The sequence below is a fragment of the Thermaurantiacus tibetensis genome, assembly GCF_015354055.1.
GTDB classification, from domain to species: Bacteria; Pseudomonadota; Alphaproteobacteria; order Sphingomonadales; family Sphingomonadaceae; genus Thermaurantiacus; species Thermaurantiacus tibetensis.
Window position 1 is genome coordinate 1 of the sequence record NZ_JACHTM010000005.1, and the last position, 112645, is coordinate 112645.

The following is a 112645-nucleotide window of genomic DNA, read 5'->3' on the forward strand; positions in this document are numbered from 1 at the left end:
CCGCGGACGACCGCGCCGACCGGGCCGGGGCATCAGCGGCGCAATCCGCTCCCACGCCTCGTCCGTCAGATCCGACGGATAGCGCCTCGTCTTCCTGACAATCTCGGCCATCCGCCCACGGCTCCGCTGCGTCCACATCCGCAGCTTCAATCACGCGAAAGCGCCGCTGGGAATCCCCCATCACCGATTTTCCAAACAGGCTCTTAGCATCTTGGCACGCGAACCGGAAACGGCAACCATCGTGGCTCGGTCTTTCGCCTGCTGGTCGGCGACGCCCTGATCTGCCGGGGCGACCATCCGCCAGTTGCGAGCTGGGGCGTCGGTTCGTCCCGGCGGGAGGCCGCCCGACGCCTGAACGCCGACCCCAGGGCGTTGGGTGCCGCCGAGCAGCCGCTCGAGAGGAAAGTCAGCGAAATCATCGGTACGATGCCGGTGCTCGTTCTAGCAATCAAGGACCCGCCAGACCCGGAAAGCCTCAGGGGCGACATCGAGCGCAACGCGATCGGCCTTCTCTCGAGTCCGAAGGCTCTGGCCTTGCGTCCGGCGCCGGATGACTGGCTCGGTCGTCACTCCTACCGCGTCGAGGTCCGTTGCTCCGGACTGTGGAACAACCGCCACGTGGGGGAACGGCACGACCCAGCGTTTCTGGAGCGTCTGGAGCAACTGATCGGATAGTCTCGATATTCTGACGGCAACGAGGATGGCAGCCGCGGCCGACCGGCGGCCCATCCACGTCGCCCGGCGTTCGACGCAGCGCGGGGCCCGATTGGCGCCCTTTGCTCTTGCCTCACCTAATGCTGTTGCCTCACTCTTTCGAGCACGGCCGGCGCCGCGGCGCGTCGACTTCGCCCGGAGATCGCAAGGGACGCTGCCACGCAGCCGAAGACATCCCGCGGGCTGTCACGCGGCGGGCACAGCAAAAGAGAAGGCGTCAATGGAATCTGCTCTGATTTCCGTGATCTGGTCCCAGCGGTGAGTGTCGGCCTGACGACAGAACCAATGAAGCCGTCCATCAGCCCGGAAACTGCATGACGCAGAGGCCAAAGTGCTGGCGCGGGCACCTAGCGCCACAGGTTCGAACCGATGTCCACGGAGCGCAGGGTGCCGCTCTTTGACCCAGCCGACCTTCATCATCAACTCTGCCGCTGGCGACCGCCAGTCGGCTCCCGGCCACGGATAGGCTCGCTCCATGGAGCGCCTTGACCGGCCGCCGCCGACAACAGGAAACCGGAGGCTAGTCGAGTTTTCGATCCCCGACCGGCGTATGGGCGGACATAGGGACAGCAGGGCCGGCCGTTTCGAAAAATCCTGATATTTTCGATGTTCGCGAAGAGGAAGTGGTGCCCGGGGGCGGAATCGAACCACCGACACAGCGATTTTCAGTCGCTTGCTCTACCAACTGAGCTACCCAGGCACGCAAACCGGCTATAGGGCGCAGGCGGCAAGCCGGTCAACCGCTGGGCAGGGGGCGGCCGGTCGAGGCCGGAGAGCGCGAGACCATGCCCTGAAAGTGGAGCCCAGCCGTCACCTTTCTGCAACAGGGCCTTCGCAATCGCGCACGCCCGGTGGCGGACGGCTTGGCGCGCATGACAATCCCGGGAATGCTGCTGTGCAGCAACGCGCTTCGAGGGAGACCCGCATGGCCGCGCCCGGACCGCTCCGCCTTCTCCTCCTCGCGTCGGTCGCCGCCGCGCCGGCGCCCGCGCTCGCCCAGCTCGCTGGCGCAGCGGACGCGGGCGAAGACACGATCATCGTGACAGGCACCCGCCGGGCAGACCGCACCGTTCTCGATAGCGCCGTCCCCATCGACGTGGTGACGGGCGACACGCTGGCCCTGAACGGGATCACCGAGACCGCCCGGGCGCTTCGCGACCTCGTACCCAGCTTCAACTTCCCGCAGCCGTCGATCACCGACGGCACCGACGTGATCCGGCCGGCCACGCTGCGCGGGCTCGGGCCCGACCAGACGCTCGTGCTGGTGAACGGCAAGCGCCGGCACCTCGCCGCGCTCCTCAACATCAACGGCTCGGTGGGCCGCGGCTCCCAGGCGGTCGACATCAACATGATCCCCTCGCCCGCGCTCGGCCGGGTCGAGGTGCTGCGCGATGGCGCGGCCGCGCAGTACGGCTCGGACGCGATCGCCGGCGTCATCAACTTCCAGCTCCGCAACGACCGGCAGGGCGCCCGCTTCGCCGCCACCTTCGGGACCCATGTCGGCCGGGTGGCGGGGGTGGAGGAAGTGACGGGTGTCAGGCTGGGCCCCGGGGGCCTGCCCATCGTGACTCCGGACGGCGTGCTCGAGCTCGAGACGACGGGCCGGAACCGCAAGGCGAACGACGGCGACTTCGTCGCGCTCTCGGCCAACTTCGGTCTGCCGCTCGCGGCCGAAGGCTTCATCAACGTGACCGCCGAATATCGCGATCGCCAGCGCACCAACCGGGCCGGCTATGACCCGCGGCGGCAGTACAACGTGGCCACCGTCTACAGCCCGCAGGAGTTCACCTTCAACCGCCTCTCGCACCTCTACGGCGACGCCAAGACCGAGGACGTCGCCTTCGCGGTGAACGCCGGCCTGCCGCTCGACGACAATGTGAGGGCCTATGTGTTCGGCACCTATGGCGAGCGTGACGGGGACTCCGCCGGCTTCTACCGCCGCTCGAACGACAACCGGAACGTGATCGCCATCTACCCCGACGGCTTCCTGCCGCGGATCACGTCGAAGGCGAAGGACTATGCCTTCACCGCCGGGCTCGACGGCAGCTTCGGCGAGATCAACTTCGACGTCTCGCTCGGCTACGGGCGCAACGCGTTCGACTTCCGCATCGTCAACTCGGTCAACGCCTCGCTCGGCGCGGCAAGCCCCACCGAGTTCGACTCAGGAGGCCTTCGCTACAGCCAGCTCCTCTTCAACCTCGACCTTGCCCGCGACTTCGACTGGTTCGCCGGCACGACCCTCGCCGCCGGCCTCGAGTGGCGGCGCGAGACCTACCGGGTGCGGCCGGGCGAGCTCGCGAGCTACCAGGCCGGCCCGGTCCGAGTCGGGCAGAACAACCCGCAGTTCACGGGTGCTGCCGGCAATGCCTTCGCTGCGCCCGGCGCGCAGGTGTTCCCGGGCTTCCAGCCGGTCATCGGCGGCGTGAAGGTGACGGGCGAAAACGCGCGCGAGAACGTCTCGCTCTATGCCGAGCTCGATGCCAACCTGACCAAGGCCTGGTCGCTTCAGGTGGCTGGCCGGTACGAGGACTATTCCGATTTCGGCTCGGACTGGAACTGGAAGCTGGCCACCCGCTGGCAGGCGATCGAATGGTTTGCGCTGAGGGGCGGGGTGTCGACGGGCTTCCGGGCGCCCGGCCTTGCCCAGCAGTTCTTCGCGGCCGCCGCCACCAACAACATCGGCGGCGTGCTCGTCGATGCGGTCACGCTTCCGAACGGCAACCCGGTGGCGCTTGCCCTCGGCTCCACGCCGCTCCGGCCCGAGACCTCCTTCAACTATTCGGCAGGGGGGGTCTTCACGCCCTTCCCGCGCGTGTCGCTGACCGTCGACTGGTACCGGATCGACATCGACGACCGCATCGTGCTTACCGACAACCTCTCAGCGACGCGCGACGCGGGCGGCAACCCCACGGGCGCCAACCCCGGGCGCGGCATCGCCGAGATCCTGAACGCGGCCGGCTTCACCAACATCTCGGCAGCCCGCTACTTCTTCAACGGCATCGACACGCGCACCCAGGGGCTCGACGTGATCGCCAACTGGCGGCCCGACATCGGCGACTTCGGCACGCTCGGGCTCACCATCGGCTACAACCGCAACAAAACGCGGATCACCGGCCGCCAGGACCTCCCCGGAAGCCTGAACCAGGTGCCAGGCATCGTCCTGTTCGGCCGGCTCGAGTCGCTGCGGATCGAGCGCGGCCAGCCGATCGACCGGGTGAACATGACGCTCGACTTCGAGCGGGACTGGTTCGGCTTCACGGCGCGCGCCAACCGCTTCGGCGAGGTGCTCTCGCCCGGCGCAGACGCGTTCAACGACCTGCTCCTCGAGCCGAAATGGATCACCGACATGGAGGCCCGCGTCCGCCCGCTCGACCGGCTCGAGCTGGCCTTTGGCGCGGACAACATCTTCAACGTCTATCCCACCCGCGCGCCGACCGGCCAGGGGCGGGACCCGGTGACCGGCGCCATCCGCAACTATTCGGTCAACAACTACTTCCTGCCCTTCTCGAGCTTCTCGCCCTTCGGGTTCAACGGCCGGTTCATCTATCTCCGCGCCAACCTGAACTTCTGACGGCCCGGCGCCGGGGGCAGGAGGCGAGAGACGCGGGCGGGCTCAGCCCGCCTGCTGCGCGAGCGCCTGCTTCAGCGCAGGCAGCGTCCAGGAGATGGAGAAGGCGCCGCGAAGCTCGCCCTCGCGAAAGCCGGTGGCCCGGTCGGCGGGATAGCGGGCGGCGATCGCCTCGCGGACGTCGGGCGCGATCGCGTCCGGGGCGCCGTGGCAGGCAAGGCAGAGCCCCCCGGTCGGGATGGCGCGCATGTAGCGAAGCCCTTCGGCCGAGACCTGGGTGACCGCCTTCGGCCGACCGGCTGCGTCCAGCGGCGCTTCGGCCCAGGCGGTCATCGTGTCGCGTTCGAAGGCGTCGGGCGCTGCGGCGGGGTTGCGGTTGCGGAGCGCGGTGCGGCGCACGCGCGCCCCGCTCTCGGCCGAAAGCCGCGCCGCGATGGCCGGGGCCTGCTCGGCGCAGACGCCGATCGCGCCCGCCGCGCCGTCGCGGGCGAGCGCGTCGCGGAGCGCCTGCTGCAGCTCGGCCTGGAAGCGGTCGGCAAGCCGGGCGGAAAGCGCGGTCGCGGCGGCTTCCTCCGCGTCGGAGAGGGCCGGCCGGGGCGCGCAGGCGGCAACAAGAAGCAGCGGGGCAGCGGCAGCCACGGCCCAAGCGAGTCCGGCACGGCGCGTCATGCCGCTCATGTCCCCGTCAGCGCCTTGAGACGCCACGCGGCGGCAAGCCGCAGGCCCTCTGCGCGAAGCGCCGCAACCGCCGCATCGAGTGCCTCGCGCTCGGCATCCAGAAGCGCAAGCTGGGGCTTCATGCCGACCTTCGCCTCGAGGCGGATGGACCGCAGCGCTGCCTCCGCCGCCTCGGCCCGGGCGCGCGCCGCCTCGACCATGCGGCCGGCTGCCACGAAGGCGCCGTGGGCGGCCACCGTCTCGGCCTCGAGCGTGCGGCGGGCGTCATCCCGGGCAAGCGCGGCCGCCCGGGCATTCGCCTCGCCCTCGGCCACGCGGCCATGCCGGCTCGCATCGAACAGCACCCAGCGGGCGCGCACGCCAACGACCGCCTGATCTGCCACATAGTCGGGGAAGAACTGGTCGCGCAGGCTCGCGGCTTCGGCAAAGGCGCCAATCTCGGGAAGCCGGCTGGCCCGCGCTGCGCGCGCCTGAGCGGCCGCAGCATCGGCCCGGGCGCTGGCAACGGCAAGCCCGGGGCTCGCGGCACGCGCGGCCACGACGGCGTCGGCCGCCGTTGCCGGCACCTGGGGCGGTGGCGGAAGGGGCGCGAGCTCGCCGGGCGGCGCGCCGGTCAGGGCAACAAGCCGGGCTTCCGCGCCCGCCGCGCGGCCCTCGGCATCGGCAAGGCCAGCCTCGGCCTCGGCCCGCCGGGCGCGGGCCTGCGAGACCTCGGTCGAGGGCACTTCGCCCGCGCGGAACCGCAAGCCGGCCTGGCGCTCGATCTCGCGCATCTCGGCAAGCTGGGCGCGCCGCAGCGCAAGCTCCTGGCGGGCAGCGGCCAGATCGGCGAAGGCGGCGGCCACGTCGGCCGCAAGCAGGGCGCCCGCAAGGTCGCGCCCGGCCTCGGCGGCGGCGAGGCCGGCGCGGGCGGCAGCCCGGGCGGCATCGATCCGGCCGCCGGTGAAGAGCGGTGCCTCGACTGCGAGCTGGACGGCGCGCGGGCTCACGTCGGCGGCTTCGAGGCCGAAGTAGCCCCTGGGGTCGAGCCGGCCGGCACCGACCGAGGCGGCAACGGTCGCCGTCGGCAGCGCGGCGCCGCGCGCCGCCGCAAGGCGCGCGGCCGCGGCGGCCTCTTCGGCCTCGGCGGCCGCGGTGCGGGGGCTGTTCGCCTGGGCTGCGGCGATCGCCGCCTCGAGCGTCAGCGGCTCGGCCGCAGCCGGCGCGACCGCAAGCGGCGCGGCCGCGAGCGCGGCCGCGAGCGGGACCAGGGTGGCGCGCATGCTCAGCGGAAGGCGGTGCCCGCGGTGAGGCCCAGGCGCTTCATGACGAGGGCCGCCGGGCAGAAGCCCGTGAAGGCGGCCTGGATCATGTTGACGCCGGCGAAGGCGGTCAGCAGGAACCACAGCTCGTTCACGAAGTAACCGAGGGCGAGGCTGACAAGCACCACCACGCCCGCAAAGGCGAGAACGGCACGATCAAGGTTCATGGTCAGTCTCCCTTATCCACCGAGGGACTTGAGCTTCTTCACGCCCATCACGTGGAGGGCGAGCTTCTCGTAGAAGGGCTCGCTCTGGCCGCGGCGGACCTTGCCGAGGAAATATTTCTCGAACGCGATCTTGGCGAGATGGACCCACTTGCCGCTGGCCGACCAGTTGGTGTTGCGCGGCGGGATCTGCGGCTGGGCGACGAAAGCGACACCGCCATCGCCGAAGTCGGCGAGGCAGATGGCGTTCCACGTCGCCTCGAACGAGGGCTCGCGGCCGTCGAGCAGGTCGGAGAGGTTGTTGGCGACCGCCGTCACCATGCTCTCGATCATGAAGCCGGTCTTGGGCACGCCGACGGGCACCGGAGTGGGCCCGGTGGGCGGAATGGCGACCGCCACGCCGATGGCGAAGACGTTCCGGAACGTGGGGTTGCGCTGGTGCCGGTCGACCAGGATGAACCCGCGCGGGTTGGTGAGCCCCTCGATCCCGAAGACCGCGGGCACCCCGCGGAAGGGCGGCATCATCATCGCCATGCCGAAGGGAAGGTCGTGGGCCTTCCGGACCTGCCCGTCCTCGCCCACTTCCTCGATGTGCATGACCTCCGGCTCGACCGAGGTGATGCGCGCGCTCGTGATCCACTTGATGTGGCGCTCGCGCATCTCGCTCTCGAGCAGGCCCTTGGTGTCGCCCACGCCGTCGAGGCCGAGGTGGCCGATATAGGGCTCGGAGGTGACGAAGGTGATGGGCACCCGGTCGCGCACGCGGCGGCGCTTAAGCTCGGTGTCGAGCAGCATCACGAACTCGTAGGCCGGCCCGAAGCAGGAGGCCCCCTGCGCTGCGCCGACGATGACGGGCTTCGGGTCGGCGACCAGCCGGTCGAACACGGTCGCTCCCTTCGCGGCATGGTCGGTCTGGCAGATCGAGACAGTGTGGTGCTCGGGCCCGAAGCCGGGGATCTCGTCGAAGGCAAGGTCGGGACCGGTTGCGATGACGAGATAGTCGTAAGCGAGGCTCGTGCCGTCGTTGAGCTCGAGCCGGTTCTCGGCCGGATGCACGCGCCTGGCACCGACGGCCGTGAAGCCGATGCCCCGCTTCTTCATGACCGGCGGCAGGTGCACCCGCAGCGCCTCGGGCTCGCGCCAGCGGACCGCAACCCACGGGTTCGAGGGCACGAACCAGTAGTCCTCGCTGTTCGAGACGACCATCACGTCGGCCCTGCCCTTGACCGCATCGCGGATCTCGTAGGCGGCGATGGTGCCGCCAAGTCCCGCGCCGAGCACGACGATTCGCGGGAGTGCCATGACCTTCCTCCTCCTCGGGCGGCGCGCCGCCCCATGTTTTCGCTTGACGATATATGCGGCGTGCACGATATGCGCAAGCACGAATATTCAGGAAGCCTCACATCAGGAGCCGCCCCATGCGCCCGTCCCGCGACATCGACCCCCGGACGCTTGCCGACCTCCTCGCCCGCGATGCGGCGATCGTGGTCGACGTGCGCGAGCCGCACGAGTTCGCCGCCGGCCACATCCGCGGCGCCATCAACCTTCCGTTGAGCCGGTTCGACCCGGCCGACCTTCCGCCGGCCAACGGCCGCCGCCTCGTGCTCAACTGCGCGGCCGGGGGCCGCTCGGCGAAGGCGCTCGCGGCCTGCGAGGCGGCCCGCGCCGCGGTCGACGGGCATCTCGCCGGCGGCATCGGCGCCTGGAAGGCGGCAGGCCTGCCGCTCGAGGTGGGCGCCTGACCATGGCGCGGGCCCGCGTCCTTGCCCTTGGCGCGCTCCTGGCGCTTGCCGCCTGCGAAGACGCGCCGCCCGAGGCGGCCGAGGCGCCTGCCGCCGCGCCCGCAGGCGAGCGGCTGACGCTCGCGCCCGTGCCGGTGCCGGATGTCGCCGAGGTGCCGGGAACCGTCACCACGCGCGACATGGCCGAGGCGCGCGCCCGGATCCCGGGGGTGCTGGCCGAGCTCCGCGTGAAGGAGGGAGACCGGGTGGCAGCCGGCCAGCGAATCGCAACGGTCGTCGATTCGCGCCTGCCGCAGGAAACGGCGGCGCTGGCGGCGGCGGCAGCCGCTGCGGAAGCGCAGGCCGCGCGGGCGAAGGCCGACCTTGAGCGCGTCCGCTTCCTCCACCGGGAAGGGGTCTACGCCCAGGCGAAGCTCGACGAGGCGCTGGCCGCTGCCCAGGCGGCCGAAGCCCAGGCGCGGGCGGCGCGCGCGCAGGAAGGCGCGGTGGCAGCCGTCGCCGGCCAGGGTGCCGTCATCGCCCCGGCCGCGGGCCGGGTGCTCCGGGCCGACGTGCCGGCCGGCTCGGCGGTCGTGCCCGGCACCGTGATTGCCGTGATCACCGCGGGCGCGCCGGTCGTCCGCCTCGACCTGCCCGAATCGCTTGGTGCCCGCGTGGCACCTGGCGCCCCCGTCTCCGTCTCGGGGCTCGCCGGCCTGCCCGAGGGGGCCTCCGTCGAGGGCCGGGTGGTGATGCGCTACCCGGGGGTCGCCGCCGGCCGGGTCACGGTGGACGCGAGCATCGCGGGGCTCGACCCCGCGCTTGTCGGCCAGCGGGTGACGGCCCGGGTCACGCTCGGCGAGCGGGAGGCGCTCGCCGTTCCGGCCCGGTTCGTGAGCCGCCGCTACGGCCTTGCCTTCGCCACCCTGCTCGCGCCCGACGGCCGCGGCGCGCGCGACGTGCCGGTTGAGGTCAGGCCCATTCCCGGCACCGACCGGCTGGAGGTGCTCTCGGGCCTCAGGGCCGGCGACGTGCTCGTCGCCCCCGCAGCCTCCGGAGCGCGGGCATGAGCGCCGCGCCCCGAATCCCGCCCGGGCTTGCCGGCCGCATCACGGGGGCCACGATCGAGTCCCCGCTCACGCCGCTCATGCTGCTCGCAGGGATCCTCGTCGGCCTCCTCGCCCTGCTCACCATCCCGCGCGAGGAGGAGCCGCAGATCTCCGTGCCCATGGTCGACATCGAGGTGATGGTTCCCGGCATGGCCGCGGTCGATGCCGTGGAGCATGTGGCAAAGCCGCTCGAGGAAATCCTGATGGCAACGCCCGGGGTCGAGCATGTCTACGTGATGGCGCGCGACAATGCCGTCCTGGTCACCGCGCGCTTCCTCGTCGGCTCGCGGCCCGAGGATGCCGCCATCCGAGTCGCCGAGCGGCTCCAGGCCAACGCCGACCGCGCGCCCCCTGGCGTGGAGTGGCCGAAGGTGACGGTGCGCGGCATCGACGACGTGCCGATCGTGGTGCTCACCCTTTCGCCCGAGCCCGGGGTGGCCGACCGCTGGAGCGACCGCGAGCTCCATCGCCTCGCCGAGCGGCTCCAGAGCGAACTCGTGAAGGTGCCGGACGTGGGGCTCAGCTTCCTCGTCGGCGGCCGGCCCGATGCGATCCGCGTGGTGCCCGACCCGGCGCGGATGGCCACGCGCGGCGTCTCCATGGGCATGCTGATGGAAGCGGTCGGGCAGGCGGCGCGCCGGGTGCCGGCAGGGCAGGTGCGCGAGGACGGGCGGGCGGCCCTCGTGGTCGCCGGCCGCGGCATCGACTCGGCGGCCGCGCTCGAGGGGCTGCAGCTCCGCAACCTTGCCGGCGAGCCCGTGCTGCTCGCCGACGTGGCCGACGTGCGCGAAGGCCCGTCGGACACCCAGGCGCGCGCCTGGCGGATGACGCGCGACGGCGAGCGGAACGCGCGCTGGACGCTGGCACCGGCGGTCTCGATTGCGATTGCCAAGCGGCCGGGCGCCAATGCCGTCACCGTCTCGAAGGCGGTAGTCGAACAGGTGAAGGCGCTCGAGGGCAGCCTCATCCCGAAGGGAGTCCGGGCCGAGGTCACGCGCAACTACGGCGAGACCGCGAACGAGAAGGCGAACGAGCTCATCTTCCACCTCGGGCTCGCCACCGTCTCGATCGTGCTGCTCGTCGGCTTCGCCATCGGCTGGCGCGAGGCGGCGGTGACGGCGATCGTCATCCCGACGACCATCCTCCTCACCATGTTCGCCTCGAACCTAATGGGCTACACCATCAACCGGGTGAGCCTGTTCGCGCTCATCTTCTCGATCGGCATCCTCGTCGACGACGCGATCGTCGTCATCGAGAACATCGCCCGCCACTGGGCCATGAACGACGGCCGGTCGAAGGTGGCAGCCGCCATCGACGGCGTGGCCGAGGTGGGCAACCCTACCATCGTCGCCACCCTGACGGTGGTGGCGGCGCTCCTTCCGATGCTGTTCGTCTCGGGCCTCATGGGCCCCTACATGGCGCCCATCCCGGTCAACGCCTCGGCGGCGATGATCTTCTCCTTCTTCGTGGCGGTCGTCATCGCGCCGTGGCTCATGGTCCGCTTCACCCGGCTCGCGTTCTTCGGCGGCGCGCCCGCCCACGAGGACGCCCACGGCGGGCGCCTCGGCGCGCTCTACGAGCGGGTGGCCCGCCCCGTCATCGCGACGCGCGCCTCGGCCCGGCTGTTCCTCCTTGCCGTCGGCGCAGCCACGCTCGTTGCCGGGTCGATGTTCTACTGGAAGGCGGTCACCGTGAAGCTGCTTCCCTTCGACAACAAGTCGGAGCTGCAGCTCGTCCTCGACATGCCGCAGGGCACCAGCCTCGAGGAGACCCAGCGCACCCTCCTCGCGCTGGCCGATGCCACGACCCGGCTGCCCGAGGTGGTCGCCCTCGACATCCATGCCGGGACGGCCGCGCCCTTCAACTTCAACGGCCTGGTGCGCCACTACTTCCTGCGCCGGGCGCCCTCCCAGGGCGACGTGATGGTGGAGCTCGTCCATCGCTCGGAGCGGGATCGTTCGAGCCACGAGGTGGCGGTGGCGCTGCGCCGGATGCTGGCTGAGACCGTGCCGCTCCCGGCCGGAGCCACCCTCAAGGTCGTCGAGACCCCGCCGGGCCCGCCCGTGCTCGCGACGCTCTTGGCCGAGATCTACGGCCCCGACGCCGAGACCCGGCGGCGGACGGCGGACGTGGTCGCCCGGCTGTTCAGGGACGTCGACTTCATCGTCGATGTCCACGACAGCTTCGAGACTCCGCCGCCCGAGCTGCGCCTGCTGCCGGACCGCACCGTCATCGACCACCTCGGCCTCTCCGAGCAGCAGATCCTCGACTCCGCCGGCGCGCTCCTCGGCAGGCGGGTGGTCGGGTTCGCGACGCGCGGCGGCGAGCAGACCCCGCTTCCGGTCGAGGTGGGGCTCGAGCAGCCAGACCGCGCCTGGACCCGCGCGCTTGCGGCCGCTCCGGTCGCGGTTGCGGCAACGCCGTCCGGCCCGCGCCTCGTCGAGCTCGGCGAGGTGGTCCGCGCCGTCGAAGGCAAGGGCAGCCACGTCATCTTCCGCCGCAACGGCCGCGCGGCCGACATGGTGCTGGCCGAACTCGCCGGCCGCGAGGAGGCGCCGATCTACGGCATGCTCGCCGTTCACGAGCGGATCGACGCCTTCGACTGGGAAGGTGCGGGCCTCGAGAAGCCGGTGATCCGCCTCAACGGCCAGCCGGCCGACGCCCGGCAGCCGACGCTCCTCTGGGACGGCGAATGGGAAATCACCTGGGTCACCTTCCGCGACCTCGGCGGGGCGTTCCTCGTCGCCCTTCTTGGCATCTACGTCCTCGTCGTGGCCCAGTTCCGCAATTTCAAGGTGCCGCTGGTCATCCTCACCCCCATTCCGCTGACGCTCGTCGGCATCGTCATCGGCCACATGCTGTTCCGCGCGCCCTTCACCGCCACCTCGATGATCGGCTTCATTGCGCTTGCCGGCATCATCGTGCGGAACTCAATCCTCCTCGTCGACTTCATCAACCACGCCCGCGCGCCCGGACGCCCGTTGCGCGACGTGCTGCTCGAGGCCGGACGGATCCGCTTCAAGCCGATCCTGCTCACCGCGCTTGCCGCCATGATCGGCGCGGCCGTGATCCTCTTCGACCCCATCTTCCAGGGCCTTGCCATCTCGCTCCTGTTCGGGCTGGCATCCTCCACGCTTCTCACGGTGCTCGTCATCCCGGCCATCTACGTGCTGCTGCGCGACGATGGCCTGCCGGCGAGCCCGCCGGAGGCAACGCCCCACGCCCTCGTGCATGCGGAGGCCACCCCATGACGATCATGGACCGACCCGTTCCCCAGCTTGCCCCGCTGGGGCAGCAGGCCGAGGACATTGCCCGGACGCTCCGGATCCTCGCCAACCCCGACCGGCTCAAGATGCTCTGCCGCATCGGCATGGCCGAGGATGCCCACCTCTCCGCGCCGACGGTCAGCGAGCTGGTGGCCCTGACCGGCCTCTCGCAGTCCCGCGTCTCGCAGCATCTTGCACTGCTGCGCGAGGCCGGCGTCGTGGCCCCCCGCCGCGACGGCCAGGCCGTGCGCTACTCGCTCGTCAACCCGCAGGTCAGGGCGGTCATGGAAGCGCTCTGCCACCTGTGCGAGACGGGGATCCCGGCCTTCCACGCGCCTCAGCCGCGCTAGCCGGGCTTCCCGGCCTCGCCCGATCCGGCGCTCCCTGCCCCCTCCCGGCCGCGGCCCAACCGTCGCGCGTTGGGGGCGGCCCTGCCGCCCGGACCCGACGGACGGCCCCGCGCTGCTCAGCCGTAGCGGCCGGTGATGTAGTCGCGCGTGCGCGATTCCTTCGGGTTGGTGAAGATGACCGAAGTGTCATCATACTCGACGAGGTCGCCGAGGTGGAAGAAGGCCGTCTTCTGGCTGACGCGGGCGGCCTGCTGCATGTTGTGGGTGACGATGACGATGGCGTAGCGGCCGCGCAGCTCGTCGATCAGCTCCTCGACCTTCGCGGTCGCGATGGGGTCGAGCGCCGAGCAGGGCTCGTCCATGAGGATGACCTCCGGGTCGACGGCAATCGCGCGGGCGATGCACAGCCGCTGCTGCTGCCCGCCGGAAAGGGCTGTGCCCGAGTCCTGAAGGCGGTCCTTCACCTCCTCCCAGAGCCCCGCGCGCATCAGGCTCGTCGTCACGATCTCGTCCATGTCCTGCGGAGACGCAGCAAGGCCGTGGATCCTCGGGCCGTAGGCGATGTTCTCGTAAATCGACTTGGGGAAGGGGTTGGGCTTCTGGAACACCATGCCGACGCGGGCCCGGAGCTGTACGACGTCCATCTCGGGTGCATAGATGTCCTCGCCCTCGAGCTCGATGCGGCCGGTGACCCTCGCTCCGTCAACCGTGTCGTTCATCCGGTTGAAGCAGCGCAGGAAGGTGGACTTGCCGCAGCCCGACGGGCCGATGAAGGCGGTGACGTTCTCGCGCGTGATGTCGATGGAGACGCCTTTGAGCGCATGCTTCTTGCCGTAGTAGACGTGGACATCGCGCGCGGTCATCAGCGGCGGCGCATCCACCGCTTCCTGCTTGCTCGCAATCCTTGCAAGGGTATCGGTGCTCATGAGCTCACCACTTCCGCTCGTACTTGTTGCGCAGGTAGATCGCGACCGCGTTGATGAGAAGGAGAACCATGAGGAGAACGAGGATCGCTGCCGAGGTCTTCTCGACGAAACCGCGATCGACGTCTTCCGACCAGAGGAAGATCTGGACCGGAAGCGCGGTTGCCGGGTCCGTGATGCGGCGCGGCGCGTCGACGATGAACGCCTTCATGCCGATCATGAGGAGCGGCGCCGTCTCGCCGAGCGCCCGGCCGACCCCGATGATGGTGCCGGTGAGGATGCCGGGCAGCGCCAGGGGCACCACATGCTCGAAGACGGTCTGCAGCCGGCTGGCGCCGATGCCGAGCGCCGCGTCGCGGATCGAGGGCGGCACCGCCTTGATGGCGGCACGCGCGGCGACGACGATGACGGGAAGCGTCATGAGGGCGAGCGTGAGCCCGCCGACGAGCGGCGCCGAGCGCGGCAGGCCCATGGTGTTCAGGAACACGGCCAGGCCCAGGAGGCCGAAGATGATCGACGGCACGGCGGCGAGGTTGTTGATCGAGACCTCGATGAGGTCGGTCCAGCGGTTCCGGGGCGCGAACTCCTCGAGATAGACGGCCGAGAGCACGCCCACCGGGAAGGCGAGCGCGAGGGTGACGGCAATCGTCATGAGCGAACCGACCAGCGCGCCCCAGATGCCGGCGGTCTCGGGCGCCTTGGAATCCGAGGTGACCAGGAAGGTGCGGTTGAAGCCGGTGCGGATCAGGCCTTCCTCCTTCAAGCGGAGGTAGGCCGCGCGCTGGTCCGGGGCGATGGGCGAGAGCTCGGGCGGGATGTCGGGGTCGATCCGGCCCTTGGCATACTGGTCGATGGGGCTTCTGACCGGAACCCAGATCTCGACCGTCTGGCCGAGGAGCGCGGGGTCGGCCATGACCCGCTCGCGCAGCGCCAGCCAGCCCGAGGCGGAGGCCACGCGCGTGGCATCGCTGCCCAGGCTGTCGCGGATCGCCCGGGTGTAGACGGCGACATAGTTGGCGCTCTCGAGCGCCTCCTCCGAGCGGTCGCTGCCAAGCTCGAGGAGCGTGGGGTCGAGCACGGCCTCGATCTTCACCTGGGTCTGGCGGAAGCCGCCGAGACCATTCTGGAGCATGGTGACGAGGAGAAGGCCGAGAAAGCCGACCGCGAAGACCAGCGCGGCAAGGCCGACGGAGCGGAAGATCCGCTCGGAGCGGTAGCGCCGCCTGACCCGCGCCAGCATGGCCGGATCCTTCCAGTCGGTGGGAGGTCGCCGGGCGGCGGGCGCGGCAGGCAGCGGCTCGGCAAGCGTGCTCATTCGTAGGCCTCGCGGTACTTCTTCACGATCCTGAGCGCGTAGATGTTGAGCACGAGCGTGATCAGGAACAGCACGAGACCGAGCGCGAAGGCGGAAAGCGTCTTCGGGCTGTCGAACTCCTGGTCCCCCGTGAGCAGCTGGACGATCTGGACGGTCACGGTGGTCACGGACTTGAAGGGGTTCGCGGTGAGGTTCGCGGCAAGGCCGGCGGCCATCACCACGATCATGGTCTCGCCGATGGCCCGGCTGACAGCCAGCAGGATCCCGCCGACGATCCCGGGGAGCGCCGCCGGGATGACGACGTGGCGGACCGTCTCCGAGGTGGTTGCCCCCAGGGCGAGGCTGCCGTCGCGCATCGCCTGGGGAACCGCGTTGATCGCGTCATCCGCCATCGAGGAGACGAAGGGGATGATCATGATGCCCATGACGAGGCCGGCGGCGAGCGCCGACTGGCCCGAGGCCTCGCTGACGCCGAGTGCCAGGCCGAGGTTGCGGACGGCGGGCGCCACGGTCAGCGCTGCGAAGAAACCGTAGACCACGGTCGGAACGCCCGCGAGCACTTCGAGCACCGGCTTCAGCACCTTGCGCGCGAGCGGAGTGGCATACTGGCTGAGGTAGATCGCCGAGAGCAGACCGAGCGGCACGGCGACCAGCATGGCGATGATGGCGCCGATGAAGATAGTGCCCCAGAAGACGGGAAGCCCGCCGAAGGCCCCGGACGAACCGACCTGGTCGGCGCGGATGGCCATCTGCGGCGACCACTTGGTGCCGAACAGGAACTCGACCGGCGACACGCGGGTGAAGAAGCGCCCGGCCTCGAAGAGGAGACTGAACACGATGCCGACCGTCGTCAGGATGGCGATGAGCGAGGCGGCGAGCAGCAGCACCATGATCGCCCGTTCGACCCAGGTGCGCGCCCGGAACGAGGGCTCGAGGCGCGAGATCGCCCAGGCGCCCCCGCCGAGGCCCGCGACCAGCATCGCAACCGGCCCCACGACCGAGGGCAGGCTGCCGCCGGACGCCTGCCACAGCCCGAGCGCGAGAAGCGCGGGGATGGCAACCGCGAGCGCCACGAACCAGCCATGGAAGACAGGCCGGGAATGGATGTGGAGCCACGGGCGCGGGCCGGCAGGCGTGAAGGCCGCCGCCTTCGCCCGGCCGTAAAAATAGCCCACGAACGCCAGCCCGACGGCGACCGCAAGGAGGAGGGTGGAGCTCAAGGGAGACGCCCAGCGCGCGGGATCAGCCGAGCGTCGAGGGGTCGAGCGGGGTCAGGTTCCGCGCTGCCGCGGCCGCTGCCGCGCGCACCTCATCGGGCGACGGCGTGAGGCCGATGGCTGAGAGCGTGCCCCCCGGACCCCAGGTCGCGTCACTTGCGTAGACCTGGAGAAACTCCTTGAGGCCCGGCTTTTCGCGGGCGCGATCGGCGCGGACGTAGATGAACAGCGGCCGCGCCCCAGGATAGGCGCCCGACGCAATCGCCTCGTAGGTGGGCTCGACCCCCTCGATGCTGACGGCCTTGATTTTGTCGCGGTTCTGGTCGAGGTAGTCAAAGCCGAAGATCCCGATGACCTTGGGGTTCGAGGTCAGTCGCTGGACGACGAGGTTGTAGGCGCCCTGCTCGACGAAGGCGCCGTCCTCGCGGATCTTCGTGCACACCACCTTGTGCCGGTCAGGGTCGGATGCCTTCAGCTCCTTCATCGCGGGCTCCGAATCGCAGCCGACTTCCATGAACATCTCGTTGAAGCTGTCGCGCGTCCCCGAGGTGGGCGGTGGGCCGATCACCTCGATGGAATCGGCCGGAAGGCTCGGGTTGACGTCGCGCCAGAGCTTGGCGGTCTGCGGCTTGCCGAAGGGCTCGGCCGCGAGCGCGAGGTAGACCTCCCGCTTGGTCAGCGGAAAGTCGGGCCCGCTGCGCGCGCGGGCAAGGACTAGGCCGTCGTTGCCGATCTGGATCTCGACGATGTCGCCGACCCCGTTTGCCCTGCACTGCTCGAACTCGCTCGCCTTCATGCGCCGCGAGGCGTTGGTGATGTCGGGTGCGTCGGCGCCCTTGTTGTCGCAGAAGAGCTTGATTCCGCCGCCGGTGCCGGTTGCCTCGACGATCGGCGCCTTGAACCTCGGGAACCGCTGCGCGAACTGCTCGGCCACCGCCGTCGTGAAGGGGTAGACGGTCGCCGAGCCGACAATCCGGATCTGGTCCGACCCGCGCCCTCCGGCTGCCCCCGTCGCCGCGTCGCCTTCAGCCTTCCTGCCGTCCCCGCACGCAGACACCAGCGCGAGTGCCGCAAGCGCCACTCCGAGCCGCCTGGACTTCACCATCCCCCGACCTCCTGTCCGCATCCGAAGCCTCGCGCGCTCCAGCACCGTCACAATTCAGGCGCAGCCACAACCCAAGCGCAGCACCCGAACGTGCCGCGCCTCCCCGCCAGCCCGCGCTGACCAGCCCGCCCAGTCAAGACTCCAGCCCTGCGAGAGGCGACACCGCGCCGGACGCGTCCCCTGCTCCCTAAGCCGCACCCATGTCGGTTTTATGACAACGCCGCGCCATCGCCGTTCCACGCAAAAGAGAACTGGAAGTCGGCCTGATGTTCATGGGCCTCATCTTGAATACGGAGTGTTCAAGTCTGAGCATTTTGCTTTGACGTGACAGGTTTATTTCAGGCAAATTGACCCTTCCCGATTTGATTGAACAGAGTATTGCCGCAGACCAAGTTCAAGACCTGGGCCGTTTGCGCTTCGGCCTGACCTTGGGCGGCCTGGAGTCTTAAACGGATCTGACAGGCCTGAAAACCGGCAGGGGCCTCGGCGCCGGGAGTCTGTTCCCGTCCGCGTTCCCAGGGGGTTGCAACGATCACATCCGCGCCAAACCGCACCGCATGGCCTGCCGCCACCGCGATGATCGCAGCGCCGCTGGCAGGAGCCTCCGCCTCCGCGCAGGACGCCGGCCGTCTGCGGCGCCTCGAGGCGCTGGAAGCCCGGGGCCGCCAGCTCGAGGCGCATAACAGGGAACGCGAGGACGCGCAGGCCAAGGTGGCGGACGCCCTTCCGGTCGATGCAAACGGCGACCCGATCACGCCGGCGGTGATGGTGAAGTCAGGCCTCGCGCCCACGATCGGCGACGCGGAGGGCAACTTCACCTTCAAGCCGCACCGCGTGATCGACTTCGACGTCGGCGCGTACATCGAGGGCGACACCGCCTTCACCTTTCTCGGCGGCACCAGTGTCCGCCGTGGCCGAGTCGGGCTCGAGGGCACCGCCTTCCGCCAGTTCGCGTGGCGCGTCGAGGCGGCCTTCAACTGGTATTTGACCTCGAACATCAAGATGCTGCTCGACTGGGTCCGCTTCTCGGCCGTCAACACGCCGATGGACGCCGGCGGCATCACCAGGGGCGGATGCGCTCGCCGGAAGTTTCCCCATCGACGTCCGAGCGTCTGGGGGCGGGCGCGAAGGGCCGGGGCTGCTGCCCCGGTCCTTGTTCCTTCCCCCCATGCCGGGCGGGACAGGGGGAGAGGGCGGGGCCTGCTCAACCCTCGACCGGCTCGTCCCCGTCAAGGTTCCCGGCCGCGCCCCTGCGCCGGCTGCCCGAGGCGCCCGTGGGCGTCGCCGGGACGACCGGATCGGGAGGGGTCGCGCAGCACCGCGGCGACCTTGGAGTCGAGGTTGTCGCCGCCGGCGACATGGCACAGGGTCTGAAGCGCCCGCTCGCGCTTCGCGCACGTGGGCAGCAGATCGGGAAGGCTGGCCAGCGCTGCCGCAGGATCGAACTCGACGGGGAGCGTCTGGTCGCGAATCAGCGCGGCAAGGGCCTTGGCGCCGAGGAACGCGACGGGTGCGGTCGTCTCGAGGATCGTGTCGGCGCGCTCCAGCCGGTCGCGGCGGACCGCGCCGCGGGCATCGGCAACCATGACGAGCATGCGCGCCACGGCGGCCGGGTAGCCGCCCCCGGAGCGCCGCTCGATCGCCCGCTCGACGAGCGGGAGCGCGCGGATTTCCTCCGGGTCGAGCCGGGTCCGCTCGAAGGCATGGCGCTGACCGGCCCACTTGGCGAAGGGCGTGCTCCAGAGCGCGTAGAAGCTGAACGCGGCGAGGGTGTCGCGCCAGCCGTGCCACGGAATCGATGAGGAGGGTTGCGCCCTCGGTCCAGACCTCCTCGAGCCTGCGGAACGGGTTGTCGGGCGCCGCCGGGGCGCGAGACGCGGCAACGGCAGGCGCGGGCAGGGCGGAGGCGGCAGCCAGCGGCCCCGGCGGCCCGAACACCGAACGGCTGATCCGCCCCGGGTGCAGTTGGCGCATCGCCTTGGCGAACTGGGGCGTGACCATGGAGCGCACGACCGGACGCCAGGGCAGCTCGTCGAGCTCCACGCCGAGTTCGGAGAAGCGGCTCAAGGCCGCGAAGGGGGGCGCCTCGTCCTTCTGGCCGTCGTCGATCGCATGCACGTCGGCGAGCGTGTGCTCGACGAAGCTTACCGCGAACCGGGTCGAGTCCCCCTCGCCCCCGACTGATTCGATCATCATCTCGTCGAGCCCGGAGGCAAGTGTCTCGATCATGCCAAAGACCGAGGTGAGCTCGCGGTGCTCGCGCGTCGCGGCCGAGGCGGAGACGAAGATGCCGGGGTGGCCGACCTTGTCGTGGACCGGCAGATGATCCGCCGGCCACACACCTTGATCTCGCGCTCGTCGGCATGGGTTTCGGGGATCCAGTTGCGCGCCTGCTGCGGCCGCGTGATGTTGTCGCCGCGGCTCGCGAAGACGATGCTGGGCGCGCGGATGGCCTTGAGGTCGGGCTGGCGGCCACGCGGGAGCCGCGCGTCGTAGCGGGCGAGGCGACAGCTCCTCGACGATCCGGCGCATCTCCTCGCCGGCGAGGAACTGGTGGGCGCCCCACCATTTCTCGGACGCGAGGAAGCGCGCGGGCGGCAGGCGCGTCGATCTCCTTCCACATGTCGAAATAGTTCCCGAGGAAGGTCCGCAGGGCGGACCCCTCCGGCTGGATGGGCAGCAGCGCGGGACAGGCCCCGGGCGTGGACCCGTTTACCGGGCGGCCGCGGCGATGGTGCCGGGTGCGACCACCCGGAGCGCATGGCGCGCGATCATGGCTTCCTCGTCGGTGGGCACCTTGAGCAGCCGGATCCGGCTCGACGGCATGGAGAAGACGGCGGCACCGGCAGCGTTGGCGGCCTCGTCGAGCTCCGCGCCGAGGAAGGCGAGGCGCCGGGCGATGCCGGCGCGGACGGGCGCGCTGTTCTCGCCGATGCCCGCCGTGAAGACGAGGGCGTCGAGGCCTTCGAGCACCACGGCAAGATCGCCTGCCGCGCGCGCGGCGCGGTCGATGAACATGTCGATCGCGAAGCGGGCGGCCGGGTCGTCCGAGGCGGCGAGCGTGCGCATGTCGTTCGAGATGCCGGAGACCCCGAGCAGGCCCGACTGCTCGTAGAGAAGCTCCGCAATGGCGTCCCAGCCGAGCTTCTCGACCTGGGCGAGGTAGAGGAGCACGCCCGGGTCGATCGTGCCGCAGCGGGTGCCCATGACGAGGCCGTCGAGCGCGGTGAAGCCCATGGTGGAGGCCACCGAGCGGCCGCCGGCGAGCGCGGCCATGGACGCGCCATTGCCAAGGTGGGCGACGATCACGCGTCCGGCGTGAACCTCGGGGTGGTCGCGCTGCAGCCGCGCGGCTACCGACTCGTAGGAAAGCCCGTGGAAGCCGTAGCGGCGGACGCCCGCGTCGAAGAAGCGGCGGGGCAGCGCGAAGGCCTGCTGCAGCGCCGAATGGCCGCGGTGGAAGGCCGTGTCGAAGCAGGCGACCTGCACGGCTTCCGGAAAGGCGCCGAGCGCGGCGCGCACGCCGGCGAGGTTGTGCGGCTGGTGAAGGGGGGCGAGGGGCACGAGCCGCTCGAGATCGGCGAGGAGGGCGTCGTCGATGACGGCGGGTGCCGCATGGTCCGGGCCGCCGTGGACGATCCGGTGGCCGACGGCGGCGAGCGAAGCCCCGGGTCGCACCTTCTCGAGCCAGGCGAGGACGCGGGCGAGCGCTGCTGCATGGTCGGGGATGCCCTCCTCGGGCGCCGTGTCGGTGGCCCCGCCGCCATCTGCCGCCCTGGCCTGGAACCGTGCTGTCCCGCCGATCGCCTCCACCTGGCCGGAGGCTAGCCGCACCGGTTCCGCCTCCGCTCCATCGGCCGCCTCGAACAGCGCGAACTTGACCGAGGAAGAGCCGGCGTTGAGGGTGAGGACGAGGGTCGGCATCAGCGGGCAGCTCCGGCGGTAGCGGGCGCGTCGGCGGCCGAAGGCGGGATGGCGGCGGCCGGAGGCGGGATGGCGGCGGCCGGAGGCGGGATGGGGGCGGCGGGGTCCGCGGCAAGCGCCCGGCCAGTCCGCTTCCAGTGCTGGGAGAGCTGGGTGACCGCCGCCGAGGCGAGCCTTGCCCGGTCGTTGCCGGCGCGGCTGGTCAGCATGACGGGCGCCTCCGCGCCGAGGACGACTCCGGCAGCTTCCGCCTTGGCCACGAAGGTGAGCTCCCTGGCCAGCACGGTCCCGGCCTCGAGGTTGGGTACGACGAGCACGTCGGCGCAGCCCGCCACCAGCGAGGTGATGCCCTTGGTCCGCGCGGCGGTCACGTCCATGGCGTTGTCCATGGCGAGCGGGCCGTCACCGACCCCGCCGCGGATCTGGCCCCGCTCGGCCGTCCTGGAGAGGACCGCGGCATCGCGCGTGGAGGGGATGGCGGGGTTCACCGTCTCGACTGCCGACAGGATGCCGACGCGTGGCGTCTCCACTCCGCAGGCCCGGGCAAGCTCGATCGCGTTCTGGACGATGTCCACCTTGGTCACGAGGTCCGGGCTGATGTTGATGGCGGCATCGGTGATGAAGCGCGGTTCCTCAAGCTTGGGCACGTCCATGACGAAGACGGGCGTGATGCGCCGCTCGCCCCTGAGACCGCCCTCGCGCCGCACCACGGCTGCGAGAAGTTCGTCGGAATGGAGCGCGCCCTTCATGATCGCATCCGCTTGGGCCTCGTTCACCATGGCGGCGGCCAGCTGCGCGGCGGCGGCGTGCGAGGGCGCCGCCTCGACGGGAAGGCCGGCCACATCTTTGCCGAGCTCGGCCGCTGCCCGCGCGATCGCGGCCCGGTCGCCCGACAGCACCGGCGCGATCAGCCCCCGCTCGCGCGCGAGGAGCGCGCCGCCGGGCGCATTCGCGTCCTCTGGTGCAGCGACCGCCGTCACCAGCGGCGGCAGGGTGGCCGCCAGCGCCTTGAGCGGCGTGAACTGGTCGACTTCGTCGAGGATGAGCCTGGGAAGCACGCGGGCGTCCACCGTCTCGCGTTCGACTAGCACCTCGACTTCGGCCTCGCCGGTGCACAGCGGCGCGCCGTCGTCCGCGCACGCGACGACAGGGGCGAAGCGGGCAACCGGCCGCTCGCACGTCTCGATGCACCGGACACGCACGCGCAGCCTTTCGCCTACGGCCGCACGCCCATGGAACGCGAGGGTCTGCGCCCGGTCGTAGGTTCCGGGACCGGGAAGACGGTTTCTGAGGGCCGCCGCGACGAGCGAGGCGATCCACACGGAGGGCGCGACGACGCCGTCGGTTTCGCCCGGGCGGTCGGGCAGCATCCGCGGGTTGCGGTTGCCCGACACGTGAGGGAAGAGCTGCAGGTCGCGCTCGGCCACGACCCGCTCGAAGCTGGCGTCGGCACCGACCGCGAGTTCGTCCCGGGTCACGTTGGTGATGCGCGCCATCCGGTCCGCCTTCAGCCGATGATCCCGAGACCCGCGTCGATCGGAATCACCGCCCCGGTGATCGCTCCGCCGCCCGGGCCGGCGAGGAACAGCGCGGTGGCGCCGCATTCGTCGAGCGTGGCCAGGCGTCGCAGGGGGGCACGGCTCCGGGCGTCGTCGAGCATCGCGTCGAATGCGGCGATGCCGCTCGCCGCGCGGGTGGGCATCGGCCCGGGCGAGATGGCGTTGACCCGGATGCCCCGCGCGCCGAGTTCGGAGGCAAGTTCGCGGACCGTTGCCTCGAGCGCGGCCTTGACCGGGCCCATGAGGTTGTAGGTGGAGACGACCCGTCGTGCGCCCTCGAAGCTGACGGTGAGGCACAGCCCGCCGGCAGCCATCAGCGGCTCGGCGGCGCGCACGAGGCGGATGAAGCTGTGGACCGAGATGTCCATGGCGGTCGCGAAGCCTTCGGCCGAGCAGTCGACCACGCGCCCGTGAAGGTCGTCGCGCGGCGCGAAGGCGACCGCGTGGATGAGCGCCTCGAGCCCGCCCCAGCGCTCCGCGAGGGCCGCGAAGAGCGCCGCCTGCTGGTCGGCCGCGCGCACGTCCAAGGGGAGGATGAGGTCGGCGCCGAGCTCTTCGGCAAGCGGACGGACATGCGGCTCGGCGCGCTCGCTCTGGAAGGTGATGGCAAGACGCCAGCCGGCCCCGGCGAGGGCGCGCGCGATCCCCCAGGCAATCGAGTCGGCGTTGGCGATTCCGACGACGAGGGCACGCGCGGCCATGAGACCCCGGCAAGGATCGACCAGCGGCTCCTAGGCCGGAATCGTTGCAGCGGCGTGAAGAGCCGGTGGCACGGCCCGGATCTCTCGCTGGCTCCAGCGCGGGCGCCGGGCCCGCCGCCGCGTGCCGGACGGGCGGCCGGCGCCCTCCGTCCGGCAGCCGGTCAGGCGAGGAGTGCGGCCCGGCGGCGGCGCATGGCGCCGCCGACGAGACCGAAGCCGGCAATCAGCATCGCCCAGGTGGCAGGCTCGGGGATGACGCCGCCGGTCACCTCGAAGTTGAACGAGGACGTGACGCCCCCGATCGTCCAGGTGACGTTGTCGACCGCGCCAGTGAAGTTGCCCACCCAGCCGCTGCCGACCCCGGCCGAGAAGCCGACGATCGCGGCGTTCGGGAAGTTGGCGCCAAGCCAGGACTGCCAGGTGCCGAACGGGATGTAGGGGGAACCGAAGCCCATGGGATCGGCCTCGAAGCCGAAGACGCCGAAGGTCCAGAGCTTCGTCGCGCTCGTCACCGTGTCGGTCACCCACTGGTCGGTGAGCGTCGGAAGCGCGTTGTAGGCACGCTCGAAGACGAGGCCGAACCGGTCGCCCGGGGTGAGCGGGTTGCCGTCGCGGTCGACGAGCACGCGGATCACCGGGTGCTGGACGGCCGGGTTGGTGCTGGTGCCGTCACGATACCAGTCGAGGCCGAAGCCCGAGAGCGCGGAGAAGGCGCCGAGCGTGCCGGCCGCGAAGAAGTTGCCCCCGAGATTGACCGCATTGGCCAGGAACTCGATGTCGGCCTTGGCGGCGCCGCTCGGGCTCGCGAAGGCGACCGAGCCATTGCCCGAGCGTGGCTTGGCAGTCGAGATGCCGACAGTGCCATTGTTGCGGACATTGTTGTAGTACCAGCCGGTGGCGCCGACCGCCTGCCCCTGGTTCGTCGGGCCGGGGTTGGCGAAGGCATCGCCCGGTGCCGGGTTGTTCGCGAACACGGTGGTGCTGGCCGCTGCCGGCGTGCCCGCGAACAGGGCGGCAAGGGCAAGGCTTGCAAGTTTCGTGCGCTGCATGGTTCCTCTCCTGTTACAGGGGCCGCATCGCCCGATGACGACCCGCGCCCCAATTCCCCTGAACAGTTTCCGGTCGGTCAGACGTTCTGCCCGGACAGGCCCGGAACCGGTACCTTGAGGGAGCCGCTTGGTGCAAGTTGATTAACTATCTTTGACAGGCAGTTAAGTGTGTTTTCGATTCGACGTTCATGGGGCGCCTCGGCGCTGGCCAAGACTTGCCCCTGATGTGCGGGGTGTCCGCTGCCGCGCGCGCGAGGCGAGACTGCGACGCAGGCGCTTCAGCAAGGCCTGGTGCGCTTGTGCCAAGGAGAATTGCCGGCGGCACCGGTTACAGGCCTGGCCAAGCAGCTGTTCGGGACCGCTTCGCAGAAGAGCGTCCACCCGTCAAAGACCCGCCGAAGCAGCAACTTCAGCGAACGTCGCCTCATACCAGGTCCCGCAGGCTTTACCCTTGGATGGGGGCTTTCGATCGAGGTGCTGACATGACGCGGGGCTGCGAGCTGTGGGAGGTTTGCGATGGTGGCGTCGCGGCTCACCCGAGGATGCCGAAGGCTCTGGACTTCAGGACCTGGCGCGCAGGAGCAGGGACAGTCCGCTCATGCGGCCGCTGGCAGTGGCCTCCGTTCATGATGGCGTGTCGCGCGCCGAGGCGGCGCGGAGTTGCGGGGTCGGGCTGCAGATGGTTTGGCACCGTACGTCTCGCTCGAACGCCACGGGCCCGGACGGCCTCATGAACCGCGCAACCGACCTGGGGTCCAGACTTTCCCGGAGGCGGAAGACGATGGCGGCGGGGAGCTTGTGGCTGAGAAGGCAGTTCTGACGAGCCCGTCATGGCGAGTGGCGATGCGGCGGACCCGAAGGGCGACGAAGCCCATTCCGTCAGGCGGCAGAGCATGACGTGGACGCGACCCCGGTGCTTGTCGCCGCGTGCGTCACGCGGGAAGGGCCGCCTTTGATCGCGTGCGCCGAGGATTGCCGTGACTGCTCCCTGCCCGTGCAGGGTGTCGTGGATGCGATTGGCGCTGTCGCCCCGGTCGACGTGTCCCCCTTCATGCCGATCGTCGCGCCATGGGCAGGCTCACGCCCCGGATGTCGGAGCGGTTGCCCGCAGTGAGGGGGAGACCGAGCGCCCGCCCGCGCACAGCGGGGAGCGCGCGGAGTGTCGCCGTCCCGCCACCAGGCGAGACGCCCGTGGCTTGGGCTCGAGTCCCCCTTTGGCGCCCCCCGGGAGACCGATGGCCCTTGATGTCGCTGCTGTCGATCTGGGCCGTCTCGGCGATCCACCCATCTTCGCTCAGCGCCGGAGGATCCGAGTCCGGATGCCTCCGCGGCTCCAGCGGTTCCACCGATGAGGGACCGTGGTCGGCGGGCGAGGCTCGGGCGGCCATCGGCCCAGCGCGTGGCAAACAGGGCATTTTCGAAAGGGGGCCAAGGGGATCCGCTGCGACTGGGCGGAATTGGCGTGGCGGCGCATTGAGCCCCTGTTGCCGAACAAGCGGTCCAGGCCTTCACGGGTGGATGATCGCCGGGCATCAAAGCGCATCTCCCGGGTGCTGCGCTCAGGCTCACCTTTGCTCGACCTGTCGAACGGCCAGAGTCCTCGCACCTGCCGCCATCCATCGGGGAAAGGTGGTGCTGACCCGTCGGGCCGACGCTGCCGATCGGTCGCGAGCCATGGTCAGCGACGGCGGCCGGTGGGCCAGCATCCCGGCTGGAAGCGACCAGTGCGACCCCTTCTGCCTCTGGCCCTCTCTCTCGATCGCCGGAGCAACCTTGGTATCGCCTCCCATACCTCAAGCTAAGGTCAACCTCCGTCGCCAGGATCAAGGTGGCTTTCATCAGGCTGCGGCCACGCTCTCTATAGTCCAAGACCCGTTCCACCGCGTGCCTTGATGCATCGTTGGGGGACATGCCGCCACCGCAAGAGGTCGTCAGGCGCGCGACGACCGCTTGGGCGCGTGCACGACCCTCGCCGGCCGCCCTGCCCCGGAACATGACCACGCGTCGAGGAAGAGGCCCGTTCGGTCCACAGGTCTCGCCACGGCCGATGACCTGCGGCGGGCCTGTGCCTGCACCGTGCTTGCACCGAGCCTGAAGTGGCCCGCCGTACCGTCAGATTGTCTTGCAACCGATTGAAATGATGGTGGACGCACCAGGGCTCGAACCTGGGACCCGCTGATTAAGAGTCAGCTGCTCTACCGACTGAGCTATGCGTCCGCACCACGGAAACGGGCCGCCCGGTTAGCAGCGGCGCCGCACCGTGTCTAGGGATCGCCAAGCGCGCGGGGGGCCTCGTGGCGTCGGGCCTCCTGGTCGATCGCGATCAGGATCCCGAGCGCGGGCATCACCGTCAGCATCGCGTTCCCGCCATAGCTCATGAGCGGCAGCGGCAGACCGACGACCGGGGCGAGCCCCATCACCATCATGAGGTTGATGAGGACATAGTAGAAGATGGTCATGACGAGCCCGCCAGCCACGAGGCGCTGGAACATGTCCCGCGCGCGGAACGCAACCCGCCACCCCCAGGCGAAGAGGAGCCCGTAGGCCGCGAGCAGCGCGGCACCGCCGACGAGCCCCCATTCCTCGGCCATGGTGGCGAAGATGAAGTCGGTGTGCGGCTCGGGCAGATAGAAGAGGTGGCTCTGCGAGCCCTCGAGGAACCCCTTGCCGGCAAGCCCGCCCGAGCCGATCGCGATCTTCGACTGGGTGATGTGGTAGCCGGCGCCAAGCGGGTCGGCGCCGGGGTCCAGGAAGATGAGGACGCGCGCCTTCTGATAGTCGTGAAGGAGATTGAAGAAGAGCGGAAGCGCCGCCGCGCCCAAGACGAGCGGCGCCACGAACAGCCAGACGGGGAGCCCGGCCAGGAACATGACGGTTGCCCCCCCGGCGACAAGGGTGAGGGCGGTGCCGAGGTCAGGCTGGAGCAGGACGAGACCGACGGGAAGGGCGACGAGGAGGAGCGGCAGCCAGAGACCATGCGGCCGCCCGGCATGGGCAAGGGGCAGGAAGCGGTAGACCCGGGCCAGCGCCAGGACGAGGGCAAGCTTCATGAGCTCCGAGGGCTGCAGCCGGATGAAGCCGAGATCGAGCCAGCGCTGCGACCCGCCGCCGAGCGCGCCCACGGCCTCAACGAGGACAAGCGCGGCAAGCACGAGGCCGTAGAGCGGGAAGGCAAGGTGCAGCCACGCCGCCGGGGGCACGAGGCCGACGAGAAGCATGAGCAGCGTCATGGCGGCAAGGCGGATGAGGTGGCTGGCGGCCCAGGGCTCCATGCTGCCGCCGGCGGCGGAGTAGAGGACGAGGGCGCCGAAGCCGCCGATGCCGAGCACCAGGAGGATGATGCCCCACGGCTGGGCCAGGAGGCGCTGCGGCCAGCGCGCGTTGAGGAGCCCCATCATGGCGCGGGGGCTCCCGGGGCCGGGACCGAGGGCGGGGCGGCCGCCGCAGCAGCGGCCGCGGCCCCGGCCGCCGCGCGGCGTGCCGCCTCCTCGGCAGCGCGGCGGCGGCGCTCCCGCTCGGCGAGGAGGCGCGCGAGGTCGGTCTCGGCCTTCTCCTTGTCGAACAGAAAGGTCATCGCCTGCCGGGCGATCGGCGCGGCCGCGCGCGCGCCCGACATGCCATGCTCGACCACGACGGCCACCGCGTAGCGGGGCGCCTCGACGGGCGCGAAGCCGACGAAGAGGCCATGGTCCCGGAGGCGCCACGGCAGGCTCTCGTTGCGCCTGACCCCGCGCCGGCGCTCGGCGGCGGTGATGATGCGGACCTGCGCCGTGCCGGTCTTGCCGGCCATCTCGACACCTTCCACCGGAAGCCGCGCACGCCGGGCAGTGCCGCCGGGGCCGTTCACGACGTCGCGCATGCCGCGGCGGACCACCTCGAGCCAGTCGGGCGGAATCGGCAGCGGCGCGAAGCCGGGCCGCACGGCCTCGGCAAGGAGCTGCGGCTCAACCACCCGGCCGCTGGCGAGGCGCGCGGTCATGACCCCGAGCTGAAGCGGACTGACGAAGAGATAGCCCTGGCCGATGGACGTGTTGAGGGTGTCGGCGACGCTCCACTGCTCGCCGAACCGCCGCGCCTTCCATTGGGCATCGGGGACGATGCCAGCCCGGAGTGACGGGATGGGGAGCGACGGGAAGGTCTGGCCGAGGCCCAGCGTCCGGGCCATGTCGGCCACCGCCTGGTTCCCGATCCGGTGGGCGGTCGCATAGAAGAACACGTTGCACGAGACGGCGATGGCGCGTTGCATGTCGACCCGGCCGTGGCCGCCGGGCCGGTGGCAGTGCCAGCTGCGTCCGCCGACCGTGTAGCGGCCGCCGCAGCCCACCGTGTCGGTAGGCGGCACGCCCTCGGCGAGCGCGGCGAGCGCCGTCACCATCTTGAAGGTGGAACCCGGCACGTAGAGCCCCTGCGTCGCCTTGGGCAAAAGCGGCTTGTGGTCATCGGCCTGGAGGGTCTTCCAGAGCGCTGCCGGGATCCGGTTCGAGAAGATGTTCGGGTCGAAGGCGGGCATCGAAAGGAGGCAGATGATGCCGCCCGTCGTGCAGTCGATGACGACGACGCTCGCGCTCTCGTCGCCGACGAAGGCGGCGAGGTGCTCCTGCAGCGCGCGGTCGAGGGTGAGGCGGATGGTCTCGCCTGGCGTGTCGGGCCGGCTGTCGAGCTGGCGCAGGACGCGGCCTCGGGCGTTGACTTCGACGCGCTCCGCGCCGGGGGTGCCGCGGAGCCGCGCATCGAGCCCGCGCTCGGCGCCATCCTTGCCGACCCGGAAGCCGGGGTGGAGCAGGAGCGGATCGCGGCTGGCCTGCCACTCCTCGCGCCGTGGCGGGCCGACGTAGCCCAGCGCATGGGCGAAGGCCTCGCCGCCCGGGTAGTGGCGGACGTAGGTGCGCACCGGCTGGAGGCCCGCCATGTCGGCAAGCTCGACGTTGAGCGTGGCATAGGCCTCCCAGCCGATGTCGGAGGCGACGCGAAGCGTGCCGGCGCCCCGCAGCGATCGCGCGTTCTCGAGAAGCTCGGCGCGCTCGTCGGCTGCCAGCGGCACGATGCGGGCGATGCGGTCGAGCGCCGCCTCGAGATCGCCGGCCAGCGCCGGGATGAGCTCCACGCCATAGGCAGGCCGGTTCTCGGCGAGCGGCCGGCCGCTGGCATCGAGCAGGAGCCCGCGGCGGGGCGGGATGAGGCGCAGGGCCACCCGGTTGTCCTCGGCGGCGGCGCGGAGCATCTCGCCCTCGCGGAGCGTGAGCCAGCCCATGCGGCCGAGCAGGAGCGCGCCGGCGAGCAGCTGCGCACCGCCGAGCAGGAGCGCGCGGCGCTCGAACAGGAGCTGCTGGAGGCGGGAGGCGTGCATCAGCCGTCCGTCAGCCGGCGGATGAGCCCTGCGACGAACCCGAGAACGGCCGGGTAGAGCAGGATGGTGAGAGCCGCCTGGAGAAGAAGCGAGGCGGGAGCGAGCGCGCGGCCGGCCAGCAGCAGCGCGAGCGCCTCGACGGCCGCCCCGAGCATGACGAGCGCGGCCGCCGCCGCCCAGCCTTCGGGGAACCCGCGCATTGTCATCCGGTCCTCGCCAGCCGCGATCGCCAGTCTGACGACGGGCAGGACGAGAGCCATGACGCCAAGCGGCAGGCCGGCGACTGCATCCTGCACGAGACCAACAGGAACCAGCACCCAGGGCGGCAGGAGCCGCGGCACGACCGCGGCCCAGGCGATGAGGAGGAGGAGCGGCAGGTTGGGCAGCGCGCCAGCGCCGAGCGGCAGCGGAAGGGCCGAGAGCAGGGCGCCGCCCACGAGCGTCGCCGCCGGGACGACGGCAAGCGCCTGCCGCGCGACCGGCCGACGGGAGAGCCCGGCCATCAGCGGCGCGCTCCGGCAGGCGTGGCAGTGGCGGCAGGCGTGGCAGTGGCGGCAGGCGCCGGCCCGGTCGCAGGCGGGGAGGGCGCGCCGAGATCGGCTTCGTCGGGCGCGGGGGGGACCGGCACCGGGTCTGCTGGCGGCAGCCAGGGTGCCTCGACCATCACTGGCCCGAGCGCTGCGGCGCGGACGAAGGGACGCGCGCGGGGCGGGCTCGCTGCCGTGTCGGTGATGACCGCGACCGGCACGTCGGGCGGGAAGAGGCCGCCGTCGCCGCTGGTCACCAGCCGGTCGCCGACCGCGAGCGTGTCGCCGCCGGGCTGGGGGTCGTGCTGAAACAGGAGCTCGGGTCCGCCCGTCCCCTGGGCGATTCCGGTCCAGCCAAGCCGCTCGACCTTGACCGGAACCCGGCTGTTGGGGTCGGTAAGCAGCATCATCCGCGAGGCAGTGAGGCCGACATCGGTGACGCGGCCCGCCAGCCCCTGGGGCGCGATGACCGGCATCCGCGGGGCGACGCCGTCGCGCGCGCCGACCGACAGCGTGGCCGCGCGGACCGAGCCAGTCGCCGCCGAGGCCGAGGCAACCCCGGCTGCGACGAGCCGGCGCTCGGGCCGGCGGAGCTTCAGCAGCGCCTCGAGGCGGGCGACCTCGGCCTCGAGCGCGGCGGCGCGGGCGGCAGCAGCGCGGGCGGCCCGGATCTCGGCCTCGAGCGCGCGGTTCCGCTCGACGGTCGTGAGATGTTCCCCGACCCGGTCGATGACGGCGCGCGCGGCCTTCACGGGGGCTGCCGCGACGGCGACGAGCGGCGAGATGATGTCGAGCACGGCGCCGCGGACGCGGCGGCCCTGCTCGGGGTCGACCCTGGCGAGGACGAGGAGAAGGATGGCGAAGGCGACGACGACGCCGGATACGAGCGCGCCGAAGAGAGCCAGGTTGACGTCGCGGCGGGCGAAGCTCGTCCGCCGCGGGGTGCCGATGCGGCCGCCCAGGGGCGCGCGGTCGTTCATCGGCGCACACCCTCACCCTTCCGGGGGCCCACCATGCCCGCTGCCGCCTGGCACGCGTCGGCACGGCCGCGCATGGCGACTCCGCCGGGCCGGTCAGGACGCCATGAGGACGCCGCGGTAGACCGGGTCCTCGAGCGCCCGCCCCGTGCCGAGCGCCACGCAGGAGAGCGGATCGTCCGCGACCGTGACCGGCAGCCCCGTCGCCTCGCGCAGCGCCTCGTCGAGACCGCCCAGCAGCGCGCCGCCGCCGGTCATGACGATCCCCTGGTCGACGATGTCGGCGGCGAGCTCGGGCGCGGTGTTCTCAAGCGCAAGGCGTACGCTCTCGATGATCTGCGAGACGGGTTCCGAGAGCGCTTCGGCCACCTGGCCCTGGTTCATGGTGATTTCCTTGGGCACGCCGTTCACGAGGTCGCGGCCCTTGATCTCGATCTCGGCGCCGATGCCGTCGGCCGGCGGGCGGGCGGTTCCGATCTCCTTCTTGATGCGCTCGGCCGTCATCTCGCCGATGAGGAGATTGTGGTTGCGGCGGACATAGTTGATGATCGCCTCGTCCATCTTGTCGCCGCCGACGCGCACGCTCGTCGTGTAGGCAAGCCCGCGCAGCGACAGCACCGCGACTTCGGTGGTGCCGCCGCCGATGTCGACCACCATCGAGCCGATCGGCTCGGTGACCGGCATGCCCGCGCCGATGGCGGCGGCCATCGGCTCGAGGATGAGGTGGACCTGGGAGGCGCCGGCGTTCGACGCGGCGTCGCGGATGGCGCGGCGCTCGACCGGAGTCGAGCCCGAGGGCACGCAGATGACGATCTCGGGGAAGGAGCGCAGACGCGAGGAGCCGTGGACCTTGTGGATGAAATATTTGATCATCTCCTCGGCGACCTCGATGTCGGCGATCACGCCGTCGCGCAGCGGGCGGATCGCCTCGACATTGCCGGGGGTCTTGCCCATCATGAGCTTGGCGTCGTTGCCGACCGCCTTCACCTGCCGCCGGCCGTTGATCGTCTCGAGCGCGACGACCGAGGGTTCGTTCAAGACGATGCCGCGGCCGCGGACGTAGACGAGGGTGTTGGCGGTCCCGAGGTCGATCGCCATGTCCTGCGACAGGAAGCCGAAGATCTTCGAGAGGAAGCTCAAGCGCGACAACTCCAAGGGGCCCGAGGGAGGCGGCGCGGCCGGGCCTGCCCGCGGCGCCCGCACCCGCACCCCGCCAGGCGGCCGGGACAACGGGGTCGCCCTTCGGGGATGGCGCCGCGCATAGGCACTCGGCCCCGCCTTCGCAACGGCTAAGTGCGACCGGAGCCGCGGGCGGCCGGTTGCCGCCGGCGCGGACGCGGTTGCGGCAACCGTCCCTTGCCGGGGGCGCATCGGGCTGCGATTCTCGGCCCGTGCCGATCCGCCGCCTGCCGCCCCATCTCGTCGACCGGATCGCTGCCGGCGAGGTCGTCGAGCGGCCGGCAAGTGCCGTCAAGGAGCTGGTCGAGAACGCGCTCGACGCAGGCGCCCGGCGGATCCGCGTGGAGGTCGGCGAGGCGGGGCTCGGCTACATCCTCGTCATCGACGACGGCTGCGGCATGGCGCCAGACGAGATGCGGCTCGCGGTCGAGCGCCACGCCACCTCGAAACTGCCGGACGAGGATCTTTCGTGCATCGCCAGCTTCGGCTTCCGCGGCGAGGCGCTGGCCGCGCTCGCCTCGGTCTCGCGCCTCACCCTCGAGAGCCGCCCGGCCGGCGCCGAGGCCGGCTGGCGACTCGTGGTGGACAGCGGCGCCTGCGTTGCGGAGGGGCCGGCGGGCCTGCCGCGCGGCACCCGGGTGAGAGTGGACGGGCTCTTCGCCCGCGTGCCGGCGCGGCGCAAGTTCCTGAAGTCGCCGCGCACCGAGACGGGCGCGATCGTGGACGCCGTCCGGCGGCTCGCGCTGGCATCGCCCGAGGTCGCCTTCACCCTTGTCCACGACGGGCGCGTCCTCCTTGACGTGCCGGCCGAGCCCGGCGGCTTCGGGCCCGTGGCCCTCCTCGCCCGGGCGCGCGGGCTCCTGGCCGGAATCGACGACATGGTGCCCGTGGACCTCGCGCGCGGCCCGCTCCGGCTCGGCGGCCTTGCCGGCCTGCCGGCGGCCGCCCGGGCCACCCCCGAGCAGCAGTATCTCTTCGTCAACCGCCGGCCGGTCCGCGACCGGCAGCTTACGGGTGCGCTCCGGGGCGCCTACCGCGACCGGCTTCCCGCCGACCGGCACGCCGCTGCCATCCTCTTCCTCGACCTCCCGCCCGAGGCGGTCGATGTCAACGTCCACCCGGCCAAGACCGAGGTGCGGTTCGCGGCGCCCGAGGAGGTGCGCGGGCTCATCGTGGCAGGCGTCAGGCAGGCGCTCGATGCGGCCGGGCTGGTGCCGGCGCCGTCTGCCGGAGCGGCGCTGGCCGCCGCCTTCGCGCCCCTGCCTGCGTCCGCCCCGGGAGTGGCGGAGCCGGCCCTGGCCTATGCTCCGGGCCCGGCGCTTGCCATGGCGCTGCCGCCGGCCGCGCGTCCGGCCCCACGGCCCGCCGAGAGTCTCCCGGCCAGGGAGGAAGGCCGCTTCCCGCTGGGCCTGGCCCGAGCGCAGGTGGCCGGCACCTACATCGTCGCCGAGGCGGACGACGCGCTCGTCCTCGTCGACCAGCACGCTGCGCACGAGCGGCTGGTGCTGGAGGCCATGCGCGCAGCCCGCGCCGGCGGCGCCGTGCCGGCGCAGGCGCTTCTGCTGCCGGTGGCCGTGCCCCTTCCTGCCGATGCTGCCGACCGGGTGACGGCGGCGGCGCCGCTCCTTGCCACGCTCGGCCTCGACATCGAGCGGCTGGACGGGACGAGCGTGATGGTCCGCAGCCTGCCCGCCCCGCTTGCCGGGGCCGACGCCGCGGCGCTGGTGCGGGACCTCTCCGACGAGCTGCTCGCCGACGGCCGGCCGGCGAGCCTCGAGGCGCGGCTCGACCGGGTGATGGCGACGCTCGCCTGCCACGGCAGCGTGCGCGCGGGCCGTGCGCTTTCGGTTTCGGAGATGAATGCGCTCCTCCGGGCCATGGAGGCGTGCCCGGCGGCGGCCACCTGCAACCACGGCCGGCCGACCGTCATCCGGCTGGCCAAGGCCGATCTCGCGCGCCTGTTCGGCCGCTGAGCCGGGCGCCGTTCGGGGGCTGGGGCGCTCGGGCGTTGACCTTGGCCGCGTGCAGCGCCAATCTCCGGCTGGTTGGAGGGAGGAGGGGACATGCGCGCGATCCTTCTGGTGCCGGTGCTGATGCTGGCTGCCTGCGGGCAGGACCGGCGGCAGGCCGCCGATGACCTGGCCGCGAAGGAGGCGGCGCTCGCGGCCGGCGTGGCTGCGCGGGGGGCGGCGGCGGTGGCTGCCGCCGTTCCGGCGGGGCCGCCGCCGGGCATGCGGCCGACGCCGATGACGCTGACCCGGCTTGCCTGCGCGGACGGCAGCACGCCGACGCTGCGCTACTTCCCCGAGCAGGGGATCGCCATCCTGATGCCCGACGACGTCGGCAAGGAGCTGCAGATGGAGCCGGTCGCCGCGGGGGTGCGCTACGCCGGCGCCGATCTCGTCGTGACCGGCGAGGGGACCAGCTACACGATCGCCCGCGCAGGCGCCGAGCCCATCGCCTGCACGGCAGCGGGCTAGGCGGGCTTCCCGCGCCGCCCGCGGCCTGCCCTGCCCCGGGGTCCCCGCGACGCCTGCGTCGCGGGGTGGCGTTCGGGGTCCCCCCGACGCCTGGGTCGCGGGGTGGCGTTCGGGGTCCCCGCGACGCCTGCGTCGCGGGGTGGCGTTCGGGGTCCCCGCGACGCCTGCGTCGCGGGGTGAGTCCGGCCGCGCCTTCGGCGAGTCTGGCGACGAAGCCCTGCTTCGCGCCAGCCGCCTCAGGCGGCGAGGGCGCTCCTGCCGCGCTTCACGAGCAGCTTGTTGAGGGCGTTCACATAGGCTCGGGCGCTGGCCACCAGCGTGTCGGTGTGGGCGCCGACCCCGCGGGCGGTGCGGCCGGCCTCGCCGAGCACCACCGAGACCTCGGCCTGGGCGTCGGTGCCGGCGGTCACGGCCGCCACCTCGTAGCGCAGGAGATGCGCCTCGGGGTGGGGGACGATCGCGCGCACCGCCTTGAACAGGGCATCGACTGGCCCCGTGCCCTTGGCGGCCGCCATCTTCTCCTCGCCGTCCACGCTCAGCGTCAGGATGGCGCGGGCCTGGCCGGTCGAGCCGCAGTAGACCTCGACTTCGCTGACCTGGATGCGGTCATGGCCGCGCAGCACCTCGTCATCGACGAGGGCGATGATGTCCTCGTCGAACACCTGCTTCTTGGCATCGGCCAGGTCCTTGAAGCGGCGGAAGGCATCGGCGAACTCGTTGTCGGCGAGGCTGTAGCCGAGCTGGGCGAGCTTGTCGCGGAAGGCGGCGCGGCCCGAGTGCTTTCCGAGCACCAGGCTCGACTGCGCCTGGCCGACCGACTCGGGCGTCATGATCTCGTAGGTGGCGGCGTCCTTCAGCATCCCGTCCTGGTGGATGCCCGATTCATGGGCGAAGGCGTTGGCGCCGACGATCGCCTTGTTGGGCTGGACCTGCATGCCGGTCACCGCCGAGACAAGGCGGCTGGCCCGGGTGATCTCGGTCGTCACGATCCCGGTGCGGAAGGGGAGGACATCGTGGCGCACGCGAAGCGCCATCGCGATCTCCTCGACGGCGGCGTTGCCGGCGCGCTCGCCGATGCCGTTCACCGTCGATTCGACCTGCCGTGCGCCCGCCATGACGGCCGCGAGCGTGTTGGCAACCGCGAGCCCCAGGTCATTGTGGCAGTGGGTGGAGAAGATGGCCTTGTCGGCGTTGGGCACCCGGTTCAGCATATCGCGGAACAGGGCGCCGTAGGTCTCGGGCGTGGCGTAGCCGACGGTGTCGGGCAGGTTGATGGTGCTCGCGCCGGCGCGGATTGCCGTCTCGATCGCGCGGGCGAGGAAGTCGGGCTCCGAGCGGGTCGCGTCCTCGGCCGACCACTCGACATCCTCGACGAGGTTCCGCGCGAAAGTGACTGACTCGCGGATGGCCTCCAGGACCTCCTCGGGCGACTTGCCGAGCTTGACCTTCATGTGGAGTGGCGAGGTGGCGATGAAGGTGTGGATGCGCGGGCGCCTTGCGGGCTTCAGCGCCTGGGCGGCGCGCTCGATGTCGGCGCGGTTGGCGCGCGCGAGGCTCGCGACGATGGCGCGCTCGGCCTGGCGGGCGACGGCCTCGACGGCCTCGAAGTCGCCTTCCGAGGCAATCGCGAAGCCGGCCTCGATGATGTCGACGCCGAGTGCCTCGAGCTGGGCGGCGACGCGGAGCTTTTCCTCGAGGTTCATCGAGCAGCCCGGGGACTGCTCGCCGTCGCGAAGCGTGGTGTCGAAGATGAGGATGCGGTCGGTCGTCATGAGCTGGGCCTCCGGGAGGGTGGTCGGTTTCGTCTCCCCTCGGGCGCGCGAGCGGAGCCCCGCTCGGCGGATCAGCGCGCCCGGGGGCGCGTAAGTCGAAGGAGGCGTTCGCTCACGGAAGGCGGAATACCAGAGCCGCCTTTGCAAGGCAATGGCGGCGGTTGCCCGGGGCGGCGGCAGTCCGTAAACGCCACGCGAGCCCTGAACGAAGATTCCCGCGCATGTCCCTTCTCGTCATGAAGTTCGGCGGCACCTCGATGGCCGGCATCGAGCGCATCAGGAGCGTCGCCAGCCGCGTCAGACGGGAGGTCGAGGCCGGCCACCAGGTCGCCGTCGTGGTCTCGGCGATGGCAGGCGAGACGGACCGGCTGGTCGCGCTCTGCCGCGAAGCCTCGGCGCTTGCCGACCCGGCCGAGTATGACGTGGTGGTCTCCTCCGGCGAGCAGGTGACGACCGGCCTCCTTGCCATCGCGCTCAACGCCATGGGGGTGCCGGCCCGCTCCTTCCTCGGCTGGCAGCTGCCGGTTTCGACCAGCGCCGCCCACGGCGTGGCCCGCATCCGCGAGATCGGCACCGAAGGCCTGCGTGCGGCGTTCGCGGCGGGGCAGGTCGCCGTCATCCCCGGCTTCCAGGGGGTGACGGAGGGAGGGCGGGTGACGACGCTGGGCCGCGGCGGCTCGGATACGTCGGCCGTGGCGGTCGCAGCGGCACTTCGCGCCGACCGCTGCGACATCTACACCGACGTCGAGGGCGTCTACACGACGGACCCCAGGATCGTGCCCCGGGCGCGCAAGCTCGCGCGCATCACCTACGAGGAGATGCTCGAGCTGGCCAGCGTGGGCGCCAAGGTGCTGCAGACCCGCTCGGTCGAGCTGGCGATGAAGGAGAAGGTCCGGCTGTCGGTGCTCTCGAGCTTCTCGGACGCGCCCGGCACGCTGGTCGTCGACGAGGACGAGATCGTGGAGCAGGAACTGATTGCCGGCGTGGCCTACGACCGCAACGAGGCGAAGGTGACGATCGTGGACGTGCCCGACCGGCCGGGGGCGGTGGCCGCCATCTTCGGCGCGCTGGCGGATGCGAACATCAACGTGGACATGATCGTCCAGAACATCGCCCACGACCGGCCGACGACGGACGTCACCTTCACCATCCCGCGCACCGAGCTGGCGCGGGCACGCACCATCCTCGATGCCGTGCGCTCCGAGGTCGGCTTCGCGCGCCTCATCGCGGATGAGGGCGTGGTCAAGGTCTCGGTGGTGGGGGTCGGCATGAAGAGCCACGCGGGCGTCGCCGTCACCATGTTCCGGGCGCTGGCCGAGCGCGGCATCAACATCCAGGCGATCACCACCTCCGAGATCAAGATCTCGGTCCTCATTGCCGAGGAATATCTCGAGCTTGCCGTGCGCGTGCTGCACACGGCCTACGGCCTCGACGCGCCGGCATGAGCGAAACGCCGCACCTCGACCGGCTGACGGCGCGCGGCCGCGCCTTCCTCGGCACCCGCCACGCCATCCTTGGCGGGGCGATGACCTGGGTCTCGGAGCGGACCCTCGTCTCGGCCATCTCGAACGCCGGCGGCTTCGGCGTGATCGCCTGCGGCGCCATGGCGCCCGACATGCTCGCCGCCGAGATCGAGGCCACGCGCAGACTCACCGACCGGCCGTTCGGCGTCAACCTCATCACGCTCCACCCCATGCTCGGCGACCTCATCCGCGTGTGCGCGGAGCTCCGGGTGAGCCACGTGGTCCTCGCCGGCGGCCTGCCCCCGGCACCTGCGATCGCGGCCGTCAAGGACTTCGCCCGGCTCCTCTGCTTCGCGCCCAACCTCGCGGTTGCCCGCAAGCTCCTGCGCTCGGGCGTCGATGCACTCGTCATCGAGGGTTCGGAAGCCGGCGGCCACATCGGCCCCGTCAGCCTTGCCGTCCTGGCCCAGGAAATCCTCCCGGCGCTTCCTGAAGCGGTGATCTTCGCCGCCGGCGGCATCGGCCACGGCGCCGGCGTTGCCGCGCTGGTCGAGATGGGGGCGAGCGGCGTGCAGCTCGGCACCCGCTTCGCGGCAGCCGCCGAGAGCATCGCCCACCCGGCGTTCAAGCAGGCCTTCCTGCGCGCCGCCGCCCGCGATGCGGTCGCCTCCGTCCAGCTCGACCCGCGCCTGCCGGTCATCCCGGTGCGCGCGCTGCGGAACGCCGGCACCGCGGCCTTCCTCGCCAAGCAGCGCGAGGTGGCCGCGCGGCTCGACCGCGGCGAGATCGACCCGGCCGCGGCCAGCCTCGAGATCGAGCACTTCTGGGCCGGCGCGCTGCGCCGCGCCGTGATCGACGGCGACGTCGAGACCGGCTCCCTCATGGCGGGCCAGTCGGTCGGCATGGTGCGGGCGATCGAGCCGGTCGCGACCATCATCGCGCAGCTCGTTGCCGAGGCGGAGGCCGCGCTCGCACGGGTGCGGGTCCCCGAGCCGGCCTGATGCCGGTCGGCAGCGCCAGGGAGATCCTCCGCCGTCTCCATGACGTGATGGCGGCGCGCACCCCGGCGCAGGCCAAGCTCGACGAGGTGACCCGGATCGTCGCCGCCGAACTCGGCTCGGAGGTGGCGTCCATCTACCTCGTGAAGGACGGCGCGCTCGAGCTCTTCGCCACCCATGGCCTGAAGCAGGAGGCGGTGCACGTCACCCGGCTTGGAATCGGCCAGGGGCTCGTCGGCACCATCGCCGAGACCCGCGCGCCCCTCAACCTCGCCGAGGCCTCGTCTCACCCGCGCTTTGCCTACCGCCCGGAAACCGGCGAGGAGCGGTTCCACAGCTTCGCCGGCGTGCCCATCATCCGCCGCGAGGCGGTCATCGGCGTGCTCGCCGTCCAGCACGTCCAGCCCCGCGCCTACGACGAGTTCGAGATCGAGGCGCTGCAGACGGTTGCCATGGTGCTGGCGGAGCTGATTGCCGCCTCGGGCCTCGGTGCGGAGCCGGCCGCCGCGCCGCGCCCGCGCGAGACCGCCGCGCTCAGGCTGCCCGGCCTGAGGCTGGTGGACGGCGTCGCCCGCGGCGTGGCCGTGTTCCACCAGCCGCGGGTCAGGATCGAGCGCACCGTCGCCGACGATGTCGAGGCCGAGCGGCGGCGGCTCGAGGCGGGTTTCCGGGCGCTGCGCGAGCAGGTGGACGCGATGGTCCGGCAGGCCGAGTTCGCGGGGCCGGGCGACCACGACGAGATCCTCGAGACTTACAAGATGTTCGCCTTCGACGAGGGCTGGGCGCGGCGGATCCACGATGCCGTCGAGGGCGGGCTGACGGCCGAGGCGGCGATCGAGACCGTCGCCCAGGCGCAGCGGATCCGCATGGCGGGCTCGAGCGATCCCTATCTGGCCGAGCGGCTGCACGACCTCGACGATCTCTCGAACCGGCTCATCCGCATCATCTCGGGCAAGCTCGGCACTGCGGCGCGCCTCGGCCTCAAGGAAGACATGATCCTCATTGCCCGCAACCTCGGGCCTGCCGAGCTCCTCGAGTATGACCGGCGGTATCTGAAGGGCGTGGCGCTCGAGGAAGGCTCCTTGACGGCGCACGTCACCATCATCGCCCGTGCCATGGGCGTGCCCATGGTCGGCCGCATCCAGCGGCTCAGGGACCAGGTGGCCGAGGGGGACCCGCTCATTCTCGACGCAGGCGCCGGCGCCCTGTTCGTGCGGCCGCAGGCGAGCGTGGTGCGCAACTACGAGGAGCAGGCCGCGCTGCGCGCCCGGCGCCAGGCGGGCTTCGAGGCCCTGCGCGACCTGCCCGCCGTCAGCCGCGACGGGATCCGCGTCAGCCTCTTCATCAACGCCGGGCTCCGCAGCGATCTGCCGGCGCTTGCGCTGACCAATGCCGACGGGATCGGCCTGTTCCGCACGGAGTTCCAGTTCCTCGTCTCGGCCACCCTGCCGCGCAAGGAGCGACAGATCGCGCTCTACCGCGACGTGCTCGATGCGGCCGGCGACCGGCCGGTCATCTTCCGTACCGTCGACATCGGCGGCGACAAGGCGGTGCCCTACATCTCGGCGCGCGAGGGCGGCGAGGAGAACCCGGCCATGGGCTGGCGGGCGCTGCGCCTCGCGCTCGAGCGCAAGGGCCTTCTCACCGTCCAGGCCCGGGCGCTTCTCGAGGCCGCGGCGGGCCGCGAGCTCAACCTCATGTTCCCGATGATCGCCGAGGCCTGGGAGTTCGCCGAGGCCAAGGCGGTGGTGGAGGCCGCGCGCGCCGCGATGGCCGTCCGCGGCCGGCCGCTTCCCTCCGCCGTGCGCTACGGCGCCATGCTCGAGGTGCCGGCGCTCGGCGAGACGCTCGACGAGCTCCTCCCGATGGTCGACTTCCTGTCGATCGGCACCAACGACCTCGTCCAGTTCCTCCTCGCGGCCGACCGCGGCAACCCCAAGCTTGCCGCCCGCTACGACTGGCTCTCGCGCGGGGTGCTCCGCTACCTCGCCCGGGTGGTCCGCGCGGCCGAAGAGCGGGGCGTCACGGTGACGGTCTGCGGCGAGATGGGCGGCCGGCCCCTCGAGGCGCTCGCCCTGCTCGCGATCGGGGTGCGCCGGCTCTCCATCACGCCGGCCGGCATCGGCCCGGTCAAGGCCATGGTGCGCTCGGCAGAGCTTGCGCCCATTGCCGCGAAGATGGCGCTGTGGCTGGACACGCCGGGGGCCGACATCCGCGCCGCGCTGTCGGCCGAGGTTGCGGCGCGCGGCATCGACGTCTGATCCCGGGACACGGCGCGCCGCACCTGCATTGCATCCCGGTCCCCTTCTTCCTATGAAGGCCAGTGCTGGCCACCCGTTCGCGGGTGGCCATTTTCCTGTCGACGCCCGAGGATCCTCGCGATGGCTGCCCACTCCCGCGCCGAACCGAACCGGACCCAGCCGCTCATGCCCCACGCGACCGCCACCTGGCTGGTCGAGAACACGGCTCTCACCTTCCAGCAGATCGCCGACTTCTGCGGCATCCACGTCCTCGAGGTGCAGGCCATCGCCGACGAGACCGCGGCCACCAAGCTCACCCCGCGTGACCCGGTGCGCGCCGGCGAGCTCGACATGGCCGAGATCGAGAAGGGCCAGGCCGACCCCTCCTACCGGCTGAAAATCAAGCCCGGCCCGCAGCCGCAGCGGCGCACCTCCGGTCCGCGCTACACGCCGGTCGCCAAGCGGCAGGACAAGCCCGACGGGATCATGTGGATCATCCGCAACCATCCCGAGATCACGGATGCCCAGATCGCGAAGCTCATCGGCACCACCAAGGCGACGATTGCGGCCATCCGCAACCGCGAGCACTGGAACATCGCCAACATCACGCCGAAGGACCCGGTGACGCTCGGCCTCTGCTCGCAGCGCGAGCTCGACGCGCTGGTCGCGAAGGCGGCGAAGAAGGCCGGCATCGAGCCGGAACAGGACACCCGCCTCGGCACCGACCGGGCGGCGATGCTCGAGCAGCTCCGGCGCGAACGCGAAGCGCAGGCAGCAGCTGCCGAGACGGCCGACGAAGGTCAGCCGCTTGACCCGGACCGGCTGTTCCGCGCGTGAGCGTCTCCGCCCCGTGAGCCCCGCCAGCCCACTGCCGCGCGTGCCGCTCGAGCGGCGCGGGCTGGTCTATCCCTACGGCATGGCCCGGCCGGCCGACGGCGCGCTTGCCGAGGTGGCGGAAGGCGTGTGGTGGCTGCGCATGCCGCTGCCGTTCAGCCTCGACCACATCAACCTCTGGCTGCTCGACGGCGGGGACCACTGGGTGGTGGTCGACACCGGGGTCAACAGCCCGGCGGTTGCCGACCACTGGCGGGCGCTCCTTGCCGGGCCGCTTGCCGGCCGGCCGGTCGGGCGCATCCTCGTCACCCACTATCACCCCGATCACATCGGCCTCGCCGGCTGGCTTTCGCGCAAGTGCCAGGCCCCGCTCCTCATGACCCGCGGCGAATTCATGCTCGCACGGGTGCTCACCCTCGACGTCGCACCCGAGGTGCCCGCCGACGTCCTCGCCTTCTACGCGGCTGCCGGCTGGAGCGAGGAGCAGATCCGGCGGATGGAGGCGGCCGGCTGGGGCCGCTTCGCCCGCGGCGTCTCGCGGCTGCCGACCGGCTACCAACGCCTGCGCGACGGCGACCGGCTCGACATCGGCGGGCGCAGCTGGACGGTTGTGGTGGGCTCCGGCCACAGCCCGGAACATGCCTGCCTGCACTGCCCGGAGGCGGGGCTCCTCATCTCAGGCGACCAGGTGCTGCCGCGAATCACCTCGAACGTCTCGGTCTACCCGACGGAACCGGAGGCCGACCCGCTCGGCGACTGGCTCGACAGCCTCGCCCGTCTGCGGGAGCTGCCGGAGGAGACCCTGGTGCTCCCGGCCCACAACGAGCCGTTCCTCGGGCTCCACCGGCGGATCGACCAGCTCGAGCGCGACCACCACGACAAGCTCGACCGCCTGGCGGCGATGCTTGCCGAGCCGCGCACGGTCACGGCCTGCTTCCCGGCGCTGTTCGGCCGCGCGATCGCGACCGACGAGCTGCAGATGGCAACCGGCGAGGCCCTCGCCCACCTGGCCTGGCTCGTGCGCCGCGGCCGTGCCGAGGTCGAGGCGGAGGGTTCCGTGAGGCGCTATCGCGCGCGGGACGCGCGGGTGCCGGTGTCGCGGCCGACTGCCGCATCTTGATTTTCGCGCTCCGCCCCCGCATGTTCGGGGTGCGGGCCACGATGTCCCCCTTTCGTCGCCCGTGCGAGTGGCAGGCTGCCGCTGCATGCAGGCTTGGCAACCTGACGCTCCCTCCCTGAACCCTGGCCGCTCGCGCGTGCGCGAGCGGCTCTTTTTTGAGGGGGATCAGCCCCCTGTGACGAAGCAGGGCCGGCCGGTGGCAGCGAGGCGGCTGCAGAGCGCGGTAGCGTCCGCACGGTCGGCAAGCGGGCCGACCTGAAGGCGAACGAGGCCGCCGCGCGGTGCGTAGACCGGCGCCCGCCCCTCGAGAAGGTCGGCCGCCTGGGCAACGAGCGCGGCCCAGGCCGCCCGCGCGGCAGCCTCGCCGGTGTAGGCCCCCAGCTGGACGAACCACTGCCGTGGCTCGGCCCCCGGGCGCGCGGCGGGCGGAGCCGTCCGGCCAGGCGCGGGCGCAGGGGCCGCGCGCTCGGCGACCTCCTCGTCGTCGGCAACCGGTGCCGGACCGGCGGCCGGGGCCGCGGCGGGCCTTGGCGCCTCCACCAGCGCCACGGCCACCGGCCGGCCGGCGGCGAGCGCCGCTGCGGTCGCCTCGGCGCGGGCGCGTTCGTCCTCGGAGAGAAGGGCGGACATCCGCGCGACCTGCGGGCCGGCGAGCTCGAGGCCGAGCTGCTCGGCCCGGCGCACATAGGCAAGGCCGAGCACCGGGTTCCTGGGCGCGCCGTCGCCGGCGAAGGTGGCAAGCCCCAGCACGTAGGCGGCGCGGGCGTCGCCCCCGTCGGCCGCAGCGCGCAAGGGGGCGAGCGCCTCGGTCTTGCGCCCCATCTGGAAGAGGGTGATGCCAAGGTTGGCGGTGGCAGCCAGGTGGCCGCGCGCGCTCGCCCGGCGGTAGTGGTCGAGCGCGATGTCGAGGTTCATCGGCACGCCCCGGCCCAGCCGGTAGGCCTGGCCGAGGTTGAAGAGCGCGTCCGCGTCGCCCGCCGCGGCGGGGGCCTGCCAGGCGGCGACCGCGCCCGCGTGGTCGCCGGCGCGCCAGCGGCGCACGCCCTCGGCCGTGTCGGCGCCCGCCGGCGTCGCGAGCAGCAGCAGGCCGGCAACGCCAAGGGGCCTCAGCCGTGGCATGGCACCTCGGGGGCGGAATGGAGGATTTCCCCGCCCTTGACGAGCAGCAGCACCCGCCCCTGGACGCCAAGCCCGTCGAACGGCGTGTTGCCGGCAAGGCCGGGAAGCCTGTCGGACTCGACGCGCCAGGGGGCATCCGGGTCGAAAAGCAGCAGGTCTGCCGGCGCGTCCGGCTGAAGCCGGCCGCCGGGCAGGCCGAAGCGGCGCGCCGGCGCAAGCGTCACCGCGGCAACCAGGCGTTCGAGGGAAAGGAGGCCCTGGTGGACGAGCGAGAGGCCAAGCGGGAGCAGCAGGGCAGCTCCCGCATCGCCCGGCGCGGCCTCGGCGAAGGGCTGCCGCTTCTCGTCGGACGAGCGCGGGTCGTGGCGGCTTGCCAGCATGTCGATGGTGCCGTCGGCAAGGGCGGCCACGACGGCCCGGCGGTCGGCGTCCGCGCGCAGCGGCGGCGAGAGCCGGGCGAAGCTGCGGTAGCCGGCGAGCGCTGCGTCGGAAAGGAGGCAGTAGGGCGGTGCAGTGGCGGCCGTCACGTCCTGCTCCGCGGCCTTGGCCGCCCGCACCAGCGCCACGCCCTCGGCGGTCGTCACGCAAGGGATGTGGAGCGGCGCGCCGGTCAGCGCGGCGAGGCGGAGGTCGCGGGCGATCGCGAGGGCCTCGGCCGCGGCAGGTGCCGCCGGCAGGCCGAGCCGGGTTGCCATATCGCCTTCGGTCGCAACCGTGCCGGCGACGAGCGCGGCATCCTCGGGGTGGGAAACGGTGACGAGGCCGAGGCCCCCGGCATAGCGCAGGAGGCGCAACATGACGGCGGTGTCGGCAATGCTGCCACGGCCCGTTGCCACACCGACGGCGCCGGCCGCCTGCATGAGCGCGAGGTCGGCGAGCTCGCGGCCCTCGAGGCGCCGGGTCGCTGCCGCCAGGGGGCGGACCCAGAGGCGCGGCTTGCCCAGCCGCTCCGCCCGCTCGACGAGCGCCGGGTCGTCGAGCGGCGGGGTCTGGTCGGGCATGAGCAGCATGGTGGCGATGCCGCCGGCCGTCGCTGCGGCGATGTCGGCGCGGAACACGCAGGAATCGATGAGTGCCGGTGCGAGGACATGCCCTCGCGCGTCGATCACCCGCGCCCCCTCTGGCGCGGCGAGGCCGGGCCCGAGGGCGGCAATCCGCCGCTCTCGGACGAGAAGGTCGCCGGCCACCAGGGTCCCCGCCTCAGGGTCGAGGAGGCGGGCGTTCGTGACGAGGAGGTCGGGTGGGGTCATGGCCGCTCCGCGCGGCGGGCGCGCGTCAGCAGGTCAAGGCAGGCCATGCGCACCGCCACCCCCATCTCCACCTGCTCGGTGATGGCGGAGCGCTGGATGTCGTCGGCAACGCTGGACGCGATCTCCACGCCCCGGTTCATGGGGCCGGGGTGCATCACGAGCACGTCGGGCGCGGCATGGGCGAGCCGCGCCTCGGTGAGCCCGAAGGTCGCGAAATACTCGCGCGTGGAGGGCACCCAGGCGCCGTCCATCCGCTCGAGCTGGAGTCTGAGCATCATGACGACGTCGGCGCCTGCGAGCCCCTCGTCCATCCGCGTGAACGGCCGGGCGCCAAGCCGCTCGACGCCATGGGGCATGAGCGTCGGCGGCGCGACCGCGCGCACCTCGGCGCCGAGGGCCGCAAGGAGGTGGAAGTTGGAGCGGGCCACGCGGCTGTGGAGGATGTCGCCGCAGATGGCGACCTTGAGCCCCTCGATCCGGCCCTTGCGGCGGCGGATGGTGAGCGCATCGAGCAGCGCCTGCGTCGGGTGCTCGTGGCGGCCATCTCCGGCATTGATGACGGGGCAGTCCACCTTCTCGGCGATGAGGGCCACCGCGCCCGAGCTTTCGTGGCGGATGACGATGACGTCGGGGCGCATGGCGTTGAGGGTGAGGGCGGTATCGAGCAGGGTCTCGCCCTTCTTGAGCGAGCTCTGGCTGGCGACCAGGTTGACGACGTCGGCGCCGAGCCGCTTGCCGGCGATCTCGAACGAGAGGAGGGTGCGGGTCGAAGCCTCGAAGAAGGCGTTGACCTGGGTGAGCCCGGCCAGCCGGTCGTCATGCTTGCGGGCGTGGCGCCCGGTCTCGACCCAGGCCTCGGCCTCGTCGAGAAGCTGGAGGATGTCGGCCCGGGACAGGCCCTCGATCGCGAGCAGGTGCCGGTGCGGGAAGGGCGCCGAGACCGTGGCGGAGGCCATGGCCCGGGTCCTACCCTTGGCCCCCCTCGGCTTCAAGGCGGGTGAGGCGCCGGCAGGCCCCCTCGAGGATCCAGGCGGCGGCAAGCCGGTCGACTGCGGCTGCGCGCTTCGCCCGGCTGAGGTCTGCGTCCAGCATGTCGCGGGTGACGGCGGCGGTCGACCAGCGCTCGTCCCAGAGGAGCACGGGAAGGCCCGAGGCGGCCGCGATGTTGCGCGCCTGCGCGCGGACCGAGCGGGCGCGGTCCCCCTCGCGGCCGTCGAGGTGGACGGGAAGCCCGACGACGACGCCGACCACCTGCTCGGCGGCAAGACGCGCGGTGAGCGCTGCGAGGTCGGCGGCGGGCCGGCGGCGGGCGAGCGTCTCGCGCGGGCTGACGAAGGCGCGGTCCGCAGTCGAGGTGGCGATGCCGATGGTCTTCGTGCCGATGTCGAGCCCGGCAAGGCGGCCGCTCGGCGCCGCGGCGGCGAAGGCGGCGGGGTCGGCGGTGACGAGAGGCGGGGGCCCGGCGCTCAGCCCTCGAGGTCCTTCAGCGTGCGCGCGGCGTGCGCCATGAGCCGGGCCTCGGCATCCGCGCGCACCGCCGCCCAGAAGAGGTTGATGTCGTAGACGTGGAAGTTGCCGCCGGGCAGGACGAAGCGGCCGAAGTCGCGCGGGGCGGGCTCGAGGAGGAGGAGGCCCGTGGCATCGCAGCGCGCGCCGACCAGCCGCGGGAGAAGCTCCCGCTCCTTGAGGGCCCCGGGGTTCGCCTCGGCGGCCACCGCTGGGCCGGCGCGTCCCGGCGGGGCCGCCGCGCCGTCGAGCGGGTTGACGCAGACCATCGGTTCCGTGCCGAACGGGGCGCCATCGAGGCGCTGGACGCGCGCGACGCCCTCGAGGAAGCCTTCGAGGTCGCCGTCGGCCGCGAAGCTCTGCCACGAAAGGAGACATCCGGCCTGCTCGCGGCCCGCGCAGGCCGGAACCCCGAGGCGGGGGAGGTCCGCCTCCCAGGCGACCGGCCAGCCGACGGCGTAGACGGCGACCACGCGGTCAGCGAGCGGGGTTCCCCGGACCCGGTCGGCGACGAGGCGGAGCAGGTGGCGGGCGCCCTGGCTGTGGCCGGCGAGGATGAGCGGCCGGTCTGCCGGCTGGGCAGCGACGAAGGCGTCGAAGGCAGCCGCCACGTCCGCGTAGGCAAGGTCGAGCGCCTTCTCGGCATCGGGCGAGGCCTTCAGGAAGGTGCCGAAGGTGGCCTGCCGGTAGCGCGGTACCCAGAGGCTCGCGATCCCGTTGAAGACGCTTGCCTGCGCTGCGACGTAGCGGTCGAGGAGCGCGTTGGTCTCGGCGTCGTCGAGGGGAGCGTTCCAGCGGCTGCGCGCGAAGAAGGCGGTGGGCGGCACGAAGAAGGCCGCGGCCGCGGGCGCGGGCGCCGGCCGGTAGCCCTCGGGCACGAACAGCGCCGGGTTGCCGGGAATGTCGGGCCGGGCGATCCACGCCGAGGCCTCGGCGTAGCGCGGCGCGGGCGCCTGCGGGCTTTCGGCGAAAGGCAGGGTGGGGGCGAGCGCGAAGGTCACGAGGCGCTGGCCGGCCAGCCGCCAGACGATGGCGAGCGCCAGCACGAGCGTCGCGACGACGGCCACGACGACGAGGAACCGGCGCGCCATCATGCCTGCGCCTGCTCCCGAACGAAGGCGGCGCGGATGGCATCCGCCGTCAGCGAGCGGTCATCGGGCTTCCAGCCGGGCGGGCCGAAGGCAAGCCCGAGCGCAGCGCCCGGGGTGCGCGCCCGGGCAAGATCGCGCACGAGCGCCACCCACTCGTGGACGGCGGCCCAGAGCGGGTTGAGGGTGGGCAGGTTGCGGATGATTCCGTAGCGCGGGCGGTCATCCGCGCGCTCCGGCTCGAAGGTTCCGAACAGCCGGTCCCAGACGATGAAGACGCCGCCGAAGTTCCGGTCAAGGTAGCGCGGGTTGGTCGCATGGTGGACCCGGTGGTGGGAGGGCGTGTTCAAGACCGCCTCGACAAGCCGCGGAAGCCGGCCGACCTGCTCGGTATGGATGAAGAACTGGTAGACGAGGTTGAGCCCGGCCACGAAGACCACCATCTCCGGCGGGAAGCCGAGGAGGAACAGCGGCAGGCGGAAGAGGAAGGAGAGGCTTACAAAGCCGGTCCAGGTCTGCCGCAGCGCCGTCGTCAGGTTGTAGTGCTGCGAGCTGTGGTGGACGACATGGCTCGCCCAGAACCAGCGCACCCGGTGGGCGGTGCGGTGGAACCAGTAATAGGCAAGGTCGTCGGCCACGAAGGCGAGCAGGAACGCCCACCAGGCAAAGGGGATGTCGAACAGCCGGAACTGGTACGCGAAGGCGGCGACGCCTGCGACCGGTGCAGCGACGAGCGCACCCGCCACCGTCGAGCCAAGGCCCAGGGCGAGGCTCGCTCCGGCATCGCGCCACTCATAGGCGCCGACCCCGCGCAGCCTCACCGCCACCATCTCGAGGAGGACGAGCGCGACGAACAGCGGGATGGCAAGCTGGACCGGGTCGGGCAGGGGCGGCGACAGCGTCATTGGCGAGAGCCGGGAGCGCGGATGGGCAGGGGCACCCGTCGGAGGAACGGCTCGCCGAGGTCGAGCGTGCCGCCCTGCGGCAGCGCGCCGCGCGGCAACGGGCGGGAGACCAGCCGGTCGCCGAGCGGAAGGACCACGGCGAGCGCCCCGTCCTCGGCCTCGACGAGTGCCGAGCGGCCGTCGGCGGAGAGATGCACGCCAGCCGGCCGGAAGCCGGGGATGCGCCCCGCCTCCTCGGCGGCACGCGCCGCGGTAAGCGGCGGGCTGGCCCGGAAGCCGAGGAGCCAGGCCATGCCGGTGAGCAGGAGGACGCCGAGGGCGGAAAGGAGCAGCATCGCAACGTGGGCGGCATAGCCGTTGCGCGGCGGAAGCGGAAGCGCCGCCGCGGCTGTCCCAGAGGTGACGCAAGGGCACGGAAATCGGATGGAAACAGGGGGATTCCACGGCCGCCGGCCCTCGACGCGGCGCGCGTTCGTCCCTAGCTGTCGCAGACCTGCCACGCGCCGGAGACCCGAGCCCAGACGATGACGCTCTTCCTGCCCCTCCTGGTGCTGCTGCCGTTCCTCGGGCTGCCGCTCCTGCTGGTCGTGGACCGGCTCGGGCGGCGGGCGGTTGCAGTGGCGGCGGGCGCCACCATGCTGGCCGGGCTTGGCCTCCTGGCCGCCCTCGCGCCGCCCGTGCTGGCGGGCGACGCCCTCGTCCTCTGGCGGCCCTGGCTTCCGGACTGGGGTCTCGACCTCTCGTTCCGCCTTGACGGGCTCGGGCTCCTCTTCACCCTTCTCATCTACGGCATCGGCGCGCTCATCGTCCTCTACGCCTTCTACTACATGCCGGCCGACGACCGGCTGACCCGCTTCCTCATGACGCTGCTCGCGTTTGCCGGCGGCATGCTCGGCGTGGTGCTCGCCGAGAACCTGCTCCTCATGCTGCTGTTCTGGGAGGTGACGAGTCTCACCTCCTTCCTCCTCATCGCCTACAAGTCGAAGTACCACGACAGCCGCATCGCCGCGCGCATGGCGCTTGCCGTGACCGGCGGCGGCGGGCTGGCGCTGCTTGCTGGCATCCTCCTCCTCGGCCACATCGCGGGCAGCTTCGAGCTTTCGGTCATCCTCGACCGCGGCGACCTCATCCGCCAGCACCGGCTCTACGCGCCGATGCTGGTCCTCGTGCTGCTCGGCGCCTTCACCAAGTCGGCGCAGGTTCCGTTCCACTTCTGGCTGCCGAACGCGATGGCCGCGCCCACGCCGGTCTCGGCCTATCTCCACTCCGCCACCATGGTGAAGGCGGGCGTCTTCCTGCTCGGCCGGCTCTATCCTGCGCTTGCCGGCACCGAGCTCTGGTTCCTGCTCGTGACGGGGACGGGCGCCGTTACGTTGCTGCTTGGCGCCTACCTCGCGCTCTTGAAGCACGACTTCAAGGGCCTGCTCGCCTACTCGACGATCAGCCACCTCGGGCTCATCACGCTGCTGTTCGGGCTCGACACGCCGACGAGCGCGGTGGCTGCCGTCTTCCACATCATCAACCACGCCGTCTTCAAGGCGTCGCTCTTCATGGTGGCGGGCGTCATCGACATCCAGTGCGGCACCCGCGACATGCGGCGGATCAACGGCCTCATGAAGTACATGCCGGTCACCGCGACGCTCGGCATCGTCGCCGCCGGTGCCATGGCCGGAGTGCCGTTCCTGAACGGGTTCCTCTCCAAGGAGATGTTCTTCGCCGAGACCGTGGCCTACCCGAGCTTCGGCGGCTACGGCACCTTCGTGCTCCCGGCGATCGCGACGGTGGCCGGCATCCTCTCGGTCGGCTACTCGGCGCGCTTCGTCCACGACGTCTTCTTCAACGGCGAGCCCGTCGACCTGCCGAAGACCCCGGCGCCGCCGCCCCGCTTCATGCGGCTGCCCATGGAGGTGCTGGTCGCCATCGTGGTCATCGTCGGCGTGGCGCCGCAATTGTCGGTCGGCTGGCTCCTCGAGACCGCGTCCGCCGCCGTGCTCGCTGGCAAGGCCCCGCCCATCAAGCTCGCCGTGTGGCACGGCTTCAACCTGCCACTCGTCATGAGCATCGTGGCCCTTGGCGGCGGCATCTTCTACTACTGGCGGCGCGACCGCGTCTTCACGCTTCACGAACGCTACGCGCTCGACTTTTCCTCGCCGGTTGCCTTCGAGCGCGCCTACAATGGTGCCACTGCCTGGGCGCGTGCCGCGCTCGCCCGGCTCGATGCCCGCACGCTCGCCCAGTACGCAGGGCTGTTCCTGGGCCTTGCCATCCTGGTCGGCGCGCTTGCCTGGTTGACGTCGCCTGCGGAGTCGTCCGGCGCACCGCTCGCCGGTCCGCTACCGCTCACGCCTGTCGACCCCGTCTCGGCCGGCGCGTTCCTGGTGCTCGTGCTTGGCGTGGCGGGCGCCACCTGGTTCGTCGCCGAGCGGCTCCTTGCCATCCTCTTCATGAGCGTCGCCGGACTCGTGGTCAGCCTCGCGTTCATCCGCTTCGCGGCACCCGATCTTGCGCTCACCCAGCTCTCGGTCGAGCTTGCGACCATCATGTTGATGCTGCTTGCGCTGCGGTTCCTGCCCCAGACGGGACCGGCCGAGCGCGGCCGCAAGGCGCGGGTTGCAACCGGCTCGGTCGCCGTCGGCGCCGGGCTGGGTGCCGCCGCTCTCGCCTTCGCGATGCTCACCCGACCGTTCGAGACCATCTCGGGCTACCATATCGAAAATGCCAAGCCGCTCGCCGGCGGGACCAACGTCGTCAACGTGATCCTCGTCGACTTCCGCGGGTTCGACACGCTGGGCGAGATCGCGGTGCTCGCCATGGCCGCGCTCGGCACCCATGCGGCGCTCCGTGGCGCACGGCTCCGGGCGTTCGTCCGCGATGCGGCGAGCGCGGCCGACCGCTACCCCATCATGCTGCGGATGCTGATGCAGCCGATGCTCCCGCTCGCCCTTGCCGTTGCCGTCTACATCTTCCTGCGCGGCCACAACCTGCCCGGCGGCGGGTTCATCGCCGGGCTCATCGCCGCCATCGCCTATGTGCTCCAGTACATGGCGGGCGGCATCGCCTTCGCCTCGGCCCGCATCCGGCTCGACTTCGTGCTGCTCCTGGGGGTGGGCCTTCTCGTCGCGGCGCTCACCGGCGTTGCCAGCATGGTCCTCGGCTTCCCGTTCCTGAAGAGCGCCTGGACCTACGTGAAGGCCGCGCCGCTCGACGACATCGGGCTCGCCTCGAGCCTCGTCTTCGACACGGGCATCTTCCTTGTCGTCGTGGCGTCGGTGCTCCTGGTGCTGACCGAGCTCGGCCGGCTCCACGTGGTGGAGCCTGCGCTGCGGCCTGCCGGCCGGGCGGGACCCGAGCCTTCCCCGGCGCGCGCGCCGGCCGAGGCGGAGGGGTAGCCGATGGAACTTCTCCTCGCGCTCGGCATCGGCCTTCTCGTGGGCTGCGGCGTCTGGCTGGCGCTCGCCAGCCGCACCTTCCCCGTGATCCTCGGCCTCACCCTCATCGGCTATGCGGTGAACCTTCTCATCTTCTTCGGCGGGCGGATCGGCGCCTCGGCACCGCCGCTCGCGCTTCCCGGCGCGACCGGCCTTGCCGACCCGCTGCCGCAGGCCCTTGTGCTGACCGCGATCGTCATCGGCTTCGGCATGACCGCCTACTTCGTCGCGCTCGCGCTCAAGGGCATCGGCGAGAGCGGGGTGGATGCCGTCGACCTCCCCGCTTCGCGCGACGACACGGGGGAGGAGCCGTGACGCACCTCGCCTTCCTCCCCTTCCTGGTCCCCTTCCTGGCCGCCGCCCTCCTGCTCCTCGTGCCGGGCGAGGCGCGAAAGGCACAGCGCGCGGCGAGCCTTGGCGCGACCCTTCTCGGCCTCGTCCTGTCCGTGGCGCTGGTGGCGGCGGTTTCGGACGGCAGCATCCTCGTCTACCGCCTGGGGGACTGGGCCGCGCCCTTCGGCATCGTGTTCGTGGCCGACCGGCTTTCGGCCATGATGGTGCTGCTCCTCTTCGCGCTCGCCGTGCCGGCGCTCCTTGCCGCCATGCGCGGCATCGACGGCCGCGGGCTTCACTTCCACGCCCTCTTCCAGTTCCAGCTGGCAGGCATTGCCGGCGCCTTCCTGACCGGAGACCTCTTCAATCTCTTCGTCTGCTTCGAGATCCTCCTCATCGCCTCCTACGCGCTGCTGCTCCATGCCGGCGGGCTCGAGCGGACGCGCGCCGGCCTCACCTATGTCGCGCTCAACCTTGTCGGCTCCGCCCTGTTCCTTGTCGGCCTCGGCCTTCTCTACGGCACCATGGGCACCCTCAACCTCGCCGACCTCGCCTTCCGGCTGCCGACGGTGGCGGCCAGTGACGTGCCGCTGGTGCGGGTTGCCCTCGTGCTCGTCGCGCTCGTGTTCCTGCTGAAGGCCGCCGTCTTCCCGATGGCCTTCTGGCTTCCCCATGCCTATGCGGCGGCAACGGTTCCGGTGGCCGCGCTGTTCGCGATCATGACCAAGGTGGGCGTGGTGGCGCTGCTCCGCCTGGCCGTGGTCGCGCTGCCGGATTCGGCTGCGGGCGCCGGGCTGCTGTCCCCCTGGCTTCAGGTTCTGGCGCTCGGCACCATCCTTCTCGGCACGGTCGCGGCGCTTGCCGCACGGCGCCTTGCGGTCACGGCAGCGAGCCTCGTCCTCGTCTCGTCGGGAACCCTGCTCTTCGCGGTTGCCGACGCGCGCGAGGCGGCGACCGCCGCCCTCCTCTACTATCTCCCGCACACGACGCTGGCCACCGCGGGCCTGTTCGTGCTGGCCGGCATCATTGCCGCCGAGCGCGGCGACCTCGCCGACCGGCTGGTGCGCGGGGCGGCCATGGCGCGGGCGCTCCCCATCGGCCTTGCCTTCGCCCTCCTTGCGCTCGCCGTCTCCGGCATGCCGCCGCTCTCCGGCTTCCTCGGCAAGCTGATGCTGATGCAGGGGGCCGGCAGCGGCGGCTGGCAGCCGGCCTGGTGGGCGGCGCTCCTTGTCTCGGGGCTGGTGGCTGCCCTTGTCCTCGCGCGGACGGCGAGCGTCCTCTTCTGGGAGCCGCGCGAGGCGGCACCCCCTCGCGGGCGCCTTCCCGTGCCGCCTGCGGCCCTCCTGCTTCTCGTCCTCGCCAGTCCGGCGCTCACCGTCGCAGCCCCGGCGGTTGCCGGCTACGCTGGCGCGGCGGCCGGGCAGCTCCACGCGCGCGTGCCCTACATGGTGGCGGTGGTGGGCGCAGGCCCCGACATTCCGCGCGAGGTGCGGCCATGAGCTGGCGCGAGAGGCTCCTGCCTCAGCCCGTCATCAGCCTTCTCATCGTCTTCCTCTGGCTGGTGGTGGTCTCGCGGTTCACCTTGGGCAGCCTGGTGATGGGGACGATCGTGGGCCTCCTCGTTCCGCTCCTCGTGCGGAACTTCTGGGTCGATCGCCCGGTGATGCACCGGCCGCTCCTCGCGCTCGGCCTGTTTGCGCGGGTGCTCGGCGACATCGTCGTCGCCAACGTCGAGGTGGCCCGCCTTGTCCTCGGGCCACCCGGGCGGCTCCGGCCCGCCTTCCTCGAGCTGCCGCTCGAGATCTCGAGCCCCTATGTCGCAACCATCCTGGCCAGCATCGTGTCCTTGACCCCCGGGACGGTCTCGATCGACATCGACATGGACCGCCGCCTGGTCCTCATCCACGCCCTCAACGCCCCCGACCCGGAGGCCGCGGTTGCCACCATCAAGCGCCGCTACGAAGCGCCCCTGAAGGAGATCTTCGGATGCTGACAGTCGCCGTGCCGCTCACCATCGGCCTCGTCGGCCTGGCGATGGCCCTCAACCTCTGGCGGCTGCTCGCCGGCCCCGCGCTCGAGGACCGGATCCTCGCGCTCGACACGCTCACCGTCAACGCGATCGCGCTCGTCATGCTGGCCGGGATCGCGCTTGGCACCCGGGCCTATTTCGAGGCCGCGCTCATCCTCGCCATGATGGGCTTCGTCGGCACCGTCGCGCTGGCCAAGTACCGCCTCGGCGGCGACATCATCGAGTAGGGCCTTCCATGCTCCCGTCTGCCCTCGACATTCTCGTGAGCCTCCTGCTGCTGGTCGGCGGTGGCTTCGCCCTCGTCGGCTCGATCGGGCTTGCCCGCCTGCCCGACTTCATGATGCGGCTCCACGGGCCGACCAAGGCCACGACGCTGGGGGTAGGCGCCATCGTGGTGGCGGCGATGGTGCACACGTCGGCAACCAGCGGCCGGCTCTCGCTTCAGGAGCTCGCGATCTCGCTGTTCCTGTTCATCACCGCACCGGTCGTCGCGCATCTCCTTTCGAAGGCGGCGCTCGCGCAGAAGGCCCGCGACGGGGACGGCTAGGGCCCGGCGCTCCCGGTCAGGCCCGGCGCAGGCGCCAGTTGCGCCAGTGGGCAAAGGCCACCACGAACCCGCCGCCGACCGTCAGCAGCTGCTCAAAGGGCGCCAGGCCGTGCGCCCACGCGCCCGCCGCCATCAGCAGGAAGCCCAGCGCGGCGAGCTGCCAGGGACGGCCATCGCCATGGCGCAGGATTCCGCGCCGCAGCGCAACCGCCGAGACCGGCGCGGCAAGCGCAAGCAGCGCCCAGTGCAGCCAGCCCGGGCCATGATGGTCGAGCGTGCCGAGCGCGGCAGCGAGCGGTGCCAGCCCCAGGCCCAGCGGCATGAGGAGGCAGTGGACGAGGCACAGGCTGGAGAGCGCGGCGGCCACGCCATCGGCAGGCACCGCGACCTCGGGGCGGGACGCCATGGGACGATCCTTCTTCGAGTCGGCGGATGAGATATTGTATCATCCCGCGCGCGTCAACCGGCACAAGCGGGCTGGTTCAGGCGCGCGAGGGGTAGAGGATCGTGTCGCGCGGCGGGTCGGAAAGGCCCGGATAGTCCGTGGTGTAGTGGAGGCCGCGGCTTTCCTTCCGGCTCTGGGCCGAGCGGACGATGAGGTCGGCCACCTCGACCACGTTGCGGAGCTCGAGGAGGTTGGGCGTCACCCGGAAACGGCCGTAGTAGTGGTCGACTTCCTCCCGCAGGAGCTCCACCCTGCGCGCGGCGCGCTCGAGTCTCCGGTCGGTGCGGACGATGCCGACATAGTTCCACATGAAGCGCCGGAGCTCGGCCCAGTTGTGGGAGACGACGACCTCCTCGTCGGAGTCGGTCACCCGGCTTTCGTCCCAGGGGCGGATGGCGGGCGGCGGGGGCGTCTCGGCGAAGCGGGCGAGGATGTCGTCGGCGGCCGAGGCGCCGAAGACGAGGCACTCGAGGAGCGAGTTGGAGGCCATGCGGTTGGCGCCGTGGAGGCCCGACTGCGAGACTTCGCCGATGGCGTAGAGGCCGGGGAGATCGGTGCGGCCGTGGCGGTCCACGAGCACGCCGCCGCAGGTGTAGTGGGCCGCCGGCACGACGGGGATGGGCTCGGTGACCGGGTCGATGCCCAGCGCGCGCAGCCGCTCGACGATGGTCGGGAAGTGGCTTTCGACGAAGCCCTCCGGCAGGTGCGTCATGTCGAGGTGGACGAAGTCGAGGCCGGCGCGCTTCATCTCGGCGTCGATCGCGCGGGCGACGATGTCGCGCGGAGCGAGCTCGGCGCGCGGGTCGTGGTCGGGCATGAAGCGGCGGCCATCCGGCGTCCGGAGGATTCCGCCTTCGCCCCGCATCGCCTCGGTGATGAGGAAGTTCTTCACCTGGAAGTTGTAGAGGCAGGTGGGGTGGAACTGGTTGAACTCCATGTTGGAGACGCGGCAGCCCGCGCGCCAGGCCATGGCAATGCCGTCGCCGGTCGAGCCGTCGGGGTTGGTGGAGAAGCGGTAGACGCGGCTCGCGCCCCCGGTGGCCAGCACCACCGCGCGGGCAAGGATGCGGCGCACCCGGCCGCTGGCGCGGTCGAGCGCGTAGAGGCCGTGGGCGCGGCGCTCGGCAAAGCCGTGGCCCTCGGCGTGGCGCTCGGTCGCGATGTCGATCGCGACCTGGTCGGTCATGACGCGGATGCGGGGGTTCTCGAGCGCGGCGCGCTCGAGCGCCTTCTGGACCGCCCAGCCGGTCGCATCGTCCACGTGGACGATCCGGCGCGCGCGGTGCCCGCCCTCGCGGGTGAGGTGGAAGCGTTCCGAGACGGTCTCGCCCGGGGTGAAGGGCACGCCGAGCGCAGCCAGCCGCTCGATCGCCGCCGGCGCCTGCTCGACCACGAACTCGACGATGCGGCGGTCGTTGAGGCCCGCGCCCGCGATCATCGTGTCCTCGATGTGGGCCTCGAACGTGTCCCCCTCGTCGAGGACGGCGGCGATGCCCCCTTGCGCCCAGGCGGTGGAGCCGGCGGAGATCCCGGCCTTGGACAGCACGAGGACCGAGAGCGTCTCGGAAAGCGCGATCGCGCAGGTGAGGCCGGCCGCGCCGCTCCCCACCACGACGACATCGGCGGTTAGCGGGTCCTCGACGCTCATGCCGCACTCCGGCGGGTGAGGTCGAGGAAGACGTCTTCTAGGTCGGCCTCGCGGGTGGTGACGTCGACGATGGCAAGCCCGGCAGCGGAGAGCTGACCGAGCAGCGCCCCGGCCGAAAGCCGCCTCTTGTCATAGTGGATGGCGAAGAGGCGCTCAGCCAGCCGCTCCACCCTCGAGACGCCGGCGATGGCGGGAAGCGAAGGGGTGTCGGCCTCGAGGGTGACATCGACCCGTTTCTCGCGCGCCAGCCCGAGGAGCTCGCGGGTGGGCGCGTTGGCGACGATGCGGCCGTGGTTGACGATCGCGATCCGCTCGCAGAGCTCCTCCGCTTCCTCGAGATAGTGGGTGGTGAGCACGATCGTCATGCCCTGGCCGTGCAGCTCCCGCACCCAGGCCCACAGCATCTGCCGCAGTTCGATGTCGACTCCGGCGGTGGGTTCGTCGAGGATGAGGACGGGGGGCGAATGGACCATCGCCTTGGCGATGAGGAGCCGGCGCTTCATCCCGCCCGAGAGCGTGCGCGCATAGGCATGCGCGTGCGCCTCGAGATGGACGGCGCGCAGCAGCTCCATCGTCCGCCGCTTCGCCCTTGGCACGCCGTAGAGGCCGGCCTGGAGCTCGAGCGTCTCGTAGGGCGTGAAGAAGGCATCGAAGAGGAGTTCCTGCGGCACCACGCCGAGCGAGGCCTTGGCGTTCCGCGGGTGGCGGTCGATGTCGAAGCCCCAGACCTCGGCGGTGCCGGAGGTCTTGGTGACGAGGCCGGCGAGGATGTTGATGAGGGTGGACTTGCCGGCGCCATTGGGCCCGAGCAGGCCGAACATTGAGCCGCGCGGCACGTCGAGCGAGATGCGGTCAAGCGCGCGCCTGCCTCCGGCATAGACCTTCTCGAGCTCCCGAAGCCGGATGGCCGGCGGGTCGGACGGGTTCTCAGGCGGCAACGAGGTCTCGCACGTCGGCAAGCCGGCCAGTCACGGCGGCGGCTGCCGCCATGGCGGGCGAGACGAGGTGGGTGCGGGCCCCCGGGCCCTGTCGGCCGACGAAGTTGCGGTTGGAGGTGGACGCGCAGCGCTCGCCGGCCGGCACCCGGTCGGGGTTCATGCCGAGACACATGGAGCAGCCGGGCTCGCGCCACTCGAAGCCGGCCTCGGTGAAGATGCGGTCGAGCCCCTCGGCTTCGGCCTGGCGCTTGACCAGGCCCGAGCCCGGCACGACCAACGCCTGGCGAATGGTGGGAGCGATGCGCCGCCCCTTCAGCACCGCGGCGGCCGCGCGGAGATCCTCGATGCGGCTGTTGGTGCACGAGCCGATGAAGATGTTCTCGACCCTTATGTCGGCAATCCGGGTGCCGGGCCTGAGGTCCATGTAGGCGAGCGCCGCCTCGGCAGCCGCGCGCTTCACCGGATCTTCGAAGCTCTCGGGTGCGGGCACGGTGCCTGTGACGGGGGCGACCTGCTCGGGGCTCGTTCCCCAGGTGACGAGCGGCGCGATCGCCGCGCCGTCGAGGGTGACCTCGCGATCGAAGCGGGCGCCCGGGTCGGTCGCAAGCGTCTCCCACCAGGCCCGCGCCCGCGCCCACATCTCGCCCTTTGGCGCCCGCGGCCGGCCCTCGAGGTAGGCGAAGGTCCGGGCATCGGGCGCAATCATGCCAGCCCGCGCGCCCGCCTCGATCGACATGTTGCAGAGCGTCATCCGCCCTTCCATCGACAGCGCCTCGACGACGGGGCCGCGATACTCGATGACATGGCCGGTGGCACCCGCGGTGCCGATGGCGCCGATGATGGCGAGCGCCACGTCCTTGGCGGTCACGCCGAAGCCGAGGCTGCCGGTGATGGTGACGGCCATGTTGCGGGATTTCGCGAGCAGCAGCGTCTGGGTTGCCAGCACATGCTCGACTTCCGACGTGCCGATGCCAAAGGCGAGCGCCCCGAAGGCGCCGTGAGTCGAGGTGTGGCTGTCGCCGCAGACGAGGGTGGTGCCGGGAAGGGTGAAGCCGAGCTCGGGCCCGATGACGTGGACGATGCCCTGGTTCACGTGGGTGATCGGAAAATACTCGATCCCGAAGGCGGCGCAGTTGGCCTCGAGCGCCGCGAGCTGCGCGGCCGATTCCGGGTCCTCGACGGGCCGGCTGCGGTCGGTCGTCGGCACATTGTGGTCGGGAACCGCAAGGGTGAGGTCGGGCCGGCGGACGCGGCGGCCAGCGAGCTTCAGCCCCTCGAAGGCCTGCGGGGTGGTGACCTCGTGGATCAGGTGCCGGTCGATGTAGAGGAGGGAGGTGCCGTCGTCGCGGGTGGCGACGACATGGGCATCCCAGACCTTGTCGTAGAGGGTGCGCGGCGGCGCGGGCGACGTGGCTTCCATGGATCCCAAGCGGTTAGGCCCGGGGCAGGCAGCCGGTCAAGGCCGGCTCACATCTCGCCCTTCGCGCGCCTGAGCGCATACCAGCGCTCCACGTTGGCGCGGTGCTCGGCATAGGTCTCCGCAAACACGTGGCCGCCGCTGCCGTCGGCGACCATGAAGAGATAGGGGTGCGGCTCGGGGTCGAGCACGGCGGCGAGGCTCGCGCGGCCCGGGTTGGTGATGGGCCCCTTCGGCAGCCCGGCGCGCGCATAGGTGTTCCAGCCGGTGTCGGCGGCAAGCTCCGACTGGCGGATCCGCCGGCCGAGCGGGCGCCCCCGCGTGATGGGGTAGATGACCGTCGGGTCGGCCTCGAGCTTCATGCCCGCCTTCAGGCGGTTGGTGTAGAGCCCGGCGACGCGCCGCCGCTCCGCGGGCACCGCGGTCTCCTTCTCGACGATGGAGGCGAGGATGACGGCCTCCTCCGGCGTGCGCACGGCAGCGGTCGGCTTGCGCGCGGCCCAGAGCTCGGCGAGCGCATCCGCCATGCCTTTCTGCATGCGGGCGAGGAGGGCAGCGCGGGTCTCGCCGGGGCGGTAGTCCCAGGTGGCGGGCAGCACCGAACCCTCCGGTGGAACCTCCACCTCTCCAACGAGCCGCGGCGCGGCCATCAGCCGCTCGTGGACGAGGACGGCGGGGAGACCCTCCGGAATGGTCAGGAACAGGGTGAGCACCTCGCCCTTCTGGAGCTTGGCGAGGATCTCGGCATAGCCTGCGCCGCGCGGCAACGCGTAGAGCCCGTGGCGGATCGGCCGGCTCCCGCCGAGCACGCGGGCGGCGAGGCGGAATCGGCTCGCGCTATCGATCACGCCCGCGGCCTCGAGGCGCGCGGCGGCAGCGGCGAGCGAGGTGCCGCGCGGGATCTCCACCTCGACCAGGGGCGCGTCGGCCGGGGCTTGCCTGCCCCAGCGCCGCCCGAGGTCAAGAGCGAACAGGCCGCAGGCCGCAAGCAGCGCGACCAGCGCCGCGGCGAGCAGCCGGCGCACCTCAGACCTTCCGGAAGATGACCGTCGCGTTCGTTCCGCCGAAGCCGAAGCTGTTGTTGAGGGCGGCCTCCACCTTCCGCTCCCTGGCGACATGCGGGACGAGGTCGACGCCCTCGGCGCCCTCGCAGGGATTGTCGAGGTTGAGGGTGGGCGGCACGACCTGGTCGCGAAGGCTGAGGAGGCAGAAGATGCTCTCGACCGCGCCGGCGCCGCCGAGCAGGTGGCCGATCGCCGACTTGGTCGACGACATGGAGAGCCGCCCGATCGCGTTGCCGAAAAGGCGGCGGACCGCGCCGAGCTCGAGCTCGTCCCCCATCGGAGTCGAGGTTCCGTGGGCGTTCACGTAATCGATGTCGGAGGGGTCGAGCCGGGCGCGCTTCAGCGCCATGGCCATTGCCCGGTAGGCGCCATCCCCTTCCGGGTGCGGCGCCGTCACGTGGTAGGCGTCACCCGTCAAGCCGTAGCCCACCACCTCGCCGTAGATGGTGGCACCCCGGCGCTTCGCCCGCTCCATCTCCTCGAGCACGACGATCCCGGCACCCTCGCCCATCACGAAACCGTCGCGGTCGCGGTCCCACGGGCGGCTGGCGCGGGTGGGCTCGTCATTGTAGCGGGTGGAGAGCGCCTTGGCCTGGGCAAAGCCGGCAATGCCGAGCGGGCAGATCGAGGCCTCCGCACCGCCTGCCACCATGATGTCGGCATCGTCCCACATGATGAGCCGGGCGGCATCCCCGATGGCGTGGGCGCCGGTCGAGCAGGCGGTCACCACGGCATGGTTGGGGCCCTTGAGGCCGTAGCGGATCGACACCTGGCCCGAGACGAGGTTGATGAGCCGGCCGTGGACGAAGTGCGGGGAGACGCGGCGCGGCCCCCGCTCGTGGAGCGTGATCGACTCCTCGGCAATCCCGGGAAGCCCGCCGATGCCGGAGCCGATGAGCACGCCCGCCCGCAGCTGCTCCGCCTCGGTCAGCTCGGCGAGCCCTGCGTCTTCCAGCGCCTGGCCGGCCGCGTCGAGGCCGAAGTGGATGAAGCGGTCCACCTGGCGCTGGAGCTTGGAGTCGAGCCGCCGGTCGGGGTTGAAGCTGCCGTCTGAGCCGTCGCCATAGGGCACTTCGCCCGCGATCCGGCAGGCATAGTCCGAGGCGTCGAAGCGGGTGATCGGGCCGATGCCCGACTGGCCCGCGACCAGCCGGGACCAGCTCGTGGCGACATCCCCGCCGAGCGGGGTGACGAGCCCGAGGCCGGTGACGACGACGCGGCGCATCCTTCCCTACTCCAGACCGGCTTTCCTACTTCAGGCCGAGCGCCGGGGCAGCCTGCGACCGGCGCAGCGCGCCTACTTGCCGTGGGCCGCGACGAAGGCGATCGCGTCCTTCACCGTCAGGATCTTCTCGGCGGCATCGTCAGGGATCTCGACACCGAACTCGTCCTCGAACGCCATCACAAGCTCGACCGTGTCGAGGCTGTCGGCCCCGAGATCGTCGATGAAGCTGGAATCCTCGGTCACCTTGTCGGGCTCGACGCCGAGGTGCTCGACGACGATCTTCTTCACCCGCTCCGCAATGTCGCTCATGCAGACCCCTTTCCCGATGCCTCCGGAGGAGAAGCCCCCGGGCGATAACCGGGCAGTCAGGCGCTTGCAAGCCGCGTGCCCGGTTCCGGGCCCCTAGCGGCCGGCAAGCGCTCCCGAGCGAAGTTCGGCGAGGAGGCCGGCCATGCCCTTCGCCTTGACGAGCGCCTGGAACTCGTCACGGCGGATGACGAAGCGCGAGACACCGTTCACGTAGACGTCGACAAGCTGGAGCGGCTGGCCTTCGCCCGCGGCCACCCGCCAGTCGACCCGGACGGTGCCGCCGCTCCGCCGCCGGAAGCGCGAGCGCACGAGCGCATCGCGCGCCGAGCGGGTCTGGACCTCGTCGATCGCGATCGACTGGGCGACGAGCTTGGCGATCTCGCCGCGCACGTCGGCAAGGATGAAGTCGGGCACCAGCCGGTCATACTCGGCAAGCTCGGCGGGCGTGGCCTGGGCGCGGCTCGCCCCCAGCATGAACCGGCCGATGCGGGCGAGCGCCACCCGCTGCCGGAGCGCCGCATCGAGCGCGGCGCGGCGGCGGCCCTCGTCCTTCTCCTTCGTCTCGATGGCCGAGAGCTCGGCGATCATCCCCTCGATGAAGCGGCGCGCCTCGCCGGCAAAGGCCTGGTCCTGCGCGGCAAGCGGTGCGGCGAGCGCAAGCGCGGCAAAGCCGAGGGCGAAGTGGCGGCGATGAAGCATGGGGCAGTCCTTCCCTCAGACCGGGCCGCGACGCGCGGCGAGCCGCTCGGCGAGCGCGAGCGCGCGCGGCTGGAGCACCAGTGTCGAGACCGTGGTGGAGGCGAGCGCGACGAGGAGCAGCGCGCCGATCGAGGCCACGCCGCGGTGCGCCGAAAGCATCAGGCTTCCGAAGGCCGCGATCGTGGTGAGCGCGGCGAAGACGACCGCGCGCGGCGTGGAGCTTGCGAGCGCGGCCTCCGTGCCGCCGGCGGCGCGGGCGCGCGCCGAGAGGTGGATGGCGGAGTCGATCCCGGCGCCAAGCAGCATGGGAAGCGCAATGACATTGGCATAGTTGAACGGGAGCTTGAGGAGCGCCGAGAGGCCGACGGTGAGGTGGATCGCCGCGACGACGGGAACCAGGGTCGCAACGGTCCGGGCGGGATCGCGCGTGACGGCGAGGAGCACGAGCCCGCAGGCGGCAAGCGCGAGAAGCGTGGCCGTCAGCATGGCCCGCGCGATCACCGCGCCCGACTCCTCGAGGTTGACGACGGGCCCGGCCACGTCGGGGGCCACGGTGCGGATGGCGGCCACGAACCTCGCGCGCGCCGCCGGGTCTCTCAGGTCCGCGACAGGCACGATCTCCACCCGCACCTGTCCGGCCACGTTGAGGTAGCGCGAGAGGAGCGGGGCGGGCAGGTCCTGAAGGCGGGGCGCCGGGTCGGGCGCGAGGCTCGTCTCGAGCCGGGCGAGCGTCTGCGGCCAGAAGGTGAAGATGTCGCGCTCGACGGCAGCGAGCAGGCCAGGGTCACGGGCGGCAGCCGCGCGGAGTGCGGCCAGGCTCTCCCGAAGCCGCACCTGTTCGGGAAGCGTCGCCCCGGCCAGCGCTGTCTCGAGCTTGGCCATGCCTTTGGCGGTGTCGATCGCGGGCGCGTCGGCCTGGAGCTGGGGCAGCAGGCCTGCCGCGACCGCGTCGATGGCGTCGTACCGGAACGCTGCGTCCTCGCCGGGAAGGAGCCGCCGCGGCGTGACCACATGGTCGACCTCGGGAAGCGCCAGCAGCCGTTCGGCAGCGGCCTCTGCTTCCGCCTCGCTGCCAACGAGAAGGCTCGCCGAGTAGGGGCGTGTCGCCTTGTCGTCGAAGAGGGTCGCGAACGCGCGGACCGAGGGGGCGTCCGGGTCGCGCAGCGCCATCGGGTCGGTCTCGAAGCGGGCGCGCGGCGCAGCAACGGCGGCGACGACCAGCAGGGCCAGAAGGACAGGGAAGGCGAGGCGGGTGACGGCGTGCGGCAGCTCCGGGGACTGGCGGTCTGGCCGGGGCCGGCGGCGGGCAAGGGCAAGCCCGGCGGGCACCAGCACGACCGCGGCCAGGAAGGCGGCGAAGACGCCGAAGGCGCCGATGAGGCCGAGCTGGGCCATGCCGACAAAGGGGGTGGGCACGAAAGCGAGGAAGCCGAGCGCAGTGGTGAGCGCGCACAGGAACAGCGCAAGGCCGAGATCGGCGGCGGTCGTCGGCCAGTCGCCATCCGGCTCCTCCATGCGGAGGATGAGGTGGATGGCATAGTCGGCGCCAAGGCCGGTCAGGAGCACGGCAAAGGCCATCGAGACCAGGTTCAATGCCGGGAAGGCAAGGGCAGCGAAGGCCGCAGCGAGCCCGAGCGCCACCAGCACGACCGCAAGCGCGACCAGGGCGAGCGCGAGGCGGCGGAAGGCGACCGCCATGAGGAGGCCGACCGAGACCAGGCTGACGACGAGGGCAAGCCCGAGCCCCTCCGTCACCGACTTCAGCTCCTCGCTCCGCATCGCCGGGTCGCCGGTGACCGAGATGCGTACGTCGCCGAGGCCGGGGGCAGCGGTCGCCTCGGCGATCGCGGCGGCGAGCGCCTCACGCGCCGGGCGCGCTGGCTGGAACAGGGTGAAGTCGAGCTTGGGCTGGACCGTGAGGACCCGGCGGACCGGCCCGGCGTCATCGGCGAACAGGGTGGAGAAGGCGAGCGGCCGGGGTTTTCCCTCGAGGCGGGCGCGGACGGTCGCGTCGGTGGCGGCAATCACCCGGGCGAGCGCTTCGGGCCCGCCGGCGATGCGGTCGGCATCGGCCACGCCTTCGGCGAGGCTGGCCATGAAGGCGGAAAGCGTGGGCTCGGCTGCCAGCGTGCCGAGGAGCGGCCCCGCGCGCGACAGCTTTGCGAGCATCGAGTCGAGCGCGGCGTCCTCCATGTAGAGGAGGCCGTTGCGCTGGAAGAAGGGCGCGAGCGGCGCGGCGAAGGGGTCATCGAGGGCCTGCGGCCGGGCGGCGATGGCAGCGGCAAGCCGGGCCAGCGCGGCATCCGCCCGGTCGGCATCGGGCGCGTCGACGAGAACGACGAAGCGGCTGTTGAGGCCCGGGAACGCGGCGTTGAGGGCAAGCTCCCGCTGCCGGTGCGGCAGCCGGTCGGAGAGCATGTGCGAGCTGTCGGTGTCGACCGCGAGGTGCCGGGCGGCGACGAGCGCCGAGCCGAGGATGAGGAGCCCGGCGAGCAGGAAGGTGACCCAGGGCCGGGCTGCAGCACGCGCGCCCAGCGCGCGCACGAGGCGGACGACCGGCGCAGCGGCCCGCGCAGGGGAAGGGGGGGCGTGCATCGCGCCGCGGCCTAGCGGAAGCCTCAGATCATCGCCATGCCGCCATTCACGTGGAGGGTCTGGCCGGTCACGTAGGCGGCCTCGTCGCTGGCAAGGAAGACGGCGGCGGCGGCCACATCCTCGGGTTTGCCCAGGCGGCCGGAGGGGATGCGGGCCATGAGCGCCAGCTTCTGCGCCTCGGCAAGCGCGTCGGTCATGGCCGAGCGGATGAAGCCGGGGGCGATGCAGTTGACGGTGACGCCCCGCGAGGCGACTTCGGCGGCAAGCGCCTTGGTCATGCCGATGAGGCCGGCCTTGGCGGCAGCATAGTTCGCCTGTCCGGGGTTGCCGGTGACGCCCACGATCGAGGTGATGGAGATGATGCGCCCGTGGCGCGCCTTCATCATCGGCCTGAGCGCGGCGCGGGCAAGGCGGAAGGCCGCCTCGAGGTTGACACGCAGCACCGCCTCCCACTCCTCGTCCTTCATCCGGATGGCGAGGTTGTCGCGCGTGATCCCGGCGTTGTTGACGAGGATGTCAAGCCCGCCGAGGGCCTCGAGCGCGGCGGGCACCAGCGTCTCGACGGCCGCGGCGTCGTCGAGCCGGCAGGGCAGCGCCACGCTGCCGGGCAGCGCGGCAGACGCTGCGGCAAGCGCGTCGTCGCGGGTGCCGGAGAGCGCGACCCGGGCGCCGCGGGCAGCGAGTGCCGAGGCGATCGCGCCCCCGATGGCGCCGGTTGCGCCGGTCACGAGCGCGGTCCGGCCGGTCAGATCGAACATGGGCGTCTCCCTCACAGCGCCTTGAGCAGCGCGTCGACATCCTCGGGTCTCGTGACCGCGTGGGTCGCGACGTCGGGCGCGATCCGCTTCACCATGGGCCCCAGCACCTTGCCGCCGAGCTCGACCATGCGGGTGATGCCGGCCGCCGCCATGGCCTCGACCGTCTCGCGCCAGCGCACCGTGCCCGTGACCTGCTTCACCAGCAGCTCGCGGATGACCGCCGGGTCCATGACCGGTGCGGCCGTCACGTTCGCCCAGAGCGGCACCACGGGCGGGGCGATCGCGGTCTCGGCAAGCGCCTGCGCCATGACCTCGGCTGCAGGCGCCATGAGCGGGCAGTGGAACGGCGCGGAGACGGGGAGCAGCACCGAGTGGCGTGCACCCCGTTCCTTGGCCAGCCGCATCGCCCGCGTGACCGCCTCGATGTGGCCCGAGACGACGACCTGGCCGGGCGCATTGTCGTTGGCGGCGGCAAGCACCTGGCCCTGCGCTGCCTCGGCCGCGATCGCCGAAATGGCGTCGTAGCCAAGGCCGAGGAGGGCGGCCATCGCGCCCTCGCCCGGGGGAACGGCGGCCTGCATCGCCTCGCCGCGCAGGCGCAGCAGCCGCGCCGTGGTGGCAAGCGGCAGCGCGCGGGCGGCCGCTAGCGCCGAATATTCGCCGAGGCTGTGGCCGGCGACGGCCGCGGCGACCTCGCCGAGGCGGAGCCCCGCCTCCTTCTCGAGCACGGCGAGCGCAGCGAGGCTTGCCGCCATGATCGCCGGCTGGGCGTTCCTCGTCAGCGTCAGCTCCTCGTCCGGGCCCTCGAACATCAGGCGGGACAGACGTTCGCCGAGCGCATCGTCGACTTCCTCCAGCACGAGACGGGCGGCGGTGCTCGCCTCGGCGAGTGCCCGGCCCATGCCGGCGGCCTGGCTCCCCTGGCCGGGAAAGATGAATGCGGTGCTCAAGATCCTCCTGCCTTCCCTGTGGGTGGTGAATGGCCCGACCGGCCTGCAAGGTTCCGCGCCCTAGGCGCATGGACGGGCCCGCAGAAGCCCCTTTTTCGCAGGGCGGGCGCGGGCCCTGCCGCCTTGAGGGGCTTTTTTTGCGCCCGCGCTTTCGATATGCAATCGGCCTTCCGCGGGGAGTGGTGCTGCGTTCCGCCCGGAGCCTTTCGGGGTCGCCCGAGATGCGCCCCCGGGTCGGGCTGGCGTGGGGCTCCCGTTGCGGCGGCGGCCGCCGGCAGGCTCGGGAGCGGGCAGGGCTGGCGAATGGTGACGGGAACCTCGGGTCGCGCGACCCGGCAGACGAGGGACGGTGATGGCAGGGATGCGGGTGGTGATGGCGGATGTGCGGATGATGGGATGGCCGGTTCGGCGCGGGCTGGCGCTTGCAGCCCTGCTCCTGGCCGCCTCGGGCCCGCTGGTGCCAGGCAGTGCCGCGCAGGCGCAGGCCTTGCCGCCTGCGGTCGGCAAGCCGCTGCAGGCCGCGCAGAATGCGGCCAAGGCCGGCAACACGGCAGCCGCACTCAGCGCGATCGACCAGGCCCGGGCTGCCGCCAAGACGCCCGCGGAACGCCGCGCGGTCTCGCAGATGGCAGCCTATGTCCACACCCGTGCCGGCAACTTCGCCCGCGCGGCAAGCGAGCTTGAGGCGATCGGCGCGCCGCCGTCGCAGCTCGCACCGCTCTACTACCAGGCGCGCCAGTACGACAAGGCGATCGCCGCCGCCCAGAAGTCGGGCCAGACGACCATCATCGCCCAGGCCTATCTCCAGCAGGGCAAGCCCGCCGAGGCGGCCAAGATCTACGAGCAGATGCTGGCCAAGAACCCCAACAACCTGACCGCGCTCCAGAACCTCGCCGGTGCCCAGTTCGCCATGGGCGACCGCGCCGGCTATTCCCGCACCATCCAGCAGCTGGTGAAGCTTGACCCGACGCCGGCGCGCTGGCGCTCGCTGCTCGCCGAGATGAAGAACGCGCCCATGTCGCGCGAGGCGAAGCTTGGCCTCTACCACCTGATGCTCGCGACCGACTCCATCAAGACCGCCCAGGAAGTGGAGGACTTCGCCAAGGTCGCCATCGTGTCCGGCCAGGCCGGCTATGCCGAGAAGGTGGTGCGCGAGGCCGTGGCCGAGGGCATCGTCACGCCCGACAACAGCATGGCGCAGAAGATCGTCGATGCGGCGAGCAAGCGCTCCGCCGACGCGCTCAGGACCGCGCCTGCCGATGCCAAGAACCCGGCAACCGCCATGAACGCTGGCAACGCCTTTCTCGGTGCCTCGCGCTACCAGGACGCGGCGGCTGCCTATGCGGTGGCCGAGAAGGGGCCCAACGGCGACTCGGCCCGCCTGTTCCGGGGGATCAGCACGCTCAAGGCCGGCGATCGCGCCGGCGCGCGGCAGATCTTCGACCAGATCAAGACCGGGCCGATGGCAGACGTCGCCGGGCTCTGGTCGCTCTACGCCTCGACCCGGGCCTGACCGGGGCCAAACGGGGCCGAGGGGGCCGACCGGGCCCGGCTCAGGCCAGGGCGACGAGGCTCAGCTGGCGGCCGTAGTCCGGCGCGCCTGCAAGAGTCGCCCGGCGATAGCTGAAGAAGCGCGCGGGATCGGCGCAGGTGTCGAGGCCAAGGTCGACGACGCGGGCCACGCCGGCGCGCTCGAGGCGCGCGCGGCAGTAGCCGGCGAGATCGAAGTGCGGCCGGCCCGCGGGGCCGTCGGCGAAGAAGGGGCTGCTTGCCGGATCCTCGGCCTCGAAGCGGGCGCGGAACTCGGGTCCCACCTCGTAGCTGGCCCGGCCGATGGCGGGGCCGATGGCAGCGACGATGCGTGCGGGCTCGGCGCCGAGCCGGGCCATGGCGGCAACGGTTGCCTCGAGCACGCCGGCGAGCGCGCCCTTCCAGCCAGCGTGCGCCGCGCCGATCACGCCGGCCGCGCGGTCGGCGAACAGCACGGGCGCGCAATCGGCGGTGAGGATTCCGAGCGCAAGCCCCGGCCGGTCGGTCACCAGGGCGTCCGCCTCCGGGCGGGCGTCATCGGCCCAGTCGCCCGCCTCCACGCAGGTCGCGGAATGGATCTGGTGGAGGGTGACGAGCTTGGCGCCGGGGGCGACGGCGGCGAGCGCGCGGGCCCGGTTGGCCGCCACCGCGGTGCGCGCGTCGGCCGAGCCAAGCCCCACGTTGAGGCCGGCGTGGAGACCGCGTGAGGCGCCGCCGGTGCGGCCGAGGAAGCCATGGGGCACGCCGAGCGCGGGCGCCTCGAGGCGGGTGATCCGGTCCGCGGGCCCAAGCGCGCGGGCAAGGATGCGATCGTCATCGACGGTTTCGCCCACCCGGAAGGGATAGCGGCCGACCTCGCGGAAGCCGAACGCCTCGTAGAGGCGGCGGGCGCGGCGGTTGTCGACGAAGACCGTGAGCAGAATGTCGTCGAAGCCGCGCGACGCGGCCTCGTCAAGCGCCCAGGCAACGAGGGCCTGGGCGAGCCCCGTGCCCTTGGCCTCCTCCGCGAGGTAGAGCTGGCGGAGCACGATCCGGCGCCGCCCGTTCCCGGGCACCGGGAGGGCCTGCGGGCCGAGGGTCGCGTAGCCGATGAGGCGGCCGGCCGCGTCCTCGCCGACCATGGTGGCGAAGCCGGGGTCGGCCAGCTCGGCTGCAAATCGGGCCACGGAGCAGTCGGCGAGGAAGGCGGCGAGGTCCTGGCGCGGGTAGAGGTGGCCGAAGGTGGCGGTGAAGCTCGCGTGGAACAGGGCCGCGATGTCCTGCGCGTCGGCAGCGGTCGCCCGCCGCAGCGCGAAGTTCACGCGGCCTTGCCCAGGTGTTCCGCGCGGTACCGGGCGCGCAAGGCCACCTTGTCGATCTTGCCCGAGCCGAGCTTGGGCAGCGGCTCGCGGGAGATCCACACGCGCGACGGCACCTTGAAGGCGGCCAGCTCACGGGCGACGAACTGGATGACCGCCTCGCCTTCCAGATGCTCGCCGTGCTTGGGGTAGACGACGGCGCCCACGATCTCGCCCAGCCGCTCGTCGGGAAGCCCGAACACGCTCGCTTCGGCCACCGCCGGGTGGGCGTAGATGGCGGCCTCGACCTCGACGGCGGAAATGTTCTCGCCGCCGCGGATGATGATGTCCTTCTTGCGGTCGACGATGTAGAGATAGCCGTCCTCGTCGAACCGGCCGAGGTCTCCGGTCTTGAACCAGCCGTCCTTCGTGAACGCAGCCTCCGTTGCGAGCGGCTTCATCCAGTATCCGCGGACATTGGCGACCGAGCGGATGCATACCTCGCCCACCTCGCCGGTGGGCAGTGGCGTCATGTCCTCGTCGGCGATCATCATTTCGACGATCGGCTTCGACGGCCGGCCGGTCGAAGCGGGCTTGGCCAGATAGTTGGAGCGCAGGTTGCCCGCCCCTACCCCGTTCGTCTCGGTGAGGCCGTAGCCGATGGCGGGGTTCTTGCCCGGGAACGCCTCTGCCAGCCGCTTCACGTGCTCCGCCGGGCGGGGCGCCCCGCCGCCGGCGATGTCGACGAGCGAGGAGAGGTCGTACTTGTCGCGGTCCGGGTGCTGCATGAGCTCGAGGCTCATGGTGGGCACGCCCACGAAATAGGTGCAGCGCTCCTTCTCGATGAGGCGGAGCGCCTCCCCGGCGTCCCAGCGGTACATGATGACGAGCTTGCGGCCGATGCACACCGAGACGAGGAGGACAGGCACGAGCCCGGTGATGTGGAACAGGGGGACGTTCAGGAGCATCACCTGCTGCGGCGGCAGCTCGACGCCCTGCTGCTGGGCGAGCTGCAGCATCGCAAGCCCCTGGACCAGGTAGGAGAGGGTTCCCGAGACAATCCCGCGGTGGGTCGAGACCGCGCCCTTCGGAGCCCCGGTCGACCCGCTCGTGTACATGATGGTCGCATCGTCCTCGGGATACAGCGGGGGGAGGAACCAGGGCGCGGGCGGCGCGTCGGCAAGCGCGTCCTCGAGCGTGGTGGCGCCGAACGCCTCGGCCACCGCATGGCTGGTGCGCACGGCCACCATGGGAAGCGACAGCCCCTCGATCGCGGCGATCCGGCGGATCCGCTCCTCGTCGGCCAGCACGAGCCGGGTGCCGCTGTCGCGCAGGCCATAGGCAAGCTCGTCGGTCTGCCACCAGGCGTTCATGGGCACGACGACGGCGCCGATGCTGATGGCGCCGAGGAAGAGGATGATCCATTCCGGATAGTTGCGCATGGCGATCGCCACCCGGTCGCCCTTGGCGATGCCGTAGCGATGCTGGAGCATCGCGGCCGCACGCGTCGCGGCAGCCTGCACGGCCGCGAAGCTGAGGCGCTCGCCCTGGTAGACCAGGAACTCCTTCTCCGCATGGGCGGGCATGAACATCGCCACGAGGTCGCGCAGGTTGCCGGGCGCATTGACGAAGGCCGGGAGCGACACGCCGCGCACCTCGACCGTGCCGACGGCGAGCGGGCCTCCGGGCGCGGTGATGGCGGCAATCGCCGCGTCCTGGGCAAGATCGAGTTCGGTCAGCGCCATCGGTCCCTCCTCATCCCTCCTCAGTAGCGCATGATGCGGGCGATGCGGTCGCCATGGAAGGCGGAATCGCCGAAGGTCTCGGCCGCGGCACGGGCGCGCTTCATGTAGAAGCCGATGTCCGCATCGTCGGTCATGCCGATGCCGCCGTGCATCTGCACGCCCTCGTTGGTGGCAAGCCGCGCCACCTCGCCCACTTTCGCCTTGGCGAGGCTCGCGAACACCGGTGCCCGCGCATCGCCCTCGTCGAGCGCGCGCAGGGCCTTGAGCGTGACCGACTTGGCAAGCTCGATCTCGCAGAAGAGATGGGCGGCGCGGTGCTGGAGCGCCTGGAAGCTGCCGATCGGCCGGCCGAACTGCTCCCGGGTCTTGAGGTAATCGAGCGTCATCGCGAACGCCCGGTCGGCCACGCCCAGCATCTCGGCAGCGAGGCAGGCGCGTCCGGCATCGAGCGCGGCCTCGAGAAGCGCGTAGCCTTCGCCGACAGCGCCGATGACGTCGGCGCCATCGACCTGCACCGCGTGCAGCGTCACCCGCGCGGCGTTGCGCGAATCGACCATGGAGCGGCGCTCGACGGTGACGCCCTCGGCCTTCGGGTCGACGAGGAAGAGGGTGATCCCGGCTGGGTCGCGGTCATCGCCCGAGGTGCGGGCCGCCACGATCAGGCGGTCGGCGACATGGCCGTCGAGGACGAAGGGCTTGGTGCCCGTCAAGCGGAAGCCGTTCCCCGAGGCTTCCGCGCGCGTGGCGACGTGAGCGGGCGCATGGCGGGGCGCCTCGTCAGCGGCAAGCGCCACCACCAGCTCGGCTGCCGCCATGCGCGGCAGAAGGGCTGCCTTCTGTTCCTCCGAGCCGCCGCGGGCGAGGATGGTTGCCGAGAGGATGGCGGTGGACAGGAAGGGCGAGAGCGAGAGGTTGCGACCGATCGCTTCCTGGATGAGGCCGGCGGCCACCATGCCGAGCCCGGCGCCACCGAACGCCTCGGGGATGGCAACGCCGGCAAAGCCCATCTCGGCCATCTTCACCCAGAGCGCCCGGTCGAAGCCGACCGGGTCCTTCGCATCGCGCAGGCGGCGCAGCTCGGCCACCGGCGCATGCTCGGCGAAGAAGCCCTCGGCCGAATCCCGGATCATCCGCTCGTCATCGGTGAGCGCAAGCGACATCCTTTCCTCCCGTTCGTCCGCGTGCCTTGCCTGCCGGTCTCAGGCGGCCGGCAGCCCCAGCACGTTCTTGGCGATGATGTTGAGCTGGATCTCGCTGGTGCCGCCCTCGATCGAGTTGGCGCGCGAGCGGAGCCACGCGCGGGCGAGATCTCCCTCTCGGTCCTTTCCTTCCCAGAGCAGGCTCTCGGTGCCCTCAAGCGACATCATGAGCTCCATCCGCCGCTTGTTGAGCTCGGTGCCATAGTATTTGAGCATGGAGGAGAGTGCGCCCGTGCCCTGGCCGGCCTTCGCCTCGTCCTTCACCCGCTCCATGGTGAGCGCGAACGCCCAGCTGTCGATCTCCTGGCGGATGATGTCGGTGCGGAGCATCGAATCGGGAAGCGTGCCGTCCTCGCCCACCCCGAGCGCCCGCTTCGCCACCTGGGCAATGCCGTCGCGGCCCTCGGCGGCGCCCGAGTCCATGCCGCCGATCATCTCCCGCTCGTGGGTGAGGAGATACTTGGCGATCTCCCAGCCGCGGCCGGGCGCGCCGACGAGGTTCTCCTTCGGAACCCTGACATTGTCGAAGAAGGTCTGGCAGAAGGGCGAAGAGCCGGAGATGAGCCGGATGGGCGCGGTCGAGACGCCCGGGCTCTCCATGTCGAAGAGAAGGAAGCTGATGCCGAGGTGCTTCGGCGCCTCGGGGTCGGTGCGGACCAGGCAGAAGATCCAGTCGGCGCGGTCGGCGTAGCTCGTCCAGATCTTCTGGCCGTTCACGATGTAGTGGTCGCCCTCGAGCACGGCCGAGGTGCGCAGGCTGGCGAGATCGGAGCCCGCGCCAGGTTCGGAATAGCCCTGGCACCAGCGGATCTCGCCCCGCGCGATCTTCGGCAGATGCTCCCGCTTCTGCGCCTCGTTGCCATATTTCAGAAGCGCCGGGCCCAGCATCCAGATGCCGAAGGACGAGAGCGGCGGCCGGGCGCGGATGCGCCGCATCTCCTGGCCGAGGATCCTGGCCTCGGCCTTCGAGAGCCCGCCGCCGCCATATTCGCGCGGCCATTCGGGCACCGTCCAGCCGCGCTCCGCCATGCGCTCCAGCCAGAGCTTCTGCGCCGGCGAGGAGAAGACGAAGCGCCGGCCGCCCCAGCAGATGTCGGAGTCGGAGCGTACCGGCTGCCGCATCTCCTCCGGGCAGTTCGCCTCGAGCCAGGCGCGCGTCTCGGCCCGGAAATCCGCAAGCTCAGCCGTCTCGTCCATCATCCTCTCCCAGGCTCCCCGAGGGCCCGCTGGCCCATGGCGCTTCGCGCGCCGCTCCCGTATTGCAGCGGCCATGCCCTTTTGGAAGCCTCCCGTCGAGTGGGCGAGCCTTGGGCTCGACCCGGTCGCCCTTTCGGTGGGGCCGTTCGATCTCCGGTGGTACAGCCTTGCCTATATTGCCGGCATCCTCATCGGCTGGTGGCTGCTCCTGCGCATGGTCCGGCTGCCGGGGAGCCCCATGGCGAAGCGCCACGTCGATGACCTCGTCACCTGGTGCACGCTCGGCGTCATCCTCGGCGGGCGGCTCGCCTACGTGCTCTTCTACGACCCTGCCACCTACCTTGCCGATCCCTTGAAGGTGGTGCAGCTCTGGGAGGGCGGCATGGCCTTCCACGGCGGCCTTGCGGGGGTCATCCTCGCCATCGTCCTCTACTGCCGGGCGCACGCGCTCTCCGTATGGCGCGTGCTCGACTATGTGGCCGTCGTGACGCCGCTCGGCCTCTTCTTCGGGCGGCTCGCCAACTTCGTCAACGGGGAGCTCTGGGGCCGGCTCACCGACGGCAGCTGGGGCCTCATCTTTCCCGGTGCCGGCCCCTACCCGCGCCATCCGAGCCAGCTCTACGAGGCCGCGCTCGAGGGCCTCGTGCTGCTCGTGCTCCTCAACTGGCTCTTCTGGCGCACCGGCGCGCGGCTGAAGCCGGGGCTGCTCGGCGGCCTGTTCGTCCTCCTCTACGGGGTGTTCCGCTTCGGGGTCGAGTTCTTCCGCGAGCCCGACGTGCAGCTCGGCACGCTTTCGACCGGGCTCACCATGGGCCAGACGCTCTCGGTGCCGATGATCCTCTTCGGCCTCTGGCACCTCGCCCGCGTCCGCCACCGCGCACCTGCCACCCCGTGAGCTTCCGCGAAGCGCTCCGTGCCCGGCTGCGCGCCGAGGGGCCACTGCCCTTGGCGCGCGTGATGGCGCTCGCCAACGCCCACTATTACGCCGCCTCCGATCCGCTCGGCCGCGACTTCACGACGGCGCCGGAAGTGAGCCAGATGTTCGGCGAGCTCGTCGGCGCCTGGCTTGCGGATCTGTGGCAGAGGGCCGGGTGCCCGCGCGTGGCGCTCGTCGAGCTCGGGCCCGGGCGGGGCACGCTTGCGCGCGACATGCTGCGCGTGCTTGCGGCAGCGGGGCTCGCGCCGCCGGTCCACTTCGTCGAGACGTCGCCGCGGCTCCGGGCGCTCCAGGCCGAGGCCGTGCCGGGCGCCGTCTTCCACGAGGATCTCGCGACCCTTCCCTGCGATGCCGCGCTTCTCGTGGTGGCGAACGAGTTCTTGGACGCGCTGCCCGTCACCCAGTTCGTGCGCACCGCGCTCGGCTGGGCGCTGCGCACCGTGGCCACCCAAGGGGACGAGCTCGTCTTCCAGGCTGTCGAGCCGGTGAGGCTTGCGATGATCCCGGAGGCGCTGCGCGAGGCGGCCGAGGGTGCCGTCTTCGAGCGCAACTTCGCGGCCGAGCAGGTGGCGGCCGCGCTTGCCCGGCGCCTGGCAGCGCAGGGGGGCGCAGCCCTTCTCGTGGACTACGGCCACGCCGGGCCGGTGCTCGGCGACACGCTCCAGGCGCTCTGCGGCGGCGCGCCCGTGCCCCCGCTCGAAGGCGCGGGCGACGGGGACTTGACCGCCCATGTCGACTTCGCCGCGATCGCTGCGGCGGCCGCTCGGGCCGCGCCGGTCAGCGCCTTCGGGCCCATCCCGCAGGGAGCCTTCCTCGCAGCACTCGGGCTCCGGCAGCGCGCGGAGCGGCTGAAGGCGGGCAAGCCGCCGGAGACCCGCGCCCGAATCGAGGCGGAAGTCGCACGGCTCGCCGGTGCCGGTGCCATGGGGCGCCTGTTCAAGGCGCTGGCGATGGTGGCGCCGGGCTGGCCAGCGCCCGTGGGCTTCCCTAGCTTCGAGCCATGACCGACTCCCCCCTTGCGCGCCTGCGCGCGGAGCTTGCGAGCCGCGGGCTCGACGGCTTCCTCGTGCCGCTCACCGACGCCCACTTGAGCGAATATGTTCCGGCCCATGCCCGCCGGCTTGCCTGGCTCACCGGCTTCACCGGCTCGGCCGGCCAGGCGGTCGTGCTGGCCGACCGCGCCGCGCTGTTCGTCGACGGCCGCTACACCCTCCAGGCGCGCGAGGAAGTGGACGCCGGGCTCTTCGAGCTCTGCGGCGTGCCGGCCACCTCGCCCGGCGCCTGGCTGCGGGCGAACGCGCCAGCGGGCGCCACCATCGGCTACGACCCATGGCTCCACGGCCGGCGCGAGATCGAGACGCTGCGAAGCGCTGCGCCCGGCCTGCGCTTCGCCCCTGTCGAGACCAACCCGGTCGACGCCGTCTGGGCCGGGAAGCCACCGCGCCCGGCCGGGCCCGCCGTGCCCCATGCGCTTGCCTTTGCCGGCGAGGCGCACGGCGACAAGCTCGCGCGGATCGGCCGGGCCATCGCCGAGGCGGGCGCGGAGCTTGGCGTGCTGTCCGCGCTCGACTCGATCGCCTGGGCCTTCAACCTGCGCGGCACCGATGTCCCCCGCACGCCCGTCGTCGAGGCGTTCGCGCTCGTCGCGGCCGACGGCCGCGCCACCCTCTTCCTCGCGCCGGAGAAAGTGACGGACGCCGTCCGCGCCCACCTTGGCGAGGGGGTGACGCTCGCGCCCTACGCCGCCTTCCCCGAGGCGCTCTCCCGCCTCGGCGGCCGGCGCGTGCTCCTCGACCCGGCCGGCACGGTGGCAGCGGTTGCCGATGCGCTCGAGGCCGCGGGTGCGACGCTGGTGCCCGCGCGCGACCCTGCCGTCCTCATGAAGGCCACCAAGAACCCGGTCGAGATTGCCGGCGCCCGCGCGGCCCACCGGCGCGACGGGCTTGCCGTCACCCGCTTCCTTGCCTGGCTCGACCGCGAGGTGCCGCAGGGCGGCGTGGACGAGCTCCTGGCCGAGGCCCGGCTGGAAGCCTTCCGGCGCGAATCGAACCTGCTGAGAGACCTCTCGTTCGACTCCATCTCCGCCTTCGGCCCCAATGGCGCCTTCCCCCACTATCGCTCGACCCCGCGCACCAACCGCAGGCTCGAGGGCGACGGGCTCTACCTCATCGACTCCGGCGGCCAGTATGCCGACGGCACCACCGACATCACCCGCACGGTCGCCATCGGGACGCCTTCGGCCGAGATGCGCGACCGCTTCACCCGGGTGCTCAAGGGCCACATCGCGCTGGCGACGGCGCGCTTCCCGAAGGGCACGCGTGGCGGCCAGCTCGACATCCTGGCCCGCCAGCACCTCTGGGCCGCGGGGCTCGACTATGCCCACGGCACCGGCCACGGCGTGGGGAGCTATCTCTCGGTCCACGAGGGGCCGCAGCGGATTGCCGCATCGGCCTCGGCCCCGGGCATCGACGAGCCGCTGCTCCCGGGGATGATCCTCTCGAACGAGCCGGGCTTCTACAAGGTGGGCGGCTACGGGATCCGCACCGAGAACCTCGTCCTCGTCGTCGAGGACCCCCGCGAGGGGGACGTCGAGCCCATGCTCGCCTTCGAGACGCTGACGCTCGCCCCCATCGACCTCCGGCTCGTCGAGCCGGCGCTCCTCTCGCCGGCGGACGTGGCCTGGCTCGATGCCTATCACGCCCGGGTGCGGGAGGCCCACGCCCCCCATCTCGCCGGGGCCGAGCTTGCCTGGCTGGAAGCGGCCACCCGCCCGCTCCTGACCGGCGTCCGTGCCGCAGCCTGACCGGCGCCGTTGCCGGGCGCCGCAAGCCTGCCTATCTCCGGTCCAAGTCCAGCTTTTCGACATGGAGCAGGCGATGGAGACGGATCAGGCCCTGGCGCAGGCAATCGGGGTGGTGGAGCGGGCCCGGAGTGGCGCTGCGCCCCGGCCCGAGGTCGACACGGTGTTCGACCCCGAGACCTTCACGGCCACCCACATCGTCCACTGCCCGCAGACGCGGCGGGCCGCGATCATCGACAGCGTGCTCGACTTCGACCAGGCCTCGGGCCGCACGTCCACCACGCACGCCGAGCAGGTGGTGGCCATCGTCGAGCAGAAGGGCCTCGGCGTCGACTGGATCCTCGAGACGCACGCGCACGCCGACCATCTCTCGGCGGCGCCCTGGCTCAAGGAACGGCTGGGCGGCGCCATCGGCATCGGCGAGCGGATTGCCCATGTCCAGGGCGTGTTCCGGCGGATCTTCAACCTCGGCGACTCCGTCTCGGAGAGGGGTGCGGAGTTCGACCGGCTGTTCGCCGATGGCGACCGCTTTTCCATCGGCGCGCTTGAGGCAGCGGTGCTCCACGTGCCCGGCCACACGCCGGCCGACATCGCCTTCGTGGTGGGGGATGCCGCCTTCATCGGCGACACCCTCTTCATGCCCGACTATGGCACCGCCCGCTGCGACTTCCCCGGCGGTGACGCGCGCACCCTTTACCGCTCGATCCGCCGCCTGCTGGCGCTCCCGCCCGAGACCCGTCTCTTCCTCTGCCACGACTATCTGGCACCCGGCCGCGAGACCTTCGTCTGGGAGACCACGGTGGCGGCCCAGCGCGCCGGCAACATCCACGTGAAGGACGGCGTGAGCGAGGACGAGTTCGTCGCCTTCCGCGAGGCACGCGACAGGACGCTTGCCATGCCGCGCCTCATCCTGCCGTCGATCCAGGTGAATGTCCGCGCCGGGCGCCTGCCCCCGCCGGAGGACAATGGCGTGCGTTATCTGAAGCTCCCCGTCGACGCCCTGTGACCCCGGGCGCCGGCGCGGCGGCCAGCGGCGCGGGGCGGGGTCTGGCGCGCCTGCTGCCCGTCCTCGACTGGGGGCGGCGCTACGACCGGCAGACGCTTTCGAGCGACCTCGTCGCCGCGCTCGTCGTCACCATCATGCTGGTGCCGCAGAGCCTGGCCTATGCGCTGCTGGCCGGGCTTCCGGCCGAAGTCGGGCTCTACGCCTCGATCGCGCCGCTTCTGGCTTACGCGCTGTTCGGCACCAGCCGGACGCTTGCCGTGGGGCCGGTTGCCGTCATCGCGCTCATGACGGCAACGGCGGCGGGGAGCGTGGCGACTCCCGGCACGGCCGCCTATCGGGAGGCGGCGCTCGCGCTCGCGCTGCTCTCGGGCCTGATGCTGCTGGCGATGGGCGTGCTCCGGCTCGGATTTCTCGCCAACCTGCTCTCCCACCCGGTCATCTCGGGGTTTATCACGGCCTCGGGCATCCTCATCGCGACGAGCCAGCTCCGGCAGCTTCTGGGGCTTGGCGGGGGCGGCGACACGCTGCCGGCGATGCTGGGGTCGCTGCTGCCGCAGCTGGGTGCGACGCACCTTCCCACCCTCGCCGTCGGGCTGGTCTCGCTCCTGTTCCTCGCCTGGGCGCGGCGCGGGCTGAAGCCGCTCCTCGCGCGTCTTGGTGTTGCGCCGCGCACGGCCGAGCTTGCCGCGCGCGGCGGGCCGGCGCTCGCCGTCATCGGCGCGATTGCCGCCGTGGTCGCTTTCGGGCTCGACGCGCGTGGCGTGAAGGTGGTGGGGGCCATTCCTGCCGGCCTGCCGCCGCTCGGCCTGCCGCCGTTCGATCCCGCGCTCTGGACGCAGCTTCTGGTGCCTGCCTTCCTCATCGCGCTCGTCGGCTTCGTCGAGTCGGTCTCGGTCGCGCAGACGCTGGCGGCGCGGCGGCGCCAGCGGATCGTGCCCGACCAGGAGCTGATCGGCCTCGGCGCTGCCAATGTCGCGGCCGCGGCGACCGGGGGCATGCCGGTCACCGGCGGGTTCGCCCGCTCGGTCGTCAACTTCGACGCCGGGGCCGAGACTCCGGCCGCCGGCGCCTTTACCGCCGTCGGCATCCTTCTTGCCGCGCTGTTCCTGGCACCCCTGCTGGCGAAGCTGCCGGTCGCGACGCTCGCTGCGACCATCATCGTCGCCGTGCTCTCGATCATCGACACGAAGGCGCCGCTGCGCCTCTGGCGCTATTCGCGGCGCGACTTCGCCGCGATGGCGGTCACCATCGGCACCACGCTGCTTGCAGGGGTGGAGCCCGGGATCGTGGCGGGCGTGGCGGCGAGCCTCGTCCTCCACCTCGCGCAGAGCGCCCGGCCGCACGCCGCGATCGTCGGCCGGGTGCCGGGGACGGAGCATTTCCGGAACGTGCAGCGGCACGAGGTGATCACCTTCCCGCACCTGCTGACGGTCAGGGTGGACGAGAGCCTCTCCTACCTCAACGCCCGCTGGCTCGAGGAGTTCCTGCTCGAGGAAGTGGCGGCGCGCCCGGCGCTCCGGCACGTCGTCCTCATGTGCTCGGCGGTGAACGCGATCGATGCCTCGGCGCTCGAGAGCCTCGAGGCGATCAACCACCGCCTCGCCGATGCCGGCATCCGCCTGCATCTCTCGGAGGTGAAGGGCCCGGTGATGGACCGGCTGACGCGCTCGCATTTCCTCGAGGAGCTGACGGGCCGGGTCTTCCTCTCGCAGCACGAAGCCTTCTCGGTGCTGGCCGCTGACCCTGACGGCATGGCGGCGCCGCCGCCCGACCCCTGGGCACCGCGCGGCCTCATCTGAGGCCTGCGCCCGCCACCCTCCCGCAAGGCCCCCGCCCGCGGCCGCCACCCCCCGCGTCCGCCCGGCCTGACCGGCCCCGACGGCCCCCCTTCCGCCCCCCCGGCGTGAGTCGCCCCCCGGCTCAGTCGTCGCCGGTCAGGAAGGCCGGGAGCGGGGCGTCGCCGCCTTCGTCGCGGGCGCGTTCGGGGCGCGGACCCCGGTCGCGGCGGGGGCCACGGCCCCGGTCGCCGTTGCGGTCGCGGCCGCCGCTGCGCTCGCCACGCTCGCCGCCCCGGTCCTGGCCGCCCCCGCCCCCGCCCTCGCCCTTGCCCCGCGGCGTGCGGGTGTCGGGCAGTTCCTCCCCCGTCTCCTGGTCGACGACCCGCATCGAGAGCTTCACCTTGCCGCGCTCGTCGATGCCGATCACCTTGACCTTCACGATCTGGCCCTCGTGGAGGACGTCGGAAACCTTGGCGACCCGCTCGTTGCGGATTTCCGAGATATGGACGAGGCCGTCGCGCGAGCCCATGAAGTTCACGAAGGCGCCGAAATCGGGCATGCCGACCACCTTGCCGGTGTAGATCTTGCCCACTTCCGGCTCGGCGGTGATGCCGAGGATCCAGTCCCTCGCCGCCTGGATCTTCTCCGGGTCGGAGCTGGCGATCTTGACCGTGCCGTCGTCCTCGATGTCGACCTTGGCACCGGTGGTGGCGACGATCTCGCGGATGACCTTGCCTCCGGTGCCGATCACCTCGCGGATCTTGTCCTTGGGGATGGTGAGCGTCTCGATGCGCGGCGCATGCGCCGACATCTCGGAGCGCGGCGTGGTGATGGCCTTCGCCATCTCGGCGAGGATGTGGGCGCGGCCCTCCTTCGCCTGGGCGAGCGCCTGGCGCATGATCTCCTCGGTGATGCCGGCGATCTTGATGTCCATCTGGAGCGACGTCACGCCTTCGGACGTGCCGGCCACCTTGAAGTCCATGTCGCCGAGATGATCCTCGTCACCGAGGATGTCGGAGATGACGGCGAACTCCTCGCCCTCAAGGATGAGGCCCATGGCGATGCCCGCCACCGGCCGCGGCAGGGGGACGCCCGCGTCCATGAGGGCGAGGCTGGCGCCGCAGACGGTCGCCATGGAGGAGGAGCCGTTCGACTCGGTGATGTCGGAGACGACGCGGATGGTGTAGGGGAAGGTTTCCTTCGGCGGCAGCAGCGGGCGGATCGCGCGCCAGGCGAGCTTGCCGTGGCCGATCTCGCGCCGCCCTGGCGGGCCGAACCGCCCCACCTCGCCCACCGAATAGGGCGGGAAGTTGTAGTGGAGCATGAAGCGCTCGTAACGGAGCCCATCGAGCCCGTCGATCATCTGCTCGGAATCGGCGGTGCCCAGCGTGGTGGTGACGATCGCCTGGGTTTCGCCGCGGGTGAAGAGCGCCGAGCCGTGGGTGCGAGGGAGAAAGCCGACCGCGCAGTCGATGGGCCGCACCGTCCGCGTGTCGCGGCCATCGATGCGGCGGCCCTCCTTCAGGATCGCGGTGCGGACGATCTCGGCCTCGAGGCTCTTCATGAGCTTCATCGCCTTCATCTGCTTCGCCGGCTCGGCATCGGCGAACAGGGCCTTCGCCTTCTCCCGCGCAAGGCCGAGCGCGGTCTGCCGGTCCTGCTTGCCCGTGAGACGATAGGCAGCGGCGATGTCGGCGCCGACGGCCGCGCGCAGCGTGTCCAGGACTTCCGCCGCGCTGTCGTCGGTCTTGAGCTCCCACGGCTCCTTTGCCGCCTGCTCGGCGAGCGCCACGATGAGACCGATGACCGGCTGGATGGAGCGGTGGGCGAACATGACCGCGCCCAGCATCTCCTCCTCGGAAAGCTCCTTCGCTTCCGATTCGACCATCATGACGGCAGGCGCCGTGCCGGCCACCACGAGGTCGAGCCGCCCCTCCGCAAGCTCGGCCTTGGTGGGGTTCAGCTGGTACTGGCCATCCTTGAAGCCGACGCGTGCGGCGCCGATCGGGCCCATGAAGGGCACGCCCGAAAGCGTAAGGGCGGCAGACGCCGCGATCATGGCGACGATGTCGGCCTCGTTCTCGCCGTCATAGGAGAGGACCTGGGCGATGACGTTGACTTCGTTATAGAAGCCGTCGGGGAAGAGGGGCCGGATCGGCCGGTCGATGAGGCGCGACACCAGCGTCTCGTGCTCGGTCGCGCCGCGTTCGCGCTTGAAGAAGCCGCCGGGGATGCGGCCGGCGGCGGCGAACTTCTCCTGGTAGTGGACGGTCAGCGGAAAGAAGTCCTGGCCTTCCTTCACGCTTCGTGCCGCGGTCACCGCGCACAGCACGACCGTTTCGCCGTAGGTGGCGAGCACGGCGCCGTCGGCCTGGCGGGCGACGCGCCCGGTCTCGAGGGTGAGCGTCCGCCCACCCCATTCGATGGATTTCCTGACGATGTCGAACATGGGCTCTCTTTTCATCCTGCCCCCGGCCGGATTGCCGAGAGCGTCCGTCACGTGCTTGCGCGTCGGCCGGAAGTGCCGCCGGCCACGCGGAAGCGAAAACGGCCTCCCCGGAGGGAGGCCGTGAAGGCCGGCCTACTTGCGCAGGCCCAGCCGGGTGATGAGCGCCTGGTAGCGCTCGGCGTCGGTCCGCTTGAGGTAATCGAGGAGCGCCCGGCGCTTGTTGACCAGCATGAGGAGGCCGCGCCGCGAGTGATTGTCCTTGGCGTGGACCTTGAAGTGCTCGGTGAGGTTCTGGATCCGCTCGGTCAGGATCGCCACCTGCACTTCCGGGCTTCCCGTATCGCCCGCGCTCCGGGCGTTTTCCGCAATGAGCGCCTGCTTGCGCTCAGCCGTGATCGACATCATGCGTCTCCTTCCAGGTTCAGCCCGCGCACGACGGTGACGCCGTGGGGCGAAACCTCGACCAGCGCGACCGGAACAGGCCCGAGGGTCGCGAGGTGGAGGCCGGATTTCGCCCGGGGCCCGGGAAGCGGCTGGCCGTGCTTCAGACGGTTCGCCTCCCCGGCAGTGACCGCCAGGACCGGGATGTCGACCAGTCCGGCGGCAAGCGGCAACAGGGCCTGTTCTGGCGCCGGCCCATGCACGAGTTCGACCGCCTTGTCCAGCGGCACCGCGTCGGCCTCCGCGAAGGGGCCGGCTTCCACCCGCCGGAGCGCGACGACATGGCCGCGTGTCCCGAGCGCTTCGGCAATGTCGCGCGCGAGGCTCCGCACGTACGTGCCCTTGGAGCAGCGGACGCGAAGCGTCGCCGTCTCGCCGTCAGAGGACTCGAGCTCGAGGGCGTGGATGGTGACGGGGCGCTCGGCAAGCGTCACCGTCTCCCCGGCGCGGGCCCGCGCATGGGCCGGCCTGCCCTCCACCTTGAGCGCCGAATAGGCTGGCGGGCGCTGGCTTATGGGGCCGGTGAAGCGCGGCAGCACCGCGGCGACCTCGGCCGCCGAAGGGCGGACCGGGCTCGTCGCCACAACGGCGCCCTCGGCGTCGTCGGTTTCGGTTGCGGCGCCGAAGCGGATGGTGAAGCGGTAGGCCTTGGGGCCGTCGAGGAGGTGGCCTGCGAGCTTGGTCGCCTCGCCGAGCGCCACGGGCAGCACGCCCGAGGCCAGCGGGTCGAGCGTGCCGCCGTGGCCGATCTTCACGCGCCCATGGCCGGCCTCGCGCAGGGCGCGCTTCAGGCGGCCGACGACGGCAGCGGAGGTGGGGCCGACGGGCTTGTCGATGACGAGCCAGCCGTGGAGCCGGCTCACGGCCGGGCCGGCACCAGAACCAGTTCAAGCGGGGGCTCGGCCGGCCGCTCGTCCAGCACGCGGTTCACCGTGTCGGTCACGTAGCCGAGCCGGCCGTCGGGGAATTCCACGCGGGCCATCACCGCATAGCGGCGGCCGGGCTGGATCCGGTCCGGGTCGAAGCGGAGGAGGAAGTGGAGCGGCGCCTGGTTGCCCGCGGTCGTGAGGGTGGTGGAGGCCACCTCCTCGGCGGGCGCGTCCATCCGCGAGGCATCAACGAGCAGCACGCGCGCGCGGCTGCGCTCGGGCAGCGCCATCCGGTCGCGCTTGTCGAGGGTGCCCCAGAGGATGCCGGGCGAGGGGGCCTCGGGCCGGCGCGGGCACACGGCCTCGGGCCTGCGCCCGGCGCGGATCCAGAGCGCCTCGGGGGCCACCACGTAGGTGATCTCGCCTGCCACATAGGCCGAGGCCCTGCCCGCCGCGCGCAGCGCGATCGCGCCGTTGGGCAGGGTGAGCGTGCCGGCCGCCGCGTTCTCGGAGACCTCCATCAGCCGGCCGTCCGGGCAGACATAGGCCGGGAGCGGCGGCAGCGGCACGATCTCGCTTGCCGGCGAGGCAGCTGCAGGCGCAGGCCCCGGCGGCGGGGCAGCCGCGCTCTGCGGCGCCGGCGTTGCCGGTTGCGCCGCGCAGGCCGAAAGCAGCGCGGCCATGGCGGGCACGAGAGCAGTCCTCGTCAATGCGCGTCTCCCCAGTTGGCGCCCCGGCCGACCTCGACGCCGAGCGGCACCGAGAGCTCGAGCGCCGGCTGGTGCGCCTGCTCCATGACGGTGAGGATGATGTCAATCGCCCTGTCGGCCTCGTCCTCCGGGGCCTCGAACAGGAGTTCGTCGTGCACCTGGAGGAGCATGCGGGTCCGGGCGAGACCGGCCGCGGCGAGCGCCGGCCCCATGCGCGCCATCGCCCGCTTGATGAGATCGGCCGCCGTGCCCTGGATGGGGGCGTTGATGGCGGCGCGCTCGGCGTTGCCGCGCTCGGCCTGGATCCTGGAGCGGATGGCCGGCAGGTGGATCTTCCGGCCGAACAGCGTGGTCACGAAGCCGTCGGCCCGGGCGCGTTCGCGCGTCTCGGCCATGTAGCGCTGGATGCCGGGGAAGCGTTCGAAGTAGCGGTCGATGAAGCGCTGCGCCTCCTCGCGCGGGATGCCCATGCGCTGGGCAAGGCCGAAGGCGGAGACTCCGTAGATGATGGAGAAGTTGACCGTCTTGGCCGCGGCGCGGGCCTCGCGCGGGACTGGCTCGCCCTCGGGAATGGCGAAGAGCTGGCGGGCGGTCAGGGCGTGGATGTCGGCGCCTTCGGCATAGGCTGCCTTCAGTTCCGGCACGTCGGCGACATGGGCCATCAGGCGGAGCTCGATCTGGTTGTAGTCGGCCGAGAGCAGCACATGGCCGGGCGGAGCGACGAAGGCGCGGCGGATGCGCCGGCCGGTCTCGGTGCGGACCGGGATGTTCTGGAGATTGGGGTCGGTCGAGGCGAGGCGGCCGGTCGAGGTGCCGGCGAGCGAGAAGCTGGTGTGCACCCGCCCGGTTGCCGGATTGATGCGGGCCTGGAGTGCTTCGGTATAGGTGGACCGCAGCTTCTGGACTTCGCGCCAGTCGAGGATCTTGCGGGCGATCGCGGCGCCTTCGGCCTCGGCGAGGCGCTCGAGCTCGGTGACATCGGTCGACCATTGCCCCGACTTGCCCTTCCTGCCGCCGGGAAGCCCCAGCCTGCCGAAGAGGATCTCGCCCACCTGCTTCGGGCTGCCGAGCGCGAAGGGCTGGCCGGCAAGCGCGTGGACCTCGGCCTCGAGCCGCTCCATCTCGGCTCCGAACTCGGCCGAGAGGCGCCGGAGTTCCCCGGCATCCACGAGCACGCCGGCGCGCTCCATCGCCGCGACCACGGGCACGAGCGGGCGATCGCACCATTCGTAGGCGCGGGTCACCCGCTCGCGCCAGAGCCGGGGCCTGAGGCGCTGCCAGAGCCGGAGCGTCACGTCGGCATCCTCGGCGGCATAGGCGGTCGCCCGGTCGAGCGGCACCTCGGCGAAGCTCCCCTTCCCGGCGACGTCCGCGTAGCCGAGCGGCATGTGGCCCAAGTGGCGCTCGGCAAGCTCGTCCATGCCGTGGCCGTGGAGGCCGCCAGCGAGCGCATAGGAGAGGAGCATCGTGTCGTCGAACGGGGCGATCGCGATGCCGTGGGCGGCCATCACCACCATGTCATACTTGAGGTTGTGGCCGACCTTGAGGACCGACGGGTCCTCGAGCAGCGGCTTCAGGCAGGCGAGCGCGATGGCGCGGTCGAGCTGGTCGGGGCGCTCGGCAAGGAGCCCGTCGCCGGCGCGATGGCCGAGCGGGACATAGGCCGCGCGCCCCGGAGCCGTCGCGAGACTGAAGCCGACCAGCTCCGCGGCGACCGCATCAAGGCTGGTCGTCTCGGTGTCGAAGGCGACGACGCCGAGGTTCCTTGCCTCGGCGACCCAGGCCTCGAGCGCGTCGAGGGTGGTGACGGTTTCATAGGCGGACCTGTCGAAGGCCGGCCGGTCGGGCGTGGCTGCGGGCTCGGCGGCAAGGGCGGCCTCGCGCGCGGCGGCCTGGCCGTCGGCGGAGAGGCGATGCAGGAGCGAGCGGAAGCCGTGGGCCTGGAAGAAGGCGGCAGCACGCGCCTCGTCGAGCCGGTCGGGAAGCTTCAGCGCGTCGAGAGGGGGTTCGAGGGGGAGGTCGCGGCGGAGTTCGACCAGCCGGCGCGAGAGGCGGGCAGCCTCGGCGTGGGTGGCCAGGGTCTCGCGCAGCTTGGGGCGCGGGATCGCGTCGAGATGGGCGAGCACGCCCTCGACATCGCCGAAGCGCTGGACGAGGTCGGCGGCGGTCTTGGGGCCGATCGAAGGGACGCCTGGCACGTTGTCGACGCTGTCGCCCATGAGCGCGAGCACGTCGGCAAGACGGGCCGGGGGCACGCCCCACTTCTCGGCGACGGCGGCCTCGTCGAAGATGCGGTTCTGCATGGTGTCGCGCAGAACGAGGCCGGGGCGGACGAGCTGCATCAGGTCCTTGTCGGAGGAGATGACGGTGACGCTCCAGCCGCGTGCGAGCGCTGCCTCGGCGTAGGAGGCGATGAGGTCGTCGGCCTCATAGTCCTCGCGCTCGATGGAGGGCACGCCGAGCGCGGCGACGGCTTCGCGGATGAGCGGGAACTGGGGGACGAGATCCTCGGGCGGCTCGGGCCGGTTGGCCTTGTAGGCCGGGTAGAGGTCGTTGCGGAAGCTGCGCTTGGCGGCGTCGAGGATGACGGCGAGATAGTCGTCCTCCGGGCTTCGGCGGGCTTCCTCGATGAGCTGCCAGAGCATGGAGGTGAAGCCGAAGACGGCGCCGACCGGAGTGCCCGCGGGGTCGGTCAAGGGCGGCAGCCGATGGTAGGCGCGGAAGATGAAGCCCGACCCGTCGATGAGGGTGAGATGCGGGGCGGCCATGGGCCTGTCCTAGCGGGCTTTGCGGGGGCTGGAAACGGGCGGGTGGAGAAGGCCCTGCGACTGACCTGAAACATGGTTAACAGCGCGTGAGATGAACGGTTCCGGTTACAAGACGGGCGGTGGTTGACCCGTTGCAGCGGCTGGGTGAGACGCAGAGAGCCTGGAAGCCCCTGATTATCCTGGTCAGGTCATTCCAGATACGGTCTTATATGCCATTTTGGCAGCCGTGTCGCGCGCCCGCTCGCGGCCGGCGCCAGTTCCACGTCCGGAAAGCCCTTCCGGATCGGAGCCTGCCACGGGAGAACGAGATGCCCCACCGCTTTGTCTCTTTGCCGTGCGCCGGCGAGCCCTGCGCCCTGCCCGCAGGCGCCGCCCGTCCCGGGATGCCGGCCGGCCATGCCGTCCGCCTCTCGCGCCGCGCCTTCGTCGGCTCGGGGCTCGCGCTGGCTGCAGCCCCGGGGACTGCGGCCGGCAACGCATCCGGGCCGATCACCGTCTCGACTGCGGCCGAGCTGGTGTCAGCGGCTCGGGCGGCGGCGCCGGGTGCGACCATCCTCGTGAACCCCGGCAACTACGGGCCGGTCAATTTCTCGGGGATCGCCAAGTCGGGCAGCGGAATCCTGATCCGGCCGGCCGGAACGACCCGGCCGAGCTTCACCGCCCTCGGCCTCCGCGACTCCGCCGGAATCGCGATCGTCAACATGAATGTCGTCGGCACGAGCCACCCGCTCGTGAATGTCTACAATGCAAGCGACATCCGGCTCGGCGGGCTCCGGATCGGCGGCACCCCGAACCTCGATCCCTGGGATGACGCGAACACCGGCCTCTGGGTGCGGTTCAGCAGCCGCGTCACGGTCAGCAACTGCCGGTTCCAGGATCTGCGCGTTGCCGCCTATCTCCAGCGGTCGCAGGGCGTGATCGTCGCCGATTGCACCTTCCAGTACGTGCGCGAGGGGCTGAACGCCTGCGCCATCGACCGGCTGCTCCTGCGGCGCAACCGCTTCCAGCTGATCCTGCCGAATTATGCGCTGGGCGAGCATCCGGATGCGGTCCAGTTCTGGATGAGCGGCGAAACCCAGGGCCTGCGCGACGTTGTCATTGCCGAGAATTTCCTGCCGCTCGGCGACCAGCGCCCGGTACAGGGCCTGTTCCTGACTGCAGGCTACATTCCACCGGAAGCGCGCGGCACCATGTTCCACGAGCATGTCGAAGTCCGCGACAACATCTACTATGGCTCCTCTGGCCACGGCATCACCCTGAGCTGGGCGCGCAATGCCCTCGTCTGGAAGAATAGCATCGTTGCCTCGCCCCACGCCGACACCAATGCCGTCGTCAACGATCCCGCGGGGAGGACGGGAAGCGGATTCCAGCCCCAGCTGCGGCTGTGGGAGACGAACGGAGTCCGGGTGGAGCGGAACATCTCGACCTTCTTCAACCTGCCGGCGACCGGCGTGACCCAGGCGCGCAACCTGAAGATCTGGGACTCGCAGACCCGCACCGGCGAGCCGGTTGCGGCCGTGTTCGGTGCGCGACCGACCGCCTCGCTGCCGAACCTCTCCGAGTTTCGGGTGCGCCCCGGCTCGGTCGCGGCGGGCCTCGGCGCGGGGGCGACGCCGCCCTCGCGCGCCGGGGCGACCAGCCTCAGCAACGAGGCGGCAGCCGCCGACGTCGAGGCCTATCACGCCACCCAGGACCGGTTCAGCCAGTGGTTCAGCCCGGGCTTCTGACGCCCGGTTGACGAGGGCCCTCGCGGCAGCGCAGGGCAGGCGCGGCCAGAAAGGGGAGGAGCCCATGCCGTTCAGGACCCGGATCACCGAGCTCTTGGGCATCGCCCATCCGATCGTCCAGGGGGGGATGCAGTCGGTGGGGGTGGCGGAGCTCGCCGCGGCCGTCTCCAACGCCGGCGGGCTCGGCATCCTGACCGCCCTCACCCAGCCGACGCCGGCCGCGCTCAGGGACGAGATCCAGCGCTGCCGGGGGATGACCGACCGGCCCTTCGGCGTGAACATCACCGTCTTTCCGACAATGATGAGCCCCGACTACGTGGCCTATGCCGAGGCCGCGCTCGCCGAAGGCGTGCGGATCTTCGAGACGGCGGGGACCCAGGCGGTCGCCGAGGTGTGGGAGGTGCTGCGCCGCCACGACACGCTCATCCTCCACAAGTGCACGGCGGTCAGGCACGCGCTCTCGGCCGAGCGCAAGGGCGTGGACATCATCTCGATCGACGGGTTCGAGTGCGCCGGCCACCCGGGCGAGGACGACATCCCGGGCCTCATCCTCATCCCGGCAGCGGCCGACCGGGTGAAGATCCCGCTTCTGGCCTCCGGCGGGTTCGGCGATGGCCGCGGGCTGGTGGCAGCGCTCGCGCTCGGCGCCGAGGGGATCAACATGGGCACCCGCTTCTGCGCCACCGTCGAGGCCCCCATCCACGAGAACGTCAAGCGCAAGTACATCGAGAACGACGAGCGCGGCACGCACCTCATCTTCCGCAACTTCAAGAACACCGCACGGGTGGGGAAGTCGGAGGTTTCCGACGAGGTCGCGCGGCGGCTGGCCCAGCCGGGCGCGAAGTTCGAGGATGTCGCCGAGCTGGTCTCGGGCCGGGCGGGGGCCGAGCTTCTGAAGACCGGGGATCTCTCGAAGGGCGTGTTCTGGGCCGGGATGGTTCAGGGCCTCATCCACGACATCCCGACCTGCCGCGAGCTTATCGACCGCATCGTCGCCGAGGCCGAGGCCATCCTCGACCAGCGGATCGCCGGCATGCGCGTGGCCCGGCCGGCGCCCGCCGCGGTCTCGGCGGCCTAGGCCTCGGCGGCGAGCGCCTTCAGCATGGCGCGGGCAATCACCAGCTGGAGGATCTGGGTGGTGCCCTCGTAGATGCGGTAGAGGCGGGCGTCGCGGAAGAAGCGCTCGGCCGGATATTCGGCGAGATAGCCGGCGCCGCCGTGGATCTGGACGCAGCGGTCGGCAACCCGCCCGCACATCTCGGAGGCGAACATCTTGGCGGCCGCCGCCTCGATGGTGACGCGCCTGCCGGTGTCGGCGAGGCGGCAGGCATCCGCCAGCATGCACTCGGCAGCGTAGATCTCTGCCTCGCTGTCGGCCAGCATGGCCTGGATGAGCTGGAAGCTCGCGATCGGCTCGCCGAAGGCCTGGCGCTCGGTCGCGTAGCGGGTGGCAGTCTCGAGGATCCGCCGGGCATAGCCGGTGGCAGCGGCCGCGACCGAAAGCCGGCCATTGTCGAGGCTCTGCATCGCAGCGCGGAAGCCCTTCCCTTCCTCGCCGCCGAGGAGCGCGTCATGGGGCAGGCGCACCTCGTCAAGGACAATGTCGGCGATCTGGCTTCCGGCCTGGCCCATCTTGCGGTCCGGCCGGCCGACCGAGACTCCGGGCCTGTCCATGGGCACGAGGAAGGCCGAGACATGGGCGTTGCCCGGCAGCCGCTCGGGGTGAGTGCGGGCCATGACGAGGGCGAGTTCCGCCATCGGCGCGTTGGTGATGTAGCGCTTCGTGCCGGTGAGAATCCAGTCGCTGCCGTCGCGCACCGCGCGGGTCATGAGCCCCGCCGAGTCCGAGCCCGAGCCCGGTTCGGAAAGCGCGAAGCTCGCAATCATGCCCCGGGCGATGCGGGGGAGCCACTCCGCCTTCTGCGCCTCGGTGCCGGCGGCCTTGAGCGCCGAGCAGACCATGCCGACCGAGATCGAGAGGGCCGAGCGGTAGGCGGGCGCGGCATGGGCAAGCAGACGGATGGTCTCGACATATTGCGAGACGTTCATGCCGATGCCGCCATGGGCTTCCGGCACGGTGATGGCGAAGAGCCCCATCGCCCGCATCTCGTCGAGGATGGCGTCTGGCACCCGGTCCGCGGCGATGACCTCGGGTTCGGCCGGGATGAGCCGCTCGCGCACGTAGCGCCGGAGCTGGTCGGCGAACGCCGTGAAGCTCTCCGCGTCCATGCCGCCTTCGTGGTGGACGAGCGGCATCAGTGGCCGCCGTCGACGCGGAGCACCGCGCCGGTGAGGAAGCTGGAAGCGGGCGCGAGGAGGGCAAGGGCTGCGGTTGCGATCTCCTCCGGCCGGCCGGGGCGGCGGAGCGCGTTGGGGGCGGTCTGGCGCGCCTCCTCGGGCCAGGCGTCGGCGATGTCGGTGAGGAAGGGGCCGGCGGCGATCGCGTTCACCCGCACCTCGGGGGCGAACTCGTGGGCAAGGGCGGCGGTCATCGCCTCGAGCGCGGCCTTGGCCATGCTGTAGGGCACGACCTCGGGCATGGGCACGCGCGCGGCGATCGACGAGATGTTGAGGATGGCGCCACCGCCTTGGGCCTTCATGCGCGCGCCAAGCTGCGCGGCGAGGCGGAACGGCCCCTTGGCGTTCAGGCCCAGCACCTTGTCGAACAGGGCCTCGGAGACGTCGGGCGAGGGAAGCCGAGGGCCCGAGCCGGCGTTGTTGACGAGGATGTCGAGCCCGCCGAGCGCAGCCCAGGCGGCCGCCGCGAGCGAGTCGCACTGGTCCCAGTGGCTCACGTTGGCGGCAATCGGCACGGCCCGGCGGCCGAGGGCCGCGATCTCGGCTGCGACCGCCTCGCAGGCGGGGAGCTTGCGGCTGGCCACCACCACGTCGGCGCCGCGGGCAGCAAGGGCAAGCGCCATCTCGCGGCCAAGGCCGCGGCTGCCGCCGGTGACGAGCGCGCGGCAGCCGGTGAAGTCGAAGAGGGGGTCCATCGCGGCGGGTTGCGCCCGCGCGGGCCGGGGGTCAAGGGCACGGAGCGGCGGCGGGGCTCGCCAATCCGGCAGGTGGCAAGCCGGCGGGTGCCGCGCAAGGGGCGGGGCAACAGGCACGGGAGACGGACATGGCGGAAGCGCTCATCATCGACGCGGTCAGGACCCCGCGCGGGATCGGCAAGGCGGGCAAGGGGGCGCTGGCCCACCTCCACCCGCAGCACCTGGCCGCCACGGTCCTGAAGGCGATCGCCGAGCGCAACGGGCTCGACACTGCGACCGTCGACGATGTCATCTGGTCGACGAGCACCCAGAAGGGCAAGCAGGGCGGCGACCTCGGCCGCATGGCCGCGCTCGACGCCGGCTATGACATCCGCTCGTCAGGCATGACGCTCGACCGCTTCTGCGGCGGCGGCATCACCTCGGTGAACCTCGCTGCCGGCATGGTCATGTCGGGCCTCGAAGACTGCATCGTCGCCGGCGGGACCGAGATGATGTCGCTGACTGCCACCATGGCGCAGGAGGAGCGCGCCGCCGGCTTCCCGCCGATGCTCATGGGCTCGGGCAACGCGCACTTGCAGGAGCTGCACCCGCAGTCGCACCAGGGCGTGTGCGGCGACGCGATCGCGACGATGGAGGGCATTTCCCGCGAGGCGCTCGATGCGCTGGGGCTCGAGAGCCAGAAGCGGGCCGCAGCGGCCCTTGCCGAGGGGCGGTTCGCGAAATCGCTGGTGCCGGTCCTGAACCTCGACGGCTCGGTCGCGCTCGACCGCGAGGAATATCCCCGGCCCGACACCACGATGGAAAAGCTCGCCGAGCTGGAGCCGGCGTTCGCCAAGCTCGCCAACCTGCCGCTCGACGCCGAGGGGACGACCTTTGCGAGCCTCATCCGCCGCAAATACCCGAACCTCGACATCCGGCATGTGCATCACGCCGGCAATTCCTCGGGCGTGGTGGATGGTGCGGCCGCGGTTTTGGTGACGAGCCGGGCCTATGCCGAAAAGCATGGTCTCAAGCCCCGCGCCCGGGTGGTGGCGATGGCCAACATGGGCGACTGCCCGACCCTCATGCTGAACGCGCCGGTGCCGGCAGCCAAGAAGGTGCTGGCGAAGGCGGGCCTCACCCTCGACGACATCGACCTCTTCGAGGTGAACGAGGCCTTCGCGGTTGTCGCCGAGAAGTTCATCCGCGATCTCCGCCTCGACCGCGAGAAGGTCAACGTGAACGGCGGGGCGATCGCGCTTGGCCACCCCATCGGCGCGACCGGCGCAATCCTCATCGGTACGATCCTCGACGAGCTGGAGCGCCGCGACCTGAAGCGCGGGCTCGTCACGATGTGCGCCGCCGGCGGCATGGCACCCGCCATCATCATCGAGCGGGTGTAGCACGCCCGCCTGCCGGCCGGGTTGCATGTCCCGCCCCCGGGCTGCAGGCGGGTCTGGAGGAGGGCAGGATATGCGAATCCGGATGGGTGTGCTGGCGGTGCTGGCCGCTGCCGGCCCGGGGATTGCCCAGCCGCTACCGGAGGCCGTCAGGGGCCGGATGCAGGAGATGGCGAAGGCCTGCGTGGCCGCGGGTGGCAGGGTTGGCCAGCCGGCCGGGCCGGGGCAGTTCGTCTTCCCGCTCGATCTTACTGGCGATGGCGCGACGGACTTCCTCGTGTCGGAAGGGAATTTCCCCTGCACCGGCCGGCCGGGGCTGTTCCGGCCCGGGGGCCTGGCGCGGGTCGAGCTGTTCCTCGCCGACGGGCGCCTCGCGTTCGCCGACCGCCTGCTCGCCTGGCGGATCGTCGAGGGCAATCCGCCCCGGGTGCAGATCGCCCGGCAGGGCCCGGCCTGCGGCGGGCCGGCGCGCTGCGGCGACGAGCTCCGCTGGAACGCGGCCGCAGGCCGGTTCGAGGAGCATGCGACCGACGGGCGGAAGCTGGCGGCGCGGCCGGCGGCGGGCGCGGCGGCGGCAGCAGCGCCGGTGCCCGTGCCCGCTGCGCCCCCGCCGATCGCGGCGTCGGCCGGTCGGCCGGTCGCGGTGCCGCCGGTGCCGGCCGATGCCGAGGCGCGCTTCCGGGCGAAATGCCGGAAGGAGACGCTGGCCGCCAATGGCCCGCAGGCGGCGAAGTGGTTGGACGGTGCCTGCGCCGACGACTGGGCGCGGGTGGCTGCCGCCCAGCCGATCGCCGAGGCGCTGCTCATTGCCCATGGGGCCGGGGCCGGCCCCGCCGACGGGCTCAGGCGCGCGCTTCCCATGGTGCGCTGGGCGCCGCGCCCCGAAGAGGGCGAGCTGGCGAGCGGCCGGCTCGGCGGCTTCGGCGCCGGGCTTGCCGGCACGGCCGGGCGGGCCGACCGCTTCACCGCGAGCTTCCGCGGCACGGGAGTCGAGATCCCGGTCAACCTGCCGGCCGCGCTCGAGGCGCGCGGGGCCACGCTGACCCGCACCCTTTGCGTCAAGACCGGGGTGGGCGAGGGCGAGCGGGCCTGGCAGGTGGCGCTCCCCGGCCGGGCGCCGTTCGAGCTGTTCATCGCCGAACGGACGGCGCCGACGGCGGGCGCCTGGACCTATTGGCTGGCCGAGGCCCGGCTTGACGCACGGCCGGCCCGCAAGGGTCCGGCGCAATGCGAGCCCTTCTGGTGAGCCGCGCCGGTCAGGCGGCGAGCAGGGCCTCGACGAGGGCGCGGACCTTCGGGCTCTTCCACTGCGGGGCCGGCGCGCACAGCCAGTAGGCCTCGGCAATCGGCTCGGGGTCGCCGCGGGTCTCGAGCTCGCCGGCAGCCAGCGTTGCCGCGGCCAGCGTCTGCGGCACGCGGGCGACGCCGAGGCCGGCGAGCGCCCATTCGAGCGCAGCGCCGGCGTCGCTCACCATGATGGCGCCAGGCGGGGCCTGGGCCTGCTCGATGGCGCGCCACAGCACCGGCCGGTCGGGCGCGCCTGGCCGGGCGACCGGCACCACCGCCTCGTCGGCGAGCTTGCGGCCGAACACCCCTTCCGCGTCGGGCGGCGGGCCGAAGGAGAGGGCGAGATCGACGTTCGCCTGGGTGAAGTCCACGGGCGCGTCGAGCGGCAGGATGCGGACCGAGGCGGACGGGTTGGCGGCAAGCCAGGTCTCGAGCCGCGGGGCGAGCCAGTGGCGGAGCGCTCCGCGGGCGACCGCAATGGCAAGCCGCGTTGCCGCCTGGCCCGAGAGCAGCGTCTCGACCGACTCCTCGAGCCCGAGGAAGCCGGCCCGGAGCGCCGGCAGCGCGGCCTCGGCCTCGGGGGTCAGCTCGAGGCCCTTGGGCGACCGGCGGAAGAGGATGACGCCGAGCGTCTCCTCGAGCGCGCGGATCTGCTGGCCCACGGCAGCCGGGGTGACGGCGAGCTCGTCGGCAGCCTTGGCAAACGAGAGGGTGCGCGCGGCCGCATCGAAGACCCGCAGCGCATTGAGCGGCAGGAGCGACCGGCGCATGACGCCCGCGGCCCTCGCCTCCTAGTTGGCCGTCCGCCGGCTGTCCGGCGAGACGAGCGCGAAGAGCGGGATCTTCGCGCGGAAGCGGGTGCCGTCGGCGCGCTCCATGCCGTAGCTTCCCTCCATGGTGCCCGACGGCGTGCCGAGCGGGCAGGCAGAAACATAGTCGTGCGCGCCGCCGGGTGGGATGAGCGGCTGCTCGCCCACCACGCCCGGCCCCTCCACGTCCTCGCGCCGGCCGGCGGCGTCGCGGATGATCCAGTGGCGATCCAGCAGGCGGACCAGCTGGTCGCCGTGGTTCTCGATGCGGACATGGTAGCGCCACATCCAGGCGCCGGCCTCGGGCTGGCTGTGGTCGGCGGCATAATGGGGCTGGACGCGGACCGTGATCTCTGCAGTCGTCGCGAAGAAGGGGAAGAGCTGGTCCAGGATGCTGCCCGAGCCGCTCATCGGCCGATCTTCCTCAGCGCCTGGTCAAGATCTTCCATGAGGTCCTCCACGTCCTCGAGCCCGACGGAGAGGCGCAGCGTGCCGTCGGTGATGCCCATCTCGGCGCGGACCTCGGCCGAGACGCTGTGGTGGGTGGTGGTGGCCGGGTGGGTCATGAGCGTCTTGGCGTCGCCGAGGTTGTTCGAGATGTCGATGAGCCGGAGCGCGTCAAGGAGGGCATGCGCGGCCCGCGTGCCGCCGTCGAGGTGGAGGGTGATGATGGTGCCGCCGTTCGCCATCTGCCGCATGGCGAGCGCGTGCTGCGGGTGGCTGGGAAGGCCCGGGTAGAGCGTCTGCACCCGCGGTTCGAGGAAGCGGGCCAGGGCGAGCGCGTTCTCCGCGGCGCGCGCCACCCGGAGCGGCAGGGTCTCGAGCGCCTTCAGCACCACCCAGGCGTTGAAGGGCGAGAGGTTGGGCCCGGTGTGGCGGACGAAGGGGAGGAGCGTGTCGGTCATGAAGGCCTGGCTGGCGCAGATGGCGCCGGCGAGCACCCGGCCGCCCCCATCCATGAGCTTGGTGGCGGAATGGGCGACGATGTCGGCGCCGAGTTCGAGCGGGCGCTGGACGATGGGCGTGGCGAAGGCGTTGTCGACGATGACGAGGGCGCCCCGCGCATGGGCGATGGCGGCGACGGCGGCGATGTCGACGATGTCGAGCGTGGGGTTTGCGGGCGTCTCGAGGAAGACCGCGCGGGTGTTGGGGCGGAAGGCGGCTTCGACGGCGTCGGGCGAGCGGGCGTCGACCGTGGTGGTCAAGATGCCGAGGCGGGGCAGGATGGTGTCGACCAGCACCCGGCACGAGCCGAACAGCGCACGGCCCGCGACGAGGTGATCGCCGGCCGAGAGCGTCGCCATGAGGGCGGCGGTCATGGCGGCCATGCCGGTCGCGGTGGCGCGGGCGGCTTCGGCCCCCTCGAGGAGGGCGAGGCGGTGCTCGAGCATCTCGACGGTCGGGTTCTGGAGCCGGCTGTAGGTCATGCCGGTGACGTCGCCGCGGAAGCGGGCGGCGGCCTCGGCGGCGCTCTCGTAGGAAAAGCCCGAGGTGAGGAAGAGCGCCTCGCTGGTCTCGCCATGGGGCGTGCGCGCGGTGCCGCCGCGCACCGCGCGGGTCGCGGTGCGCCAGCGGGCGGTCTCTTCGCGGTCCTGGCCGGCGCCGGGCTTCATGGCCCGCGGCTTAGGCGCGCCGGCTTCCGGCAGCAAGGGCGCGGGCTGGGCACGGTTTACCCCGCGGAAGCTTTCGGCTAGGGCCACGCCGGAGCGGGGTGCAGGACGGAGAAGGCGATGCGAGTCTGGGCCTATGTGCTTGGGGGGACGGCTCTTCTGGCTGGCGTGGCGATGGCGCTGACGGCCACGGGCCGGCACGTGGAAGCGGAGGCAATCGCCCAGCCGGCGGCGTCGCCGGCGCAGGCGCCCCGCAGCGCCTTCGACTTCACCATGACCCGGATCGACGGCAAGCCGCTTCCCTTCTCCCAGTTCCGGGGGCAGGTGCTGCTCGTGGTCAACACCGCCAGCATGTGCGGTTTCACGCCCCAGTATGACGGGCTCCAGAAGCTGCACGAGCGCTACAAGACGCGCGGCTTCACCGTGATTGGCGTGCCCAGCGGCGACTTCATGGGCCAGGAATATGACGACAACCGCAAGATCGCCGAGTTCTGCGAGACCCGGTTCGGAATTACCTTCCCCATGACCGAGAAGGCGCGGGTGAAGGGGCGCGACGCCGCGCCCTTCTACCAGTGGGCGCGGGCGAGCCTTGCCGCCAACAACGAGCCGCAGTGGAACTTCCACAAGTTCCTCGTCGGCCGCGACGGGCGGCTCATCGCCGGGTTCGGCTCCCGGGTGGAGCCGGGCAGCCCCGAGCTCGTCGCCGCGATCGAGAAGGCGCTCGGCGCGTGACCCGGGTCGCGCTGCCCATGGCGGGCCTGCTTGCGGCGCTGCTCGCGGGCTGCGGCCCGAGGGAAGTCACGCCCGAGCAGGCCGCGGCCGAGCTCGCGCGTGGAGAGGAGGCCCGGCGCATCCCGCTCGACCAGCTTCCCGTGGACAAAAGCGTCACCGTCTCGCAGTCGGTCGCCTACGAGTGCGAGGGTGGACTGCCGGTGACGGCCATCTACGGCACCGGCCCGGGCGGCAAGCCCGATGTCGCGCTCGTCATCCAGGGCTATGACATCCGCCTCGAGCAGACGCCCGCCGCCTCGGGCGCGCGCTATGCCTCAGACATCGGCCTCGAGGCCGGCAAGGGCCTCGTCTGGTGGGTGAAGGGTGACGAGGCGACGCTCGCGGACTTCCCGGAAGGCACCGACAGCTTCGAGACCGCGGTCGTCAAGCGGACCTGCCGCAAGCGCTGAGCGGCCGGCGGCAGGCGTCGCGGGCCAGCGCAGCCGGAGCGCGTCAGGCAGCGGGCGCCCGGCCGGGCGCCGGGTGCCGTTCGCCGGCAAGCGCCAGCTTGGTGCGGCGCCACAGCATGTCCTCCTCGGTCCGCGCGAACTCGTGCGCGGCAAGGTGAGCCGCCTCGGCCTCGAACAGGCCGGAGGGGAGCCGCCTCCCGAGCCCTCGCGCGAGCAGCGCCTCGGCCTCGGTGCCGTAGAGGGAGGCGAGCCGGGCGACGAGCTGCGGGTCATGGTCAGGAAAGCGGCGCTCGAGGTCGCGCATCCAGAGGAGGAAGTTGGCGCGGGCCGTGCGCCCGCCGCGATCGGGGATGGCGCCGCCCGGAAGCACCGCGTCCGCCGTCCACGGGCGGGTGGAGGGAAAGAGGCGGGAGACCAGCTCCTCGGCCAGCCGGCGGAAGGTGGTGATCTTGCCGCCGACGACGGTGGTGGCCGGCACGGCCGCGTGGGCGTGGAAGCGCCAGTCCCGCGTCGTCTCGCGCAGGCCCTTCCCTTCCTCGAGCACCAGCGGGCGGATGCCGGCGAAACGGTGGCGCACGTCGGCCGGCGCCAGCGGGCGGGCGAGGACGGCATTGGCCGCCGCCAGCAGATAGGCCTCCTCCTCTGCCGTTGGGGCGGGCGAGTCCGGCTCCTCGACTGCGGTTTCCGTCGTTCCGATCAGGGACCAGTCGCGCGCGTAGGGCAGCACGAAGACGACCCGGCCGTCGGGCTGCTGCAGGAGGAAGGCCTCGCCGGTGCGGTTGACCCGGCGGGTGACGAGGTGGGCGCCCTGGACGAGCCGCAGGCGCGGCGCATCGGCGAGGCCGAGCAGGTCGCGCGCGACGGTCCCGGCCCAGGGGCCGGTCGCGTTGACGAGATGGCGGGCGGCGACCCGATGGCCGGAGGCGGTCTCGACCTGCCAGACGCCGTCGGCGAAGCGGGCGCATGTCGCCCCGTCGCGCACCCGGATCTCCGCGCCCCGCTCCCGCGCGTCGCGGGCCAGCAGAACGACGAGCCGGGCATCGTCCACCCAGCCGTCGAAGAAGCGGAACGCGAGCCGAAACCCGGGCCGGAACGCCCCGCCCGCCGCGTGGGCGCCGAGGTCGATCCGGCTCGCTGCTGGCACCTCGCGCCGGCGGGCGAGCCGGTCGTAGAGGAGAAGCCCGCAGGCGAGGAGCCACGCCGGCCGGCCCCAGGGGACAACCGGCAGCAGGAAGGGGAGCGGCCAGGCGATGTGCGGCGCCGCGCGGAGCAGACGCTCGCGCTCGACGAGCGCCTTGCGGACGAGGCCGACCTCGCCGAACTCGAGGTAGCGCAGGCCGCCGTGGACAAGCTTGGTCGAGGCGGACGACGTGGCGCCGCCCAGGTCTCCGGCCTCAAGAAGCGTGACGGCAAGGCCGCGGCCGGCAGCGTCGCGCGCGACCGCCGCGCCATTCACGCCGCCGCCGATCACCACCAGATCTTGAACCACCCTCGCCCCCTAGCCCGGCCCGCTGCCCGGCGGAACCGCCTGCGGCGGTCTCGGGGAGCACGGCCCCGCAGCCGCGAAGGCGCCGGCCGCGCGCCTGCCATCTGCCCAAAGCGACAGGCCGACCGGCTGCCGGCCTTCGGCTAGGGCGGGTGCGGGCAATCCGGGAGGAAAGGCGCATGGAACTCACCCCCGAACTGCGGAAGGGGTTCTTCCGCACCATGACCCTGTCGCGCGCCTTCGACGACGCGATGATCGCGCTCTACTGGGAGGGGAAGCTTCCCATCTTCCAGTTCGGCGCCGGGCCGCTGCCGGGCGAGCTGCACTGCTCGAACGGGGCCGAGCCGGTGGGCGCGGGGGTGTGTGCCGCCCTCGGCCCCGACGACATGATCACCGCCGACCACCGGCCGCACCACGTCGCCGTCGCCCGCGGCGTGGACCTCGACCGGATGGCCGCCGAACTCCTCGGCAAGAAGGCGGGCCTCTCCCAGGGGAAGGGCGGCCACATGCACATCTACGATCCGGCGGTGAACTTCGCCTCCTCCGGCATCATCGCCGAGGGCATGGGCCCGGCGGCCGGCATGGCGCTCGCCCGGCGCCTGCAGAAGCGGCCCGGCGTGGCCGTCGCCTTCATCGGCGAGGGGGCAGCGAACCAGGGGGCGTTCCACGAAGTCCTGAACATGGTGGGCCTCTGGAAGCTGCCTGTCATTACCGTGGTGCAGGACAACGAGTGGGGCGTCTCGACCGCCAAGTCGGAGTCGACCGCGATCGAGCGCAACGCCGACCGCGCCGTGGCCTACGGAATCGCGGGCGAGTGGGTCGGCACCAACGACCCCGACGACATCTACCTCGCCGCCGCGCGGGCAGTCGCGCGGGCGCGGGCGGGCGAGGGCGGCACCATCCTCGAGGTCAAGACGGCGCGGCTGGCCGGCCACTTCATGGGCGACCAGCAGGCCTACATCCCCGAGCAGATGAAGCAGGTGGACCCCATTCCGGTCTACCGGGAGAAGCTGCTCCGCGAGGGGGTGCTGACGCCCGAGGAGGCGGATGCCATCGAGGCCGAGGCGAAGGCGCGCATGGCCAAGGCCATGGCCTTCGCCAAGGAAGCCCCCTACCCCGACCCCTCCGAAGCCTTCCACCACGTGTTCGCAGGAGAAGCCGCATGAGCCGCATCCTGACCATGAGCCGCGCCGGGCGCGAGGCGCTCGACTGGGAAATGGAGCGCCGGCCCGAGATCTTCTGCATGGGCGAGGATGTCTACAAGTTCGGCGGCATCTTCGGGACGATGGACGGCTTCGGCGCCAAATATGGCCCCGAGCGGGTCATCTCGACTCCCATCTCCGAGACCGGCTTCATCGGCATGGCCGCCGGTGCAGCCATGGCCGGCATGCACCCGGTGATCGACCTGGCCTACATCGACTTCATCGGCGTGTGCTACAACGTGCTCCTCAACACCGCCTCCAAGACCCACTACATGTCGGGAGGTGCGGTCAAGGTGCCGATGACGCTCCTCATCGGCACCGGCGGCGGCTACAACAATGCCGCCCAGCACTCGCAGTGCCTGCACGCGACCGTCGCCCACATCCCCGGCGCCAAGGTGGTCTATCCCTCCAACGCCTATGACGCGAAGGGCATGCTGCACACCGCGCTTCGCGACGAGAACTTCGTCATTTTCCTGACCCACAAGGGAACGGCGGGCGTGGGCTGGATGGGAACGCCCATCAAGACGACGCTCTCGGAAGTGCCGGAGGAGCCCTACACCGTTCCCTTCGGCAAGGTGAAGGTCTACCGCGAAGGCACCGACGTGACCATCACGGGACTCGGCATGAGCGTGCACGAGAGCCTGAAGGCCGCCGACGAGCTCGAGAAGGAGGGGATTTCGGCCGAAGTCGTCGACCTGCGCTCGCTCGTCCCGCTCGACCGCGACGGCATCATGGCAAGCGTCGCCAAGACCGGGCGCCTCATCGTCACCGACGAGGACTATCTCTCCTACGGCGTCTCGGGCGAGGTGATCGCAACCGTCACCGAGCGCGACCCGACGGTGTTCAAGAAGCCGCCTGTCAGGGTCACGACGCCCGACATTCCCATCCCCTTCTCCCGGCCGCTCGAGCAGGCGATCCTTCCGCTTGCTGGCCGCATTGCCGATGCCGCAAGGAAGCTGATGGCATGACGACCGAAGTCAGGATCCCCGAGGACATGTGGGACGAGGATGACAAGACGGGCTCGATCGTGCACTGGCTCTACAAGGACGGCAGCACGGTCAAGGAAGGCGACCTCATCGCCGAGGTCCTCGTCGAGAAGGTGACGCTCGAGCTCACTGCCCCGGCCTCGGGCACGCTCCGGATCAGGGTCGAGCCCGAGGTGGTGGTGAACAAGGGCGATGTCGTCGCGGTGATCGAGTAGGGCGTGGCCGAGGCGCTGCGCTTTACCGGCGTCCGCGGCGTCATCGCCCGGCGGATGGCCGAGTCGCTCGCGACGACCGCCCAGCTCAGCTTCTTTGCCGATGCCGACGCCGCGGCCATGACTGCCGCGCGCGCCGCCTGGAAGGCCGCCGGCACGAAGGTGGGCTACGAGGATCTCGTCATCCACGCGCTCGCGCGCATCCTCCCCCGCTTCCCGCTCTTCAACGCCCACGAGGTGGACGGTGCGGTCGTCCCCCAGGCGGACATCCACGTCGGCGTGGCGATCGCCCTTCCCGGCGCGCTCGTGGTGCCGTGCGTGTTCGACTGCGCGGGCAAGGACCTGCCGACGATCGCCGCCGAGCGCGCGAGCCTCGTCGAGCGGGCGCCCCGGAACAGGCTGACGGTCCGCGAGATGTCGGGCGCGACCATCTCCATCTCCAACCTGGGCCTGACGAGGGTACGGCACTTCACCCCGATCCTCAACCGGCCGCAGACGGCGATCGTCGGGCTCGGCACCATCGGCCGCGACGGCACCATGGGGCTTTCGCTGACGGTCGATCACCGGGCGATCGACGGCGCGCCGGCGGGCGCGTTCCTGACCGCGCTCTGCGACGCGCTCGAGGGGCCGCAGCCGCTGCCCTGAAGCGTGCGGGGTTGGCGCGGGCGGGGCGGACGCCTAGGGGAAGGGAGACGGACTTGCCCCGGAGTTCCCGATGCGCACCCTTCGCCCCGCCCTCCTTCCCGCCCTTCTCCTGGCCCTTGCCGCGCCGGCGCTGGCGCAGGCGCCTGAGCCCGCTGCCACCGGCACCGCCGCGGCGCCGGCTCCGGTCGGCCCGTTCGCGCTCGATCCGCTTCCTTACGGCTTCGACGCGCTCGCTCCCGTCATCGATGCCGAGACGATGCGGCTGCACTGGGGCGCCCACCACCGCGCCTATGTCGACAACCTCAACCGGGCGGTCGCCGCCGACCCGGCGCTCGCGAAGCTCTCGCTGGAGCAGATGCTGGCGCGCGTCTCGACGCTGCCGAAGCCAGTGCGCGACAACGGCGGCGGACACTGGAACCACCGCTTCTTCTGGACACTGATGACGGCGCCGGGGACCGGCGGCCAGCCGAGCCCCAGGCTGCTCGCCGCCATTGCCCGCGACTTCGGGAGCCTGCCGGCCTTCCGCCGCCAGTTCGAGCAGGCCGGCCTCAGGCAGTTCGGCTCGGGCTGGGCCTGGCTCATCGTCCGGCCTGACGGCCGCCTCGCCATCACGTCCACGCCCAACCAGGACAATCCGCTCATGGACGTGGTGCCCGAGGCCGAGCGCGGCACCCCCATCCTCGGCAACGACGTCTGGGAGCACGCCTACTACCTCTCCTACCGCAACCGGCGGGGCGAGTATCTCCAGAAATGGTGGGAGGTGGTAAACTGGAACCAGGTGAGCCTGCTGTTCGAAGCGGCGCAGTCCCGCCGGTGAGGGTTCTTCTCCCCGCTGCCGCGCTGCTGGCGGGATCCTGCGCACAGGCGCCGAGCGCGGCGGCCGACGGGACATTTCCGGCCAGCTGCGCGACCTTCGAGGCCGTGGCGCGCGATGCGCCGGCAGGTGCCACGGTGCGGCTCTCGGGCGACTGCGGGGCAATCCGCCTGCACGGGCGGCGGGCGCCGCTCACCGTGGACGCGAAGGGCGCCACCATCCGCGGCCTGTGGCTCATTCGGGTCTCCGACCTCACCTGGCGCGGCGGCACGGTCGAAGCGCCCGGCGGGCGCGATGGCGTGAAGCAGGAGGGCTATGGCGGCATCGTCGAGTGGGCCGAGCGGGTGACGATCGAGGGCGTGACTTTCACCAACGCCTACCGCGGTCTCGTCACCCGCCGCGAGAACCGCGACATCACCGTGCGCGACAATCTCTTCACCGGCCTCAGGTCCGACGGGCTCAACTTCACCGGCATCCGCGGCGGTCTCGTCGAGGGCAACCGCTTCCGCGACTTCGCCCCCATCCGCTCGACCTGCAGCTTCGCCGACGGCCGGGTCCAGGGCGGCGGCGTTGCGAAGGCGCGCTGCGAGGCCGAAGGTGGCAGCTGGAAGGACGGCGACCACCCCGACTGCATCCAGATGTGGGCGACCATCGAGGATGTCGTGGTCCGCCGCAACGTCATCGACACGCCGGCGCCGATCGATTGCCAGGGCATCACCAGCTTCGGCCGGCGAACCGATCGCTACGCCCGCATCCAGGTGATCGACAACGAGGTGACAACCGACGACTGGAACGCGATCGCGATCGGCAACTGCACCGACTGCCTGATCCGCGGCAACCGGGTACGTGCCGCGACGCGCGAGCGCGCCCACCACCCCTATATCCGGATCTTCGGCGAGGGGAGCGTCCTTGCCTGCGGCAATGACGTGAAGGGGCCGCACCCCAAGCAGCGGATCGGCACCGAACGCTGCCCGCGCTGAGACGCGACCACGGCAAGGAGACGCACGTGACGGAGGAAACCCTGCCAGGCCCCGACGGGACCTTCGCGCTGCCCCCGCTCGCCTGGGCCCTGGATGCGCTCGCCCCCGCGATCGACGCCGAGACCATGTCGCTGCACTGGGGCGCGCACCACCGGGCCTATGTGGACAAGCTCAATGCCGCGCTGGCCGCGCGGCCGAGCCTTCAGGGCAAGTCGCTCGAGGCGCTGCTGGCACGGGCCGGCACGCTCCACGCCGATGTCCGGACCAATGCCGGCCAGCACTGGAACCACGCCTTCTTCTGGGAGTCGATGGCGCCGCCGGGCAGGGGCGGCGCGCCGGACGGTGCGCTTCTGGCAGCGATCGAGCGCGACTTTGGCAGCCCCGGCGGCCTCGTCGAGGCCTTCGATGCCGCGGGCGCGGCCCATTTCGGCAGCGGCTGGGCCTGGCTGGTGCGAGCGGGCAACGGCCGGCTCGTGGTTGGCACCACGCCGGACGAGCAGTCCCCGCTGATGGAAGGCGCGGCGCTTTCGGGCACGCCGCTCCTCGTCAACGATCTCTGGGAGCACGCCTATTATCTCGGCTACCGCAACCGGCGGGCGGACTATCTTGCGGCCTGGTGGCAGGTCGTGAACTGGAAGGCCGTGGGAGCGCGCTTCGCGGCGGCGCAAGCCGCTTGAGCCGATTGCGGGCACGCGGGAAGCGTGATAAGAATACAACAGTTCGGGGGGGCAATGGGGCGTTCCTCCGGTTCGCGGAGGGGTAGCAGGATGTTTCGCAACATCGTTGCAGCGGGTCTCGTGGCGGCCGGGCTGGCGCTGGCGCCGGCACAGGCGGCAGTCGACTTCACGGCGAGCCTCGTCACGGTGGCGCCGGCAGGGCCGGGAAGCTGGACCTTCGCGGTCGGCGGCTGGGGCGGCGGCGGCACCGTCTCGGGCACCTTCGACGGCACCGATTTCGACCTCGATGGCCAGCTCAACAGCTTCGCCGGTGAAGTCACCGGCTTCACCATGTTCTACAGCGGCGGGACCATCGTGGCGCCCTTCGCGCTCGGTTTCGCCGACCTGTTCGGGCTCGTCTATGACCTGAACGGCGGCCCGCTGGGCGACGGCACCACGCTTGCCATCGAGGGCATTGGCGCCGCCGCTCCCGGCCTGCTGTTTGCCATCGGCCCGGGCCCGGTCGCGCTTTGCGGCACCGGCGCGACGTGCGGCATCATCGAGGGCCTGCCCGCGTCCGGGGGCGTCATTCCCGAGCCGGGCACCTGGGCGCTGCTGATCGCGGGCTTCGGGCTGGTGGGCGCGGCCGCCCGCCGACGCCGCCCGGCCGCCGCCTGAGCGCAGCTAGAGGCCGAGGAGGGCGCGCGCCTCGGCGCCCGCCCAGTCCCGGTCGCCGGCGTAGCGCCAGATCTCCTTCCCGTCGGGCCCGTAGAGGATGGAGAGCGGCAGGCCGGTCGCCTTCACCGCAGCGCCGAACTGCATGCCCGATTCGAGCCGGGTGCGGAGGTTCGGATAGCGTTCGGCGGTGAAGGCCGGGCCGACCTTCCGCCAGCCCTCCATGTCCTGGCTCACCGGCACCACGACAAGCCGGCCCTTCGTCTCGGCGGCGAGCTGGTCGAGGGTGGGGAGTTCCTTGAGGCAGGGCGCGCACCAGGTGGCCCAGAGGTTGACGAGCACCGGCTGGCCCGGGTTGGCGGCGAGAATGTCGGCGATGGTCTCGGTCCTGCCATCGGGCCCGGTCTCGAGCGGCAGCGCCGGCGCCGGCATTCCGGCGAAGTCTCGAATGAGGCGCCCGGCCGCGGCCGGGGCGGCGCTTCCTTGCCCAGCGCCTGCCTGCCCGCTAGGCGCTGGGGCGGGCGGCTCAGCAGGGCCGCATGAGGCCAGAAGCGAGGCCAGAAGCAGTGCAAGGACGGGCACGAGACGCATGACGGGCTCCGAGACCAACCGCGCCTGGGGCGGCCGCTTCGCCGGCGGCCCCGCCGCCGTGATGGCGCGGATAAATGCCTCCATCCCGTTCGACAAGCGGCTGTGGCGGCACGACATCGCCGGCTCGATCGCCCATGCCCGGATGCTCGGCGAGACGGGCATCCTCGCAGCCGCCGACGCGGAGGCGCTGGTGGACGGCCTCGAGCGGCTTGCGGCGCAGTGGGAGGCGGACGGCGTGCCCGAGGACCTTGCGCTCGAGGACATCCACATGACGGTCGAGGCGAAGCTCGCCGAGATCGTCGGGCCGGTAGCCGGGCGGCTCCATACCGCGCGTTCGCGCAACGACCAGGTTGCCACCAGCTTCCGCCTGTGGGTGCGCGATGCGATCGACGCGCATGTCGCGGCACTGGTTGCCTTCTCGCGCATCCTGCTCGACCGGGCCGAAGCCGAGGCGGAGACGGTCATGCCCGGCTTCACCCACCTCCAGGTGGCGCAGCCTGTCACGCTCGGCCATCACCTCATGGCCTATGTCGAGATGCTCTGGCGCGACATCGACCGGTTTCTCGACGCCCGTGCGCGGATGAACCTCTGCCCTCTGGGCGCGGCGGCGCTGGCCGGCACCGGCTTTCCGATCGACCGGGAGCTGACCGCCAGGCTGCTCGGCTTCGACGCGCCGACCGCCAATGCGCTCGACAGCGTCTCGGACCGGGATTTCGCACTCGACTACCTCATGGCGGCGACGCAATGCGCGCTCCACCTGTCGCGGCTGGCCGAGGAGCTGGTGCTGTGGGCCAGCCAGCCTTTCCGCTTCGTCGAACTTCCCGACGCCTGGTCGACCGGCTCGTCGATCATGCCGCAGAAGCGGAACCCTGATGCCGCCGAGCTGGTGCGCGGGCACGCGGGCCGCATCCTCGGGCTGATGACCGGGCTGTGCGCCACGATGAAGGGCCTGCCGCTCGCCTATTCCAAGGACATGCAGGACGACAAGGAGCCGCTGTTCGAGGCCCATGACCTCCTCGAGCTTTCGATCGCGGCGATGGCCGGGATGATGGCCGATATCCGCTTCGTGCCCGAGCGGATGCGGGCCGTGGCGGCGAGCGGCTTCTCGACTGCGACCGACCTTGCCGACTGGCTCGTGCGGGCGAAGGGCGTGCCGTTCCGCGAGGCGCACCACCTGACCGGCCGGGCGGTGAAGGCGGCCGAGGCGGCGGGGGTGGAGCTTGCCGGGCTTTCCACCGAGATGCTGGCGGCGATCGACCCGCGGCTTGCCGATGCGCACGAGGCGCCGCTTTCGGTCGAGGCCTCGGTCGCCTCGCGGCTGAGCGAGGGCGGCACGGCCCCGGCCGCCGTGCGGGAGGCGATTGCCGCGGCCCGCGAGCGGCTGGAGGCCTTCGCATGAAGGGGAGTCTGGCCCTTGTCCTCGCCTTGCTTGTAGCCGGGTGCGGCCACAAGGGGGCGCTGACGCGGGTGCCGGCCGACGCCGACTGGAGCGTGGAGCAGCGGCGCGCCCAGCGCGCCCGCGACGCGGCCGACACCGAGGCGGGTCTGCGCCTGCCGCCCGAGGCGCGGCCGGTCCGGCAGGACGACGTGCTGACGGTGACCCGCGAGCGCCGCACCGACGGCTTCGACCTGCCGCCTCCTTGAGATGCACCATTTCGCGCTCGTCGATGGCGTGATGCACGCGGAAGGCGTTCCGCTCCCCGCGCTTGCCGAAGCCGTCGGCACCCCCTTCTACTGCTACTCCGCCGCGACGCTCGCACGTCACGCCCAGGTGTTCCGCGCCGCGCTCGCACATCTCTCCCCGCCACCGCTTCTGGCCTACGCCGTCAAGGCCAACCCGAACCTCGCCGTTATCCGCACGCTGGCCGGCGAGGGCTACGGCGCCGACGTGGTCTCGGAAGGGGAGATGCGCCGCGCGCTCGCCGCCGGCGTGCCGCCGGAGCGCATCATCTTCTCGGGCGTGGGCAAGACGGCAGGCGAGCTCGAGGCGGCGCTCTGCGCCGGCATCTACCAGATCAACGTCGAGAGCGAGGAGGAGCTCCACGCGCTGTCCGCCATCGCGGCGGGCCTTGGCCTCGCCGCCCCCGTCGCGCTCAGGGTCAACCCGGACGTGGACGCGGGCACGCACGCCAAGATCGCAACCGGCGGGTCGGAGGCCAAGTTCGGCATTCCGGCCGAGCGCATCCCGGCGCTCTACGCCGAGGCCGCGCGCCTTCCCGGCCTTGTGCCCCACGGTCTTGCCGTCCACATCGGCAGCCAGCTTGGCGACCTCGCGCCGATGGAGGCGGCCTTCTCCCGCCTGGGCGCGCTCATCGCCGAGATCCGCCGCGCCGGGCTTGCCGTGACCCGCGCCGACCTCGGTGGCGGGCTTGGCATTCCCTATGATCCGGCGCTTCCCGAGCCGCCGTCGCCCGAGGCCTATGGCGCGATGGTGGCGCGGGTGACGGCCGGCTGGGACGTGCGGCTCGCCTTCGAGCCCGGCCGCCTTCTCGTCGGCAACGCAGGCATCCTCGTCTCGCGCGTGATCCGGGTGAAGCGGGGCTTGCGGCGCATCTTCGTGGTGCTGGATGCCGCCATGAACGACCTCATCCGCCCCACCCTCTACGGCGTGTTCCACGACATCCGGGCGGTCGTGCCGCGGCCGGGCGCGCTTCGCGCCACCTTCGTCGGCCCGGTGTGCGAGACAGGCGACCAGTTCGCCGAGGACCGCGAGACGACTCCGCTCGAACCGGGCGACCTCGTCGCCCTCATGACCGCCGGCGCCTACGGGGCGACCATGGCATCCACCTACAATTCGCGTCCGCTGGTCCCGGAAGTGCTTGTCAGGGGACGCGAATGGGCGCTGGTGCGGGAGCGCCAGACGGTGGACGACATGCTGCGGCAGGAGCACCTGCCGCCCTGGCTCGAGGAGGGGGGATGACCAGACCCGAGATCGCCGTGCTGCCGGTGGGTGGCATGGGCACGCGCTTCCTGCCGGCCACCAAGTCGGTGGCGAAGGAGCTGCTGCCGGTCGTCGACCGGCCGCTCCTGCAGTATGCGGTGGACGAGGCGCGTGCTGCGGGCATCAGCCAGTTCGTGCTGGTGACCGCGCGCGGCAAGGCGAGCCTTGCCGACTATTTCGACGTGCCGGGCGAGCTGGTGCGGCTGCTCGAGGAGCGCGGCAAGGCGCGCGAGCTTGCCATCCTCGCCGAGACCCAATTGCCGCCCGGCGCGGTCATCTCGACCCGCCAGCAGCAGCCGCTGGGCCTCGGCCATGCGGTCTGGTGCGCGCGGCACATCGTCGGCCGCAGGCCCTTTGCCGTGCTGCTGCCCGACGAGTTCCTGCACGACCCCGCCGCCCCCTGTCTGAAGCAGATGGTGGAGGCCCATGCCCGGCTGGGCGGCAACCTCGTGGCCGTCATGGAAGTGCCGGAGGACCAGACCGACCGCTACGGGATCGTGGCGCCCGGCGCGACCCATGGCCTCGTCACGGAAGTCAAGGGGCTCGTCGAGAAGCCGGCTCCGGGCACGGCACCCTCGCGCCTCGCCGTCATCGGCCGCTACATTCTCCAGCCGGAGGTGATGGACATCCTCGGGGAAGGGCGCAGGGGCGCAGGCGGCGAGATCCAGCTGACCGATGCCATGGCCGAGCTCATCGGCCGCCAGCCCTTCCATGCGCTGACCTTCACCGGCCGGCGCTTCGACTGCGGCGACAAGGCGGGCCATGTCATCGCCAACGTGGCGATCGCGCTCGAGCGGCCCGACATCGCGCCCCAGCTTCGGGCCTGGCTCGCCGCCAACCTCTAGCGCACCCCATGGAGGCGCTGCCGCTCTTCCTCGACGTGCGCGGCCGGCCGGTGCTGGTGCTGGGCGACGGCCAGGCGGCAGACGCCAAGCGCCGGCTGGTCAGCGACGCGGGCGGCGTGCCCGTGGAGCGCCTCGGGCCGGAGGTCCGCCTCGCCTTCGTCGCGCTGACGGAAGGCGCGGAGGCCGCGGCGGCGGATCTCCGGGCGCGCGGGCTCCTCGTCAACGTGGTCGACCGGCCGGAGCTCTGTGACGTCACCGTGCCGGCGATCGTCGACCGCGCGCCGGTGACGGTGGCAGTCGGCACGGCGGGCGCGTCGGCCAGCCTCGCCAAGGCGCTGAGGGAGCGGCTGGAGCTCATGCTGCCTTCGGGGCTCGGGGCGCTTGCCACAGCCATTCGCGCCCTCCGCCCTCAAGTGGCGGCGCGGCATGCGACGGCGGCCGAGCGACGCGCCTTCTGGGCGCGGCTCCTCGCGCCGGGCGCACCGCTCGACCCGCTTTCGCCGGCGGCCGACCCGGAAGGCGCGATCCGGGCCGCGCTGGCGGGCGCCCAGCCTGCGCCGGCTGCCGAGGTGCGCGTCATTCGGGTGCCAGCTGCGGGCGCCGAGGCGCTCACGCTCGGCGATGTCCGCGCGCTCGCCGCCGCGGACCTTGTGGTGCACGACCCCGACTGCCCGGCCGAGGTGCTCGCGCTTGCCCGCCGCGACGCCGCGCGCGCAACCGGCACGGAAGCGCCGCCCGGCGCGATCGGCCGTGTGGTGGTGCTGACCGCGGGCTGACCGGCAGGCGTCGGAAAGGGCGGGCGGACCCCCCTTGGCTGCGGAAGATCGGGCAGGCCGGGTTCAGCCCGCGGGCAGCCGGTCGGGCAGCTGGCAGGCCTCCGCCCCGCCCGGCAGGTCGCGCCAGAGCACCCCCGCCCGTTCCGCAAACCAGGCGCGCGCCTTTTTCCAGTCCTCGGCCGTGAGCGGGCTGAACCCGTGCGCCAGGATCGAGTGGTTGCGCCGCGACTGCCATTCGGGCGTGCCGTTCGCCCAGAAGCCGGGCACCGGGCTTGCCGGCTCCAGCTCGG

Annotated in this window: 100 protein-coding genes, 2 tRNA genes and 3 pseudogenes; 44 read left to right on the forward strand and 61 right to left on the reverse strand. The window is 71.8% G+C overall.

Annotated elements, in window-relative coordinates; translation table 11 throughout:
• Positions 1-138 (reverse strand): annotated as a pseudogene (locus tag H3H34_RS12200) (IS5/IS1182 family transposase); the annotation flags it as partial.
• 234 nt (positions 139-372) lie between these two features.
• Here H3H34_RS12200 and H3H34_RS12205 point away from each other — a divergent pair.
• Positions 373-675, forward strand: coding sequence for a hypothetical protein (locus tag H3H34_RS12205; RefSeq protein WP_194745578.1), 303 nt, complete (start codon positions 373-375; stop codon positions 673-675).
• 663 nt (positions 676-1338) lie between these two features.
• Here H3H34_RS12205 and H3H34_RS12210 read toward each other — a convergent pair.
• Positions 1339-1414: transfer RNA gene (locus H3H34_RS12210), tRNA-Phe, on the reverse strand.
• Positions 1415-1639: 225 nt separating this feature from the next.
• Between H3H34_RS12210 and H3H34_RS12215 the strand changes: the two genes are divergently transcribed.
• Positions 1640-4285 carry a TonB-dependent receptor plug domain-containing protein gene (locus tag H3H34_RS12215; protein WP_194745579.1) on the forward strand — a complete coding sequence of 882 codons (2646 nt, stop codon included), beginning with the start codon at positions 1640-1642 and terminating at the stop codon, positions 4283-4285.
• A 42-nt stretch (positions 4286-4327) separates the two neighbouring features.
• On the opposite strand, the gene H3H34_RS12220 is transcribed toward H3H34_RS12215, so the two are convergent.
• Genes H3H34_RS12220 through H3H34_RS12235 form a run of 4 tightly spaced genes read right to left on the reverse strand, consistent with a single transcriptional unit; the run spans position 4328 to position 7727 of the window.
• Positions 4328-4960, reverse strand: a complete 633-nt coding sequence (locus H3H34_RS12220) for a Tll0287-like domain-containing protein (RefSeq protein WP_235945917.1) — start codon at positions 4958-4960, stop codon at positions 4328-4330.
• A complete protein-coding gene (locus H3H34_RS12225; protein ID WP_194745580.1) occupies positions 4957-6222 on the reverse strand; it encodes a TolC family protein in 1266 nt (421 codons plus the stop codon). Before H3H34_RS12225 ends, H3H34_RS12220 begins: the two co-directional genes overlap by 4 nt.
• 2 nt (positions 6223-6224) lie before the next feature.
• Positions 6225-6428 carry a YgaP family membrane protein gene (locus H3H34_RS12230; RefSeq protein ID WP_194745581.1) on the reverse strand — a complete coding sequence of 68 codons (204 nt, stop codon included), beginning with the start codon at positions 6426-6428 and terminating at the stop codon, positions 6225-6227.
• A 12-nt stretch (positions 6429-6440) separates the two neighbouring features.
• Complete coding sequence (locus tag H3H34_RS12235; RefSeq protein WP_194745582.1) at positions 6441-7727, reverse strand: NAD(P)/FAD-dependent oxidoreductase; 1287 nt, start codon at positions 7725-7727, stop codon at positions 6441-6443.
• A gap of 116 nt (positions 7728-7843) precedes the next feature.
• Here H3H34_RS12235 and H3H34_RS12240 point away from each other — a divergent pair, with 116 nt between their 5' ends.
• From H3H34_RS12240 to H3H34_RS12255, 4 genes are read left to right on the forward strand one after another with little or no spacing between them, the layout of a single operon-like run.
• Positions 7844-8167, forward strand: a complete 324-nt coding sequence (locus H3H34_RS12240; protein WP_194745583.1) for a rhodanese-like domain-containing protein — start codon at positions 7844-7846, stop codon at positions 8165-8167.
• A 2-nt stretch (positions 8168-8169) separates the two neighbouring features.
• Complete coding sequence (locus H3H34_RS12245; RefSeq protein ID WP_194745584.1) at positions 8170-9216, forward strand: efflux RND transporter periplasmic adaptor subunit; 1047 nt, start codon at positions 8170-8172, stop codon at positions 9214-9216.
• A complete protein-coding gene (locus tag H3H34_RS12250) occupies positions 9213-12506 on the forward strand; it encodes an efflux RND transporter permease subunit (RefSeq protein ID WP_207790939.1) in 3294 nt (1097 codons plus the stop codon). Before H3H34_RS12245 ends, H3H34_RS12250 begins: the two co-directional genes overlap by 4 nt.
• Positions 12503-12871, forward strand: a complete 369-nt coding sequence (locus H3H34_RS12255) for an ArsR/SmtB family transcription factor (protein ID WP_235945922.1) — start codon at positions 12503-12505, stop codon at positions 12869-12871. The genes H3H34_RS12250 and H3H34_RS12255 overlap by 4 nt, the downstream gene beginning before the upstream one ends.
• Before the next feature lie 116 nt (positions 12872-12987).
• On the opposite strand, the gene pstB is transcribed toward H3H34_RS12255, so the two are convergent.
• The 18 genes and pseudogenes from pstB to H3H34_RS12335 form a co-directional block, all read right to left on the reverse strand.
• Positions 12988-13797, reverse strand: coding sequence for a phosphate ABC transporter ATP-binding protein PstB (gene pstB, locus H3H34_RS12260; RefSeq protein ID WP_194745585.1), 810 nt, complete (start codon positions 13795-13797; stop codon positions 12988-12990).
• Between the two features lie 4 nt (positions 13798-13801).
• A complete protein-coding gene (gene pstA / locus H3H34_RS12265; protein ID WP_194745586.1) occupies positions 13802-15109 on the reverse strand; it encodes a phosphate ABC transporter permease PstA in 1308 nt (435 codons plus the stop codon).
• Positions 15106-16329, reverse strand: a complete 1224-nt coding sequence (gene pstC, locus H3H34_RS12270) for a phosphate ABC transporter permease subunit PstC (RefSeq protein ID WP_194745587.1) — start codon at positions 16327-16329, stop codon at positions 15106-15108. The genes pstA and pstC overlap by 4 nt, the downstream gene beginning before the upstream one ends.
• 22 nt (positions 16330-16351) lie before the next feature.
• Positions 16352-17431: a substrate-binding domain-containing protein gene (locus tag H3H34_RS12275; RefSeq protein ID WP_194745588.1), complete on the reverse strand. Its 1080-nt coding sequence runs from the start codon at positions 17429-17431 to the stop codon at positions 16352-16354.
• Between the two features lie 338 nt (positions 17432-17769).
• Positions 17770-18432 (reverse strand): hypothetical protein, encoded by a 663-nt coding sequence (locus H3H34_RS13775; protein WP_235983272.1) that lies wholly within the window; start codon positions 18430-18432, stop codon positions 17770-17772.
• 228 nt (positions 18433-18660) lie between these two features.
• Positions 18661-19314, reverse strand: a complete 654-nt coding sequence (locus tag H3H34_RS13780; RefSeq protein ID WP_235945932.1) for a hypothetical protein — start codon at positions 19312-19314, stop codon at positions 18661-18663.
• A pseudogene (locus H3H34_RS14210) lies at positions 19283-19771 on the reverse strand (DUF3141 domain-containing protein); the annotation flags it as partial. The gene H3H34_RS13780 and the pseudogene H3H34_RS14210, both read right to left, overlap by 32 nt.
• On the reverse strand, positions 19657-20193 hold the full coding sequence (locus H3H34_RS14215) for a DUF3141 domain-containing protein (protein WP_408033960.1): 537 nt from the start codon (positions 20191-20193) through the stop codon (positions 19657-19659). The pseudogene H3H34_RS14210 and the gene H3H34_RS14215, both read right to left, overlap by 115 nt.
• Complete coding sequence (locus H3H34_RS12290) at positions 20144-21355, reverse strand: acetate/propionate family kinase (RefSeq protein ID WP_194745591.1); 1212 nt, start codon at positions 21353-21355, stop codon at positions 20144-20146. The genes H3H34_RS14215 and H3H34_RS12290 overlap by 50 nt, the downstream gene beginning before the upstream one ends.
• Positions 21355-22851, reverse strand: a complete 1497-nt coding sequence (locus H3H34_RS12295; protein WP_194745592.1) for a bifunctional enoyl-CoA hydratase/phosphate acetyltransferase — start codon at positions 22849-22851, stop codon at positions 21355-21357. Before H3H34_RS12295 ends, H3H34_RS12290 begins: the two co-directional genes overlap by 1 nt.
• Before the next feature lie 11 nt (positions 22852-22862).
• Positions 22863-23615 (reverse strand): enoyl-ACP reductase FabI, encoded by a 753-nt coding sequence (gene fabI, locus H3H34_RS12300; RefSeq protein ID WP_194745593.1) that lies wholly within the window; start codon positions 23613-23615, stop codon positions 22863-22865.
• Positions 23616-23776: 161 nt separating this feature from the next.
• The gene (locus H3H34_RS13790; protein ID WP_235945937.1) at positions 23777-24664 is read right to left on the reverse strand and encodes a PEPxxWA-CTERM sorting domain-containing protein; all 888 of its coding nucleotides are present in this window, start codon (positions 24662-24664) and stop codon (positions 23777-23779) included.
• A 2141-nt stretch (positions 24665-26805) separates the two neighbouring features.
• Positions 26806-26881, reverse strand: a tRNA-Lys gene (locus H3H34_RS12310).
• A 47-nt stretch (positions 26882-26928) separates the two neighbouring features.
• Positions 26929-28059 (reverse strand): rod shape-determining protein RodA, encoded by a 1131-nt coding sequence (rodA, locus tag H3H34_RS12315; protein ID WP_194745662.1) that lies wholly within the window; start codon positions 28057-28059, stop codon positions 26929-26931.
• Complete coding sequence (gene mrdA, locus H3H34_RS12320; protein ID WP_194745594.1) at positions 28059-30011, reverse strand: penicillin-binding protein 2; 1953 nt, start codon at positions 30009-30011, stop codon at positions 28059-28061. The genes rodA and mrdA overlap by 1 nt, the downstream gene beginning before the upstream one ends.
• Positions 30011-30514 carry a rod shape-determining protein MreD gene (mreD, locus tag H3H34_RS12325; RefSeq protein ID WP_194745595.1) on the reverse strand — a complete coding sequence of 168 codons (504 nt, stop codon included), beginning with the start codon at positions 30512-30514 and terminating at the stop codon, positions 30011-30013. The genes mrdA and mreD overlap by 1 nt, the downstream gene beginning before the upstream one ends.
• Positions 30514-31518 (reverse strand): rod shape-determining protein MreC, encoded by a 1005-nt coding sequence (mreC, locus tag H3H34_RS12330; RefSeq protein ID WP_194745596.1) that lies wholly within the window; start codon positions 31516-31518, stop codon positions 30514-30516. The genes mreD and mreC overlap by 1 nt, the downstream gene beginning before the upstream one ends.
• 93 nt (positions 31519-31611) lie before the next feature.
• A complete protein-coding gene (locus H3H34_RS12335; RefSeq protein WP_207790940.1) occupies positions 31612-32655 on the reverse strand; it encodes a rod shape-determining protein in 1044 nt (347 codons plus the stop codon).
• 251 nt (positions 32656-32906) lie between these two features.
• Here H3H34_RS12335 and mutL point away from each other — a divergent pair, with 251 nt between their 5' ends.
• Together mutL and H3H34_RS12345 are read left to right on the forward strand one after the other, a co-directional pair.
• Complete coding sequence (gene mutL / locus H3H34_RS12340; RefSeq protein ID WP_194745597.1) at positions 32907-34667, forward strand: DNA mismatch repair endonuclease MutL; 1761 nt, start codon at positions 32907-32909, stop codon at positions 34665-34667.
• Between the two features lie 90 nt (positions 34668-34757).
• Entirely contained in the window at positions 34758-35174 is a 417-nt protein-coding gene (locus H3H34_RS12345; RefSeq protein ID WP_194745598.1) for a hypothetical protein, read from the forward strand.
• 236 nt (positions 35175-35410) lie between these two features.
• Here H3H34_RS12345 and H3H34_RS12350 read toward each other — a convergent pair whose 3' ends face one another.
• Positions 35411-36946, reverse strand: a complete 1536-nt coding sequence (locus H3H34_RS12350) for a 2-isopropylmalate synthase (RefSeq protein ID WP_194745599.1) — start codon at positions 36944-36946, stop codon at positions 35411-35413.
• A 221-nt stretch (positions 36947-37167) separates the two neighbouring features.
• On the opposite strand from H3H34_RS12350, the gene H3H34_RS12355 reads away from it, so the two are divergent.
• The 5 genes from H3H34_RS12355 to H3H34_RS12375 all read left to right on the forward strand — a co-directional run bounded on the left by H3H34_RS12355 (position 37168) and on the right by H3H34_RS12375 (position 43601).
• Positions 37168-38391, forward strand: a complete 1224-nt coding sequence (locus tag H3H34_RS12355) for an aspartate kinase (RefSeq protein ID WP_194745600.1) — start codon at positions 37168-37170, stop codon at positions 38389-38391.
• Complete coding sequence (locus tag H3H34_RS12360; protein WP_194745601.1) at positions 38388-39410, forward strand: NAD(P)H-dependent flavin oxidoreductase; 1023 nt, start codon at positions 38388-38390, stop codon at positions 39408-39410. Before H3H34_RS12355 ends, H3H34_RS12360 begins: the two co-directional genes overlap by 4 nt.
• Positions 39410-41668 (forward strand): phosphoenolpyruvate--protein phosphotransferase, encoded by a 2259-nt coding sequence (ptsP, locus tag H3H34_RS12365; protein ID WP_194745602.1) that lies wholly within the window; start codon positions 39410-39412, stop codon positions 41666-41668. The genes H3H34_RS12360 and ptsP overlap by 1 nt, the downstream gene beginning before the upstream one ends.
• A 120-nt stretch (positions 41669-41788) precedes the next feature.
• On the forward strand, positions 41789-42484 hold the full coding sequence (locus H3H34_RS12370) for a DUF1013 domain-containing protein (RefSeq protein WP_235945938.1): 696 nt from the start codon (positions 41789-41791) through the stop codon (positions 42482-42484).
• A gap of 13 nt (positions 42485-42497) precedes the next feature.
• Positions 42498-43601, forward strand: coding sequence for an MBL fold metallo-hydrolase (locus H3H34_RS12375; protein ID WP_207790942.1), 1104 nt, complete (start codon positions 42498-42500; stop codon positions 43599-43601).
• Between the two features lie 165 nt (positions 43602-43766).
• Here H3H34_RS12375 and H3H34_RS12380 read toward each other — a convergent pair whose 3' ends face one another.
• The 7 genes from H3H34_RS12380 to H3H34_RS12410 are packed head-to-tail and all read right to left on the reverse strand — an operon-like array spanning position 43767 to position 49804.
• Positions 43767-44720, reverse strand: a complete 954-nt coding sequence (locus H3H34_RS12380) for an SPOR domain-containing protein (protein WP_194745603.1) — start codon at positions 44718-44720, stop codon at positions 43767-43769.
• Positions 44708-45970: a dihydroorotase gene (locus tag H3H34_RS12385; RefSeq protein WP_194745604.1), complete on the reverse strand. Its 1263-nt coding sequence runs from the start codon at positions 45968-45970 to the stop codon at positions 44708-44710. The genes H3H34_RS12380 and H3H34_RS12385 overlap by 13 nt, the downstream gene beginning before the upstream one ends.
• Positions 45967-46926 carry an aspartate carbamoyltransferase catalytic subunit gene (locus tag H3H34_RS12390; RefSeq protein WP_194745605.1) on the reverse strand — a complete coding sequence of 320 codons (960 nt, stop codon included), beginning with the start codon at positions 46924-46926 and terminating at the stop codon, positions 45967-45969. The genes H3H34_RS12385 and H3H34_RS12390 overlap by 4 nt, the downstream gene beginning before the upstream one ends.
• A gap of 10 nt (positions 46927-46936) precedes the next feature.
• Positions 46937-47440: a Holliday junction resolvase RuvX gene (gene ruvX / locus H3H34_RS12395; RefSeq protein WP_194745666.1), complete on the reverse strand. Its 504-nt coding sequence runs from the start codon at positions 47438-47440 to the stop codon at positions 46937-46939.
• Positions 47437-48570, reverse strand: a complete 1134-nt coding sequence (locus H3H34_RS12400) for a DUF3089 domain-containing protein (RefSeq protein WP_328832049.1) — start codon at positions 48568-48570, stop codon at positions 47437-47439. Before H3H34_RS12400 ends, ruvX begins: the two co-directional genes overlap by 4 nt.
• Positions 48567-49469: a sterol desaturase family protein gene (locus tag H3H34_RS12405; protein WP_194745606.1), complete on the reverse strand. Its 903-nt coding sequence runs from the start codon at positions 49467-49469 to the stop codon at positions 48567-48569. The genes H3H34_RS12400 and H3H34_RS12405 overlap by 4 nt, the downstream gene beginning before the upstream one ends.
• On the reverse strand, positions 49466-49804 hold the full coding sequence (locus H3H34_RS12410) for a hypothetical protein (RefSeq protein ID WP_194745607.1): 339 nt from the start codon (positions 49802-49804) through the stop codon (positions 49466-49468). Before H3H34_RS12410 ends, H3H34_RS12405 begins: the two co-directional genes overlap by 4 nt.
• A gap of 189 nt (positions 49805-49993) precedes the next feature.
• Here H3H34_RS12410 and H3H34_RS12415 point away from each other — a divergent pair, with 189 nt between their 5' ends.
• The 6 genes from H3H34_RS12415 to H3H34_RS12440 are packed head-to-tail and all read left to right on the forward strand — an operon-like array spanning position 49994 to position 55806.
• On the forward strand, positions 49994-52858 hold the full coding sequence (locus tag H3H34_RS12415; protein WP_194745608.1) for a monovalent cation/H+ antiporter subunit A: 2865 nt from the start codon (positions 49994-49996) through the stop codon (positions 52856-52858).
• Between the two features lie 3 nt (positions 52859-52861).
• Positions 52862-53212 carry a Na+/H+ antiporter subunit C gene (locus H3H34_RS12420; protein ID WP_194745609.1) on the forward strand — a complete coding sequence of 117 codons (351 nt, stop codon included), beginning with the start codon at positions 52862-52864 and terminating at the stop codon, positions 53210-53212.
• Complete coding sequence (locus H3H34_RS12425; RefSeq protein ID WP_194745610.1) at positions 53209-54729, forward strand: monovalent cation/H+ antiporter subunit D; 1521 nt, start codon at positions 53209-53211, stop codon at positions 54727-54729. The genes H3H34_RS12420 and H3H34_RS12425 overlap by 4 nt, the downstream gene beginning before the upstream one ends.
• Positions 54726-55223 (forward strand): Na+/H+ antiporter subunit E, encoded by a 498-nt coding sequence (locus H3H34_RS12430; RefSeq protein WP_194745611.1) that lies wholly within the window; start codon positions 54726-54728, stop codon positions 55221-55223. Before H3H34_RS12425 ends, H3H34_RS12430 begins: the two co-directional genes overlap by 4 nt.
• On the forward strand, positions 55217-55486 hold the full coding sequence (locus tag H3H34_RS12435; RefSeq protein WP_194745612.1) for a K+/H+ antiporter subunit F: 270 nt from the start codon (positions 55217-55219) through the stop codon (positions 55484-55486). The genes H3H34_RS12430 and H3H34_RS12435 overlap by 7 nt, the downstream gene beginning before the upstream one ends.
• A gap of 8 nt (positions 55487-55494) precedes the next feature.
• A complete protein-coding gene (locus H3H34_RS12440; protein WP_194745613.1) occupies positions 55495-55806 on the forward strand; it encodes a Na+/H+ antiporter subunit G in 312 nt (103 codons plus the stop codon).
• 16 nt (positions 55807-55822) lie between these two features.
• Here the strand turns inward: H3H34_RS12440 and H3H34_RS12445 are convergent, their stop codons facing one another.
• The 11 genes from H3H34_RS12445 to fabD form a co-directional block, all read right to left on the reverse strand.
• Complete coding sequence (locus H3H34_RS12445; RefSeq protein WP_194745614.1) at positions 55823-56212, reverse strand: MerC domain-containing protein; 390 nt, start codon at positions 56210-56212, stop codon at positions 55823-55825.
• A 76-nt stretch (positions 56213-56288) separates the two neighbouring features.
• On the reverse strand, positions 56289-57899 hold the full coding sequence (nadB, locus tag H3H34_RS12450; RefSeq protein WP_194745615.1) for an L-aspartate oxidase: 1611 nt from the start codon (positions 57897-57899) through the stop codon (positions 56289-56291).
• Positions 57896-58837, reverse strand: coding sequence for an ABC transporter ATP-binding protein (locus tag H3H34_RS12455; protein WP_235945941.1), 942 nt, complete (start codon positions 58835-58837; stop codon positions 57896-57898). The genes nadB and H3H34_RS12455 overlap by 4 nt, the downstream gene beginning before the upstream one ends.
• Positions 58827-60257, reverse strand: coding sequence for a 3-isopropylmalate dehydratase large subunit (gene leuC, locus H3H34_RS12460; RefSeq protein WP_194745616.1), 1431 nt, complete (start codon positions 60255-60257; stop codon positions 58827-58829). The genes H3H34_RS12455 and leuC overlap by 11 nt, the downstream gene beginning before the upstream one ends.
• Before the next feature lie 47 nt (positions 60258-60304).
• Positions 60305-61279, reverse strand: coding sequence for an endolytic transglycosylase MltG (gene mltG, locus H3H34_RS12465; RefSeq protein WP_328832055.1), 975 nt, complete (start codon positions 61277-61279; stop codon positions 60305-60307).
• A 1-nt stretch (position 61280) separates the two neighbouring features.
• Positions 61281-62543 (reverse strand): beta-ketoacyl-ACP synthase II, encoded by a 1263-nt coding sequence (gene fabF / locus H3H34_RS12470; protein ID WP_194745618.1) that lies wholly within the window; start codon positions 62541-62543, stop codon positions 61281-61283.
• Positions 62544-62615: 72 nt separating this feature from the next.
• Positions 62616-62852 carry an acyl carrier protein gene (locus H3H34_RS12475; protein ID WP_194745619.1) on the reverse strand — a complete coding sequence of 79 codons (237 nt, stop codon included), beginning with the start codon at positions 62850-62852 and terminating at the stop codon, positions 62616-62618.
• A 93-nt stretch (positions 62853-62945) separates the two neighbouring features.
• Entirely contained in the window at positions 62946-63551 is a 606-nt protein-coding gene (locus H3H34_RS12480; protein ID WP_194745620.1) for a Tgt2/MlaC family protein, read from the reverse strand.
• Positions 63552-63566: 15 nt separating this feature from the next.
• The gene (locus H3H34_RS12485; RefSeq protein WP_194745621.1) at positions 63567-66146 is read right to left on the reverse strand and encodes an MMPL family transporter; all 2580 of its coding nucleotides are present in this window, start codon (positions 66144-66146) and stop codon (positions 63567-63569) included.
• 23 nt (positions 66147-66169) lie between these two features.
• A complete protein-coding gene (fabG, locus tag H3H34_RS12490) occupies positions 66170-66904 on the reverse strand; it encodes a 3-oxoacyl-[acyl-carrier-protein] reductase (protein WP_194745622.1) in 735 nt (244 codons plus the stop codon).
• Positions 66905-66915: 11 nt separating this feature from the next.
• Positions 66916-67854: an ACP S-malonyltransferase gene (fabD, locus tag H3H34_RS12495; RefSeq protein ID WP_268978329.1), complete on the reverse strand. Its 939-nt coding sequence runs from the start codon at positions 67852-67854 to the stop codon at positions 66916-66918.
• A gap of 352 nt (positions 67855-68206) precedes the next feature.
• Between fabD and H3H34_RS12500 the strand changes: the two genes are divergently transcribed.
• A complete protein-coding gene (locus H3H34_RS12500) occupies positions 68207-69367 on the forward strand; it encodes a tetratricopeptide repeat protein (protein WP_194745623.1) in 1161 nt (386 codons plus the stop codon).
• A 40-nt stretch (positions 69368-69407) separates the two neighbouring features.
• On the opposite strand, the gene pgeF is transcribed toward H3H34_RS12500, so the two are convergent.
• The 5 genes and pseudogenes from pgeF to H3H34_RS12520 all read right to left on the reverse strand — a co-directional run bounded on the left by pgeF (position 69408) and on the right by H3H34_RS12520 (position 74802).
• On the reverse strand, positions 69408-70157 hold the full coding sequence (pgeF, locus tag H3H34_RS13380; RefSeq protein WP_328832085.1) for a peptidoglycan editing factor PgeF: 750 nt from the start codon (positions 70155-70157) through the stop codon (positions 69408-69410).
• An 84-nt stretch (positions 70158-70241) separates the two neighbouring features.
• Positions 70242-70784 (reverse strand): annotated as a pseudogene (locus H3H34_RS13385) (N-acetyltransferase family protein); the annotation flags it as partial.
• The gene (locus H3H34_RS12510) at positions 70682-72406 is read right to left on the reverse strand and encodes a class I adenylate-forming enzyme family protein (protein WP_194745625.1); all 1725 of its coding nucleotides are present in this window, start codon (positions 72404-72406) and stop codon (positions 70682-70684) included. The pseudogene H3H34_RS13385 and the gene H3H34_RS12510, both read right to left, overlap by 103 nt.
• 20 nt (positions 72407-72426) lie before the next feature.
• Positions 72427-73566 (reverse strand): acyl-CoA dehydrogenase family protein, encoded by a 1140-nt coding sequence (locus tag H3H34_RS12515; protein WP_194745626.1) that lies wholly within the window; start codon positions 73564-73566, stop codon positions 72427-72429.
• A gap of 39 nt (positions 73567-73605) precedes the next feature.
• Positions 73606-74802: an acyl-CoA dehydrogenase family protein gene (locus H3H34_RS12520; protein ID WP_194745627.1), complete on the reverse strand. Its 1197-nt coding sequence runs from the start codon at positions 74800-74802 to the stop codon at positions 73606-73608.
• A gap of 73 nt (positions 74803-74875) precedes the next feature.
• Here H3H34_RS12520 and lgt point away from each other — a divergent pair, with 73 nt between their 5' ends.
• From lgt to H3H34_RS12545, 5 genes are all read left to right on the forward strand, one after another.
• The gene (gene lgt, locus H3H34_RS12525; protein WP_194745628.1) at positions 74876-75697 is read left to right on the forward strand and encodes a prolipoprotein diacylglyceryl transferase; all 822 of its coding nucleotides are present in this window, start codon (positions 74876-74878) and stop codon (positions 75695-75697) included.
• The gene (locus H3H34_RS12530) at positions 75694-76743 is read left to right on the forward strand and encodes an SAM-dependent methyltransferase (RefSeq protein ID WP_328832063.1); all 1050 of its coding nucleotides are present in this window, start codon (positions 75694-75696) and stop codon (positions 76741-76743) included. Before lgt ends, H3H34_RS12530 begins: the two co-directional genes overlap by 4 nt.
• The gene (locus H3H34_RS12535; RefSeq protein WP_194745629.1) at positions 76740-78542 is read left to right on the forward strand and encodes an aminopeptidase P family protein; all 1803 of its coding nucleotides are present in this window, start codon (positions 76740-76742) and stop codon (positions 78540-78542) included. The genes H3H34_RS12530 and H3H34_RS12535 overlap by 4 nt, the downstream gene beginning before the upstream one ends.
• Positions 78543-78615: 73 nt before the next feature.
• Complete coding sequence (locus H3H34_RS12540) at positions 78616-79545, forward strand: MBL fold metallo-hydrolase (RefSeq protein WP_194745630.1); 930 nt, start codon at positions 78616-78618, stop codon at positions 79543-79545.
• A complete protein-coding gene (locus tag H3H34_RS12545; RefSeq protein WP_328832066.1) occupies positions 79542-81344 on the forward strand; it encodes a SulP family inorganic anion transporter in 1803 nt (600 codons plus the stop codon). Before H3H34_RS12540 ends, H3H34_RS12545 begins: the two co-directional genes overlap by 4 nt.
• 121 nt (positions 81345-81465) lie before the next feature.
• On the opposite strand, the gene pnp is transcribed toward H3H34_RS12545, so the two are convergent.
• The 5 genes from pnp to polA form a co-directional block, all read right to left on the reverse strand.
• On the reverse strand, positions 81466-83772 hold the full coding sequence (gene pnp / locus H3H34_RS12550; protein WP_194745631.1) for a polyribonucleotide nucleotidyltransferase: 2307 nt from the start codon (positions 83770-83772) through the stop codon (positions 81466-81468).
• A 132-nt stretch (positions 83773-83904) separates the two neighbouring features.
• Positions 83905-84174, reverse strand: a complete 270-nt coding sequence (gene rpsO / locus H3H34_RS12555) for a 30S ribosomal protein S15 (protein ID WP_194745632.1) — start codon at positions 84172-84174, stop codon at positions 83905-83907.
• Positions 84174-85076, reverse strand: coding sequence for a tRNA pseudouridine(55) synthase TruB (gene truB / locus H3H34_RS12560; RefSeq protein WP_194745633.1), 903 nt, complete (start codon positions 85074-85076; stop codon positions 84174-84176). Before truB ends, rpsO begins: the two co-directional genes overlap by 1 nt.
• Positions 85073-85792 carry a YbaY family lipoprotein gene (locus tag H3H34_RS12565; RefSeq protein ID WP_194745634.1) on the reverse strand — a complete coding sequence of 240 codons (720 nt, stop codon included), beginning with the start codon at positions 85790-85792 and terminating at the stop codon, positions 85073-85075. The genes truB and H3H34_RS12565 overlap by 4 nt, the downstream gene beginning before the upstream one ends.
• A complete protein-coding gene (gene polA, locus H3H34_RS12570) occupies positions 85789-88560 on the reverse strand; it encodes a DNA polymerase I (RefSeq protein WP_194745635.1) in 2772 nt (923 codons plus the stop codon). Before polA ends, H3H34_RS12565 begins: the two co-directional genes overlap by 4 nt.
• A 308-nt stretch (positions 88561-88868) precedes the next feature.
• Between polA and H3H34_RS12575 the strand changes: the two genes are divergently transcribed.
• Both H3H34_RS12575 and H3H34_RS12580 read left to right on the forward strand, forming a co-directional pair.
• Positions 88869-90287, forward strand: coding sequence for a right-handed parallel beta-helix repeat-containing protein (locus H3H34_RS12575; protein ID WP_194745636.1), 1419 nt, complete (start codon positions 88869-88871; stop codon positions 90285-90287).
• Between the two features lie 64 nt (positions 90288-90351).
• A complete protein-coding gene (locus H3H34_RS12580) occupies positions 90352-91365 on the forward strand; it encodes an NAD(P)H-dependent flavin oxidoreductase (protein ID WP_194745637.1) in 1014 nt (337 codons plus the stop codon).
• On the opposite strand, the gene H3H34_RS12585 is transcribed toward H3H34_RS12580, so the two are convergent.
• Positions 91362-92543 (reverse strand): acyl-CoA dehydrogenase family protein, encoded by a 1182-nt coding sequence (locus H3H34_RS12585; RefSeq protein WP_194745638.1) that lies wholly within the window; start codon positions 92541-92543, stop codon positions 91362-91364. The genes H3H34_RS12580 and H3H34_RS12585 overlap by 4 nt on opposite strands.
• A complete protein-coding gene (locus H3H34_RS12590) occupies positions 92543-93280 on the reverse strand; it encodes an SDR family NAD(P)-dependent oxidoreductase (RefSeq protein WP_194745639.1) in 738 nt (245 codons plus the stop codon). Before H3H34_RS12590 ends, H3H34_RS12585 begins: the two co-directional genes overlap by 1 nt.
• A gap of 128 nt (positions 93281-93408) precedes the next feature.
• Between H3H34_RS12590 and H3H34_RS12595 the strand changes: the two genes are divergently transcribed.
• Both H3H34_RS12595 and H3H34_RS12600 read left to right on the forward strand, forming a co-directional pair.
• Entirely contained in the window at positions 93409-94662 is a 1254-nt protein-coding gene (locus H3H34_RS12595) for an acetyl-CoA C-acetyltransferase (RefSeq protein WP_194745640.1), read from the forward strand.
• A gap of 70 nt (positions 94663-94732) precedes the next feature.
• Entirely contained in the window at positions 94733-95905 is a 1173-nt protein-coding gene (locus H3H34_RS12600; protein WP_194745641.1) for a hypothetical protein, read from the forward strand.
• 10 nt (positions 95906-95915) lie between these two features.
• Here H3H34_RS12600 and H3H34_RS12605 read toward each other — a convergent pair whose 3' ends face one another.
• From H3H34_RS12605 to metZ, 3 genes are read right to left on the reverse strand one after another with little or no spacing between them, the layout of a single operon-like run.
• Positions 95916-96716, reverse strand: a complete 801-nt coding sequence (locus H3H34_RS12605; protein ID WP_194745642.1) for a LysR substrate-binding domain-containing protein — start codon at positions 96714-96716, stop codon at positions 95916-95918.
• Between the two features lie 21 nt (positions 96717-96737).
• Positions 96738-97166: a Co2+/Mg2+ efflux protein ApaG gene (gene apaG, locus H3H34_RS12610; protein WP_194745643.1), complete on the reverse strand. Its 429-nt coding sequence runs from the start codon at positions 97164-97166 to the stop codon at positions 96738-96740.
• Positions 97163-98368: an O-succinylhomoserine sulfhydrylase gene (gene metZ, locus H3H34_RS12615; RefSeq protein WP_194745644.1), complete on the reverse strand. Its 1206-nt coding sequence runs from the start codon at positions 98366-98368 to the stop codon at positions 97163-97165. The genes apaG and metZ overlap by 4 nt, the downstream gene beginning before the upstream one ends.
• A 117-nt stretch (positions 98369-98485) precedes the next feature.
• Between metZ and H3H34_RS12620 the strand changes: the two genes are divergently transcribed.
• Together H3H34_RS12620 and H3H34_RS12625 are read left to right on the forward strand one after the other, a co-directional pair.
• Complete coding sequence (locus tag H3H34_RS12620) at positions 98486-99097, forward strand: glutathione peroxidase (RefSeq protein ID WP_235983273.1); 612 nt, start codon at positions 98486-98488, stop codon at positions 99095-99097.
• Positions 99094-99546 carry an MliC family protein gene (locus H3H34_RS12625; RefSeq protein ID WP_194751922.1) on the forward strand — a complete coding sequence of 151 codons (453 nt, stop codon included), beginning with the start codon at positions 99094-99096 and terminating at the stop codon, positions 99544-99546. The genes H3H34_RS12620 and H3H34_RS12625 overlap by 4 nt, the downstream gene beginning before the upstream one ends.
• A 43-nt stretch (positions 99547-99589) precedes the next feature.
• Here the strand turns inward: H3H34_RS12625 and glpD are convergent, their stop codons facing one another.
• Positions 99590-101035 carry a glycerol-3-phosphate dehydrogenase gene (gene glpD, locus H3H34_RS12630; RefSeq protein ID WP_194745646.1) on the reverse strand — a complete coding sequence of 482 codons (1446 nt, stop codon included), beginning with the start codon at positions 101033-101035 and terminating at the stop codon, positions 99590-99592.
• Between the two features lie 176 nt (positions 101036-101211).
• Between glpD and H3H34_RS12635 the strand changes: the two genes are divergently transcribed.
• The 8 genes from H3H34_RS12635 to H3H34_RS13390 all read left to right on the forward strand — a co-directional run bounded on the left by H3H34_RS12635 (position 101212) and on the right by H3H34_RS13390 (position 107205).
• Positions 101212-102198 carry a thiamine pyrophosphate-dependent dehydrogenase E1 component subunit alpha gene (locus H3H34_RS12635; protein ID WP_194745647.1) on the forward strand — a complete coding sequence of 329 codons (987 nt, stop codon included), beginning with the start codon at positions 101212-101214 and terminating at the stop codon, positions 102196-102198.
• Positions 102195-103202, forward strand: a complete 1008-nt coding sequence (locus H3H34_RS12640; protein ID WP_194745648.1) for an alpha-ketoacid dehydrogenase subunit beta — start codon at positions 102195-102197, stop codon at positions 103200-103202. The genes H3H34_RS12635 and H3H34_RS12640 overlap by 4 nt, the downstream gene beginning before the upstream one ends.
• On the forward strand, positions 103199-103435 hold the full coding sequence (locus H3H34_RS12645) for a biotin/lipoyl-containing protein (protein ID WP_194745649.1): 237 nt from the start codon (positions 103199-103201) through the stop codon (positions 103433-103435). Before H3H34_RS12640 ends, H3H34_RS12645 begins: the two co-directional genes overlap by 4 nt.
• A gap of 3 nt (positions 103436-103438) precedes the next feature.
• On the forward strand, positions 103439-104077 hold the full coding sequence (locus H3H34_RS12650) for a 2-oxo acid dehydrogenase subunit E2 (protein ID WP_207790944.1): 639 nt from the start codon (positions 103439-103441) through the stop codon (positions 104075-104077).
• A gap of 70 nt (positions 104078-104147) precedes the next feature.
• Positions 104148-104894, forward strand: a complete 747-nt coding sequence (locus H3H34_RS12655) for a superoxide dismutase (RefSeq protein WP_194745650.1) — start codon at positions 104148-104150, stop codon at positions 104892-104894.
• Positions 104891-105871 carry a right-handed parallel beta-helix repeat-containing protein gene (locus H3H34_RS12660; protein ID WP_194745651.1) on the forward strand — a complete coding sequence of 327 codons (981 nt, stop codon included), beginning with the start codon at positions 104891-104893 and terminating at the stop codon, positions 105869-105871. The genes H3H34_RS12655 and H3H34_RS12660 overlap by 4 nt, the downstream gene beginning before the upstream one ends.
• A gap of 26 nt (positions 105872-105897) precedes the next feature.
• Positions 105898-106548 (forward strand): superoxide dismutase, encoded by a 651-nt coding sequence (locus H3H34_RS12665; protein WP_328832077.1) that lies wholly within the window; start codon positions 105898-105900, stop codon positions 106546-106548.
• A 90-nt stretch (positions 106549-106638) separates the two neighbouring features.
• Complete coding sequence (locus tag H3H34_RS13390) at positions 106639-107205, forward strand: PEPxxWA-CTERM sorting domain-containing protein (protein WP_207790945.1); 567 nt, start codon at positions 106639-106641, stop codon at positions 107203-107205.
• Positions 107206-107211: 6 nt separating this feature from the next.
• Here H3H34_RS13390 and H3H34_RS12675 read toward each other — a convergent pair whose 3' ends face one another.
• On the reverse strand, positions 107212-107634 hold the full coding sequence (locus H3H34_RS12675) for a TlpA family protein disulfide reductase (RefSeq protein WP_194745652.1): 423 nt from the start codon (positions 107632-107634) through the stop codon (positions 107212-107214).
• A 157-nt stretch (positions 107635-107791) separates the two neighbouring features.
• Here H3H34_RS12675 and argH point away from each other — a divergent pair, with 157 nt between their 5' ends.
• The 5 genes from argH to H3H34_RS12700 all read left to right on the forward strand — a co-directional run bounded on the left by argH (position 107792) and on the right by H3H34_RS12700 (position 112355).
• Complete coding sequence (gene argH, locus H3H34_RS12680; protein ID WP_194745653.1) at positions 107792-109192, forward strand: argininosuccinate lyase; 1401 nt, start codon at positions 107792-107794, stop codon at positions 109190-109192.
• A gap of 68 nt (positions 109193-109260) precedes the next feature.
• On the forward strand, positions 109261-109437 hold the full coding sequence (locus H3H34_RS12685) for a hypothetical protein (protein WP_207790946.1): 177 nt from the start codon (positions 109261-109263) through the stop codon (positions 109435-109437).
• A 1-nt stretch (position 109438) separates the two neighbouring features.
• The gene (gene lysA / locus H3H34_RS12690; protein ID WP_194745655.1) at positions 109439-110713 is read left to right on the forward strand and encodes a diaminopimelate decarboxylase; all 1275 of its coding nucleotides are present in this window, start codon (positions 109439-109441) and stop codon (positions 110711-110713) included.
• Positions 110710-111579, forward strand: a complete 870-nt coding sequence (locus H3H34_RS12695) for a UTP--glucose-1-phosphate uridylyltransferase (protein ID WP_194745656.1) — start codon at positions 110710-110712, stop codon at positions 111577-111579. Before lysA ends, H3H34_RS12695 begins: the two co-directional genes overlap by 4 nt.
• An 8-nt stretch (positions 111580-111587) precedes the next feature.
• The gene (locus H3H34_RS12700) at positions 111588-112355 is read left to right on the forward strand and encodes a precorrin-2 dehydrogenase/sirohydrochlorin ferrochelatase family protein (protein WP_194745657.1); all 768 of its coding nucleotides are present in this window, start codon (positions 111588-111590) and stop codon (positions 112353-112355) included.
• A 63-nt stretch (positions 112356-112418) separates the two neighbouring features.
• Here H3H34_RS12700 and H3H34_RS12705 read toward each other — a convergent pair.
• Positions 112419-112645 (reverse strand): hypothetical protein (locus H3H34_RS12705; RefSeq protein WP_194745658.1); only part of this gene is annotated, 227 nt, incomplete at its 5' end.

Excerpts from the sequence above, each read along its gene's own strand:
- H3H34_RS12215 (WP_194745579.1), top strand. The coding sequence starts at position 1,640 with ATGGCCGCGCCCGGACCGCTCCGCCTTCTCCTCCTCGCGTCGGTCGCC.
- H3H34_RS12220 (WP_235945917.1), bottom strand. The coding sequence starts at position 4,960 with ATGAGCGGCATGACGCGCCGTGCCGGACTCGCTTGGGCCGTGGCTGCC.
- H3H34_RS12225 (WP_194745580.1), bottom strand. The coding sequence starts at position 6,222 with ATGCGCGCCACCCTGGTCCCGCTCGCGGCCGCGCTCGCGGCCGCGCCG.
- H3H34_RS12230 (WP_194745581.1), bottom strand. The coding sequence starts at position 6,428 with ATGAACCTTGATCGTGCCGTTCTCGCCTTTGCGGGCGTGGTGGTGCTT.
- H3H34_RS12235 (WP_194745582.1), bottom strand. The coding sequence starts at position 7,727 with ATGGCACTCCCGCGAATCGTCGTGCTCGGCGCGGGACTTGGCGGCACC.
- H3H34_RS12240 (WP_194745583.1), top strand. The coding sequence starts at position 7,844 with ATGCGCCCGTCCCGCGACATCGACCCCCGGACGCTTGCCGACCTCCTC.
- H3H34_RS12245 (WP_194745584.1), top strand. The coding sequence starts at position 8,170 with ATGGCGCGGGCCCGCGTCCTTGCCCTTGGCGCGCTCCTGGCGCTTGCC.
- H3H34_RS12250 (WP_207790939.1), top strand. The coding sequence starts at position 9,213 with ATGAGCGCCGCGCCCCGAATCCCGCCCGGGCTTGCCGGCCGCATCACG.
- H3H34_RS12255 (WP_235945922.1), top strand. The coding sequence starts at position 12,503 with ATGACGATCATGGACCGACCCGTTCCCCAGCTTGCCCCGCTGGGGCAG.
- pstB (WP_194745585.1), bottom strand. The coding sequence starts at position 13,797 with ATGAGCACCGATACCCTTGCAAGGATTGCGAGCAAGCAGGAAGCGGTG.
- pstA (WP_194745586.1), bottom strand. The coding sequence starts at position 15,109 with ATGAGCACGCTTGCCGAGCCGCTGCCTGCCGCGCCCGCCGCCCGGCGA.
- H3H34_RS12275 (WP_194745588.1), bottom strand. The coding sequence starts at position 17,431 with ATGGTGAAGTCCAGGCGGCTCGGAGTGGCGCTTGCGGCACTCGCGCTG.
- H3H34_RS14215 (WP_408033960.1), bottom strand. The coding sequence starts at position 20,193 with ATGCGCTCCGGGTGGTCGCACCCGGCACCATCGCCGCGGCCGCCCGGT.
- H3H34_RS12290 (WP_194745591.1), bottom strand. The coding sequence starts at position 21,355 with ATGCCGACCCTCGTCCTCACCCTCAACGCCGGCTCTTCCTCGGTCAAG.
- H3H34_RS12295 (WP_194745592.1), bottom strand. The coding sequence starts at position 22,851 with ATGGCGCGCATCACCAACGTGACCCGGGACGAACTCGCGGTCGGTGCC.
- fabI (WP_194745593.1), bottom strand. The coding sequence starts at position 23,615 with ATGGCCGCGCGTGCCCTCGTCGTCGGAATCGCCAACGCCGACTCGATT.
- H3H34_RS13790 (WP_235945937.1), bottom strand. The coding sequence starts at position 24,664 with ATGCAGCGCACGAAACTTGCAAGCCTTGCCCTTGCCGCCCTGTTCGCG.
- rodA (WP_194745662.1), bottom strand. The coding sequence starts at position 28,059 with ATGGGGCTCCTCAACGCGCGCTGGCCGCAGCGCCTCCTGGCCCAGCCG.
- mrdA (WP_194745594.1), bottom strand. The coding sequence starts at position 30,011 with ATGCACGCCTCCCGCCTCCAGCAGCTCCTGTTCGAGCGCCGCGCGCTC.
- mreD (WP_194745595.1), bottom strand. The coding sequence starts at position 30,514 with ATGGCCGGGCTCTCCCGTCGGCCGGTCGCGCGGCAGGCGCTTGCCGTC.
- mreC (WP_194745596.1), bottom strand. The coding sequence starts at position 31,518 with ATGAACGACCGCGCGCCCCTGGGCGGCCGCATCGGCACCCCGCGGCGG.
- H3H34_RS12345 (WP_194745598.1), top strand. The coding sequence starts at position 34,758 with ATGCGCGCGATCCTTCTGGTGCCGGTGCTGATGCTGGCTGCCTGCGGG.
- H3H34_RS12350 (WP_194745599.1), bottom strand. The coding sequence starts at position 36,946 with ATGACGACCGACCGCATCCTCATCTTCGACACCACGCTTCGCGACGGC.
- H3H34_RS12355 (WP_194745600.1), top strand. The coding sequence starts at position 37,168 with ATGTCCCTTCTCGTCATGAAGTTCGGCGGCACCTCGATGGCCGGCATC.
- H3H34_RS12360 (WP_194745601.1), top strand. The coding sequence starts at position 38,388 with ATGAGCGAAACGCCGCACCTCGACCGGCTGACGGCGCGCGGCCGCGCC.
- ptsP (WP_194745602.1), top strand. The coding sequence starts at position 39,410 with ATGCCGGTCGGCAGCGCCAGGGAGATCCTCCGCCGTCTCCATGACGTG.
- H3H34_RS12370 (WP_235945938.1), top strand. The coding sequence starts at position 41,789 with ATGGCTGCCCACTCCCGCGCCGAACCGAACCGGACCCAGCCGCTCATG.
- H3H34_RS12380 (WP_194745603.1), bottom strand. The coding sequence starts at position 44,720 with ATGCCACGGCTGAGGCCCCTTGGCGTTGCCGGCCTGCTGCTGCTCGCG.
- H3H34_RS12385 (WP_194745604.1), bottom strand. The coding sequence starts at position 45,970 with ATGACCCCACCCGACCTCCTCGTCACGAACGCCCGCCTCCTCGACCCT.
- H3H34_RS12390 (WP_194745605.1), bottom strand. The coding sequence starts at position 46,926 with ATGGCCTCCGCCACGGTCTCGGCGCCCTTCCCGCACCGGCACCTGCTC.
- H3H34_RS12400 (WP_328832049.1), bottom strand. The coding sequence starts at position 48,570 with ATGATGGCGCGCCGGTTCCTCGTCGTCGTGGCCGTCGTCGCGACGCTC.
- H3H34_RS12405 (WP_194745606.1), bottom strand. The coding sequence starts at position 49,469 with ATGACGCTGTCGCCGCCCCTGCCCGACCCGGTCCAGCTTGCCATCCCG.
- H3H34_RS12410 (WP_194745607.1), bottom strand. The coding sequence starts at position 49,804 with ATGCTGCTCCTTTCCGCCCTCGGCGTCCTCCTGCTCACCGGCATGGCC.
- H3H34_RS12415 (WP_194745608.1), top strand. The coding sequence starts at position 49,994 with ATGACGCTCTTCCTGCCCCTCCTGGTGCTGCTGCCGTTCCTCGGGCTG.
- H3H34_RS12420 (WP_194745609.1), top strand. The coding sequence starts at position 52,862 with ATGGAACTTCTCCTCGCGCTCGGCATCGGCCTTCTCGTGGGCTGCGGC.
- H3H34_RS12430 (WP_194745611.1), top strand. The coding sequence starts at position 54,726 with ATGAGCTGGCGCGAGAGGCTCCTGCCTCAGCCCGTCATCAGCCTTCTC.
- H3H34_RS12435 (WP_194745612.1), top strand. The coding sequence starts at position 55,217 with ATGCTGACAGTCGCCGTGCCGCTCACCATCGGCCTCGTCGGCCTGGCG.
- H3H34_RS12440 (WP_194745613.1), top strand. The coding sequence starts at position 55,495 with ATGCTCCCGTCTGCCCTCGACATTCTCGTGAGCCTCCTGCTGCTGGTC.
- H3H34_RS12445 (WP_194745614.1), bottom strand. The coding sequence starts at position 56,212 with ATGGCGTCCCGCCCCGAGGTCGCGGTGCCTGCCGATGGCGTGGCCGCC.
- nadB (WP_194745615.1), bottom strand. The coding sequence starts at position 57,899 with ATGAGCGTCGAGGACCCGCTAACCGCCGATGTCGTCGTGGTGGGGAGC.
- leuC (WP_194745616.1), bottom strand. The coding sequence starts at position 60,257 with ATGGAAGCCACGTCGCCCGCGCCGCCGCGCACCCTCTACGACAAGGTC.
- fabF (WP_194745618.1), bottom strand. The coding sequence starts at position 62,543 with ATGCGCCGCGTCGTCGTCACCGGCCTCGGGCTCGTCACCCCGCTCGGC.
- H3H34_RS12475 (WP_194745619.1), bottom strand. The coding sequence starts at position 62,852 with ATGAGCGACATTGCGGAGCGGGTGAAGAAGATCGTCGTCGAGCACCTC.
- H3H34_RS12480 (WP_194745620.1), bottom strand. The coding sequence starts at position 63,551 with ATGCTTCATCGCCGCCACTTCGCCCTCGGCTTTGCCGCGCTTGCGCTC.
- H3H34_RS12485 (WP_194745621.1), bottom strand. The coding sequence starts at position 66,146 with ATGCACGCCCCCCCTTCCCCTGCGCGGGCCGCTGCGCCGGTCGTCCGC.
- fabG (WP_194745622.1), bottom strand. The coding sequence starts at position 66,904 with ATGTTCGATCTGACCGGCCGGACCGCGCTCGTGACCGGCGCAACCGGC.
- H3H34_RS12500 (WP_194745623.1), top strand. The coding sequence starts at position 68,207 with ATGGCAGGGATGCGGGTGGTGATGGCGGATGTGCGGATGATGGGATGG.
- H3H34_RS12510 (WP_194745625.1), bottom strand. The coding sequence starts at position 72,406 with ATGGCGCTGACCGAACTCGATCTTGCCCAGGACGCGGCGATTGCCGCC.
- H3H34_RS12515 (WP_194745626.1), bottom strand. The coding sequence starts at position 73,566 with ATGTCGCTTGCGCTCACCGATGACGAGCGGATGATCCGGGATTCGGCC.
- H3H34_RS12520 (WP_194745627.1), bottom strand. The coding sequence starts at position 74,802 with ATGGACGAGACGGCTGAGCTTGCGGATTTCCGGGCCGAGACGCGCGCC.
- lgt (WP_194745628.1), top strand. The coding sequence starts at position 74,876 with ATGCCCTTTTGGAAGCCTCCCGTCGAGTGGGCGAGCCTTGGGCTCGAC.
- H3H34_RS12535 (WP_194745629.1), top strand. The coding sequence starts at position 76,740 with ATGACCGACTCCCCCCTTGCGCGCCTGCGCGCGGAGCTTGCGAGCCGC.
- H3H34_RS12540 (WP_194745630.1), top strand. The coding sequence starts at position 78,616 with ATGGAGACGGATCAGGCCCTGGCGCAGGCAATCGGGGTGGTGGAGCGG.
- pnp (WP_194745631.1), bottom strand. The coding sequence starts at position 83,772 with ATGTTCGACATCGTCAGGAAATCCATCGAATGGGGTGGGCGGACGCTC.
- rpsO (WP_194745632.1), bottom strand. The coding sequence starts at position 84,174 with ATGTCGATCACGGCTGAGCGCAAGCAGGCGCTCATTGCGGAAAACGCC.
- polA (WP_194745635.1), bottom strand. The coding sequence starts at position 88,560 with ATGGCCGCCCCGCATCTCACCCTCATCGACGGGTCGGGCTTCATCTTC.
- H3H34_RS12575 (WP_194745636.1), top strand. The coding sequence starts at position 88,869 with ATGCCCCACCGCTTTGTCTCTTTGCCGTGCGCCGGCGAGCCCTGCGCC.
- H3H34_RS12580 (WP_194745637.1), top strand. The coding sequence starts at position 90,352 with ATGCCGTTCAGGACCCGGATCACCGAGCTCTTGGGCATCGCCCATCCG.
- H3H34_RS12585 (WP_194745638.1), bottom strand. The coding sequence starts at position 92,543 with ATGCCGCTCGTCCACCACGAAGGCGGCATGGACGCGGAGAGCTTCACG.
- H3H34_RS12590 (WP_194745639.1), bottom strand. The coding sequence starts at position 93,280 with ATGGACCCCCTCTTCGACTTCACCGGCTGCCGCGCGCTCGTCACCGGC.
- H3H34_RS12595 (WP_194745640.1), top strand. The coding sequence starts at position 93,409 with ATGGCGGAAGCGCTCATCATCGACGCGGTCAGGACCCCGCGCGGGATC.
- H3H34_RS12600 (WP_194745641.1), top strand. The coding sequence starts at position 94,733 with ATGCGAATCCGGATGGGTGTGCTGGCGGTGCTGGCCGCTGCCGGCCCG.
- H3H34_RS12605 (WP_194745642.1), bottom strand. The coding sequence starts at position 96,716 with ATGCGCCGGTCGCTCCTGCCGCTCAATGCGCTGCGGGTCTTCGATGCG.
- apaG (WP_194745643.1), bottom strand. The coding sequence starts at position 97,166 with ATGAGCGGCTCGGGCAGCATCCTGGACCAGCTCTTCCCCTTCTTCGCG.
- metZ (WP_194745644.1), bottom strand. The coding sequence starts at position 98,368 with ATGAAGCCCGGCGCCGGCCAGGACCGCGAAGAGACCGCCCGCTGGCGC.
- H3H34_RS12620 (WP_235983273.1), top strand. The coding sequence starts at position 98,486 with ATGCGAGTCTGGGCCTATGTGCTTGGGGGGACGGCTCTTCTGGCTGGC.
- H3H34_RS12635 (WP_194745647.1), top strand. The coding sequence starts at position 101,212 with ATGGAACTCACCCCCGAACTGCGGAAGGGGTTCTTCCGCACCATGACC.
- H3H34_RS12640 (WP_194745648.1), top strand. The coding sequence starts at position 102,195 with ATGAGCCGCATCCTGACCATGAGCCGCGCCGGGCGCGAGGCGCTCGAC.
- H3H34_RS12645 (WP_194745649.1), top strand. The coding sequence starts at position 103,199 with ATGACGACCGAAGTCAGGATCCCCGAGGACATGTGGGACGAGGATGAC.
- H3H34_RS12655 (WP_194745650.1), top strand. The coding sequence starts at position 104,148 with ATGCGCACCCTTCGCCCCGCCCTCCTTCCCGCCCTTCTCCTGGCCCTT.
- H3H34_RS13390 (WP_207790945.1), top strand. The coding sequence starts at position 106,639 with ATGTTTCGCAACATCGTTGCAGCGGGTCTCGTGGCGGCCGGGCTGGCG.
- H3H34_RS12675 (WP_194745652.1), bottom strand. The coding sequence starts at position 107,634 with ATGCCGGCGCCGGCGCTGCCGCTCGAGACCGGGCCCGATGGCAGGACC.
- argH (WP_194745653.1), top strand. The coding sequence starts at position 107,792 with ATGACGGGCTCCGAGACCAACCGCGCCTGGGGCGGCCGCTTCGCCGGC.
- lysA (WP_194745655.1), top strand. The coding sequence starts at position 109,439 with ATGCACCATTTCGCGCTCGTCGATGGCGTGATGCACGCGGAAGGCGTT.
- H3H34_RS12695 (WP_194745656.1), top strand. The coding sequence starts at position 110,710 with ATGACCAGACCCGAGATCGCCGTGCTGCCGGTGGGTGGCATGGGCACG.
- H3H34_RS12700 (WP_194745657.1), top strand. The coding sequence starts at position 111,588 with ATGGAGGCGCTGCCGCTCTTCCTCGACGTGCGCGGCCGGCCGGTGCTG.